The sequence below is a fragment of the Stenotrophomonas sp. YJH_SMC_122 genome (genome assembly GCF_059369535.1).
Window position 1 is genome coordinate 114,191 of the sequence record NZ_JCAFST010000008.1, and the last position, 90,390, is coordinate 204,580.

83 protein-coding genes and 1 pseudogene are annotated in these 90,390 nt (G+C 66.7%); 29 read left to right on the forward strand and 55 right to left on the reverse strand.

Features of this window, described 5'->3' with window-relative positions; genetic code table 11:
- Nucleotides 1-54 precede the first annotated feature (54 nt).
- From gnd to AC5P66_RS12560, 7 genes are all read right to left on the reverse strand, one after another.
- On the reverse strand, nt 55-960 hold the full coding sequence (gnd, locus tag AC5P66_RS12530; RefSeq protein ID WP_099488346.1) for a phosphogluconate dehydrogenase (NAD(+)-dependent, decarboxylating): 906 nt from the start codon (nt 958-960) through the stop codon (nt 55-57).
- Nucleotides 961-970: 10 nt separating this feature from the next.
- Nucleotides 971-2,224 (reverse strand): hypothetical protein, encoded by a 1,254-nt coding sequence (locus tag AC5P66_RS12535; protein ID WP_180880740.1) that lies wholly within the window; start codon nt 2,222-2,224, stop codon nt 971-973.
- Between the two features lie 2 nt (nt 2,225-2,226).
- On the reverse strand, nt 2,227-2,817 hold the full coding sequence (locus AC5P66_RS12540) for a DUF2242 domain-containing protein (RefSeq protein WP_099488348.1): 591 nt from the start codon (nt 2,815-2,817) through the stop codon (nt 2,227-2,229).
- Between the two features lie 234 nt (nt 2,818-3,051).
- The gene (locus AC5P66_RS12545) at nt 3,052-5,229 is read right to left on the reverse strand and encodes a carboxy terminal-processing peptidase (RefSeq protein WP_099496220.1); all 2,178 of its coding nucleotides are present in this window, start codon (nt 5,227-5,229) and stop codon (nt 3,052-3,054) included.
- 234 nt (nt 5,230-5,463) lie between these two features.
- Nucleotides 5,464-6,474 carry a lipoyl synthase gene (lipA, locus tag AC5P66_RS12550; RefSeq protein ID WP_049410563.1) on the reverse strand — a complete coding sequence of 337 codons (1,011 nt, stop codon included), beginning with the start codon at nt 6,472-6,474 and terminating at the stop codon, nt 5,464-5,466.
- 19 nt (nt 6,475-6,493) lie between these two features.
- Nucleotides 6,494-7,204 carry a lipoyl(octanoyl) transferase LipB gene (lipB, locus tag AC5P66_RS12555; RefSeq protein ID WP_099488350.1) on the reverse strand — a complete coding sequence of 237 codons (711 nt, stop codon included), beginning with the start codon at nt 7,202-7,204 and terminating at the stop codon, nt 6,494-6,496.
- Nucleotides 7,192-7,470, reverse strand: coding sequence for a YbeD family protein (locus AC5P66_RS12560; protein ID WP_005411067.1), 279 nt, complete (start codon nt 7,468-7,470; stop codon nt 7,192-7,194). Before AC5P66_RS12560 ends, lipB begins: the two co-directional genes overlap by 13 nt.
- 350 nt (nt 7,471-7,820) lie before the next feature.
- Between AC5P66_RS12560 and AC5P66_RS12565 the strand changes: the two genes are divergently transcribed.
- On the forward strand, nt 7,821-8,879 hold the full coding sequence (locus AC5P66_RS12565; RefSeq protein ID WP_080352985.1) for a lipid A deacylase LpxR family protein: 1,059 nt from the start codon (nt 7,821-7,823) through the stop codon (nt 8,877-8,879).
- A gap of 169 nt (nt 8,880-9,048) precedes the next feature.
- Here the strand turns inward: AC5P66_RS12565 and AC5P66_RS12570 are convergent, their stop codons facing one another.
- From AC5P66_RS12570 to AC5P66_RS12610, 9 genes are all read right to left on the reverse strand, one after another.
- Complete coding sequence (locus AC5P66_RS12570) at nt 9,049-10,269, reverse strand: D-alanyl-D-alanine carboxypeptidase family protein (protein WP_099496221.1); 1,221 nt, start codon at nt 10,267-10,269, stop codon at nt 9,049-9,051.
- Between the two features lie 100 nt (nt 10,270-10,369).
- Nucleotides 10,370-11,641, reverse strand: coding sequence for a septal ring lytic transglycosylase RlpA family protein (locus AC5P66_RS12575; protein ID WP_049410553.1), 1,272 nt, complete (start codon nt 11,639-11,641; stop codon nt 10,370-10,372).
- Nucleotides 11,638-12,783: a lytic murein transglycosylase B gene (mltB, locus tag AC5P66_RS12580; protein ID WP_058982400.1), complete on the reverse strand. Its 1,146-nt coding sequence runs from the start codon at nt 12,781-12,783 to the stop codon at nt 11,638-11,640. Before mltB ends, AC5P66_RS12575 begins: the two co-directional genes overlap by 4 nt.
- Before the next feature lie 1,068 nt (nt 12,784-13,851).
- A complete protein-coding gene (rodA, locus tag AC5P66_RS12585) occupies nt 13,852-14,946 on the reverse strand; it encodes a rod shape-determining protein RodA (protein ID WP_049415527.1) in 1,095 nt (364 codons plus the stop codon).
- Nucleotides 14,947-15,046: 100 nt separating this feature from the next.
- Nucleotides 15,047-16,159: a rod shape-determining protein RodA gene (gene rodA, locus AC5P66_RS12590; RefSeq protein ID WP_014648447.1), complete on the reverse strand. Its 1,113-nt coding sequence runs from the start codon at nt 16,157-16,159 to the stop codon at nt 15,047-15,049.
- Complete coding sequence (mrdA, locus tag AC5P66_RS12595) at nt 16,156-18,234, reverse strand: penicillin-binding protein 2 (RefSeq protein ID WP_049415531.1); 2,079 nt, start codon at nt 18,232-18,234, stop codon at nt 16,156-16,158. Before mrdA ends, rodA (AC5P66_RS12590) begins: the two co-directional genes overlap by 4 nt.
- Nucleotides 18,235-18,237: 3 nt before the next feature.
- Nucleotides 18,238-18,723: a rod shape-determining protein MreD gene (gene mreD, locus AC5P66_RS12600; RefSeq protein ID WP_005419400.1), complete on the reverse strand. Its 486-nt coding sequence runs from the start codon at nt 18,721-18,723 to the stop codon at nt 18,238-18,240.
- On the reverse strand, nt 18,720-19,937 hold the full coding sequence (gene mreC, locus AC5P66_RS12605) for a rod shape-determining protein MreC (RefSeq protein WP_111096208.1): 1,218 nt from the start codon (nt 19,935-19,937) through the stop codon (nt 18,720-18,722). The genes mreD and mreC overlap by 4 nt, the downstream gene beginning before the upstream one ends.
- Nucleotides 19,938-20,058: 121 nt before the next feature.
- Entirely contained in the window at nt 20,059-21,105 is a 1,047-nt protein-coding gene (locus tag AC5P66_RS12610; RefSeq protein WP_005419402.1) for a rod shape-determining protein, read from the reverse strand.
- Between the two features lie 283 nt (nt 21,106-21,388).
- On the opposite strand from AC5P66_RS12610, the gene AC5P66_RS12615 reads away from it, so the two are divergent.
- On the forward strand, nt 21,389-22,327 hold the full coding sequence (locus AC5P66_RS12615; RefSeq protein ID WP_005411078.1) for a carbohydrate kinase family protein: 939 nt from the start codon (nt 21,389-21,391) through the stop codon (nt 22,325-22,327).
- 186 nt (nt 22,328-22,513) lie between these two features.
- On the opposite strand, the gene AC5P66_RS12620 is transcribed toward AC5P66_RS12615, so the two are convergent.
- The 4 genes from AC5P66_RS12620 to ubiE form a co-directional block, all read right to left on the reverse strand.
- The gene (locus AC5P66_RS12620) at nt 22,514-23,146 is read right to left on the reverse strand and encodes an HAD family hydrolase (RefSeq protein ID WP_099495348.1); all 633 of its coding nucleotides are present in this window, start codon (nt 23,144-23,146) and stop codon (nt 22,514-22,516) included.
- A complete protein-coding gene (locus AC5P66_RS12625) occupies nt 23,134-23,865 on the reverse strand; it encodes a lipoprotein (protein WP_049415538.1) in 732 nt (243 codons plus the stop codon). Before AC5P66_RS12625 ends, AC5P66_RS12620 begins: the two co-directional genes overlap by 13 nt.
- Nucleotides 23,866-23,992: 127 nt before the next feature.
- Nucleotides 23,993-25,921 (reverse strand): M1 family metallopeptidase, encoded by a 1,929-nt coding sequence (locus AC5P66_RS12630; protein ID WP_478483408.1) that lies wholly within the window; start codon nt 25,919-25,921, stop codon nt 23,993-23,995.
- A 183-nt stretch (nt 25,922-26,104) separates the two neighbouring features.
- On the reverse strand, nt 26,105-26,866 hold the full coding sequence (gene ubiE, locus AC5P66_RS12635; RefSeq protein ID WP_005419407.1) for a bifunctional demethylmenaquinone methyltransferase/2-methoxy-6-polyprenyl-1,4-benzoquinol methylase UbiE: 762 nt from the start codon (nt 26,864-26,866) through the stop codon (nt 26,105-26,107).
- Nucleotides 26,867-26,947: 81 nt separating this feature from the next.
- Here ubiE and AC5P66_RS12640 point away from each other — a divergent pair, with 81 nt between their 5' ends.
- From AC5P66_RS12640 to AC5P66_RS12660, 5 genes are all read left to right on the forward strand, one after another.
- Entirely contained in the window at nt 26,948-27,400 is a 453-nt protein-coding gene (locus AC5P66_RS12640) for a nucleoside deaminase (protein WP_005419409.1), read from the forward strand.
- Between the two features lie 199 nt (nt 27,401-27,599).
- Nucleotides 27,600-27,860: a hypothetical protein gene (locus AC5P66_RS12645; protein ID WP_099495722.1), complete on the forward strand. Its 261-nt coding sequence runs from the start codon at nt 27,600-27,602 to the stop codon at nt 27,858-27,860.
- A 75-nt stretch (nt 27,861-27,935) separates the two neighbouring features.
- Nucleotides 27,936-28,271, forward strand: a complete 336-nt coding sequence (locus AC5P66_RS12650) for a hypothetical protein (RefSeq protein WP_005411085.1) — start codon at nt 27,936-27,938, stop codon at nt 28,269-28,271.
- A 70-nt stretch (nt 28,272-28,341) separates the two neighbouring features.
- Nucleotides 28,342-28,764 carry a low affinity iron permease family protein gene (locus tag AC5P66_RS12655; RefSeq protein WP_099485376.1) on the forward strand — a complete coding sequence of 141 codons (423 nt, stop codon included), beginning with the start codon at nt 28,342-28,344 and terminating at the stop codon, nt 28,762-28,764.
- Nucleotides 28,765-28,871: 107 nt separating this feature from the next.
- Complete coding sequence (locus AC5P66_RS12660) at nt 28,872-29,324, forward strand: REP-associated tyrosine transposase (RefSeq protein WP_099485375.1); 453 nt, start codon at nt 28,872-28,874, stop codon at nt 29,322-29,324.
- A gap of 108 nt (nt 29,325-29,432) precedes the next feature.
- On the opposite strand, the gene smeF is transcribed toward AC5P66_RS12660, so the two are convergent.
- The 3 genes from smeF to smeD form a co-directional block, all read right to left on the reverse strand.
- The gene (smeF, locus tag AC5P66_RS12665) at nt 29,433-30,833 is read right to left on the reverse strand and encodes a multidrug efflux RND transporter outer membrane subunit SmeF (RefSeq protein WP_141653560.1); all 1,401 of its coding nucleotides are present in this window, start codon (nt 30,831-30,833) and stop codon (nt 29,433-29,435) included.
- Between the two features lie 91 nt (nt 30,834-30,924).
- Complete coding sequence (gene smeE, locus AC5P66_RS12670; RefSeq protein WP_100478785.1) at nt 30,925-34,047, reverse strand: multidrug efflux RND transporter permease subunit SmeE; 3,123 nt, start codon at nt 34,045-34,047, stop codon at nt 30,925-30,927.
- Between the two features lie 12 nt (nt 34,048-34,059).
- The gene (gene smeD, locus AC5P66_RS12675; RefSeq protein ID WP_049414357.1) at nt 34,060-35,244 is read right to left on the reverse strand and encodes a multidrug efflux RND transporter periplasmic adaptor subunit SmeD; all 1,185 of its coding nucleotides are present in this window, start codon (nt 35,242-35,244) and stop codon (nt 34,060-34,062) included.
- A 207-nt stretch (nt 35,245-35,451) separates the two neighbouring features.
- Here smeD and smeT point away from each other — a divergent pair, with 207 nt between their 5' ends.
- Together smeT and AC5P66_RS12685 are read left to right on the forward strand one after the other, a co-directional pair.
- Entirely contained in the window at nt 35,452-36,111 is a 660-nt protein-coding gene (gene smeT, locus AC5P66_RS12680) for an efflux transporter SmeDEF transcriptional repressor SmeT (RefSeq protein ID WP_049414358.1), read from the forward strand.
- Nucleotides 36,112-36,156: 45 nt separating this feature from the next.
- Complete coding sequence (locus AC5P66_RS12685; RefSeq protein WP_263467607.1) at nt 36,157-37,149, forward strand: Gfo/Idh/MocA family protein; 993 nt, start codon at nt 36,157-36,159, stop codon at nt 37,147-37,149.
- 96 nt (nt 37,150-37,245) lie between these two features.
- Here the strand turns inward: AC5P66_RS12685 and hslU are convergent, their stop codons facing one another.
- The 8 genes from hslU to AC5P66_RS12725 form a co-directional block, all read right to left on the reverse strand.
- Nucleotides 37,246-38,619, reverse strand: coding sequence for an ATP-dependent protease ATPase subunit HslU (hslU, locus tag AC5P66_RS12690; RefSeq protein ID WP_049438988.1), 1,374 nt, complete (start codon nt 38,617-38,619; stop codon nt 37,246-37,248).
- Nucleotides 38,620-38,721: 102 nt separating this feature from the next.
- Nucleotides 38,722-39,273 (reverse strand): ATP-dependent protease subunit HslV, encoded by a 552-nt coding sequence (gene hslV, locus AC5P66_RS12695; protein ID WP_005411093.1) that lies wholly within the window; start codon nt 39,271-39,273, stop codon nt 38,722-38,724.
- Nucleotides 39,274-39,358: 85 nt separating this feature from the next.
- Entirely contained in the window at nt 39,359-40,255 is an 897-nt protein-coding gene (gene xerC, locus AC5P66_RS12700) for a tyrosine recombinase XerC (RefSeq protein WP_049438989.1), read from the reverse strand.
- A gap of 16 nt (nt 40,256-40,271) precedes the next feature.
- Entirely contained in the window at nt 40,272-40,946 is a 675-nt protein-coding gene (locus tag AC5P66_RS12705) for a DUF484 family protein (RefSeq protein ID WP_049414366.1), read from the reverse strand.
- A complete protein-coding gene (gene dapF / locus AC5P66_RS12710; protein ID WP_049414367.1) occupies nt 40,943-41,794 on the reverse strand; it encodes a diaminopimelate epimerase in 852 nt (283 codons plus the stop codon). The genes AC5P66_RS12705 and dapF overlap by 4 nt, the downstream gene beginning before the upstream one ends.
- A complete protein-coding gene (gene lptM / locus AC5P66_RS12715) occupies nt 41,787-42,059 on the reverse strand; it encodes an LPS translocon maturation chaperone LptM (RefSeq protein ID WP_061479704.1) in 273 nt (90 codons plus the stop codon). Before lptM ends, dapF begins: the two co-directional genes overlap by 8 nt.
- A gap of 82 nt (nt 42,060-42,141) precedes the next feature.
- Nucleotides 42,142-42,570, reverse strand: coding sequence for a YbaN family protein (locus AC5P66_RS12720; protein ID WP_099495716.1), 429 nt, complete (start codon nt 42,568-42,570; stop codon nt 42,142-42,144).
- A 54-nt stretch (nt 42,571-42,624) separates the two neighbouring features.
- Entirely contained in the window at nt 42,625-44,736 is a 2,112-nt protein-coding gene (locus AC5P66_RS12725; RefSeq protein ID WP_099485379.1) for a S9 family peptidase, read from the reverse strand.
- Between the two features lie 206 nt (nt 44,737-44,942).
- Here AC5P66_RS12725 and AC5P66_RS12730 point away from each other — a divergent pair, with 206 nt between their 5' ends.
- Nucleotides 44,943-46,136 (forward strand): pyridoxal phosphate-dependent aminotransferase, encoded by a 1,194-nt coding sequence (locus tag AC5P66_RS12730; protein ID WP_134709719.1) that lies wholly within the window; start codon nt 44,943-44,945, stop codon nt 46,134-46,136.
- 74 nt (nt 46,137-46,210) lie between these two features.
- Here AC5P66_RS12730 and AC5P66_RS12735 read toward each other — a convergent pair whose 3' ends face one another.
- Nucleotides 46,211-48,307, reverse strand: a complete 2,097-nt coding sequence (locus AC5P66_RS12735) for a prolyl oligopeptidase family serine peptidase (RefSeq protein ID WP_005419457.1) — start codon at nt 48,305-48,307, stop codon at nt 46,211-46,213.
- A 69-nt stretch (nt 48,308-48,376) separates the two neighbouring features.
- Complete coding sequence (locus AC5P66_RS12740) at nt 48,377-48,676, reverse strand: hypothetical protein (protein WP_164284256.1); 300 nt, start codon at nt 48,674-48,676, stop codon at nt 48,377-48,379.
- Between the two features lie 128 nt (nt 48,677-48,804).
- Between AC5P66_RS12740 and AC5P66_RS12745 the strand changes: the two genes are divergently transcribed.
- On the forward strand, nt 48,805-49,404 hold the full coding sequence (locus AC5P66_RS12745; RefSeq protein ID WP_049438993.1) for a lipocalin family protein: 600 nt from the start codon (nt 48,805-48,807) through the stop codon (nt 49,402-49,404).
- Between the two features lie 95 nt (nt 49,405-49,499).
- Here AC5P66_RS12745 and AC5P66_RS12750 read toward each other — a convergent pair whose 3' ends face one another.
- The 3 genes from AC5P66_RS12750 to AC5P66_RS12760 form a co-directional block, all read right to left on the reverse strand.
- A complete protein-coding gene (locus tag AC5P66_RS12750; RefSeq protein ID WP_111096772.1) occupies nt 49,500-50,189 on the reverse strand; it encodes a methionine ABC transporter permease in 690 nt (229 codons plus the stop codon).
- Nucleotides 50,186-51,193, reverse strand: a complete 1,008-nt coding sequence (locus AC5P66_RS12755; RefSeq protein ID WP_033834529.1) for a methionine ABC transporter ATP-binding protein — start codon at nt 51,191-51,193, stop codon at nt 50,186-50,188. Before AC5P66_RS12755 ends, AC5P66_RS12750 begins: the two co-directional genes overlap by 4 nt.
- Before the next feature lie 192 nt (nt 51,194-51,385).
- The gene (locus AC5P66_RS12760; protein WP_495216394.1) at nt 51,386-52,282 is read right to left on the reverse strand and encodes a DMT family transporter; all 897 of its coding nucleotides are present in this window, start codon (nt 52,280-52,282) and stop codon (nt 51,386-51,388) included.
- Nucleotides 52,283-52,402: 120 nt separating this feature from the next.
- Here AC5P66_RS12760 and AC5P66_RS12765 point away from each other — a divergent pair, with 120 nt between their 5' ends.
- The 3 genes from AC5P66_RS12765 (at nt 52,403) to AC5P66_RS12775 (ending at nt 54,351) form a co-directional block, all read left to right on the forward strand.
- Complete coding sequence (locus AC5P66_RS12765) at nt 52,403-52,885, forward strand: YajQ family cyclic di-GMP-binding protein (RefSeq protein ID WP_049411069.1); 483 nt, start codon at nt 52,403-52,405, stop codon at nt 52,883-52,885.
- Between the two features lie 99 nt (nt 52,886-52,984).
- Nucleotides 52,985-53,551, forward strand: a complete 567-nt coding sequence (locus AC5P66_RS12770; RefSeq protein ID WP_495216395.1) for a DUF1415 domain-containing protein — start codon at nt 52,985-52,987, stop codon at nt 53,549-53,551.
- Nucleotides 53,548-54,351, forward strand: coding sequence for an SDR family oxidoreductase (locus AC5P66_RS12775; protein WP_049411075.1), 804 nt, complete (start codon nt 53,548-53,550; stop codon nt 54,349-54,351). The genes AC5P66_RS12770 and AC5P66_RS12775 overlap by 4 nt, the downstream gene beginning before the upstream one ends.
- A 102-nt stretch (nt 54,352-54,453) precedes the next feature.
- Here the strand turns inward: AC5P66_RS12775 and AC5P66_RS12780 are convergent, their stop codons facing one another.
- Nucleotides 54,454-56,484 carry a M3 family metallopeptidase gene (locus tag AC5P66_RS12780; RefSeq protein WP_099485369.1) on the reverse strand — a complete coding sequence of 677 codons (2,031 nt, stop codon included), beginning with the start codon at nt 56,482-56,484 and terminating at the stop codon, nt 54,454-54,456.
- A 165-nt stretch (nt 56,485-56,649) separates the two neighbouring features.
- Between AC5P66_RS12780 and AC5P66_RS12785 the strand changes: the two genes are divergently transcribed.
- Complete coding sequence (locus AC5P66_RS12785; RefSeq protein ID WP_005419475.1) at nt 56,650-57,054, forward strand: hypothetical protein; 405 nt, start codon at nt 56,650-56,652, stop codon at nt 57,052-57,054.
- Between the two features lie 47 nt (nt 57,055-57,101).
- On the opposite strand, the gene AC5P66_RS12790 is transcribed toward AC5P66_RS12785, so the two are convergent.
- On the reverse strand, nt 57,102-58,214 hold the full coding sequence (locus AC5P66_RS12790; RefSeq protein ID WP_495216396.1) for a PLP-dependent cysteine synthase family protein: 1,113 nt from the start codon (nt 58,212-58,214) through the stop codon (nt 57,102-57,104).
- Nucleotides 58,215-58,340: 126 nt separating this feature from the next.
- Between AC5P66_RS12790 and gloA the strand changes: the two genes are divergently transcribed.
- Both gloA and AC5P66_RS12800 read left to right on the forward strand, forming a co-directional pair.
- On the forward strand, nt 58,341-58,859 hold the full coding sequence (gloA, locus tag AC5P66_RS12795) for a lactoylglutathione lyase (protein WP_262223034.1): 519 nt from the start codon (nt 58,341-58,343) through the stop codon (nt 58,857-58,859).
- Nucleotides 58,860-58,984: 125 nt separating this feature from the next.
- Entirely contained in the window at nt 58,985-59,413 is a 429-nt protein-coding gene (locus AC5P66_RS12800) for a VOC family protein (protein WP_005419481.1), read from the forward strand.
- 67 nt (nt 59,414-59,480) lie between these two features.
- Here the strand turns inward: AC5P66_RS12800 and AC5P66_RS12805 are convergent, their stop codons facing one another.
- Nucleotides 59,481-59,912 carry a CBS domain-containing protein gene (locus tag AC5P66_RS12805; protein WP_005411115.1) on the reverse strand — a complete coding sequence of 144 codons (432 nt, stop codon included), beginning with the start codon at nt 59,910-59,912 and terminating at the stop codon, nt 59,481-59,483.
- Between the two features lie 447 nt (nt 59,913-60,359).
- On the reverse strand, nt 60,360-62,198 hold the full coding sequence (gene glmS / locus AC5P66_RS12810; protein WP_100478792.1) for a glutamine--fructose-6-phosphate transaminase (isomerizing): 1,839 nt from the start codon (nt 62,196-62,198) through the stop codon (nt 60,360-60,362).
- A gap of 203 nt (nt 62,199-62,401) precedes the next feature.
- On the opposite strand from glmS, the gene AC5P66_RS12815 reads away from it, so the two are divergent.
- The 7 genes from AC5P66_RS12815 (at nt 62,402) to AC5P66_RS12845 (ending at nt 70,200) form a co-directional block, all read left to right on the forward strand.
- Nucleotides 62,402-63,679 carry an efflux RND transporter periplasmic adaptor subunit gene (locus AC5P66_RS12815; RefSeq protein WP_100478793.1) on the forward strand — a complete coding sequence of 426 codons (1,278 nt, stop codon included), beginning with the start codon at nt 62,402-62,404 and terminating at the stop codon, nt 63,677-63,679.
- 35 nt (nt 63,680-63,714) lie between these two features.
- Entirely contained in the window at nt 63,715-64,437 is a 723-nt protein-coding gene (locus AC5P66_RS12820; protein WP_495216398.1) for an ABC transporter ATP-binding protein, read from the forward strand.
- 10 nt (nt 64,438-64,447) lie between these two features.
- On the forward strand, nt 64,448-65,746 hold the full coding sequence (locus AC5P66_RS12825) for an ABC transporter permease (RefSeq protein ID WP_005419489.1): 1,299 nt from the start codon (nt 64,448-64,450) through the stop codon (nt 65,744-65,746).
- 20 nt (nt 65,747-65,766) lie between these two features.
- Nucleotides 65,767-66,984, forward strand: a complete 1,218-nt coding sequence (locus AC5P66_RS12830) for an ABC transporter permease (RefSeq protein WP_049411099.1) — start codon at nt 65,767-65,769, stop codon at nt 66,982-66,984.
- Nucleotides 66,985-67,000: 16 nt separating this feature from the next.
- Nucleotides 67,001-67,381: a PDZ domain-containing protein gene (locus tag AC5P66_RS12835; RefSeq protein ID WP_192839722.1), complete on the forward strand. Its 381-nt coding sequence runs from the start codon at nt 67,001-67,003 to the stop codon at nt 67,379-67,381.
- Nucleotides 67,382-67,504: 123 nt separating this feature from the next.
- Entirely contained in the window at nt 67,505-68,851 is a 1,347-nt protein-coding gene (locus tag AC5P66_RS12840) for a sigma-54-dependent transcriptional regulator (protein ID WP_495216399.1), read from the forward strand.
- Nucleotides 68,848-70,200, forward strand: coding sequence for a sensor histidine kinase (locus tag AC5P66_RS12845; RefSeq protein WP_049411108.1), 1,353 nt, complete (start codon nt 68,848-68,850; stop codon nt 70,198-70,200). The genes AC5P66_RS12840 and AC5P66_RS12845 overlap by 4 nt, the downstream gene beginning before the upstream one ends.
- 56 nt (nt 70,201-70,256) lie before the next feature.
- On the opposite strand, the gene AC5P66_RS12850 is transcribed toward AC5P66_RS12845, so the two are convergent.
- Entirely contained in the window at nt 70,257-70,790 is a 534-nt protein-coding gene (locus AC5P66_RS12850) for a GNAT family N-acetyltransferase (protein WP_049411111.1), read from the reverse strand.
- Entirely contained in the window at nt 70,759-72,126 is a 1,368-nt protein-coding gene (gene glmU, locus AC5P66_RS12855) for a bifunctional UDP-N-acetylglucosamine diphosphorylase/glucosamine-1-phosphate N-acetyltransferase GlmU (protein ID WP_495216401.1), read from the reverse strand. The genes AC5P66_RS12850 and glmU overlap by 32 nt, the downstream gene beginning before the upstream one ends.
- Nucleotides 72,127-72,209: 83 nt before the next feature.
- Here glmU and AC5P66_RS12860 point away from each other — a divergent pair, with 83 nt between their 5' ends.
- Complete coding sequence (locus AC5P66_RS12860; RefSeq protein WP_111096765.1) at nt 72,210-72,593, forward strand: GtrA family protein; 384 nt, start codon at nt 72,210-72,212, stop codon at nt 72,591-72,593.
- 215 nt (nt 72,594-72,808) lie between these two features.
- On the opposite strand, the gene AC5P66_RS12865 is transcribed toward AC5P66_RS12860, so the two are convergent.
- The 9 genes from AC5P66_RS12865 to AC5P66_RS12905 all read right to left on the reverse strand — a co-directional run bounded on the left by AC5P66_RS12865 (nt 72,809) and on the right by AC5P66_RS12905 (nt 80,025).
- Nucleotides 72,809-73,231 carry a F0F1 ATP synthase subunit epsilon gene (locus AC5P66_RS12865; protein WP_005419509.1) on the reverse strand — a complete coding sequence of 141 codons (423 nt, stop codon included), beginning with the start codon at nt 73,229-73,231 and terminating at the stop codon, nt 72,809-72,811.
- A gap of 113 nt (nt 73,232-73,344) precedes the next feature.
- The gene (gene atpD / locus AC5P66_RS12870) at nt 73,345-74,751 is read right to left on the reverse strand and encodes a F0F1 ATP synthase subunit beta (RefSeq protein WP_005419510.1); all 1,407 of its coding nucleotides are present in this window, start codon (nt 74,749-74,751) and stop codon (nt 73,345-73,347) included.
- Nucleotides 74,752-74,788: 37 nt separating this feature from the next.
- A complete protein-coding gene (gene atpG / locus AC5P66_RS12875) occupies nt 74,789-75,652 on the reverse strand; it encodes a F0F1 ATP synthase subunit gamma (RefSeq protein WP_005411129.1) in 864 nt (287 codons plus the stop codon).
- Between the two features lie 97 nt (nt 75,653-75,749).
- Complete coding sequence (gene atpA / locus AC5P66_RS12880; RefSeq protein WP_005419511.1) at nt 75,750-77,297, reverse strand: F0F1 ATP synthase subunit alpha; 1,548 nt, start codon at nt 77,295-77,297, stop codon at nt 75,750-75,752.
- A gap of 44 nt (nt 77,298-77,341) precedes the next feature.
- On the reverse strand, nt 77,342-77,869 hold the full coding sequence (locus AC5P66_RS12885) for a F0F1 ATP synthase subunit delta (RefSeq protein WP_005411131.1): 528 nt from the start codon (nt 77,867-77,869) through the stop codon (nt 77,342-77,344).
- A 2-nt stretch (nt 77,870-77,871) separates the two neighbouring features.
- Nucleotides 77,872-78,342 carry a F0F1 ATP synthase subunit B gene (locus tag AC5P66_RS12890; RefSeq protein WP_005419512.1) on the reverse strand — a complete coding sequence of 157 codons (471 nt, stop codon included), beginning with the start codon at nt 78,340-78,342 and terminating at the stop codon, nt 77,872-77,874.
- A gap of 106 nt (nt 78,343-78,448) precedes the next feature.
- On the reverse strand, nt 78,449-78,754 hold the full coding sequence (gene atpE / locus AC5P66_RS12895) for a F0F1 ATP synthase subunit C (protein WP_005411133.1): 306 nt from the start codon (nt 78,752-78,754) through the stop codon (nt 78,449-78,451).
- 73 nt (nt 78,755-78,827) lie between these two features.
- Nucleotides 78,828-79,628 carry a F0F1 ATP synthase subunit A gene (gene atpB, locus AC5P66_RS12900; RefSeq protein ID WP_005411134.1) on the reverse strand — a complete coding sequence of 267 codons (801 nt, stop codon included), beginning with the start codon at nt 79,626-79,628 and terminating at the stop codon, nt 78,828-78,830.
- A 31-nt stretch (nt 79,629-79,659) separates the two neighbouring features.
- Nucleotides 79,660-80,025, reverse strand: coding sequence for a hypothetical protein (locus tag AC5P66_RS12905; RefSeq protein ID WP_014648497.1), 366 nt, complete (start codon nt 80,023-80,025; stop codon nt 79,660-79,662).
- A 456-nt stretch (nt 80,026-80,481) separates the two neighbouring features.
- Between AC5P66_RS12905 and AC5P66_RS12910 the strand changes: the two genes are divergently transcribed.
- The gene (locus tag AC5P66_RS12910; protein ID WP_010481314.1) at nt 80,482-81,300 is read left to right on the forward strand and encodes a hypothetical protein; all 819 of its coding nucleotides are present in this window, start codon (nt 80,482-80,484) and stop codon (nt 81,298-81,300) included.
- A 444-nt stretch (nt 81,301-81,744) separates the two neighbouring features.
- Here AC5P66_RS12910 and lpdA read toward each other — a convergent pair whose 3' ends face one another.
- The 3 genes from lpdA to AC5P66_RS12925 form a co-directional block, all read right to left on the reverse strand.
- Entirely contained in the window at nt 81,745-83,553 is a 1,809-nt protein-coding gene (lpdA, locus tag AC5P66_RS12915) for a dihydrolipoyl dehydrogenase (protein ID WP_099495706.1), read from the reverse strand.
- A gap of 106 nt (nt 83,554-83,659) precedes the next feature.
- Nucleotides 83,660-85,372 carry a dihydrolipoyllysine-residue acetyltransferase gene (aceF, locus tag AC5P66_RS12920; protein WP_099495705.1) on the reverse strand — a complete coding sequence of 571 codons (1,713 nt, stop codon included), beginning with the start codon at nt 85,370-85,372 and terminating at the stop codon, nt 83,660-83,662.
- A gap of 167 nt (nt 85,373-85,539) precedes the next feature.
- A complete protein-coding gene (locus tag AC5P66_RS12925) occupies nt 85,540-86,055 on the reverse strand; it encodes a DNA-deoxyinosine glycosylase (protein ID WP_049413246.1) in 516 nt (171 codons plus the stop codon).
- 186 nt (nt 86,056-86,241) lie between these two features.
- Here AC5P66_RS12925 and AC5P66_RS12930 point away from each other — a divergent pair, with 186 nt between their 5' ends.
- The 3 genes from AC5P66_RS12930 to glpK all read left to right on the forward strand — a co-directional run bounded on the left by AC5P66_RS12930 (nt 86,242) and on the right by glpK (nt 90,209).
- Complete coding sequence (locus AC5P66_RS12930) at nt 86,242-86,877, forward strand: OmpW/AlkL family protein (RefSeq protein ID WP_005419535.1); 636 nt, start codon at nt 86,242-86,244, stop codon at nt 86,875-86,877.
- A gap of 210 nt (nt 86,878-87,087) precedes the next feature.
- On the forward strand, nt 87,088-88,572 hold the full coding sequence (glpD, locus tag AC5P66_RS12935; RefSeq protein ID WP_099495704.1) for a glycerol-3-phosphate dehydrogenase: 1,485 nt from the start codon (nt 87,088-87,090) through the stop codon (nt 88,570-88,572).
- A gap of 137 nt (nt 88,573-88,709) precedes the next feature.
- Entirely contained in the window at nt 88,710-90,209 is a 1,500-nt protein-coding gene (gene glpK, locus AC5P66_RS12940; protein WP_099495703.1) for a glycerol kinase GlpK, read from the forward strand.
- Nucleotides 90,210-90,277: 68 nt separating this feature from the next.
- Here glpK and AC5P66_RS12945 read toward each other — a convergent pair.
- A pseudogene (locus tag AC5P66_RS12945) lies at nt 90,278-90,390 on the reverse strand (IS110 family transposase); the annotation flags it as partial.

The following is a 90,390-nucleotide window of genomic DNA, read 5'->3' on the forward strand; positions in this document are numbered from 1 at the left end:
CCTGGGGCCGGATCCCTTCGGCAACGCCGAAGGGCTCTGACCCCACCGCAGTGCTTACGACTTCCTGATGGCGTGGCCGCCGAATTCATTGCGCATCGCCGACAGCAGGCGATCGGTGAACGAATTCGATTCGCGCGAACGCAGGCGTTCCAGCAGCGACAACGTGATCACCGGTGCCGGCACGTCCAGTGCGATGGCTTCGGCCACGGTCCAGCGGCCTTCGCCGGAATCCTCCACGTATGGCGCGATGCCATCCAGCGACGGATTGCGCTTGAGTGCTTCGGTACTCAGGTCCAGCAGCCACGAACGCACCACGCTGCCGTGGCGCCAGACTTCGGCCACCTGGGCCAGGTCCAGCGCCATCTCCCGCTTGCGCTCCATCAGCGCGAAGCCTTCGGCATAGGCCTGCATCATCCCGTACTCGATGCCGTTGTGGACCATCTTGGTGAAATGGCCGGCGCCGGACGGGCCGACACGCGCCCAGCCACGATCTTCTGCCGGTGCCAGCGTGCGCAGCAGCGGTGCGATCTGCTCCACCACCGGCGCTTCGCCACCGACCATCAGGCTGTAGCCTTCCTGCAGGCCCCACACGCCGCCGCTGGTGCCGCAGTCGACGTAGCCCAGATCGTCCTCCGCCAGCGCCTTGGCGCGACGGATCGAGTCCTGGTAGTTGGAGTTGCCGCCGTCGATGACGATGTCACCCTCGGCCAGGTGCGGGGTCAGCTGGCCCAGCGTCTGGTCGACGGTTTCGCCGGCCGGTACCATCAGCCACACCACGCGCGGCACCGGCAGCGCGGCCACGGCGGCGGCCAGCGAATCAACCACCTCCAGGCCGGCCTCGGCGGCGCGCTGGCGGGCGCCTTCGCCCGGGTCGTAGCCGACCACGCGGTGGCCGCCGCGATGCAGGCGCTGGGCCATGTTGGCGCCCATGCGGCCGAGGCCGATCATTGCAATATCCATTGTTTCACCTTCAGTTGGGGTCTAGGGTCAGGCTGCCTGGCCTGCCGGTAGCCGCGCAGTGGCGCAGTTGCGCCTCGCGCCAACGCCGGTAGAGCGTGGTATGCAGATTGTGCACCGCCAGGTCGATCGAAAACGGCGTTCTCGGGTTGCGATCGAGCAGGCGGACGATGTGGTAGCCGATAGGACGTATACCGCGCGGATGCACGTAGATCACGAACTGCTGGTAGAACGGATCGTCCAGCAGCTGATCCATGCGCACCAGAGCCGCGTGGTAGCGCTGCGCCAGGCCTGCGCGCAGCTGTGGATCGCGCTCGAACAGCAGGCGCTCGAAATAGCGCTGGCCGATGCGCGGGATGTCCTGCGCCAGTTTCCAGAGCTCGGCGTTGCGCTGGTCGTACCAGGCCAGGCCGGCGTGCAGTGCCAGCGCCTGCGCAGCGCCCTCGCCCACCTCGACCACCACGAAGTTCTCGGCCTGGTTGCTCAGGTCGTCCAGCGTGCCTTTGTCGTACACATGTTCGATGAAACCGGGCACGCCCACGAACGCCTGCCGCCCCATCGCCGAGGTGCGCACCGCCTTGCCATCGGCGAAGAGGTCGCCCGCATGCGCGCCGAGCAGGATGCTGTCGGTGTCGTGCAGCGCGAGGAAGGTGCCGATCGACAGTTCCTCCGCTGCGAACCCGGTGTCGAACGCAGCATCGCCATACAGCTCGCGCTGGGTGGCCAGCTGTGCCACCTGGCGGCCGACACCGCATTCGGCACGCACGGCACCGCTGTAGAACGCCTGCAGCGCATGGCTGTTCCCCGCGCGGGGCACGAAGCCACGACCAAAACTACGCGTACGCTGCCAACCCTGTGCCGGTGCGCCCTGCAATCCGAAGCCGATCCATCCCAGCTGCGGGCCGGAGAAGCGGAACGTGGGATTGCCCTGCAATGCCGAAGTTGCGCGCCGCGTGGCCGCCCCCAGCTCGAAGGCATAGGCGCAGACGGTGGCGGGGTCATCCAGCAGCTGCTGCAGCAGTGCCTGCCGAGCGGCAGCAGGCAGCGCCGCCGGCCACCGCACCTGCAGGTCGCCGGCCGCTTGTGAATCAGCCAGCGAAGCACGCGTACATACGGGACCACCGCGCACCTGCGGCGCAGTGAGGGACGCTTCTTCGAAGCGCCACCCCAACCGCTGCAGCAGGCCCTGCGTACAGTCCAGGGATGGCGCTGCCGCGACCCACGCGGGCGCCAGCAGCAGGGCTGCAATCAGCCACCTGCCGCGCACACTCAGCCCTGGTCCGTGACCGCCGGTGCGGGTTCCGGCGCCGCTGCCGGCGATGGCGATGGCGTGCCCGTCGCGGCCGGCAGATACTGCTGCAGGCGCTGGAAGAAGCGACGATAGAACTCGGCATCCGTGACCGTGCTGCTGGCCACCTTCACCAGCGAGTCGTCGTTGCTGCCGAACGGCAGCGACACCGAGCCCAGCGCACCCACACCGACACTGGCCGAGGTCGGGCTCTTCTTCAGCGCGTAGCGATCCTGCACTGCACTGACGAATACCAGCGTCTGGCTGCCGCGCGGGGCGCAGGAGATGCGCAGCACCAGCTGCTCATGGTCATCCTCGCGCGGCTGGAAGTTCTTGTTGCCCTCCACCTGCGCATCATCGGAACGGGCGATGGCATAGCCTTGGCTGAGCAGCGTGCGGCGCGCGGCCTCGCAGGCTTCGCCGGGGCGTCCCTCAACGGTGCGCGAGAAGGTATCGCCGGAATCGAAAGACTCGCGCAGCACGGTGCTGTCGGCGGCGTGGCCACCACAGGCCGAAATGATCAAGGCGCTGGCGCACGCCACGGCAGCGCTGGAAAGACGGGAGGCCCGCATGGGTACTCCTGCGAGAACGGAAACACCAAGGGTAGTCCCGCCCCCGTGTGCGGCAGGTCGATATGCCCCCCCACGTTGCTCCCGGTTCATGCACGTAAAAGGGGACGGAGGGGATTAAGTCGTTTGCGGCACTTCACTGGCCCGGGCATGGCCCGGCGCGACCCAGATCGGGCTTCCCAAACAGAAAGGGGCCGGCAATGCCGGCCCCTGCGGATGTCGCGCGCCGTCTCCGGCTCAGTCCGCCCAGCGCCCCGCGCCGGTGGACTGCGGCAGCACCTGGGCCGACAGCGGACGGTCGTTGGCCAGCAGGTTCACCGCGTCGGCCAGGATCGAGGCCGACTCGCGCAGCAGCGGGTCCGGACGCTTCTCGGCGGCCTTCTCGCGGGCGGCATCCTTCACGATGTCGCGCTCGTTGCCGGTCAGGCCATCATCACTGCTGTCATCGGCCAGCGGGTCCAGGGCCAGGCCCAGCTCCTTGCGCTGCAGCTGGCGTTCCTTGCGCTGGGCGTCCTGGCGCTCGCGTTCGGCGCGACGGGTGGCCTCGTTGAGCGAGATGTACTTCTTCGCCGCCTCGGCACGGAACTGTTCGACGTCCTCGTTCCACCACTGGAATTCCTTGTCGGTCGCGATGCGCGCGTCGTGACGGGTTTCCAGCTTCGGCAGCAGCGGCGCGAAGTTGCCGTACTGGGTATGCGGCACGGCAGCGATGCGGGTCCACGGCAGTGCGTTGTCGTAGGTGCTTTCGCCGAACTCGGTGGCATCGACGCTGGCCGGGAAGGCCAGGTCCGGCACCACCCCCTTGTGCTGGGTGCTGCTGCCGCTGATGCGGAAGAACTGGGCGATGGTCAGCTTGACCTGGCCGAAGCGCTGGGTTTCGCCGCTCGGCCAGCGATCGAGGTCGACGATGTTCTGCACGGTGCCCTTGCCGAAGCTGGTTTCACCGATCACCAGGCCACGGCCGTAGTCCTGGATGGCACCGGCGAAGATCTCCGAAGCCGAGGCCGAACCGCGGTTGATCAGCACCGCCAGCGGGCCGTCCCACGCCACGCCCTGGTTGCGGTCGCTGTTGACGGTGACGCGTCCGCCGGACTCGCGCACCTGCACCACCGGGCCCTGTTCAATGAACAGGCCGGTCAGTTCGATCGCTTCATCCAGCGAGCCGCCCCCGTTGTTGCGCAGGTCCAGCACCACGCCGTCCAGCTTGTCGTTCTTGAAGCCGGCCAGCAGCTTGGCCACGTCGCGGGTAGCCGAGGCGTAGTCGGCGGCATTGCGGCGGCGGCCTTCAAAGTCCTGGTAGAAGGTCGGCAGCTTGATCACGCCGATCCTGCGCGCCGGTTCGCCGTTGGCGGCCGGGATGCTCATGGTCTCGCCCTTGGCGGCCTGTTCGGCCAGGCGCACCTTCTGGCGGGTCAGCACCAGCGTGTGGTGCTTGCCGTCCACGCCCTCGGCGGCCGGAATGAACTCCAGCTTGACCTGGGTATCCTTGGCACCGCGAATCTTGGCCACGACGTCGTCGATGCGCCAGCCGATCACATCCTCGACCGGCCCGGACTTGCCCTGGCCCACGCCGACGATGCGGTCGCCCGGTTTCAGGGTGCCGTCCACTGCGGCCGGACCACCGGCGATGATCTCGCGGATCACCACCATGTCGTCCTGCCGCTGCAGCTGCGCACCGATGCCTTCCAGCGACAGCGACATCGCCTGGTTGAAGTTCTCGGCCGTGCGCGGGGTGAAGTAATCGGTGTGCGGATCAACCGCGCTGGTGTACGAATTCATGAAGAACTGGAAGACGTCTTCGCCCTTCAGCTCGTTGACCGACTTCTCCAGCGTCGCGTAGCGCTTGTCCAGCGTCTTGCGGATGTCGTCCGGCTTCTTGCCGGCCAGCTTCAGGCGCAGCCAGTCGTTCTTGACCGACTTGCGCCACAGCTCATCCAGCTCGGCGCTGCTGGCCGCCCACGGCACCTTCTTGCGGTCGTACTCGAAGCGTTCGTCGGTGGTGAAGTCCGGCTCCTGCTTGAGCAGCTTGCGCGCAAAGGCCACACGTTCACCGACACGCTGCTTGTAGACCGCGAACACCTGGAACGCCGGCTCAAGCTCGCCGCCACGGATGGCCGAGGAGATGTTGGCTTCGAAGGGCGCAAAGCGCGCCACGTCGGCCTGGGTGAAGTACTGCTTGGCGCCGTCCAGCGTCTCCAGATAGCGCTTGAACACGTCCTTGGAGGTGGCCTCGTCCAGCGCACGCGGGCGATAGGCGTAACGACTGTCGGACAACAGGCCATACACCAGCTTGGAGGTGGTCACCTGATCGGCGGTTGCCGCAGCGGGCAATGCAGGCGAGTCGGCCTTGGCCGCCAGCGCCAGCGGCGCGACCAGCGCCAGGGCCATCAGGAATGCGGGGGCTTTGAATTTCATTGACGTGCTCGAAGGCGCCTTGCCAAGGGGGAGACTGCAGGGTGTTCAGACACCCCGACAGTGCCGAAAGTTGCCCGGTTTGTCACCCGGCCGCGCTCGGTGGAAAACCAGCCTAGCCGGGCCGGTGTAGCAAATTGTGAATGCAGGCGAAGGCGTGCGGACCAACGGTCCGCACCCACCAGAATGGTGATGACACCCATTGGCAGCGCCGGGCCATGGCCCGGCGGCAACCGCTTACCGGACGCCGGCGCCCTTGGCCTGCACGTCTGCGTGGTACGACGAGCGCACCATCGGGCCGGACGCCACATGGCTGAAGCCCAGCTCGTAACCGTAGTCTTCCAGCGCCTTGTAGTCCTCGGGGGTCCAGTACTTCAGCACCGGGTGGTGGTGCGCGGTCGGCTGCAGGTACTGGCCGATGGTGATCATGTCCACGTCGTGCGCGCGCAGGTCACGCATCGTGGCCTTGATCTGTTCGAAGTCCTCGCCCAGGCCCAGCATGATGCCGCTCTTGGTCGGCACGTCCGGGTGCTGCGCCTTGAAGTTCTTCAGCAGGTTCAGCGACCACTGGTAGTCCGCACCCGGGCGCACGTTGCGGTACAGGTCCGGCACGGTCTCGATGTTGTGGTTGAACACATCCGGCGGGTTCTGCGCCAGGATCTCCAGCGCACGCTCCATGCGGCCCTTGCCGCGGAAGTCCGGGGTCAGCACTTCGATGCGGGTACCCGGCGACTTCTCGCGGATGGCGGTGATGCAGTCAACGAAGTGCTGGGCACCACCGTCGCGCAGGTCATCGCGGTCGACGCTGGTCACCACCACGTACTTCAGGCCCATGTCGGCCACGGTCTGGCCGAGGCTGGCCGGCTCGTTGGCATCCGGCGGCTTCGGGCGGCCATGGGCCACGTCGCAGAACGAGCAGCGCCGGGTGCAGACCTCACCGAGGATCATGAAGGTGGCGGTGCCATGGCCGAAGCATTCGTGGATGTTCGGGCAGCTGGCTTCCTCGCATACCGTCACCAGGCGGTTCTCGCGCAGCTTGGCCTTCAGGTTCTGCACGGCATTGCCCGAAGGAATGCGCACGCGGATCCAGGACGGCTTGCGCAGTACCGGCGCATCGGCGAACTGCACCGGCGAACGGTTGATCTTGTCACCGCCCAGCTGCTTGACCCCGGCCTGCAACGGCGCGGCGGACGGAGAATCGCCCTGCACGATCTGCAGGGGAATGGAACGGGCGGTGGTTTCAGTCATGGCAGTTCCGGGGGGGCGGTCAGGCGGCCGCAGAAAGATCGGGCAGTTCGGGCGTGTGCTGCAGCAGCAGGCCGAACTGGCGGGCCAGGTGGTCCAGCAGCACCGGCTTGACGGCCTCCATCCCGGAGGGGCCGCCCAAGTCCAGCACCGAGGTCACCTGCAACCCCTGATAGCCACAGGGATTGATGCGGTGGAAGGGTTCCAGGTCCATGGCCACGTTGAAGGCCAGCCCATGGAAGGTGCAGCCGCGGCGCACGCGGATGCCGAGCGCGGCGATCTTGGCACCACCGACGTAGACGCCCGGGGCGCCCTCGCGGCGTTCGGCGCCGATGTTCCACTCGGCCAGGGTATCGATGAGCGCCTGCTCGATGCGGCACACGTAGTCGCGCACACCGATGCCCAGCCGTGGCAGGCGCAGCAACGGATAGATCACGATCTGGCCGGGACCGTGATAGGTCACCTGGCCGCCGCGGTCCACGTGCAGCACGGGGATGCCCCCCGGCGCCAGCACATGCTCGTCCTTGCCGGCCTGGCCCAGGGTGAACACCGGATCGTGTTCGACCACCCACAGCTCGTCGGCATCGGCGTCGCTGCGCTGGTCGGTGAAGCGCTGCATGGCGCGCCACACCGGTTCATAGGGCTGGCGGCCGAGGTCACGGACCAGCGCCGGACGCGGCGCACGGTTCTCCGGGGCGGCTTCGGCCGGGCAGGTGTCGGCTACAGCGTCCACTTCACTTCCGGGTGGTCACGCAGCGCCTGGTGCGCCAGGTCGTACTGTTCGCGGCTCTCGGCCTTGAACACGATGCGGACGGACACGTACTTGCCGTTGGAGGAGTGCTTCCAGCTGATGCGTTCGTTCACCACATCGATGCCGGCGGCCAGCAACAGGCGGGGAAGCTCATGCTCCAGGCCGCGGTTGGCCGGGCCCATGGCGCTGAGCTCGAACTGGCCGGGGAACTGGAAGCCGTGGTCGGGGTTGTCGGACTTGATTTCCATGGCCCCATTATCGGGCCGCAGGGCAACAAACCCAAGAGTATTCATCAACGCCAGGACGGCACCGGCGGTCTGCTGCGTTGCAGGCGGCCCAAAGGGACGGGCCTGAGGCCCAACGGCAGCTGACTGCAATTTCCTACCGCCACCCACGCGAACATCGTACGGGCGGCCCGCGACCGCCTTCACGCCAGGCCTGCGGCGCGTGCGCGGGTAGCAAATTGTGCCCGCCGGACAATGTTGTTTTCGGAACAGACAAGTGACCCGGACGTGCTCGTTCCGACGCGCGGGCACGAGTACCGTAGCGTTGCAGAAAACGACTGAAAACCGCCCCCTTCCCCATGAGCATTCCATCCATGCGTAGTGTCGCAGCCCTCGGGCTCGCCGGCCTGCTGGCCTCTGCCCTCCCCCTTGCCGCCCAGGCGGCCGAACAGTGTGGCCCGGACGCCATGCGCGACCACCCGCCGCAGGTCAATTTCCGCGTCGACAACGACCTGTTCGGCGGCCGCCACCAGGATCAGGGCTATACCAACGGTGCGCTGTTGACCCTGGTCTCCCCCAATCTGGTCGATTACACCGACGATCCCTGCCTGCCGCGCATGGCGCGCTGGGTGAACCGGTACCTGGAAGGGCTGCATCCGGGCAAGTTCGAACAGCAGAACATGATCTTCAGCATCGGCCAGGGGATCTTCACCCCGACCGATTTCAGCCGCAGGGACCTGATCGAGGACGACCGCCCTTACGCCGGCGTGCTGATCGCGAACTTCGGTTTCAATGCGCGCAGCGGCGACCGCCTGCAGACCACCCAGCTGACACTGGGCGTGGTCGGCCCGTGGGCACAGGGCAAGCAGGTGCAGGATGCCGTGCACGAAGTGCTGGGCGACGAAAAATTCAAGGGTTGGGACAACCAGCTGCACAACGAACCACTGTTCATGCTGACCCATGAGCGCATGCGCCGCTGGCCGGGCGATGCCAGCGTCAATGCCGACGGTTGGGGTTGGGACGCGATCAGCCACTACGGCGGGTCGATCGGCAACCTGGAAACCAAGGCCAATTTCGGCGGTGAAGTGCGCTTCGGCTGGAAGCTGCCGGACGACTTCGGCAGCACGCCGCTGCGCCCGGCCGGCGAGAACACCGCGCCGAGCCGCCGCGGCCGCCCCAGTGGGTGGTCCTGGCACCTGTTCGCGACCTCGGACGCTGCCTGGGTGATCCGCGACATCACGCTGGATGGCAACACCTTCCGCAACAGTCACAGCGTGGACAAGCGCCATGTGGTGGCCTACGGCGGGTACGGCGTGGCGGTGATGTACGGCCGCTGGAAGTTCGCCGCCGCGCGCTACCACAGCACGCGCGAGTTCAACGGCCAGCGCGAGGCGCCGGTGTTCGGCAGCTTCACCATCAGCCGGTCGCTGTAAGCGAGGGGCTGAGGGTAGTGCCGGCCGCTGGCCGGCTGTTGGCACATCCGGATGGGTTCAAGCGGAGCCGGCCAGCGGCCGGCACTACCCGCATCCGCACGGAACCGGCATCCCGAAACGAAAAGGCCGGCATTCGCCGGCCTTTTCGTTCACCACGCCGGGGCGTGGATCATTCCGATTCCCACCACATCCAGAAGCTGTCCCACAGGCGCTTGAAGAAGCCAGCCTGCTCGACGGCGGCCACAGCGACCAGCGGCGCCTCGGCGATGACCTTGCCATCCAGCGTGACCTTCACGGTGCCGATCTGCTGGCCTGCAGCGAACGGCGCCTCCAGGGTCTTGGGCACGTCGATGCTCGGCTTCAGGTCGTTGTAGCGGCCGCGCGGCACGCTCACCAGCATCGGCTGGGCCACGCCCAGCTGCACCTTGTCGGTGGTGCCCTTCCAGACCTTGTGCTCGGCCACGGCCTTGCCCGGCTCGTACAGGCGGTGGGTCTCGAAGAAGCGGAAGCCCCAGTTCAGCAGGGCCAGGCTGTCATCGGCACGCTGCTTTTCCGACGCACCGCCCAATACCACGGCGATCAGGCGCTGGTCGCCGCGCTGCGCCGAACTCATCAGGCAGTAACCGGCTTCGGAGGTGTGGCCGGTCTTGATACCGTCCACGCTGCCGTCGCGCCACAACAGCAGGTTGCGGTTCGGCTGCTTGATATTGCCGACCTGGAATTCCTTGATCTTGTTGTACGCGTAGGTTTCCGGGTAATCACGCACCATCGCGCGGCCCAGCAGCGCCAGGTCGTAGGCAGTGCTGTGGTGGCCTTCGGCAGTCAGGCCGTGGGCGTTGACGAAGTGGGAGTTCTTCATGCCGATCTTGGCGGCGTAGCTGTTCATCAGCGACGCAAAGGCTTCTTCGCTGCCGGCCACGTGCTCGGCCAGGGCGATCGCGGCGTCATTGCCGGACTGGATCGCCATGCCCTTTTCCATGTCTTCCAGGCGTGCGGTCTGGTTGACCGGGAAGCCGCTGTAGCTGCCATCGGTGCCGGCGCCGCCTTCGCGCCACGCGCGCTCGCTCATCATCACCTGGTCATCCGCACGGACCTTGCCGTTCTTGACCTCGGCGGCAACCACGTAGGACGTCATCACCTTGGTGATGCTGGCCGGCGCGAGCTGCTCGTGGATGTTTTCGCCAGCCAGCACCTGGCCGGTGGCGTAGTCCATCAGCACCCAGGCCTTGGATACGCTCGGCACCGGCGCCGGCGGGGTGGCAACGGTGGCCGGGGCGGCAGCGGCAGCGGCGGGCGCCGGCGTGGCCGGGGTCGGCAGCGGGGTCTGGGCGGAAGCCAGGCCCACCACCAGGGTGGCGGCCAGGGCGGTGGCGGCGGAACGGAAATTCATTGGACAGCAGGCTCCAGGGGACGGCCAGGAATGGAGGGTGGAACGTAGTGGCCATTGTAAGGCCGGGGCAGCATGGGCCGGCAGCACCGGCCCGGGCGGGTCAATCCTTGACGATCTGCGGCGAACCCAGGCCCAGACCGGCTATGCGGCCGACAAGTTCCGCGGCACTGGCATGGTCGCTGGCGGGAACGCGCAGGCGGAACAGGGTGCGGCCACCGGCGGCGATGTCGCTGATGGTCGCGCCGACGATGCCGGCGGCGTTGAGCTGGCCCATTGCGCGGTTGGCATTGTCGCGGCTGGAGAAGCTGGCGACCTGCACCATCACCGCGCCCACCACCTGCTGCGACAGGCTGGGGGCTGCTGCGGTGGCGGGCACCGTACGCACTGCTGCCGGCGCGACCGCGCGCGGCGCGGCGCTGGCGACGACAACCGGTGCCGCAGGGGTGCTGCGCACCGGCGGTGCGCTCGGCGGCAGGCTGCTGACCGCCACGTCCGGCACGGCGCTGGCCACGCCCTGGGTGGTGGCCGGCTGGCCACGCGCAGGCATGGCGTCGGCCGGCAGGCGCTTGACCAGGCGATCGATGTCGCTGTCGGCGGTGGCACGCGTGGCCGGTACCGGGCGCGCGCCGGCCACCGCGACCGCGGTTTCGGCGGCACGGCGCTCGCGGCGCGACGGCTTCTGCGCCAGCAGGTTGCTCTCGCCCGGCTGCAGCGCACGCACTTCCACGTTGCCGGTGCCGCGCTGGGTGATGCCCAGGCGCACTGCGGCAGCATAACTGAGATCGACCACGCGGCCGTCATGGAACGGGCCACGGTCGTTGACGCGCACGATGACCGATTCGCCGTTGTCCAGGTTGGTGACACGGGCGAAGCTGGGCAGCGGCAGTGTCTTGTGTGCGGCGGTGAACTGGTACATGTCGTAGACCTCGCGGTTGGAGGTCAGGCGGCCGTGGAACTTGGCGCCGTAGTACGACGCCGTACCGCGCTCGACATAGTTGCGGGTGTCGTCGAGCACCTTGTACGACTTGCCCAGCACCACGTAGGGCGATTTGTTGCCGATCGCCGAACGCTCTTCGGCGGTCACTTCCGGCTCGGGAATGCAGGCGACGTTGGGAATGTAGTCCGGGGTGCTGTCACGCACGCCGGGTTTGTACAGGCCGCCGGCGGTGTAGTTGCCGCGCGTGTTCGGGTCTTCCTTGGCCGCCGCATACGGCGAGCCCTCGGGGCAATGTGCCGGGCGCGCGCCGCGGCCCTGCACCACCGTGCCGCTGGGCTTGCCACCGTGGCCGGCCGTGGCCGGCTTCTTCGGCGCGCTGCTGCAGGCGGCCAGCGCGAAGACGATCAAGCTCGGGACCAGCCATCTGATGTTCATGCCGGGGGCAGCTCCTGTCCGGCGATGGCCTGCGACAACTGGAACACGGCCATCGCGTACATCTTCGAGAGGTTGTAGCGGGTGATCGCGTAGTAGTTCTGGAAGCCCAGCCAGTACTGCTTGCCCGTGCTGCCTTCCAGCGTGATCGGCGTGGCCGTGGCGCCCGGCTGCACCGGTGCGCTGGGCTGGTAGCCGCGCTCGGCCAGGTCGGCCAGCGACCAGGTCGGCATCCATTCGGTCGGGTTGAACTCCTCGCGCCCCGGCGCCAGCGTGGCCGGTACGGCCACCTGGCCACCCCGGACCCAGCCGCCCTTCTTCACGAAATAATTGGCGATGGAGGAGAACACATCGTCATAGCTGGTGAACAGGTCACGACGGCCATCGCCATTGCCGTCCACGGCGTAATCCAGGTAGCTGGACGGCATGAACTGGCCCATGCCCATCGCACCGGCATAGCTGCCCTTGAGCGTGGTGATGTCCAGCTTCTCCTCGCGGCCCAGCTCGAACAGCTTTGCCAGTTCGTCACGGAAGAACAGCTCGCGGCGCACTTCGCGTTCCAGCTTGGCCGGGTCGCCACTGCGCGGGTAGTAGAACGCCAGCGTGTACAGCGCATCGAGCACGCGGTGGTTGCCGGCATTTTTGCCGTAACTGGTCTCCACGCCGATGATCGCCACGATCACTTCGGCCGGCACGCCGGTGCGCTGCTGCACGCGATCCAGTTCGGCACGATGCTGGGCCAGGAACGCGCGGCCGCCATCAATGCGTGCCTTGCTGATGAACATCGGCCGGTATTCGTTCCACGGTTTGACCCGTTCAGCCGGGCGCGACATGGCAGCGATGATCGGCTGGCGCACCTGCGCCTGGTCGAGCACGCTGCTGATCTGCTCCGGCTTCAGCCCATAGCGCTTGGCCGTATCGGCAACAAAGCGGGCCCGTGCGACCTCGAACGGCACCGGGGTGAGATCGACCGGCGGCGCTGTAGCAGCGGCCGCTTCGGGCGCGGCCTCGGCCGGGCCGTGGGCCTTGGTGGCGGGCTGGCGCGGCGTACTGCTGGCCTGGGGCGAAGACGGTGGGGACTTCGGCTGGGTCGCGCAGGCGACCAGGCCGAGGGTGAGCATGCAGGCCAGAGTGCGTCGAATCATCGTCGCAGGTTAGCAGGTCATGGATGAATTAAAACCCCTAACACCATGAATCACAACGATTTGCCCGCGTTCAGCGAGAAATGTGAAGACGTCGTGATCGGGCTTCCCCATTCAGATAGAGGTGGCCGGTTGCGTCCCCATCCCCGCAGACGCAACCGGCGACCGGATCCGGTCGGTACCTGCGCGGCTGCCGCTCCCCAGTGACAGTTCCCCGCGCTCCCTGTACCCGTTGGATCAGTACTGCTCCCGCCCGACGCCCCCTCGCGCTGCATCGATTGACGGCGCGCCGTGCCGAACGGGCCGCCATTGTGCAGGCCGATTACGACAAGTCCATTGATCAAGATCAACGCGGTGTAAAAATGTGAACCAGCTAACGTTTTTTTCGGACTTTCGTCCGGGAGCGTGTTGCGTCGCATTGTGGTGAGAACGCTTCCACAACAGGCACTGCGCAACGTCAGAGAGTTTCCAGCCAACGGCGCAACCCCTCGTGGGTGGTGTCTGGGTGGTCGCGGAAAGCAGAAGCCGCGGGTGGGCCGGTCGGGTTGGGTACGCGGGGGACGCCGTGAATCCGTCCATGGAGGCTTGGCAGCCGCATCCAGATCAGACACCCCCCGCGTACCCAACCCGACCGTCCTCTGACAGATTTCGGAGGTCTGCCACCCACGGAGAAGAAAGAGAAGATCAAAAGCGGATCGCGGCGCTGCGCTTGCTCGTGATCCGAGCATGGCTATGCCGGTCGTCCTGACCGTCACCCTTCGCGCCGTCGCCATGGGTGACGTTGGCAGCGGCTCCTGCCGCTGCCTTCGGCTTTACAGGAAGCAATGAAGCGGGCGGCCAAGCTGCGTTTGCTTTTGATCCTTTTTCTTTCCGTGGGTGGACGAACACGGAATCTGCCAGCGGCCGGGTGGGTGGGCAGTGCGGGGTGTCCGCGGCATGGATGCCGCGGCCAAGCCCCCATGGATGGGTTCACGGCGTCCCCGTACTGCCCACCCACCCGGCCAGCCCTCAGCAATCCGGCTTTCAGCGACCCATTCCACCCACGAGGGGCTGCGCCGTTGGCTGGAAGCCCTATCCCCCGTGCACGGGCCGGTGCCCGCGTACCGCCATCACCAACCCGACGCCGGCCAGCAACGAGACAGCGGATGTCCCGCCATAACTGATCAGCGGCATCGGAATGCCCACCACCGGCAGCAGGCCGGAAATCATTCCGCCGTTCACCAGCACGTAGACGAAGAACGCCAGCCCCAGGCTACCGGCCAGCAATCGCGCGTGCGTGTCGCGCGCGTGCACCGCAATCCACAGGCAACGCCCCACCACGAACAGGTACAGCGCGAACAGCGTCACCACGCCGATCCAGCCAAACTCTTCGGCCAGCACCGAGAACGCAAAGTCGGTGGTGTACTCGGGCAGGAAATCCAGCGTGGCCTGCGTGCCCTGCCCCCAGCCGCGTCCCTGCCACCCCCCGGAGCCGATCGCGATGCGCGATTGCAGGATGTTCCAGCCGGTACCAAGCGGGTCGGCCGCCGGGTCGAGGAAGGTCAGCACACGATCCTTCTGGTATTGCCGCAGCAAGCCGAACCACGCCAGCGGTGCAGCCACTGCCAGCCCTGCCACCCCGGTCGCCAACCAGCCCCAGTGCAGGCCACCCAGCAACAACGCGAACACGCCACTGGCAGTAACCAGCGTGGCGGTGCCGAGGTTGGGCTGCATGAGGATCAATACCGCCGGCACGCCGATCAGCAGCCCGGCAGTCAATACCGTGCGCGGCGAGGGCGGCAGTGGTTGCCGATGCAGGTACCACGCCATCATCAGCGGCAGGCTGAGCTTGAGCAGCTCGGACGGCTGCAGGTAGAACACGCCGAGGTTCAGCCAGCGCTGCCCGTACTTGCCGGTGCCGATGACGTACACCGCCATCAGCGGCAGCATCGACAGCGCGTAGATCGCAGGGGTCCACGCACGCAATCGCAGCAGCGAAACACGCGACAGCAGCCACATTGCCAACAGCCCACCGGCAAAGCGTGCCGCCTGCCCGGCCACCGGGCCGGACACGCTGTGCAGCACCGCCAGGCCGGCGCCCATCAGGATCAACAACGCGCCCAGCAACGGCAGATCGATCGTGCGCAGCGCCTCACGGCAGCCGCCAAGCAGTCGTTTCCATTCCACGCGGGCACGGTAGCAACGGGTGCTTGCGTGAAGCTGTCATTGTGGTTCTGCGTTTGTAGAGTCGAGCATGGCTCGACTCTACAGAAGCGCGCATCCGATGCTACCCGTAACCCCCGTGCACCGGGTTGTGGCTGCGCACCGCCATCACCAGGCCGAAACCGGCCAGCAGCGACACCGCCGAAGTACCACCGTAGCTGATCAGCGGCATCGGCACGCCTACCACCGGCAGCAGGCCGGAAATCATCCCGCCATTCACCAGCACGTAGACAAAGAACGCCAGGCCGGTGGCACCAGCCAGCAGGCGCGAATAGGAATCGCGTGACTGGCTGGCGATCCACAGGCAACGCCCGATCACCACCAGGTACAGCGCCAGCACGGTGGCCACGCCGATCCAGCCGAACTCCTCGCTCAGTACCGAGAACGCGAAGTCGGTGGTCTGCTCGGGAATGAAGTTCAGGTGCGACTGCGAGCCTTCGCCCCAGCCCTTGCCATCGAAGCCGCCGGAACCGATCGCGATCTTCGACTGGATGATGTTCCAGCCGGCGCCAAGCGCGTCCATCTCCGGGTCCAGGAACATCATGATGCGGTCCTTCTGGTACGGCCGCAGCAACCAGAACCAGGCCACCGGCGCGACCGCAGCCACGCCGCCCACGCCCAGCCCAACCCACCACCACGGCAGGCCCGCCAGCAGCAGCACGAACACGCCGCTGGCGGCGATCAGCACGCCGGTACCGAAGTCCGGCTGCAGCATCACCAGGCCGGTGGGTACGCCGATGATGACCAAGGCCACGAGCACGGTATTGAAGCGCGGCGGCAGCGGCATCTTGTGCAGGTACCACGCCACCATCATCGGCAGGCTCACCTTCAGCAGCTCGGCCGGCTGCAGGTAGAAGAACTTCAGGTCCAGCCACTGCCGGCCATATTTACCGGTGCCCAGCACGAACACCGCCAGCAGCGGGATCATCGAGATCGCGTAGATCATCGGCGTGGCCGAGCGGATGCGCAGGATCGGCACCCGCGAGATGCCCCACAGTGCGGCCATGCCCACCGCGAAACGCGCGCCCTGCGCCATCACCAGGCTGTCGCCACCAGCGCTCTTCAGGGTCGCCAGGCCAATCACCATCAGCGTGCCCAGGGCCAGGCACAGCACCCAGTCCAGCGTGCTGAAAAAGCGGCGCAGCATGTCGCCGGCCCAGCGCAGGAACACTCTCATCGTGCGGGCTCCGCAGGGGCCGGGCGCGGCGTGGCTGGCAGCGCGGCGGCGGGCGCACCCGGCTGCGGCGCAGGCGCCGGCTCCGGTGCGGGTGCGGGTGCACCGATCAGCACCGGATGCTCTCCCACCTGTGCAGCGGCGAGGTCACCGGCCTGGCGTGCGCCCGCGTCTTCGTTGTCGAACGCGGTGGCGCCGATGGCGGTGGTGCCGCGCTCGCTGTCCAGCGGCTGCATGCCTTCGGGCAACTTGCCCAGCAGGTAAGCGTCGAACACCTTGCGTGCGATCGGCGCCGCGGCCGAACCACCATAGCCACCACCTTCCACTGCCACCGCAATCGCGATGACCGGGTTGTCCGCCGGCGCAAAGCCGACGAACAGTGCGCGGTGACGCAGATGCATCGGCAGGCTCTTCGGATTCACGGCGGCGGTGCCCTTGCGGCTGATGACCTGCGCGGTACCGGTCTTGCCGGCCATCACGTACGGCGCACCGACGGCCACGCGCCAGCCGCTTCCGCCAGGCCGCATGGTTGCCATCATGCCCTCGCGCACGGCCTGCACGTTGTTGGGATTGGGGCTGACCGGCTTGCTCTCGCCGGGCGGCGTCGCCGTCCAGTCGCTGTCGAAGCCGTCGCGCTGCTGGATCACCAGGTGCGGGGTGCGCAGCTGGCCGTCGGCCAGGCCGCTGACGCCGCGCGCCAGCTGCAGCGGGGTGACCTTCCAGTCACCCTGGCCGATGCTGATGTTGACCGTATCGCCGGGATACCAGGCTTCCTTGCGGGTCTTCCGTTTGTAGGCCGGCGACGGCAGGATGCCGCCGATCTCGCCGGTGAGGTCGATGCCGGTCGGCTGGCCGAAGCCGTAGTACTCCATGTAATGGTCGAAGCGCTCGATGCCCAGGTCCAGCGCCAGCTTGTAGTAATAGGTGTTGACCGACTCGGCGATGGACTTGCGCAGATCAGTCCAGCCGTGACCGCCACGGTGGGCGTCACCCCAGCCGCGCGAGGTGCCCGGCAGGTAGAACATGCCGGTGGACAGCACCTTGTCTTCCGGGCGGCGCACGCCGGAGTCCAGTCCCGCCAGGCCGATCAGCGGCTTCAGGGTGGAACCGGGAGCGACGCCACCGAGCACCAGGCGATTGAACTGTGGCCGCGACGGGTTTTCGTTCAAGGCCTTGAAGTCGGCATGGGAAATGCCGTTGACGAACAGGTTGGGGTCGTAGGACGGCAGGCTGACCATCGCCAGCACTTCGCCAGTGCGCGGATCCATCGCCACCGCCGAACCTTCCTGGTCGCCAAACGCGGCCACCATCGCGCGCTGCAGGTCAGCGTCGATCGACAGCCGCAGGTCGGCGCCGGACTGCGCGGCGACGCGGCCGATGGTGCGGATCGCGCGACCCTGCACGTTGGTCTCGACCTGCTCGTAGCCGACCTTGCCGCGCAGCTGCTGCTCGTAATAGCGCTCCAGGCCGGACTTGCCGATGTGGGTCAGCGCGGCATTGCCTTCGCCGAGGATCTCCAGGTCCTTGTCATCAACGCGGCCGACGTAGCCGATGATATGCGCGAACAGGTCGCCGTACGGGTAACGCCGGGTCAGGTAGGGTTCGAGCTCGACACCGGGGAAGCGCCAGCGGTCGACGGCAAAGCGCGCCATCTCCTCGTCGCTCATGCGCAGCTTCAGCGTGACCGGCAGGAACTTGCGGCGCGCCTTGCGCGACCTGTTGAATGCTTCCAGCTCTTCCGGGCTGATGCTGATGATCTTCGCCAGCCCTTCCAGGGTGGCATCCATGTCCCTGACCTTGTCCGGGGTCACGTCCAGGCGGAAAGCCGGCACGTTTTCGGCCAGCAGGCGACCGTTGCGGTCGTAGATCATGCCGCGCCCCGGCACCACCGGCCGCGGCTTGATGCGGTTGGCTTCCGAGCGCGTGGCGTAGACGTCGTGGTCCAGCACCTGCAGCTTGAAGTACCAGCCGCCCAGGCCCAGCAGGCAGACCAGCACGCCCAGGAAACCCAGCGCCGCACGGCGGCGGAACTGTTCGGCTTCGGCATGCGGATTCTTGACCTGGCGGCGCGGGATCATGGCTCAGCGCCCGCGCTTGCCGAAGCGCACCGCGTCCAGCAGCACGAACACCAGCGGCCACAGGCCCATGCCCAGCAGCGGTGCCCACCAGTACGACCACGGCAGGGTCGGCTCATCCACCACGATGTGGACCAGCGCGCTGACGATGCGGTCGTTGAACAGCAGGCCGCCGATGGCCAGCATCTGCTGGGACATCGGGAAGAAGCGGATGCGCGCGCGGAAGCGCTGCAGGATGAAGGCCAGCATCACCAGCCGCAGCGCCTGTTCGCCCAGCACGCCGCCGTACAGCAGGTCGGCAACCACGCCGCTGGCGAAGGCGATGCCCAGGCCGACGCGCTCGGGGGCTTCGATGACCCAGTACGCCAGCACCAGCGCCAGCCAGTACGGGCGCAGCGGCTGCAGCAGCGCCGGCAGCGGCAGCAGGCCCAGCAGCAGCGCCACCACCAGGCTGGCCGGCAGCACCCACGGGTTGTCGCGCAGGCGGCTCATCGCTGCGCCTCCGGCGCGGTCGGTTGCCGGCCAGCGGCCGGCACTACCGTGGATCCAGCTGGGGGAGAGCCCCCCTCTTGTTGAGGGGGGGGCGCCGAAGGCGCGGGGGTAAGGGAGGATGCGCGGGGCGGTTGTGCCGAAGGTGCAGACGGCTCAAGGGGGCGCGCCAACGGCGCGGGGTTAAGGGAGGATGCGGGGGCAACAGTCCTCGTTTGCGACGAGGGCTGTTGCCGGCCAGCGGCCGGCACTACCGGGGCGCTGACCGGAGCCGGCGTCGTTGCCGCTGGCGCGGCTCCCGCAGGCACGCTGGCGCCGGTGGCCGGCCCCCCCGGGGCGGTTTCTTCCAGCTGCAGGCGCAGTTCCGGCGGAATGCGGATCGCCGCGCCCGGGCGCAGCAGCAGCACGTCGCGGCCGCGGTCGAGCTGGGCCGCCGGCTTCAGTTCGCCGACCAGGAAGGCATGGGTGTCGTCCGGGCGCAGGCCGGTGATGGTGCCGACCGGGAAGCCGGCCGGGAAGCGCCCGCCGAGGCCGGAGGTGACGATCTCATCGCCCACTTCCACGCCGGCGCTGAGCGGGATGTCGCGCAGCTCCAGCGTGTCGCCGCGGCCATAGACGATCAGGCGCACGCCGTTGCGGGCCACGGTGACCGGCACCGCGTGGTCGGGATCGGTCAGCAGCAGCACGGTGGAGGTGCCGCCGGTGACGCTGATCACCTGCCCCATCAAGCCGCCGGCGTCGATCACCGCCTGGCCGACGTGCACGCCCTCGCGGCTGCCTGCGTCGAGCACCAGGCGCTGCTTCACCGGGTCCAGGTCGATGTCCAGGATCGGCGCCAGCTGCACGTCCAGGCCACTGCGCTCGGCCACGTTCAGCAGTTCGCGCAGCTGGGCGTTGTCCAGCGCGGCGGTCTGCAGGCGGGTCAGGCGCGCGTTGGCCAGCAGCAGCTGGTTGCGCAGTTCACGGTTTTCAGTGACCAGCTGGGTATGGCTGGCGGCGGAATCCTTGACCTGGTTGCCGAGCTTGCCGGGCAAGCCAGCCAGTGCCCACACCGGCTGTACCAGGCTGTTGGCCTGCTCGCGCAGGCGTGCCAACCAGCCGGCCTGGTCATCGAGCACGATCAGGGTGATGGCCAACGCGAGATAGGCCAGCAACCGCAGGGGGCTGGCGGCATCACCGGATCGGGAGGCGACGGGAGGACCGGCGTAGGGCGGCACGGCAACGATTCAACTGGCAGAAGGCGGAAGGGAAACACGCGGGCGCCCCGCCGGTGCCGGCCCGCCATCACGGCGGGCCGCACCCCGGAAGGGCGCGGCGGGCAGGAACGGCCGGGACGGCTTATTCCGGCGCAAAGAACTCGTTGCCGTGCATGTCCACCAGCTCCAGCGCACGACCGCCACCGCGCGCCACGCAGGTCAGCGGATCGTCGGCCACCTGCACGTGCAGGCCGGTCTCCTCGGAGATCAGGCGGTCCAGGTCGCGCAGCAGGGCGCCACCACCGGTCAGCACGATGCCGCGCTCGGCGACGTCGGCGCACAGTTCCGGCGGGGTCTGCTCCAGCGCCAGCTTGACCGCGCTGACGATGCCCGACAGCGGTTCGTGCAGGGCCTCGAGCACTTCGTTGGAGCTGATCTTGATCATCTTCGGCACGCCCTCGGCGAGGTTGCGGCCGGAGATTTCCATCTCGATCACTTCCGCCTGCGGGTAGGCGCAGCCCAGCTCGACCTTGATGCGCTCGGCGGTGGCTTCACCGATCAGCATGCCGTGGTTGCGGCGCACGTAGTTGGTGATCGACTCGTCGAAGCGGTCGCCACCGATGCGGACCGACGCCGAGTAGACGATGCCGTTGAGCGAGATCACCGCCACTTCGGTGGTGCCACCGCCGATGTCGATGACCATCGAGCCACGGGCTTCGGTGACCGGCATGCCGGCGCCGATCGCGGCGGCCATCGGTTCTTCGATCAGGAACACGTCACGGGCACCGGCTTCCTCGGCCGATTCCTTGATCGCGCGGCGCTCGACCTGGGTCGAGCCGGCCGGCACGCAGACCAGGACGCGCGGGCTCGGGCGCAGCACGCGCGACTTGTGCACCTTCTTGATGAAGTGCTTGAGCATCGCCTCGGTATAGGTGAAGTCGGCGATGACGCCGTCCTTCATCGGGCGGATGGTGGTGATGTGGCCCGGGGTACGGCCCAGCATCTGCTTGGCTTCGGCGCCGACGGCTGCCACCGAGCGGGTGCCACCGATGGCACGGTCCTGGCGCACGGCCACGACCGACGGCTCGTTCAGCACGATCCCCTGCCCGCGCACGTAGATGAGGGTGTTGGCCGTGCCCAGGTCGATGGACAGGTCGTTGGAGAACATGCCACGGAGTTTCTTGAACATCTGAGGAAGGAGTCCTGAGGGGTGTCGTGCCCGCCGCGGGATGGCGAAAAAATGGGCAGAAATCGAGGCCGACAAGCCTAGCAACCCGCCTGCCGCCGAGCAAGGAAAAAACTAGCTGAACCCGCGTCTTCACAGGCTTTCGGCCTGATCGGGTCTCACCCGGTTCTGGCCCTGAGCGGCACCAGCGGGTAACCTTTGCGCCGTCGGGCGCCCAAGGGCGCCGTTTGCTTGCCCGCTGAACCGGGCCGGCCCACCCCAAAATTCACCGCATAGGCTTACATCGATGTCCGCTCTGATCTGTGGTTCTCTTGCCTTCGACACCATCATGGTGTTCCCGGACCAGTTCAAGAATCACATCCTGCCGGACAAGGTGCACATCCTGAACGTGTCCTTCCTGGTGCCGCGCATGCGCCGCGAGTTCGGCGGCTGCGCCGGCAACATCGCCTACAACCTGCACCTGCTGGGCGGCCAGCCGATTCCGATGGGCACCGTGGGTTCGGACTTCGGCCCGTACCGCGAGTACTTCGAAGGCCTGGGCATCGACCTGTCGCGCGTGCGCGTGATCGATGAGCTGTTCACCCCGCAGGCGTTCATCACCACCGATCACGACAACAACCAGATCACCGCCTTCCACCCGGGCGCGATGATGCGTTCCTACGAAAACCACGTGCGTGGCGTGCCGGGCGTGACCCTGGGCCTGGTCGGCCCGGACGGCCGCGAAGGCATGATCCAGAACGCGCAGGAATTCCACGAGGACGGCATCCCGTTCATCTTCGACCCGGGCCAGGCCATGCCGCTGTTCAACGGCCCGGAACTGCGCGCCTTCATCGACCAGGCCGACTACGTGGTTGTCAACGACTACGAGTCGAACCTGCTGCAGGAACGCACCGGCTGGGACGAAAAGGAGATCGTCAGCCGGGTCAAGGCCTACATCACCACCCGCGGCCCGAAGGGCGCGGTCATCCACACCCCGGAAAAGAGTTACGACATCCCGCCGGCGCACGAGCGCCGCGTGGTCGACCCGACCGGCTGTGGCGACGCCTTCCGCGCCGGCCTGATCTACGGCATCCAGAAGGGCTACGACTGGCTGACCATCGGCCGCATGGGCAACCTGATGGGCGCGCTGAAGGTCGAGCACCCGGGCACGCAGAACCAGCGCTTCACCTTCGACGAGTTCAACGAGCAGTTCAAGCAGCAGTTCGGTTACGCGCTGGGCGCGTAAACCGAACTGCCCGCGCATCTGATCGGTGGTGTCGACCTTGGTCGACACTGCCGGCCCGCGGCCGGCACTACCGGAACCTCCGACCGACACGTGGCCTGCTCTCTGTAGAGCCGAGCCGTGCTCGGCTTGCGCGCGCCAGCGCGATCTGACCGGAGTGCAGCCGAGCGTGGGCTCGGCTCTACATCATCAGCCGCCCTGCCAGGCCGCCAGCAAGGTGCGGCAATCGGCGAAATGCCAGTCGGCGCGGCCCGGCCACGGGTTTTCCGGCAGGTTGACCAGTACGGTATGGGCGCCCGCGGCGCGGCCGCACTCCAGGTCGTAGGCGTGGTCACCCACCATCACCGCCTGCGCAGGCCCGATGCCCCATCGCCGCAGATGCTGCTGCAGGCCATCCGGCGAGGGCTTGGGCACCGCTTCATCGCGACCAATGATGTCGGCATCGTCGAACAACGCCCCGATCCCGATCGCCTCCAGCGTCAGCTTCGCCAGCGCATGATCATTGCGGGTCAGGATGCCCAGCCGGCAGCCAGCCGCCGCCAGCGCGCGCAGCAGCTTCACCGCACCCGGCGCGGGCAGCGCGTCCTCGGCCAGCGCGCGTTCGTGATCCAGCAACCACTCACGCTTGGCCTGCGCCGGTGCGTCGGGCAACGCCGCGATATGGTCGAGGATGTCTTCCTCGGCGGCGATCTGCAGCGCGCGGCGGATTGCGGCGAAATCATGCACGGCGACGGTCAGCGTGCCGTCCATGTCGAACACCCAGTGCCGGATCGCGGACAACGCGTGCACCGCGCTGCCCGCCGCACCCGTCACTGCCACCACTGCGGCATGCGGCTGGCGTCGACGCCGCCGGTTTCGAACACCGCCGTGCGGGTGCCGCCGGCCTTGACCGGGAACTCGATGCTGATCGACCTGCCCTTGCGCGCCAGCTTCCACAGTGCCTTCTGGTCGGTGATGAACAGGGCGATGGCCTCATCGGTCTTCGGGCGCCAGGCGGCCATCGACACCGGCTTGCCGTCGTCCACGGTCACTTTCACCGTGCACTGCGGGCAGCGGAAATCACCGGCCTGCAGCACCAGGTAAGCGTGCCGCTTCCACTCCGGGTGATCGCGGAACACCAGCTGCACCGGCTTGGCACCGCTGCCATCCACGTCCACCCGTTCCTTGCTGTAGATCTGCGCCGAAACCTGGTTGCCCTTGTTGCCCACCGGGATCTGGTTGTACTGCCACAGCGCCTGCATGCGGCGCAGGTCGCGCGCGGCATCGCCCTTGGCCTTGACCTCGTCGAAGCCTGCGGCGATGCGCTCGGCGGCGGCGGTGTCCTTGTACTGGTCCAGCAGCGAGGCGCCATGCAGGCGCGCGCGTTCCCAGTCCTGCGCGGCCACGGCCATGTCGTACTGCTTGGCCACGTCTTCGGCCTTGGCCTCCTTCTGCGCCTGCACGGCGGCCGCGGCGGCTTCCTGCGCCTTGCGTTCTTCCTCGGGGTTGCTGCAGGCGGCCAGCGCCAGGGTGCAGGCGGTGAGCAGGATCAGTCGTTTCATGGCGGAGGTCCTTTGCGAGTGCATCCCGATTCTATCGGCAGCGAAAAGCGGATACACCAACGGCGGGTTTCCCCGCCGTTGGTGGTGAAGCAGTGACCGGTTGCCGGCCAGCGGCCGGCACTACCGCTTACTTGGCTTCAGCCTTGGCCAGCATGTCCTGCACCGAGGCGGTGGTGATCGGGTGGTAGCCCGGCTTGGCCTTTTCAAAGGCCTGCTTGGCCAGCTCCAGCCCCTTCGGGGTCTTCACCAGTTCCGCGTAGATCGGCAGGATCAGCTTGCGACGGCCGACGCGCTCGATGAACGCGGCAGCACCTTCGTTGGCCTGCTCGTAGCCGCTGCGGATCGCCAGCGGGTACCAGCGCATGGCGATCTCGCCATTCGGGGTGCCAGTGAAGTGGAACGCCTTGTCCAGCGTGGCCAGCTTGTCCAGCGGCTGGGTCGCACCCAGGCCGTCGATGAAGCGCACCCATTCCTGCGTGCTCCAGTCGGCGATGACCTGGCTGCTGGGCACGGTGCCGGCGCTGGCGAAGGCAATACGTGCGGTATCGACGCTGCTGAAGTTGCGCGACTGCGCCTTGGCCGCGAACGCCGGGATACCCGGCTCGTCCAGCCAGGCCTTCAGTTCGGCCTCGGTCACGGCCGACGGATTCTTCGGCAGCAGGTTCTTCTTCATGTAGTCGACGAACTGGTCGGTGTTCGCGCTCTGGAAGGCGTGGTCATCGAACCAGCCCCGCAGGAACGGATCGAAGGTCTCGCGGCCGAAGCGCTGTTCCAGGAACTCCAGGAACCATGCACCCTTGACGTAGGCGACCTGGCTGAGCGCTTCGTCGGGGTCGCGCTCGTTCAGCGGCGGCAGCGCCAGCGCCTGGTCGGTCGGGCTCATGTCCTTCACCTCGGCCAGCAGGTCGGTCTGGTCGATCTGCTTCTCCATCTCGGCCATCTCCTTGCCGTACAGGGCTTCGGTGATGCGGCCCTGGACGTAGGTGGTGAAGCCTTCATTGAGCCAGATGTCCTTCCAGCTGGCGTTGGTCACCAGGTTGCCCGACCAGCTGTGCGCCAGTTCGTGGGCGACCAGCGAGACCAGCGACTTGTCGCCGACGATCACGGTCGGGGTGGCGAAGGTCAGGCGCGGGTTCTCCATGCCGCCGAACGGGAACGACGGCGGCAGCACCAGCATGTCGTAGCGGCCCCAGCGGTATTCGCCGTAGAGCTTCTCGGCGGCACCGATCATCTTCTCGGTGTCTTCGAATTCCTTGGCGGCCTTGTTGACCATGGTCGGCTCGGCCCAGACGCCGGAGCGGCCGGAGATCGGCTCGAACACCAGGTCACCGGCGGCGATGGCCAGCAGGTAGGACGGAATCGGCTGCGGCATCTTGAAGGTGTAGTCACCATCACGCGCGGCCTTCGGATCGTTGTCGGCGCTCATCAGCACCATCACGTCCGGGCGCGAGACCACGTGCGCGCTGTAGGTGAAGCGCACGCTCGGGGTGTCCTGCAGCGGCACCCAGGAACGGGCATGGATGGCCTGCGACTGGCTGAACATGAAGGGCAGCTTCTTGCCCTCGGTCATCGACGGCGCCAGCCACTGCAGGCCCGAGGCGGTCGGTGCGGTGTGGTAGGTCACTTCCACCTTGGCCGGCTGCTCCGCAGCCTCGATGGTCAGCTTGCTGCCGAACACCTTGTCGGCCGGGGCCAGCTCGAACTTCAGCGGGCTGCGTGCGCCATCGGCGGCGACGGCCTCGACCTTGGACACGGTCAGCTCGCGGGTGTCGAGCACCAGCTGCCTGGCGTCCTTCTGTTTCCATTCCAGGGTGTAGGTGGCGGTGCCGCCGATCTGCTTCTGGTCGAAGTCCAGCTTCAGATCCAGCGCGATGTCCTTGATGACGACCTTGTCCGGCTCGGCGTACGAGCTTTCGTCGTGGCTGCGGTTCTCGGCGTTCACGGGGGCGGCGGGGGCCTTTGCGGCAGTCGGGGCGGCGGCGGGCGCGGCCGCCTCCTGGGAGCAGCCGGCGGCCAGGGCCACGGCCAGCGGAAGGAGCATCAGCGGATTACGCATGAATCGGGACCGTTACGGGGATCAAACCCCAATGGTACCTCCCTCGGGCCCGGCAGGCGTTGCGCGGTGCGGGGTAATGGCGGCCCACAGCACCGGTCGTGCCGGGCGCTGGCCGGCATCCGCACGGACGATGACCGGGCACGGGGATGCCGGCCAGCGCCCGGCACGACCGGAACACCGGGCTTACAGCTTGTAGCCGGAGTGGATCGAAACGATGCCGCCGGTCAGGTTCTTGTAGTGGCAGCGCTCGAAGCCGGCCTGCCCCATCATCGCCTTCAGTTCGTCCTGCGGCGGATGCTTGCGGATGCTCTCGGCCAGGTACTGGTAGCTGTCCGAATCGTTGGCGAACAACTTGCCCAGCCTGGGCAGGATCTTGAACGAGTGGAAGTCGTAGATCGGCTTGAACCAGTCCGCAGTGACTTCGGAGAACTCCAGCACGCGGGCCTGGCCGCCCACCTTCAGCACGCGGTACATCTCGCGCAGGCCGGCGTCCTTGTCGGTCACGTTGCGCAGGCCGAAGGCAATGGTGACCAGGTCGAAGCTGTTGTCCGGGAACGGCAGGGCTTCGGCGTTGCACTGCACGTAGTCCAGGCCAAGCACCAGGCCGCGGTTGGTCAGGCGGTCACGGCCGACCGACAGCATGCCGGCGTTGATGTCGCCCAGCACCACCGAGCCCTCGGCGCCGACGCGCTCCTTCAGCAGCGCGGCGATGTCGCCGGTGCCGCCGGCCAGATCGAGCACGCGGTCGCCCGGCTTCACCTGCGCGGTCGCCACGTAGTAGCGCTTCCACGCCCGGTGCACGCCCAGGCTCATCAGGTCGTTCATCAGGTCGTAGTTGCGCGCGACCGAGGTGAACACCTGGCCGACCAGCTTCTGCTTGTCCTTGGCGGCGACGTCGCGGAACCCGAAATGGGTGGTACCGGCTTTGTAGGGGGATTCGCTCATGGCCCCGATTATCGCACCGCCGGGGGCCAGCGGCACCCCCTGCCCGTATCATGGTGGGCCACGACTGACCGGAGCCCCCGCATGATCACCACGCCCGACTACCAGGCCCTGCTGCAGACCGCCATCGCCGAAGCCCGTCAGGGTCTGGCCGAGGGCGGGGTGCCGATCGGCGCGGCGCTGTACCACAACGACGGCCGCCTGCTCGGCTGCGGCCACAACCGCCGCGTGCAGGAAGGCGACCCGTCGGTGCACGGCGAAACCGACGCCTTCCGCAAGGCCGGCCGCCAGCGCCGCTACCAGGACACCATCATGGTCACCACGCTGGCCCCATGCTGGTACTGCTCGGGCCTGGTGCGCCAGTTCAACATCGGCACCGTGGTGGTGGGCGAATCGCGCACGTTCCAGGGCGGCATCGACTGGCTGCGCGAAAACGGCGTCAACGTGATCGACCTCGACAATCAGGAATGCGTGGACCTGCTGGGCGATTTCATCAGCCGTCATCCCGACATCTGGAACGAGGACATCGGCGAATGAGCCACACGCACTCGTCTCTGCAAGACATTTAATGAACGCTTCAGCGCCGGTGCGCCCTTGTGCCGGCGGCCTTTGCGGGCATCGGCGTGACCCCGCGCACAGTCAGCCAGGTCACGCGCACACGCTGCGGTAACACCCCACGGGGCTGACACGCCTACGGTGGGGTCACCGGGGCACCCTTCCCCCGGCGGAGCCAGCCATGTGCGCGCACGCCGTACGCCCTACGACAGACCCGATCCTCGATCCGATCCGCGAACGCTTGCAGCGGCAATATGCACTGCACCGGCGCGGCGCGCTGTTCTGGACTGCCTATCAGCACATGCAACTGGAGCTGGTCCGCCGCCACCCGCTCGACCACGAACGCCTGTGCAATGCGATGGCCGCTCTGGCCGAAGACCTCGGTGCGGTCGAACACGCCCAGTTGATCGGCCATGCCAACGCAGGCTCCACATTCCGCTGACGCGGCATGCACCGCCATATACGCCACACTCCGATGAACCCCCACTCCCTTTCCACTCAACCGAACTGGATTGTCATGCACGCTGAAGTCCCCACCATTCCTCCGGTCATCAATGTAGACGCCGAGCTTGACCACTGGCGCCGCCAACATGCCGAAGGCGCACTGCCGCACAACTCGTTCGGCTCGTACGTGCCGTGGATCAAGTTCGCCTGTGATTCGCTGATCACCCAGCCGCGCGCCAGCGAGGCCGAACGTGATGAGATGTTCCAGACCCAGTACGCCCTGCAGATCATGCCGCGGCTGAGCGAAGCCCAGGCCCGTGAGTTCGTCGACCGTTGCTGGCAGCACGTCTACCAGAGCAGCCCGGTGCGCAGCCTGCAGGCGCCACGACTGCAGCGCATGCGCGCCTGACCGGCGCTGCACGGCGCCTGCACGGGTCACTGCCGATCATCCTCGTCACCTGAGTGGGAACACGACGACGATGAAAGCGCGCAACCTGTTCAATACGATCGCCAAGAAGGCCGCGACAGCCACCGGCTCACCGTGGACCTTCCTGGCTGCGGTAGGGATCGTGGTGATCTGGGGCATCAGTGGTCCGGTGTTCGGTTTCAACGACACCTGGCAGCTGGTGATCAACACCGGCACCACCATCATCACCTTCCTGATGGTGTTCCTGATCCAGCACACGCAGAACGCGGACACCGCCGCGATGCAGATCAAGCTGGACGAGCTGATCCGGGCGACGGCCGAGGCCAACAACGAACTGCTGGATCTGGAAGAACTGGACGAAGCGCGCCTGGAAGAGATCCGTGCCGAGTACGAGCAGATGGCCCGCGAAGCAGGCGATGCGCTGGCGCGCGTTCGCGCCTGCCATGCTGCGCGGCGCGACGATGAAGCGATCTGACGGTAGCGCCGGGCCATGCCCGGCGAGCGCGATACCCGGAAGAATCCCACACGGGCCATCGCCCTCGGCTGATAACGGCGGACATCCCATCAGTGCAGACTGGCGCCATGTCCAGCCGTCACCTGGAACGCGGCCGCCACTCCCGTATCGGGGGCTACTACGTCCTCACCACGGTCGTACGCCACCGGCGTCCGGTGTTTGAAGATCCACGTTGTGCAACGTGTCTTGTGGATGCATTGAGGTATGTTGAACGCATGGGCCTCAGTCGGTCCTTTGCTTGGGTCGTCATGCCTGACCATCTGCACTGGCTGATGCAGCTGCGCGACGGATCACTGGCGCGCATGATGGGAACGGTGAAATCCCGCAGCGGCCGGTTGCTGGGGCAGCAGTTCGGCATACAGACGCCTTTGTGGCAGCCGAGCTATTTCGATCACGCGGTACGCAGCGAGGAAGCCTTGAGGCGCCATGCGTTGTACATCCTGGGCAACCCCATCCGAGCAGGGTTGACCCTGCATCTCGATGAATATCCGTTTGCATGGTGCCGTTGGCCCATGCGGTAGCGCCTGACCATGCCCGGCGAGCACGAAGTGCGGTCCGCCCAGACGTCAGGCATGCAGGAACGAAAAGCCGCCGGGCGTGGCCCGGCGCTACCGGTATCGAATTGCTGCTCAGCCGCGCTCGTGCCAGCCACCACCCAGCACCTTGTACAGGGTGATGCGGTTGGCCTGCTGGGCCAACTGCGCCTGCAACTGGGTCTGCTGCGCGTTGTAGGCAGTACGCCGTGCGTCCAGCAGGGTCACGAAGCTGTCCAGGCCGGCGTCGTAGCGTGCCTGCGACAGGCGGTTGGCCTGTTCGGCCGCTTCCACCAGGCGCTGCTGTGAACTCACCTGCTCATCCAGGCTGACATTCAACGCCAGCGCATCGGCGGTTTCGCGGAAGCCCACCTGGATCGACTTCTCGTACTGCGCCAGTGCGATATCACGATCGGCGTTGGCGACGGCCAGGTTGGCGCGCAGCTTGCCGCCCTGGAAGATCGGCAGGGTGATCTTCGGCAGGAAACTCCATACGCGAGTGCCGCTGTCGAACAGGCTGGACAATTCGCTGGAGCCACTGCCAATGCTGCCGGTCAGCGAGATGCTCGGGAAGAACGCGGCACGTGCCGCGCCGATGTTGGCATTGGCGGCCAGCAGCTGGTGTTCGGCGGCCATGATGTCCGGGCGCTGCAGCAGCACATCGCTGGGCAGGCCGGCCGGCGGCGGCGCCAGTGCCAGCAGCTGCGGTTCGATGCCGTCCGGCAGCAGCGCTGGATCCAACTGGCCACCCGCCAGCAGCGCCAGCGCGTTGCGGTCCTGGGCCAGCTGGCCACGCAGGCGCGCGGCATCGGTGCGCGCGGTTTCGACCAGCGTGCGGGTCTGGGTCAGTTCCAGCGCCGAACTGCCGCCACGCTCGTGGCGGGCCTCGGCCAGGCGCAACGAATCCTCGTAGGTCTTCAGCGTGGCATCGGCGATCTTCAGACGCTGGGCATCGGCACCGTAGGTCAGCCACGCCGTCGCTGTCTCGGCCACCAGGCTCAGCTGCGCGTTGCGACGATTGGCAGCCACGGCAAAATACTGCTGCAGTGCCGCTTCGCTGAGGTTGCGCACGCGGCCGAACAGGTCCAGCTCGAACTCGGCCACGCCGACACCGGCGGTGAACTGCTCGGTGACGCCGGCGTCGGTGCCTTGGCGCTGCATCTGGCCGGTGACGGCCACGCCGGGCACGCGGTCGGCGCGCTGTACGCGGTACTGGCCGCGCGCGCGTTCAACGTTGAGCACGGCCACGCGCAGGTCTCGGTTGTTCTGCAGCGACTGCTCGATCACCTGCTGCAGGCGCGCATCGGTGAAGAAGTCGCGCCAGCCGACGGCGGCGACATCGGCCACCTGGCCCTGTACAGCCTCGGCCGGCCACTGCGCCGGAATTGCCGGAGCGACGGCGGTGTTCTTCGGCACCAGAGTGGAGCAGCCGGCCAGCGCGAGCGCGGCGGCAATGGAAAGGAACAGGGATGCACTTTTCATGGGAATGACTTCCATCGGTACTGCCGGATGGCAGGAGGCGATGCCGGCCAGCGGCCGGCACTACCGTTTCGATAACGCCAGCCTGAGGCCGGCATGGCCGTTTCGCTTACGTCGCGGATTTGCGCTTGAACACGCGCTGCACCACCACGAAGAACAGCGGCACGAAGAACACGCCGAGCACGGTGCCGACGATCATGCCGCCGAGCACGCCGGTGCCGATCGCCTGCTTGGCGCCGGATCCGGCACCGGTGGAGATCGCCAGCGGTACCACGCCCATGCCGAAGGCCAGCGAGGTCATCACGATCGGACGCAGGCGGTCGCGCACGGCGTGCATGATCGACTCGATCAGGCTGGCGCCCTTTTCCAGGTTTTCCTTGGCGAACTCGACGATCAGGATCGCGTTCTTGCTGGTCAGGCCCACCGTGGTCAGCATCGCCACCTGGAAGTAGATGTCGCGCTCCAGGCCCTTGAAGGTGTTGGCCAGCACCGCGCCGAGGATACCCAGCGGGGCCGCCAGCAGCACCGCGGTCGGCACGCTCCAGCTTTCGTACATCGCGGCCAGGCACAGGAACACGATCATCAGCGACAGCGTGTACAGCAACGGCGTCTGCGAGCCGGCCTGGCGTTCCTGGTAGGACATCGCCGTCCATTCGATGCCGAAACCCGCGGGCAGTTGCTTGGCCAGCTGTTCGATCTCGGCCATGGCATCACCGGAGGCGACGCCCGGGGCCGGCTCGCCCTGGATTTCCATTGCCGACACACCGTTGTAGCGCTCCAGGCGCGGCGAACCGTAATCCCAGTGCTTGGTGGCGAATGCACTGAACGGCACCATCTCGCCCTTGTCGTTCTTCACGGACCAGAGGTCGAAGTCCTCCGGGACCATGCGGAACGGCTGGTCGGCCTGCACGAACACGCGCTTGACGCGGCCACGATCGACGAAGTCATCGATGTACGAGCTGCCCCACGCAGCGGCCAGCGTGCCGTTGATCTGGTCGATCGACAGCCCCAGCGAGGTCGCCTTGGCCGCGTCGATGTCGATGCGGAACTGCGGCGTGTCCTCCTGGCCGTTCGGGCGCACGTTGGCCAGCTTCTTGCTGCCGGCGGCCAGGCCGAGCAGCTGGTTGCGTGCGGCCACCAGTGCCTCGTGGCCCTGGCCGCTGTTGTCCTTCAGGAAGAAGGTATAGCCCGAGGCAGTACCCAGTTCCGGAATGGCCGGCGGCGGGAAGGCAAAGATGAAGGCATCCTTGATCTGGCCCAGGGCTGCCATCGCACGACCGGTGATCGGCATCACGCCATTGTTGGCGTCACGCTCGCTCCAGTCCTTCAGCTTGACGAACGCCATGCCGGCGTTCTGGCCCATGCCGGCGAAGCTGAAGCCCTGCACGGAGAACACCGAATCCACCGCATCCTTCTCGTTCTGCAGGAAGTGGTTCTCCAATGCCGCGATCGATTCCAGCGTGCGCTCCTGGGTGGCGCCAACCGGGGCCTGCACCAGCGCCATCAGCACGCCCTGGTCTTCGTTGGGCAGGAACGAGCTGGGCAGGCGCACGAACAGCACGCCCATCAGCACGAACAGTGCCGCCACGATGCCCATGAAGCGCCACGGACGATGGATGATGCCGCGCACACCACGCTGGTAACTTTCGCTGGTGCGGTCGAAGCCACGGTTGAAGCCGTTGAAGAAGCGACCGGCCAGGCCGCGGTGGGCAACATGATGCTCGCCCTTCTTCAGCGGCTTGAGCATGGTCGCGCACAGTGCCGGCGTCAGCACGATCGCCACCAGTACCGACAACGCCATTGCAGAGACAATCGTGGCCGAGAACTGCCGGTAGATCACGCCGGTGGAGCCGCTCATGAAGGCCATCGGCACGAACACCGCCGACAGCACCAGGCCGATACCCACCAGCGCACCGGTGATCTGGCCCATCGACTTGCGGGTCGCTTCAAGCGGCGACAGTCCTTCCTCGGACATGATGCGCTCGACGTTCTCCACCACCACGATGGCATCGTCCACCAGCAGGCCGATCGCCAGCACCATCGCGAACATGGTCAGCATGTTCACCGAGAAGCCCAGCATCGCCAGCACGCCGAAGGTACCCAGCAGCACCACCGGCACGGCGATGGTCGGGATCAGGGTGGCGCGGAAGTTCTGCAGGAACAGGTACATCACCACGAACACCAGCACGATCGCTTCAAGCAGGGTCTGCACCACGCCCTTGATCGACACGCGCACGAACGGGGTGGTGTCGTACGGGATCTCGGCCTTCAGCCCGGCCGGGAAGAAGCTCTTCATGTCTTCCAGCGCAGCGTCCACGCCGGCAGCGGTATCCAGCGCGTTGGCGCCGGTGGCCAGGGTGACCGCCAGGCCGCTGGCCGGCTGGCCGTTGTAGCGGGTGACGAAGTCGTAGGACTCGGCCCCCAGTTCGACGCGGGCGACATCACCCAGGCGCAGCTCGGCACCGTCCTGCGCGCCGCGCACGATGATGTTGCGGAACTGTTCCGGGGTCTGCAGGCGCGACTGCGCGTTGATGGTGGCGTTGAGCTGCTGGCCCTTCACCGACGGCGCACCGCCGAGCTGGCCGATCGCCACCTGGGCATTCTGCGCCTTGATCGCCGCAGTCACTTCCGCGACGGACAGGCCATAGGTATGCAGCTTGTTCGGGTCCAGCCAGATGCGCATGGCGTACTTGCCACCGAATACCTGGATGTTGCCCACGCCCGGCACACGGCTGAGGCGGTCGACGACATTGGAACCGACGTAGTCGGCGATGTCATTGGCGTCCATGCTGCCGTTCTCGGACACGAACGCGATGACGTTCAGGAAGCCCGAGCTGGACTTGGCCACGTTGATGCCCTGCCGCTGCACTTCCTGCGGCAGCAGCGGCATGGCCAGCTGCAGCTTGTTCTGCACCTGCACCTGGGCGATGTCCGGGTTGGTGCCGCTCTCGAAGGTCAGGGTGATGGTGGCCTGGCCGTTGGACGAGCTGTTGGAGGAGAAGTAGATCAGGCCATCAAGGCCCTTCATGTTCTGCTCGATGATCTGCGTCACCGAGTCTTCGACCACCTTGGCCGATGCACCCGGGTAGGTGGCGCTGATTTCCACCGCCGGCGGCGCGACGTTGGGGTACATCGAGACCGGCAGCTTGAACAGGGCCAGGCCGCCGGCGAGCATGATGATGATGGCGATCACCCACGCGAAGATGGGTCGATCGATGAAAAAGCGTGCCATGGGGTTCTCCGCTTACTTCGCGTCGCCGGCCGGGGCGGCAGGCTGGGCGACGGCCGCCGGCTTGGCCGGTGCGTCGCCCTTTTCGGTGGCCTTGACCGGCATGCCGGGGCCGATCTTCTGCAGGCCTTCGACGATGACCTTGTCACCGGCCTTCAGGCCCTCCTCGACCAGCCACTTGTCGCCGACCGTGCGGCTGACCTTGACCGGGCGTACTTCGACCTTGTTGTCCTTGCCGACCACCATCGCCGTGGTGTCGCCCTTCGGATCGCGGGCGATGCCCTGCATCGGCACCAGCACTGCATCACTGCGCACGCCGCCGCCGATCACCGCACGCACGTACATGCCCGGCATCAGCAGGCCGTCCGGGTTGTCCACCTTCACGCGCAGGCCGAAGCTGCCGGTGGCCGGATCGACGCTGACTTCGGAGAACTCCAGCGTGCCCTTGTGCTCGAAGGTGCTGCCGTCTTCCATCAGGATGCTGACCGGCAGGGTCTGGTTGTCCTGCAGGCGGCCGGCGGCCAGTTCGCGGCGCAGCTGCAGCAGCTCGGCCGAGGACTGGGTCAGGTCGACATAGATCGGATCCAGCTGCTGCACCGTAGCCAGTGCATTGGCCTGGCCGGCGCTGACCAGCGCACCCTGGGTGACGCTGGACTTGCCGATGCGGCCGCTGATCGGCGCGGTGATGCGGGCGTAGCCCAGGGTGACGTTGGCCGCGTCCAGCGATGCCCTCGCGGCACCGACATCCGCCTCGGCCTGCTTCTGCGCGGCCACGGCATTTTCCAGGTCCTGCTGGCTGACCGCATCGACCTTGGCCAGCTCGGTGATGCGCTTGGCGCTCAGCCGGGCGGCATTGGCGGTGGCCTCGGCGCGGGCCAGCTGGGCGCGGGCACTGTTGGCCTGGGCGCGGTAGCTGGCGTCCTCGATCTGGTACAGCGGCTCGCCGGCCTTGACCATGCCACCTTCGGTGAACAGGCGCTTGGCGACGATGCCGTTGACCTGCGGCCGCACTTCGGCGACCAGGAAGGCGTTGGTACGGCCCGGCAGTTCGCGGGTCAGGCCCACGGTCTCGGACTTCAGCGTGACCACAGTGACGTCACCCGGGCCCTGCTCGGGGGCCTGGGGTTGGCCGCCGCAGGCAGCCACGGTCGCGGCGATCGCCAGCGACAGTGCAAAGGGTCGGATTCGGCTCAGCAACATGACGGAAAGGCTCATAGGGGAAGGAATCTCAAATCGCGCTGATACAGGCCGAAAGCGCCAGCAGGCAACGCTCACCAGCGGGGAGTGGGAGCCGGACCGGCCTGCCACGCACACGACGGGAATGATGGGAGCGAAATATACATACATGCTTGTTTGTTTGTAAACCGGTACAATTCAGCCACGTTTCACCCGCACTCGTACCCATCCATGGCCCGCAAGACCAAAGAGGACACCCAGGCAACCCGGGAAGGCATCCTTGACGCCGCCGAAGCCTGCTTCCATGAACACGGCGTGGCCCGTACCACGCTGGAGATGATCGGTGCCCGCGCCGGCTATACCCGCGGTGCGGTCTACTGGCACTTCAAGAACAAGAGCGAGGTGCTGGCCGCGATCGTCGAGCGCGTGCATCTGCCTTTCATGCAGGAGCTGGAGCGCACCTCGACCGACCAGCGCGACACGCCGGTGCACGACCTGCGCGCGGTGATGATCCACTCGTTCATCGAACTGTCGGAGGACGAGCGCCTGCGCAAGACCATGGAGATCATGCTGCGCAGCGATGCGTCGGCTGATACCAGGGTGCTGACCGAACTGCAGCAGGCCGGTTTCCGCGATGGCCTGGACCGGATGGAACGTGCCCTGCGCCGGGCAAAGGACCTGGGCCAGCTGCGCGAGGGTGCAGACCCGAAGATCGCCGCACGCATGCTGCACGCCACCGTGCTGGGCGTACTGCACGGTGCGATGGTCGAACCGGATCTGATGGACCTCAAGCGCGATGGCATGCTCGCACTGGACATGACCCTGGCCGCCTACGTAAAGGACGGGGTGTTCGTTCCCGGCACCGTGCCCGAGCCGCTGCCCGAGGCATGAGCGGGGTCGCTGCCGCCACCGCAGCCCCAATGTGAGGACAGACCCATGATCCTGGACAACGTGGTGTGGGGCTTCATCGGCTGCGGCAGCGTCACCGAGAAGAAGAGCGGCCCCGCCCTGGCCAGCACACCGGGCTCACGGGTGGCGGCGGTCATGCGCCGCAATGCCGCATTGGCCGAAGACTATGCGCGGCGCCACGCGGTGCCACGCTGGTACACGGATGCCGACGCGCTGATCGCCGATCCGGACGTGAACGCGGTGTACGTCGCCACGCCGCCCTCCACGCACATGCAGTACGCATTGCAGGCGATTGCCGCAGGCAAGCCGGTCTACATCGAAAAGCCGATGGCAATGGACCATGGCGAATGCGAGCGCATCCTGGAAGCCAGTGCACGCCGTGGCGTGCCCGTGTTCGTCGCCTACTACCGCCGCGCCCTGCCCCGATTCGCGCAGGTGAAGCTGCTGCTGGACAGCGGCGCGATCGGTACACCGCGCAGCGTTCGCGCCACCCTGCATCGGCCGCATTCGGTGGATGCCGCATCGCCGGACTTCTGGCGGACCAATCCCGCGATCTCCGGCGGCGGGCTGTTCGTCGATCTGGGCTCGCACACCTTGGACCTGCTCGATCATCTACTGGGTCCGCTGAGCGATGTGCGCGGCCTGGCCAGTTCGTTGGCCGGCGCTTACGCCGCCGAGGACAGCGTTTCAATGTGCTTCCGCACTGGAGCGGGCGCGCACGGCATCGCGCAATGGTGCTTCTGCGCGTTCCGCCGCCAGGATGAGATCGAGATCACCGGCGACCGCGGGCAGCTGCGCTTTGCCACCTTCGAGGATGTTCCGGTGGTGCTGGAGACCGAAGCCGGCGTGCAGACGTTCGACATCCCCAACCCGTCGTCGATCCAGCAACCGTTGATCGCCTCTCTCGTGGACGAACTGCGCGGCAACGGGCACTCGCCCTCGAACGGCATCAGCGCTGCTCGCACCAGTGCAGTGATCGACCAGGTACTGCAGGCGTACCGCGCCCGGCAATCGTGCTGAGCGCCAACGCAGAAGGCCGCCCTGCGGCGGCCTTTTGCGTTGCAGCGAGTGGGGGCAGAGCCCTCGCCACGGCGAGGGATCCGACCGGATCGGGCGTTACAGGATGTAGCGGCTCAGGTCCGGGTCCTGCACCAGCTCGCCCAGGTGTGCATCGACGTAGGCTTTGTCGATGGCCAGGGTTTCGCCATCGCGGTCCGGTGCCTCGTAGCTGAGCGAATCCAGCAGGCGCTCCAGCACCGTATGCAGGCGGCGCGCGCCGATGTTTTCCTGGCGCTCGTTCACCTGGAACGCGATCTCGGCCAGGCGCTCGATGGCATCGGCGGTGAAACTGACCTTGACGCCCTCGGTGGCCAGCAACGCTTCGTACTGCTTGGTCAGCGCAGCCTTCGGCTCGGTCAGGATACGCACGAAATCACCCTTGCTCAGCGCCCCCAGTTCCACGCGGATCGGGAAGCGGCCCTGCAGCTCCGGAATCAGGTCGCTGGGCTTGGCCAGGTGGAACGCGCCCGACGCGATGAACAGGATGTGGTCGGTCTTGATCGTGCCGTACTTGGTGGACACGTTGGAGCCTTCCACCAGCGGCAGCAGGTCGCGCTGCACGCCTTCGCGGGAGACATCGCCACCGCCCACGTTGTCGCCGCGCTTGGCAACCTTGTCGATCTCATCGATGAAGACGATGCCGTGCTGCTCGCACGCCTCGATTGCGGCAGTACGGATGTCATCCTCGTTGACCAGCTTGCCGGCTTCTTCCTCGATCAGCAGCGGGCGCGCGGCCTTGATGGTCAGCGTGCGCTTGTGCGCCTTCGCGCCGCCGCCGAGATTGGCGAACATCGACTTCAGCTGCTGGCCCATTTCCTCCATGCCCGGCGGGGTCATGATGTCCATGCTGACATTGGCCGCCAGGTCGAGCTCGATCTCGCGCTCGTCCAGCTCACCGTTGCGCAGCATCTTGCGGAACTTGATGCGGGTCTCGTTGTCCTGCGCCGACGGTTCGTTGCGGGCGACTTCCGGATCGAAACCGATGCCGCCGCTACGACGCGGCAGCAGCGCATCGAGGATGCGGTCTTCGGCGCGTTCTTCGGCCTGGGTACGCACGCGCACCTTGGCCTGTTCGCGATAGAGCTTGACCGCGGTGTCGGCCAAGTCACGGATGATCTGTTCGACGTCCTTGCCGACGTAGCCGACTTCGGTGAAGCGGGTGGCTTCGACCTTCACGAACGGTGCGTTGGCCAGCGTGGCCAGGCGGCGCGCGATCTCGGTCTTGCCGACACCGGTCGGGCCGATCATCAGGATGTTCTTCGGCATCACTTCATTGCGCAGCTCCGCCGGCAGCTGCATGCGACGCCAGCGGTTGCGCAGGGCGATGGCCACCGCGCGCTTGGCGTCGTGCTGGCCCACGATGTGCCGGTCCAGTTCCTGCACGATCTCGCGCGGGGTCATGGTGGCGGAGGAAACTTCGATCTTCGACATGGATGTGCTCACGGATTCTTTGTCGGTAGTGCCGGCCGCTGGCCGGCAACCAGGCACGCGTGGGGGGATCATGAGGTCGCCGGCCAGCGGCCGGCGCTACCCTCACAGTTCCTCGACCACCACGTTGCGGTTGGTGTAAATGCAGATGTCGCCGGCGATGCCGATCGCTTCACTGGCGATGGTGCGTGCATCCAGTTCGGTGTGCGCCATCAACGCGCGCGCGGCCGACAGTGCATAGGAACCACCGGAGCCGATGGCGATGATGCCGTCCTCCGGCTCGATCACATCGCCGGTGCCGCTGATGATCAGCGAGGTTTCCTTGTCAGCCACTGCCAGCAGGGCTTCGAGCTTGCCCAGGCGGCGCTCGGTGCGCCAATCCTTGGCCAGCTCGACCGCAGCGCGCTGCAGCTGGCCGTGCTTTTCCAGCTTGGCCTCGAACAGCTCGAACAGGGTGAAGGCATCGGCGGCGGCACCGGCGAAACCGGCCAGCACCTGGCCGTCGCGGCCAAGGCGGCGCACCTTGCGCGCGTTGCCCTTCATCACGGTGTGGCCCAGCGTGACCTGGCCGTCGCCGGCAATGGCCACGTGCTCGCCGCGACGGACGCAGACGATGGTGGTGGCGTGGAAAACGTTGGGGTTCTGACTGGGGTCCATGATGCCTCCGGGGTGACAGAACCAGAGGTGGGGACTGCGCTGCGCCCTTCAAGCCACCCGCGACCGGCCACCGCAGGGGCAACGTTCAGCTTTCTCCGCTGCCCTCGTTGCTGCGTCGGCGCTTGGCGCGCGGATGCGCGGCGTCGTAGACCTTGGCAAGGTGCTGGAAATCGAGGTGGGTATAGATCTGCGTGGTGGCGATGTCGGCATGGCCCAGCAGCTCCTGCACACCACGCAGGTCGCCGGACGATTCCAAGATGTGGCTGGCAAAACTGTGCCGCAGCATGTGCGGATGCACATGCTTGAACAGGCCCTGGCGCTGCGCCAACTGGCGGATGCGGATCTGCACCGCGCGCTGGCTGATCGGCCCGTTGCGACCGGGGAACACCGGCGATGCCGGACCACCGCCACTTTCCGCGCGCCACGCCTGCAGCGCTTCGCGTGCCGGCCGGCCGAACGGCACCCGGCGCTGGCGGTTGCCCTTGCCCAGCACGTTGACCAGCCCGCTGTCGAAATCCAGGTCGCGCCAGGTCAGCGCGCAGACTTCGCTCAGGCGCAGGCCGGAGGAATAGAACAGTTCCAGCAGCGCGCGGTCACGGCGGCCGAGCTCACCTTCCGGTTCAAGCTCGACCAGCTGTACGGCTTCGTCGGCATCGAGCACCTGCGGCAATCGGCGCGGTGCGCGCGGTGCCTTCAGCGTCGCTGCAGGGCTGACCTCGATGCGGCCGTGCTTGAGCAGCCAGGCATAGAAGCTGCGGCAGGCCGACAGGCGGCGCTGCAGGCTCTTGGCCGACAGGCCGCGGCGATGCTCGTCGGCGACGAACTGGCGCAACGCATCGGCATCGAGCGCCTCCACCGCCACGCCACGCGGTTCGGCCCAGACCGCTAGCGCGTCCAGGTCGCGGCGGTAGGCGTCAAGCGTATGCGCCGACATCCGCCGCTCCACCTGCAGGTGCTGCAGGAAGGCCTGTACCGCGCTCATCGTCGTCCGGTCCTGCTCAGTCGTGGAAGCGCTTCAGGCCAGTGGCCAGGGCGTCGCCCATCATGCGCAGGAACAGCGTGCCCATGCCCGGGTAGAAGCGGTTCGGGTCGTGGCTGCCGACTGCGATCAGGCCGACGCCCGGCAACGGCAGCAGTGCGGTGGTCTGCACTTCCTCGCTGCGCACGCCGTACAGGACGGCATTCTTTTCCGGCTGCAGGCGGCCGCAGATCGGCTCGCCGTCGTTCAGGCAATCACGGAACGGGCCCAGTTGCGGATCATCGGCAGCAATCACCTGCAACCAGTCGGCCTGTTCCAGCCCGGCCACCGGCGCATGCACCACCAGCCGCACCAGGTCGCCGGCGAAGTCTTCCTGCAGCGATGCGGCCATCGCGCGCAGGGTATCGGCCGCGTTGTCCTGCTTCATCAGTGCCAGGGTCAGCTGGTGCGTGCGCACCGCAAGGCGTTCATTGACCTGGGCGGTCGCGCCCAGGTCGGCCAGCCGTCGTGCCAGCTCGCGGTTCTTCTCGCGCAGCACTTCCAGCTGGTAGCTGGCCAGCGATGCGGTCGGGCCGTCATCGCGCGGCACCACCAGGGTCAGGGCCAGGTCCGGGAACTGCTTGAGGAAGCCGGGATGACGCCGCAACCAGGCAGCGACTTCATGGGCCCCGAGCTTGTCGACGGTTTCGCTCATGCCATCCACTCCCCTTCGAAGACGAATGCGGTCGGGCCTGCCATCACCACCGGCTGGCCATCGCCCGGCCACTGGATGCGCAGGTCACCTCCGGGCAGGCTGATGCGCGCATCGCGCTGCAGGCGGCCGCGCTGCATCAGGGTCACGGCGGCGGCGCAGGCGCCACTGCCGCAGGCCAGGGTCTCGCCGACACCGCGCTCGAACACGCGCAGGCGGGCGTGCGCCGGGCCCATCACCTGGGCGAAGCCCACGTTCACCGAGCGCGGAAACGACGCGTGCTGCTGCAGCAGCGAACCCACGCGTTCAACCGGAGCGGCATCGATCAGGCCGACTTCGATCACCGCATGCGGGTTGCCCATCGACACCGCAGCGAAGCGTACGCTCTCGCCCTGCAGCGGCAGCAGGTATTCCTCGCGCGGGTGGGCGAAACCCATCAGCGGCACGTTGGCCGGCTCGAAAGCAGGCACGCCCATCGTCACCGCAAACTGCCCTTCGCCCAGCGCCTTCACCTCATGGCTGGCCAGCGGGCTGTCGATGACGAACGCATCGCCCTGCGCACTGCCCTCGCGCACCAGCCAGGCCGCGATGCAGCGCGCGCCATTGCCGCACTGCTCGGAATTGGAACCGTCGGCATTCCAGATGCGGTACGAGGCCACCGAGCCTTCCGCACGCGGCGCCTCGATGGTCAGGATCTGATCGCAGCCGACGCCGGTGTGGCGGTCGGCCAGGCGCGCGGCCAGTTCAGGCGTGGGCGGCGCAGTGCCGTCACGCAGGTCGATCACTACGAAATCGTTGCCCGCGCCATGCATCTTGCTGAAGCGCAGGGCCCTGGAACCGGCCTTACTCATTCCCGCTGCCCGCCTTCTTCGCTGGCGCGGGTGCCGGCTGGGTGGTCGTTGCAGCCGGGTCGACGGTCGTGGCCGGGGCAACGGCACCCTGGGCCTCCGCCGGGGTCGCCTCGGTGGCGGGCTCGGCAGCGGGTTCGACGGTTTCTTCCACCGGCACCGGCTTCTGCGGCAGTACCAGCGGGCCCTTGTTGCCGCAGGCGGCGAGGAGCAGCAGCGAGGCCGCTGCCAGCGGAATCAGGATGGCGTTTCGATGGGGGATCTTCATGCCCCGAGTATAGCCATTGGCGGCTGAGCGGTTGGTGCAGGGAATCGGGTTGCCGGCCAGCGGCCGGCACTACCGCCGGCGCTCAATCCGCGGGCGGTGGCGGCAACGGCCGCGTCCACAGCCAGATTGCGACCACGGTCATGCTGCCGATCGAGAACCACTTCACCCAGGCGATCGGCACGCACCACAGCATGATGGCGGCACACACCGCCATGGTGATCGTGGCCATCCACTTGCCATAGCGGCTGACCGCCCCGTGTGCCTGCCAGTTGGCGATGGCCGGGCCGAAGCGCGGGTGCTGCAGCAGCCAGGTGTGCAGGCGTTCGGACCCACGTGATGCAGCCCACGCCGAGATCAGGATGAATACGGTGGTCGGAAGGCCCGGCACGAAGATGCCGACGATGCCGGTGCCCAGGCTGACGTAGGCCAGCAGCCACCACGCCCAGCGGAAACGCACCACGCGCGGTGGCGTGGCGGTATCGCGGGACGCGGTGGGCTCGGGCAGGCTCATGGCCGCAAGGATAACGGTTCGGGGTGCCCGGCAACGCCCGGCCCCCCTTCGCCGTTACGGCTGGGCGATGCCCAGCTGCTGCAGCACGAACGCGTACGACTCGGACAGCTCGCGGTAGCGCTGGAAGCGCCCGGACTTGCCACCATGCCCGGCCTCCATGTTGGTGCGGAACAGGATCGGGTGGTGGCCGGTGTTGTCGTCACGCAGCCTGGCCACCCACTTGGCCGGCTCCCAGTACTGCACCTGCGAATCCCACAGTCCGGTGCCCACGAACAGCGCCGGGTAGGCCTGCTGCTTCACGTTGTCGTAGGGGGAGTAGGACAGCATGTAATCGTAATACTGTTTCTGTTCCGGGTTGCCCCACTCGTCGTACTCGTTGGTGGTCAGCGGAATGGTCGGGTCGAGCATGGTGGTGACCACGTCGACGAACGGGACCTGCGCCACCATCACCCGGTAATCCTGCGGGGCCTGGTTGGCCACCGCACCCATCAGCAGGCCACCGGCACTGCCGCCGGACGCGGCGACGCGATCCTTCGCCGCCCAGCCCTGTGCGACCAGGCCGCGGGTGACGTCGATGAAGTCGTTGAAGGTGTTCTGCTTGTGCAGCAGCTTGCCGTTCTCGTACCAGTCGCGGCCCATTTCCTGGCCACCGCGGATATGGGCAATGGCATACACTACGCCGCGGTCGAGCAGGCTCACCGCGGTCTGGTTGAAGTACGGATCCATCGACATGCCATAGCTGCCATAGGCGTACTGGAACAGCGCGCCCTTGCCATCCTTCTGGTAGCCCTTGCGGTAGACCAGCGACACCGGCACCTTCACGCCATCGCGCGCGGTGATCCAGACGCGGTCGGTTTCGTACTTCGAGGCGTCATAGCCGATCACCGGCTGCACCTTCAGTTGGCGGCGCTCACCGGTGGCGGTGTTCAGTTCGAACACGGTGGTCGGGGTGGTCATCGAGGTGTAGACGTAGCGCAGCCACGGCGTATCGGCCTCGGTGTTGTCCCCCAGGCCCATCGAGTACGCCGGCTCGTCCGCCTTCACGTAGTCGCTGCGGCCATCCTTGAACAGCAGGCGGATGCGCTCCAGGCCCTCGGAACGTTCGGCGATGGCGGTGTAGCTGTCGAACAGCTCGAAGCCTTCGATGAACACCGCATCGTCATGCGCGATCCAGTCCTTCCACTGCGCACGCGAGGTGGCATCGGTCGGTGCGGTGACCAGCTTGAAGTTCTTCGCACCGTCGTTGGTGCGGATCACCCAGCGGCCGTCGTAGTGGTCGGCGTCGTACTCGACGTCACGCTGGCGCGGGGCCAGCACGGTGAAGGTGGTCGGATCGCTGGCCGGTGCGTAGCGCTCTTCCGAGGACACGGTGCTGTGCACGCCGATGGTGATGAAACGATCGTCGCGGGTGCGGCCGATGCCCATGTAGAAGCTGTCGTCCTTCTCTTCGTAGACCACGGTGTCGGCGCTGACCGGGGTGCCCAGCACGTGCTTTTTCACCCGCACGGTCAGCAGCGTTTCCGGATCGTTCTCGACGTACAGCACGGTGCGGTTGTCGTCGGCCCAGACCAGGTCGCCGGAGCTGCCGGTGATCACATCGGGCAGCACCTTGCCGGTGGCCAGATCCTTGAAGCGGATCGTGTACTGGCGGCGGCCGACATCATCATCGGCCCAGGCCAGCAACTGGTTGTCCTGGCTGACCTCCATCGAGCCGACGCTGAAATACCCCTTGCCAGCGGCCATGGCGTTGACGTCCAGCAGGATCTCCTCGGCGGCCTCCATGCTGCCCTTGCGGCGCGCGTGGATCGGATAGTCCTGGCCGGTCTCGAAGCGGCTGTAATACCAGTAGCCGCGTTCGCGCGCCGGCACGCTGGAATCGTCCTGCTTGATGCGGCCGACGATCTCCTTGTACAGGGTGTCTTCGAGCGGCTTGAGCGGCGCCAGCACCTGGTCCGCGTAGGCATTCTCGGCCTGCAGGTAGGCCAGCATGTCCTTGTTCTCGCGCTTGTCGTCGCGCAGCCAGTAATAGTCATCGTTGCGGGTCGCGCCGAACGGCGCCTTGACCACATGCGGATGCCTGGCGGCATCCGGCGGAACGGGCGGAGTGGCGGCGGTAGCAGTCGTGGTCATCAGGCTGGCGAGCAACAGGCAGAGGGTGGACTTCATGAAGTAGGGTTCCTTGAACTGCAATGCAATGGCGTCCTTGTGCCCGAGTCTGGGTTGCAGGAGGGTTGCGGGCAACCCTGCGGATCGTCATGGGGTAGTGCCGGCCGCCGGCCGGCAACCTCACGAACCCGGAGACGGTCGGAATGCGGGCCGGCGGTCGGCACTACCAGAACGCATGACCCCGACGCGCGGCGTACCATGGGCACATGAGTACCCTGCCCCACCCGCCGGGCTACAGCCGGCGCAGCCATGAAATCGCCCCGTTCCACGTGATGTCCCTGCTGGCCCGCGCGCAGGCGCTGGAACAGGCCGGCCACGATGTGATCCACCTGGAAATCGGCGAACCGGACTTCACTACCGCCGAACCGGTCGTGCGGGCCGGCCAGGCCGCACTGGCCGCCGGTCACACCCGCTACACCGCCGCGCGTGGCCTGCCGGCGCTTCGCCAGGCGATCAGCGGCTTCTACCGCAGCCACTACGGTCTGGACATCGATCCTGAACGCATCCTGGTCACCCCGGGGGGATCCGGTGCGCTGCTGCTGGCCAGCAGCCTGCTGGTCGATCCCGGCCGCCACTGGCTGCTGGCCGACCCCGGCTATCCGTGCAACCGCCACTTCCTGCGCCTGGTGGAAGGCGGTGCGCAACTGGTACCGGTCGGGCCGGAGACCGCCTACCAGCTGACCCCGTCACTGGTGGAACAGCACTGGAATGCCGACAGCGTCGGCGCGCTGGTCGCCTCGCCGGCCAACCCGACCGGCACCGTGCTTTCCGCCGCCGAGCTGGCGGCACTGTCGAAGACCCTGCACGCGCGTGGTGGCCACCTGGTGGTGGACGAGATCTACCACGGCCTGACCTATGGCCTGGATGCGCCCAGCGTGCTGCAGGTGGACGACAGCGCGTTCGTGCTCAACAGCTTCTCCAAGTACTTCGGCATGACCGGGTGGCGGCTGGGCTGGCTGGTAGCGCCGCCGTCCGCCGTACCGGATCTGGAGAAGCTGGCGCAGAACCTGTACATCAGCGCGTCAAGCATCGCCCAGCACGCCGCGCTCGCCTGCTTCAGCGAAGAATCGATGGCGATCTTCGAGCAGCGCCGCGACGCGTTCCGCCAGCGCCGCGACTTCCTGCTGCCGGCACTGCGCGAGCTGGGCTTCCGTATCGAAGTCGAGCCACAGGGCGCGTTCTACCTGTACGCCGACGTCAGCGCCTTCACCGACGATGCGCAGGCGTTCTGCGCCCACTTCCTGGAAACCGAGCACGTGGCGTTCACCCCGGGCCTGGATTTCGGCTTCCATCGCGCCAACCAGCACGTGCGCCTGGCCTATACCCAGGAGGTGCCGCGATTGCAGGAGGCGGTGGCGCGGATTGCGCGCGGATTGAAGCGCTGGCAGGGATCACGCTGACGGCGGTGCCGGCCAGCGGCCGGCACTACCGGATAATGAAAAACGCCGCCCTGGGGCGGCGTTTTCCGTTCTGCTTACTTGCCGCCCAACCGCTCCCACAGGAAGCTGTAGGCCAGTGCCGACATGTGCGCGGCCTGCGCATTGTTGGCGGCGCCGCCGTGACCCCCTTCGATGTTCTCGTAGTAGGTCACGTCCTTGCCGGCGTCGATCATCTTCGCCGCCATCTTGCGGGCATGGCCCGGGTGCACGCGGTCGTCGCGGGTCGAGGTCGTGAACAGCACCGGCGGGTAGTTCTTCTTCGCGTTGAACAGGTGGTACGGCGAGAAGGTCTTGATGAACTCCCAGTCACTGGTATCCGGGTTGCCGTACTCGGCCATCCACGAGGCACCGGCCAGCAGGTGGCTGTAGCGCTTCATGTCCAGCAAGGGCACCTGCACCACCACCGCACCGAACAGCTCCGGGTACTGGGTCAGCATGTTGCCGGTCAGCAGGCCACCGTTGCTGCCGCCCTGAACGCCCAGGTGCTTGGCGCTGGTGATCTTGCGCTTGACCAGGTCCCGCGCCACCGCGGCCATGTCTTCGTAGGCCTTGTGGCGGTTCTGCTTCAGCGCCGCCTGGTGCCAGCGCGGGCCGTACTCGCCGCCGCCGCGGATGTTGGCGACCACATACACACCGCCCTTCTCCAGCCAGGCGCGGCCCATGCCACCGGAATAGCTCGGGGTCAGCGAGATCTCGAAGCCACCGTAGCCGTACAGCAACGTCGGATTGGAGCCATCGAGCTTCATCGCCCTGTCGTGCACCACGAAGTACGGCACGCGGGTGCCGTCCTTGCTGGTGGCGAAGTGCTGCTCGATCACCTTGCCCTTGGCATCGAAGAAGGCCGGCATGGTCTTCAGTGTTTCCGGGGCCTGGCCGATCTCGGCCAGCGCCAGCGTGGTCGGGGTCAGGTAGTCGGTGGCGGTCAGCCACACTGCGTCGCTGTCATTGCTGTCCACTGCAGCCACGCCCAGCGTGCCGAAGGCAGGTGCGCCGACGAAGCGGCTGGTCTGCCAGCCATTGGCACCCGGGGTCAGCACCGACAGGCGGTTCTTGACGTCGTCCAGCACGTTCAGCACCAGGTGGCTCCTGGTCCAGGTGGCGCTGGCCAGCGAGGTGGTCGCGGTCGGGGTGAACAGCACCTCGAAGTCGCGCTTGCCGGCCAGGAAGTCGTCCAGCTTGGTCGCCAACAGCGAACCGGACGCGTAGGTCTTGCCGCCCACGGTCCACGGGTCGCGCAGCTCCAGGGTCAGCCACTGCTTGTGCAGGCCCTTCTCGGCCGAATTCGGCGCGTCGATCTTGGTCAGCGTGCCGTCGTCGCCACGCAGGTAGAGTTCGTTGTTGTAGAACGCCAGCGTGCGGCTGACCAGGTTGCGCTCGAAGCCCGGGGTGTCATCGTGCATCGCCGCGATGTACATGTCTTCCGGCTTGCCTTCGTACACCGTCGTGGCCGAGGCCATCGGCGTGCCGCGCTTCCACAGCTTGGCTACGCGCGGATAGCCGGAGGTGGTCATCGTGCCGGCACCGAAATCGGTGTAGACGAACACGGTGTCGCGATCGACCCAGTTGAGGCCGCCCTTCGACTCCGGACGGAAGAAGCCGTCCTTGATCCAGGTCTTGTTGGCCAGGTCGAATTCGCGGGTGACGTCGGCATCGGCGCCGCCGCGCGACAACGCGATCAGGCAACGGCTGTAGTCCGGGCGCAGGCAATCGGCGCCGTGCCAGACCCAGTTCTCACCCTCGGCCTTGTTCAGTGCATCCAGGTCGAGCACGGTCTCCCACTGCGGCGAGGCCTTGCGGTACTCGGCCAGGGTGGTGCGCCGCCACAGGCCGCGCTCGTGCTGCTGGTCCTTCCAGAAGTTGTAGTAGTAGTCACCGATCTTCTGCACGCCGGGAATCTTGGCATCGGAGTCGAGCACCTCGCGGATGCGGGTCTCCATCTGCTTGAAGGCCGGGGTCTGCGCCAGGCGCGCCTCGGACTTGGCATTCTGTTCCTTGACCCAGGACAGCGGCTTGTCGCCGGTGACGTCCTCCAGCCAGGCGTAGCGGTCGGTATCTTCAGCGGCCACGGCGGTCCCCACCGAGGCAGCGGTCATCATGCCGGCCAGCAGGCAGGCGGAAGCGAGTCGTGACATTGCAGCTCCAGGCAGTCATAAGCCGTGGAACGCTAGCACGGAATGTCGTGGCCTCCCCCGTGTCGAAGGTCAGGCCGTGGCCACCGGGCCGCGCCGCCGCCGCGCCTGTCCACCGGTACGCCGCACCTTCGGCAACCCCGACAGGCGCGGCAGCGGGAAGCGCAGCAGCGCCCACCAGGCCGCGAGCGGCATGCCGATCAGCCACATCGGCAGCCAGCCCAACCACACGCTGCTGCCACGTGCCGCTGGCCAGACCAGTACCAGCGCCAGTCCGGCCAGCGCCAGTTGCCGCACGCCACGCAGCAGGCGCGGGTCGGCGCGTTCGATGATGCGTTCAGTTGCAGGGTGACGGACGGAACGTGTGTTCATGGGCCTTCTCCGGTAGACAATGCAACACAGCTTGGGCAAGCCCCTTCTCACAGATTGCGACACCATTGACGGATCGCGCACGCTCAGTCGACCATGCTCAGGCAAAGCCCTCCTGAGCCCGCTCCCGCATGACTTCGATCCGCCCGCTCTGCGCCGTGTTGCTGGCCCTGTCCCTGGCGGGCCCCGCCATGGCGGTCGGTGAGCCGCCATCGCCCCGTGCCAGCGCCCCGCGCGCCGATCCGGATGCCCCGATCGACCTCAAGCGCTTCATGGGCACCTGGTACGTGATCGGCCGCGTGCCGAACTTCATCGAACGCGGGCACGTCGCCAGCGTCAACGAGTACGAGTTGCGCGATGAGCACAAGGTCGGCATCACCTACCGCTACCGCGACGGCTTCGGCGAACCCCTGCAGGAGATCCGCGCACGCGCCAGCGTCGACCCGGACAGCGGCAACCACGGCTGGCGCACCTGGTTCTACCGCGTGGTGCCGACCCACTCTCGGGTGCTGGACGTCGCCCCGGACTATTCGTGGGCACTGATCGGCTACCCGGGCCGGGAGATGGCCTGGATCTTCTCGCGCACGCCGGACATGGACAAAGCCCTGTACAAGGAGCTGGCCGAGCGCCTGCGCGACGAGTACGGCGTGAACACCGACAAGCTCAAGCGCGTGCCGCAGCATCCGGAACAGGTCGGCAAGCTGGGCTACGAAGTACCGAACGCGCGTTGACCGCACGTGGAATTGCCGGCCAGCGGCCGGCACTACCGTTTTTTCCCGGCAATCGGGTAGAGCCGGCCGCTGGCCGGCTGCCGCCCGGCATTCTGCTATCTGCGGCTGTAATGCGCGACCAGGCGGTCGCCAAGCATCTGCAGCAGCTGCACCAGCACCAGCAGCAGGACCACGGTGACCAGGGCGACGTCGGTGTGCGAACGCTGGTAGCCGTCGCGGAACGCCAGGTCGCCAAGGCCGCCCGAGCCGATCGCACCGCCCATCGCGGTGAAGCCGATCAGGGCCACGGTGGTGACGGTGGCACCGGCGATCAGGCCGGGACGCGCTTCCGGCAGCAGCACGCGGGTGACCAGCTGCCAGGTGGTGGCGCCCATCGCCTGGGTCGCCTCGATGACGCCTCGATCCACTTCGCGCAGCGCGGTCTCGACCAGGCGCGCATAGAACGGCGCTGCGCCGATCACCAGCGGTACGATCGCGCCGCGCACGCCCAGCGAGGTTCCCATCAGGAACAACGTGACCGGGATCAGCACGATCATCAGGATGATGAAGGGCACCGAGCGCAACAGGTTCACCACCAGTGCCAGCGCGCCATAGGCGAACGGCCTCCGCTTCATCTGTGGTGCGCCGAACAGGTACAGCAGCACGCCCAGCGGCAGGCCGATGGCGAGGGTCAGCGGCAGCGAACCGAGCAGCATCAGCAGCGTGTCGAGGGTGGCCTGGCCGATGTCGGCCCACTTGCCCGCATCCAGGTGGCGGAAGAAGCCGCCAGCAGCAGCAATGATCATCGACGCAGCTCCTCGACGTGCACGCCGGCGGCCACGAAGGCAGCCTGCGCGGCGGACTGGTCGCCGCCCACCAGGGCGACCACCAGCTGGCCATATGGGGTGTCCTTGATCCGGTCGATACGGCCGGACAGGATGTTGTAGTCAACCCCGGTCTGCCGCGCGACGCTGCCGAGCAGGGGTTCGTAGGTGTCGCCACCGAGGAAGGTCAGGCGCACGATACGGCCGCCAACGGCATCGAAATCACGGTGCAGCGCCCCCTCGTCCACATGCTCCGACTCGCTGACGAAGCGGCGCGTGGTCGGATGCTGCGGGTGCAGGAACACCCGGGTGACCGGACCGGTTTCGACCATCTGGCCGGCATCGAGCACCGCAACGCGGTCGCAGACACGGCGGATCACGTCCATCTCATGGGTGATCAGCACGATGGTCAGGCCGAGCTCGCGGTTGATCTTTGACAGCAGCGACAGCACCGATGCAGTGGTCTGCGGGTCGAGCGCACTGGTGGCCTCGTCGCACAGCAGGATCTGCGGACGGGTCGCCAGTGCGCGGGCGATGCCGACGCGCTGCTTCTGGCCACCGGACAGCTGCGCCGGATACTTCTGCGCATGCGCTTCCAGGCCCACGGTCTGCAGCAGCTCGGCCACGCGCGCGTCGATTTCCGTCTTCGGCGTGCCGGCCAGTTCCAGCGGGAAGGCGACATTGCCCGCCACCGTGCGCGAGGACAGCAGGTTGAAGTGCTGGAAGATCATGCCGATGCGCCGGCGCAGCGCGCGCAGGCCGTCCGCGTCCAGCGCGGTGACATCCTCGCCACCGATCAGCAGCCGGCCACCGCTGGGTTCTTCCAGGCGGTTGATCATGCGGATCAGGGTCGACTTGCCGGCGCCGGAATGGCCGATGATGCCGAAAACCTCACCGGCCTCGATGGTCAGGTCCAACGGTTGCAGCGCGCTGATCTCGCGGCCGGCAACGGCATAGGATTTGTGCAGGCGCTGGAACTCGATCACGGGCGTGGCTCACCGGCTGGGTGACGGAAGGGGGCGTGCAGCCTACCAGCGCAGGCGGTCGCGCGCCCGCGCCATGGGCCAGAATGTTATTCCTTTTGGTTCTAAGCCGCTGCCCACGGTAGTGCCGGCCGCTGGCCGGCACCTGCAGCAGTGCCTCCGGCGCAAGGGGTTGCCGGCCGACCCTACCCCGGCTCAGGGGTGGTCCAACGGCTTCGGCGGCTCCTGCCGGTTCACCCGCTCACGGTGCAGCAGGTAAAGCCCCGAAGCCACGATGATCGCCGCGCCCACCCAGGTATAGCCATCGGGCAGCTGACCCCAGAAGGCCAGGTCCCAACCGATCACCCAGACCAGCCCGCTGTACTCCAACGGCGCGATCATCGAGGCCTCGCCCAGCTGGAAGGCCTTGGTCAGGGCGATCTGGCCCAGTGCCCCGGCCAGGCCCATGCCGGCAATCAGCGGCGCATGCGCCAGCTGCAGCGGCACCCAGCCGGGAAGGGCCAGCAGGCCGGCACCGATGGCCATGATCACCAGGAACCAGACCACCATCGACTGCGAGGTATCGGTGCGGGTCAGCAGGCTGACCGTGATCGCCGCAATGGCGTAAGCGGTGGCCGCGGCCAGCACCATCAGCCCCGGCACCGAGATGAAGCCATCGACGCCCGGCCGCAGCACCACCAGCACGCCGACCAGGCCGATACCGATGGCGACCCAGCGCCGTGGCCCGACCCGCTCGCCCAGCAGCGGCACCGACAATGCGGCAATCAGCAGCGGGGCAACGAAATAGATGGTGTAGGCAGTGGACAGCGGCAGGTCGCGCAGCGCGAACACGAAGCAGCCGATCATCGCCATGCCCAGCGCACCACGCAGCAGGTGCAGCCCCCAGCGGCGCGGCACCAGCGAACGCGGCCCGGCGCTGGCCAGCACCCAGACCAGCACGAACGGCAACGAGGCCGCGCCGCGCAGGAAGGTTACTTCCAGCGTGGGATAGCTGGTCGACAGCTGCTTCATGCCAGCATCCATCAGCGAGAAGCAGGCGACCGCAGCGACCATCCAGGCCACTGCGCGCGAGGGGGAGCGTTGCACGTTCATGGCCCATTATCGCCCGGTCGTCGCTTTCTGTAGAGCCGAACCCGCGCTCGGTTCTACAAAGGGCGGGCATGGGGTCCTCGCGATAGAATGGCTGCCACTGAATCCTGCGGAGCATCGCCCATGCCTTCCTTCGACGTCGTGTCCGAAGTCGACACCCACGAACTGACCAACGCCATCGACCAGGCCAACCGCGAACTGGCCACCCGCTTCGATTTCAAGGGCGTGGATGCCAAGTTCGAACGCGATGGCGATGTGATCAACCAGTTCGCGCCGACCGAATTCCAGCTCAAGCAGATGAACGACATCCTGCGTGCACGCCTGGCCGCGCGCGGCATCGATGTGCTCAGCCTCGAATTCGGCGACATCGAGACCAACCTGGCCCAGGCCCGGCAGAAGATCACCGTCAAGCAGGGCATCGAGCAGAAGGTCGCCAAGAAGATCGCCGCTGCACTGAAGGAGGCCAAGCTGAAGGTTGAAAGCCAGATCAACGGCGACAAGCTGCGCGTGCAGGGCAAGAAGCGCGATGACCTGCAGGACGCCATCGCGGTGCTCAAGGCCGGCAAGTTCGAGCTGCCCCTGCAGTTCAACAATTTCCGCGATTGATCTGACCGCCGGGCAGGGCCGGCGCCGGCACCTGCGGTACCACGGCGCGTTGCAAGCGACGCGCCTACAATGTCCGCCCCGCCAGCCGACGTGCCCGCCATGACCGACGCCCAACTGCCCACCGAGGACCCGATCGTCGCCACCCGCCTGTGGCTGGAACGCATCGTCATCGGCCTGAACCTGTGCCCGTTCGCCAAGGCGGTCTACGTGAAGGACCAGGTCCGGATCGTGCTGAGTGATGCGACCACGCCGGAAGCGCTGGTCGAGCAGTTGGCCGAGGAACTGGTCCTGCTGCGCGATACGCCGGCCAAGCAGATCGACACGACGCTGATCGTGCACCCGCAGGTGCTGACCGACTTCCTCGACTACAACGACTTCCTCGACAACGCCGACGCGGCGATCGAGGCGCTGGACCTGCAGGGCATCCTGCAGGTGGCCAGCTTCCATCCGGACTACCAGTTCGAAGGCGTGGCGGCGGACGATGCCAGCAACTACACCAACCGCTCCCCCTTCCCCACCCTGCACCTGCTGCGCGAAGACAGCGTGGCGCGCGCGGTGGACGTCTATCCGGATCCGGACGTGATCGTCGAGCGCAACATCCAGACCCTGGACCGCATCGGCGTGGACGGCTGGCATCGCCGCCTGCGTGGCGAAGACCTGTCGTGAGCACGGTGCCGCCGATTGCCACTTGGCCGGCCGCGCCGCTGTCGGGCAAGGTGGTGCTGGTCACCGGCGGCGCCAACGGCATCGGCCGTGGCATCGCGCAGGCCGTGCTCGGCGCCGGTGGCCGCGTGTTGATCGGCGACCTCGACGTGGAGGCCGGCGAGGCGTGCCTGGCGGAATGGCAGCGTGGTGAGGACGCCGTGTTCCAGCGCCTGGACATCACCGACGAAGCCAGCGTGCGCGCCTTCATCGCCGTGGCCCTGCAGCGTTTCGGCCGCATCGACGGGCTGGTCAACAACGCGGGGATTGCCAGCCCGCACGGCACGCTGCTGCAGGACATGGACTGGGACGAGTGGCAGCGCCGGCTGTCTTCGCTGCACGGCGCGTTCCTGTGCAGCAAGCATGCGTTGCCCGCGCTGACCGCCAGCGCCGCCGGTGCGATCATCAACATCGCCTCGACCCGCGCCTGGCAATCCGAAGCACACAGCGAAGCCTATGCCGCAGCCAAGGGCGGACTGGTGGCATTCACCCATGCGCTGGCGATCAGCAGCGGCCCGGCGGTGCGGGTGAACAGCATCAGTCCGGGTTGGATCGGCACCTGCGAGTGGCAGGCACCCTCACGGCGACACGCACCGGAGTATTCGGCCACCGACCATGCGCAACACCCGGTCGGCCGCGTCGGCCAGCCGGAGGACATCGGTGCGTTGGCCGTGTACCTGCTGTCATCACTGTCCGGTTTCAGCACCGGCCAGGATTTCATCGTCGACGGCGGCATGACCCGGAAGATGATCTACGCCGAATGACCCGCCACCGGTAGTGCCGGCCGCTGGCCGGCATTCCGGTAGGTCCACGCCATGCGTGGATGGCGGTGAAGTGCCAACCAAGGTTGGCACCTGCCCGATGCCTTACGCCATGCCCGAGTGGCGCAGCAACGCATCGATCTGCGGAGCACGGCCGCGGAAGGCCTTGAAGTTGTCCGCCGCCGGGCGGCTGCCACCGCGCGACAGGATCTCATCACGGAAGCGTGCACCGGTTTCAGCCAGTGCCTGCGGCGCTTCCTCGAAGGCGGCATAGGCGTCGGCGCTGAGTACCTCGGCCCACTTGTAGCTGTAGTAACCCGCGGCGTAACCGCCCGCAAAGATGTGGCTGAACTGGTGCGGGAAGCGGTTCCAGGCCGGCGGGTGGTTCACCGCCACTTCCGTGCGCACGCGGTCGAGCAGCGCCAGCACGCTGTCCTGCGCTGGTTCGAACTGGCTGTGCAGCAGCATGTCGAACAGGCCGAACTCCAGCTGGCGGACGGTGGCCATGCCGCTGTGGAAGTTGCGCGCGGCCAGCATGCGCTCGTACAGCGCGCGCGGCAGCGGCTCGCCACTGTCCACGTGCGCGGTCATCGCCTGCAGATGGTCCCATTCCCAGCAGAAGTTCTCCATGAACTGGCTGGGCAGCTCCACCGCATCCCATTCCACGCCGTTGATGCCGGCCACGCCCAGTTCGCCGATGCGGGTCAGCAGCTGGTGCAGTCCGTGGCCCATCTCATGGAACAGCGTGGTCACTTCGTTGTGGCTGAAGGTGGCCGGCTTGCCGTTGGCACCCCGGCCGAAGTTGCACACCAGGTAGACCAGCGGCGTCTGCACGCTGCCGTCGGCGCGCACGCGACGGTTGCGGCAGTCATCCATCCACGCCCCGCCGCGCTTGCCCTCGCGTGCGTACAGGTCCAGGTAGAACTGGCCGACCAGCGCGCCCTGCGCATCGACCAGGCGGAAGAAGCGCACATCCTCGTGCCACACCGGCGCGCTGTCCTCCTGCACGCGCAGGCCGTACAGCTGCTCGATCACCGAGAACAGGCCGCCCAGCACCTTCGGCTCGGTGAAATACTGCTTCACCTCCTGCTCGGAATAGCTGTAACGCGCCTGCTTCAGGCGGTCGGCGGCGAAGGGCAGGTCCCAGGCCTGCAGGCTGTCGATGCCGAGCTGTTCGCGCGCGAACTGCTCCAGTTCGGCGCGGTCCCTGGCGGCGAACGGCTTGGCGCGCGAGGCCAGGTCACGCAGGAAACCGAGCACTTCGGCCGGGTCCTGCGCCATCTTGGTCGCCACCGAATAATGGCCGTACGAGTCGAAGCCGAGCAGCGCAGCCAGTTCGGCGCGCAGGGCAAGGATGCGGTCGATGTTGCCGCTGTTGTCCAGTGCGTCATCGCCGAATTCGGACGCACGCTGGGCGCTGGCGCGGTACAGGATCTCGCGCAGGTCGCGGTCCTCGCCCCAGGTCTGCACCGGCAGGTAGCACGGCATCTGCAGGGTCAGTTTCCAGCCGGCCTTGCCGTCCTTCTGTGCTGCGGCATGCGCGGTGGCCTTCACGTCTTCCGGCAGGCCCTTCAGCCGCGCTTCGTCTTCGATGATCAGCGACCAGGCATCGGTAGCGTCGAGCACGTTCTGCGAGAACTTCGCCGACAGCGCCGACAGTTCTTCCTTGATCGCAGCAAAACGCTGCTGCGCCTCGGGCGCCAGCTCGGCGCCGCCCAGGCGGAAGTCGCGCAGGGTGTTGTCCAGCACCTTGCGCTGGGCTTCATCGAAATGCGCCGCCTCCGGGCTGGCGGCCAGCGCCTGGTACTGGCGGTAAAGCGCCAGGTTCTGCCCCAGCGCACTGGCGAAGCGGGTCACCCGCGGCAGATTGCTGTTGTAGGCCTCGCGCAGCTCCGGGGTGTTGACCACGCCCTGCAGGTGGCCCACCAGGCCCCAGGCGCGCCACAGGCGCTCGGTGGCATCGTCCAGCGGGGCGACGAAGGTCTCCCAACGCACCGGCTGCACCTGCTCGGCTGCGCTGACGGCGGCTTCGGCCTCGGCCAGCAGCACATCCAGCGCCGGCGCCACGTGCTCGGGGCGGATCGCCTCGAAGCGCGGCAGGCCGGAAAAATCGAGCAGGGGGTTGGCAACGGTCACGGCAGGTCTCCAGGGTACGGGCCCGGCAGGCGGGCAGCCCGGTAGATATGGCGCTGCCAGGCACCGCTGACAAGGGGGCACGGCATTCACATCGGCCTTACGCGCGCCCCCCGAAGCTCTGGATGCGGGGGAGTCCGCAGCGGCACGTACCGAACGAGGCCCCACATGGAAGGTCTGGCTGCAGTTGCATCCGCCTCACCGGCGCGGTCGCTGGCACTGTCTGCCAGCGCGGCCGAACTGGCCTGGATCGCCGCGCTGTGCGATGCCGGCGACGACGCCCCGCGCCACCTGCAGCAGTTGCAGGCGGTGCTGCAGCAGGGCGGCACGTTCAATGAAAGCCAGGAGTGGTACCCGTTCGAAGTGGTCGAGCGCGGCGCCAGCCAGCTGCAGCTGGGCCATGAGCGCGAGTTCGTGATCTGCGTGCTGCTGTGGTTGCAGGCATTGGCCCAGGGCCGCGCCAGCATCCTGGATCCCACCCTGCACCTGGATGACCGCGCGATGGACATCGAGGCGTTGCCCGATGCACTGCGCGACGCGGTGCTCGACGCCTTCACCGCAGCGGGCTACTGAGACACCGTCGCGGACGCCGGCATGGCCCGGCGCGAGCGTCGTCCGTACTACAGCGCTTCCAGGCTGCACCACGGCAGCTCGGGCAACCCCTGCCCGGCCACCGCAGCGGCCAGCTGCACATCGGCGCCGTCGACATCGATGCCCTGGCGCACGTACCACGCCGGGTCGTAATAGCTCTGCGCATAGCGCTCGCCACTGTCGCACAGGATGCTGACGATGCTGCCCTGATGGCCCGCCTCGCGCATCCACTGCGCCGCCTGCAGCACACCGATGAAGTTGGTGCCGGTGGAGCCACCGACACGGCGGCCGAGCTGGCGGCTGACATGGCGCATCGCGGCCAGGCTCAGCGCATCGGGCACCTTCACCATCGCATCGACACTGGTCGGGATGAAGCTCGCCTCTACCCGCGGCCGGCCGATGCCTTCCACGCGCGAGCCACCGCTGCAGGTCAGGTCGCGCCAGTCCTGCTCACCGGCCACGGCGGCTTTGTAGCCATCGAAGAACACCGACACTTCCGGGTCCGCGCACAGAATGCGGGTGTCATGACGGCGGTAGCTGACGTAGCGGCCCAGGGTGGCGGCGGTACCGCCGGTGCCGGGACTGCACACGATCCATTCCGGAACCGGGCTGGGCTCTTCGGCCATCTGCTTGAAGATGGACTCGGCGATGTTGTTGTTGGCACGCCAGTCGGTCGCGCGCTCAGCGTAGGTGAACTGGTCCATGAAGTGGCCACCGGTTTCACGGGCCAGCTTTTCCGAATCACAGTTGAGGTCGCAGGCACGTTCGACCAGATGGCAGCGGCCGCCTTGGAACTCGATCGCGGCGATCTTTTCAGGCGAGGTGGTGGCCGGTATCACCGCAATGAACGGCAGGCCGAGCAGGCGCGCGAAATAGGCTTCGGACACCGCCGTCGAGCCGCTGGAAGCCTCGATCACCGGTCGCCCTTCACGCAGCCAGCCATTGGCCAGCGCATACAGGAACAGCGAGCGCGCCAGCCGGTGCTTGAGGCTGCCGGTGGGATGGCTCGACTCATCCTTCAGGTACACATCGATGCCCTCGAACCCGGGCAGCGCGAGCGGGATCAGGTGGGTATCGGCGGAGCGGTTGAAATCGGCTTCGATCTTGCGGATGGCGGCGGCCACCCATTCACGCTGCGACATGGCGGGCAATCGTTGTCAGGACGGAACGGTGCGATCCGGCCATTGTACGTCGCGGTGCCGTCAGGTGCTGGCCGGTAGAATGCCCCCATCCGGCCGGCAACGGCCCTGTCTGAAGGACCTCCCCCCATGACCATTCCCGCCCTGCGCGATGTCCCCGGCGTCGCTGCCCAGGCCCCGGCCGAAACCACCGGCTTCGTGTTCAACCACACCATGCTGCGGGTGAAGGACATCACCGCCTCGCTGGACTTCTACACCCGCGTGCTCGGCTACCAGCTGATCGACAAGCGCGACTTCCCCGAGGCCCAGTTCAGCCTGTACTTCCTGGCCTATGTGCCGGCGGGCGCGGTGGTGCCGGAAGACGACAGCCAGCGCCGCGTGTGGATGGCCGGCCTGCCGGGCGTGCTGGAACTGACCCACAACCACGGCACCGAAACCCAGGACGGCGCGGTCTACCATGACGGCAACAGCGACCCGCGCGGCTTCGGCCACATCTGCGTGTCGGTGCCGGACATCGAGGCGGCCTGCCAGCGCTTCGAAGACCTGGGCGTGGCATTCCAGAAGCGCCTGACCGACGGGCGCATGAAGAACCTGGCCTTCATCAAGGATCCGGACGGCTACTGGGTCGAGATCATCGCCAACGTCTGACCCGGAAAGGGGCACAATTCCGGTAGCGCCGGGCCATGCCCGGCGGCCTTGAGCAGGCCGCGCTGCGCGCTCGCCGGGCACAGCCCGGCGCTACCGACTCCGTCCCCTTTTTCTGTGAGGTTCGTATGGAAACGATGGAACTGCACCGTGGCCGCCTGATCGACCACATCCAGCTGGTGGTGCGTGACCTGGCCGCCAGCCGCCGCTTCTACCAGGCAGTGTTCGATACGGTCGGCATCCCACTGGGCGGCGAAGGGCCAGACTTCTTCTGGGCCGACGAGCTGTTCATTTCCAGCGCCAGCAGCCGTGCCGCCGCTGGCCAGCTGACCGGCCGCCACCATCTCGCCTTCCAGGCCCGCGACAGCGCAACTGTTGATGCCTTCCACACTGCCGCGATCGCCGCTGGCGGTACCGACAATGGCGCGCCAGGCGAACGCCCCTACCACCCGGGCTACTACGGCGCCTTCGTGCTCGACCCCGATGGCAACAACATCGAAGTGGTCTATCACGGGCCGGCGAACTACAGCGCCGATTCGGTGAAGGTCACTTTCTGATATCACCGGGGCCGTGAACGAAGAAGCCGGGCAATGCCCGGCTTCTCTGCTTCCAGCGCTGTGGCCCTCAGTGGGCGGCCATGTAGATGTCCTGCAGCACCGCCTTTTCCAGTTCCAGCTCGCCCAGCAGGTTCTTCACGATATCGCCCAGGCTGAGGATGCCGACCAGGCGGGTGCCTTCGGTGACCATCAGATGACGGCGCCGCGAGTACGTCATCAACGACATGGCCTGTTTCAGCGTGGCTTCCGGCGCAATGCCCTCCAGACCGGTGGACGGCAGGCTGGAAATCACCCGGCGGCCGGCCTGCGGGCCGTCGTCGGCCAGGGTGCGCACGATGTCCTTCTCGGAAATGATGCCGACCGGGGCATCGTCCTTCATCACCACCAGCGCAGCGATCCTGTTCGCGCTCATCTTGTGGGCGGCGGCACCGATCGTGTCTTCGGCATCGATGGTGATGACAGCTTCTTTCTTGGATTGCAGGAGTTCGCGGACGTTCATTCTTGTTTCCTGGTGCAGGTCACTGAAGTCAAAAAAGTGTGCTCTTCCGATACGCCCCCTCCCCGGGAACAGACCTTTCAGCGCACGTCTGGCGCACCCGACCGCCGCTTGGAATGACTCGGCAGACGATGTGCTGCAACGCGAACGAGGCGGGTTCAATCGCTCAACCCGAACCTCGGCCAGATCGATTCTACGACTGCGACCCTCGGTCACTACCGGCATCGATAGGACAGTTCGTCGTGGGAACCAACTGACGATCCAGAGAATGGCACCGCGGCTGAAACCGCCGCTGAATACAGGCGGCTTCGCGCATTAAAGAATGATTACCTGCTGCCGACGACGGACAGAATGCCCGGCGGCTGTCCCACTTCGCACTGCGTCCGGCACAAACGAAAGGGGCCTCGCAGGCCCCTTTCGCATGCAGCATCCCACAGCTCCGGGAATGCCTTACTCCACCGTCACGCTCTTTGCCAGGTTGCGCGGCTTGTCCACGTCGGTGCCGCGTGCCAGCGCGGTGTGGTAGGCCAGCAACTGCACCGGGATGGTGTGCACGATCGGGCTGAGCACGCCGGCGTGGCGCGGGGTGCGAATCACGTGCACGCCTTCGGACGCGTTGAAGTTGCTGTCCTGGTCGGCGAACACGAACAGTTCACCGCCACGCGCACGTACTTCCTGCATGTTCGACTTCACCTTTTCCAGCAGGCTGTCGTTCGGCGCGATCACCACCACCGGCATGTCCTCGTCCACCAGCGCCAGCGGGCCATGCTTCAGCTCGCCCGCCGGGTAGGCCTCGGCGTGGATGTAGGAGATTTCCTTGAGCTTGAGCGCGCCTTCCAGCGCGATCGGGTAATGCAGGCCACGACCCAGGAACAGCGCGCTGCTCTTGCGTGCGAAACGCTCGGCCCAGGCAGCGATCTGCGGCTCCATGTTCAATGCGTGCTGCACGCTGCCCGGCAGGAAGCGCAGCTGCTCCAGGTAATCCGCTTCCTGCGCCGCGTCGATGCGGCCATGCAGCTTGCCCAGCACCACGGTCAGCTGGAACAGTGCCGCCAGCTGGGTGGTGAAGGCCTTGGTCGAGGCCACGCCGATCTCGGCACCGGCGCGGGTGTAGCAGACCAGTTCGCTGGCGCGTGGAATCGCACTTTCCGGCACGTTGCAGATCGACAGCGTGTGCTTGTGGCCCAGCGATTTGGCGTACTTCAGCGCTTCCATCGTATCCAGCGTTTCGCCAGACTGCGAGATGGTCACGATCAGATGCTTGGGGTTCGCGTAAGCCGCGCGGTAGCGGTACTCGCTGGCGATCTCCACGCTGCACGGCAGGCCGGCGATGGCTTCGATCCAGTAGCGCGCGGTCAGGCCCGAGTAGTAGCTGGTGCCGCAGGCGATGATCTGCACGCCCTCGATGCCCGACAGCACCGCTTCGGCGTTCTTGCCGAACAGCTCGGCCGGGAAACCACCGGCATCGATCGCCGCCTCAATGGTGTCGCCCAGCGCGCGCGGCTGCTCGTGGATTTCCTTCTGCATGAAGTGGCGGTACGGGCCCAGCTCCAGCGATGCCAGCGACACGTCGGACAGATGCACGTCGCGCTCGACCGGCTGGTCGTGCTCGTCGAAGATGCGCACGCCATCACGCCGGATCTCGGCGGTGTCGCCCTCTTCCAGGAAGATCACCTTGCGCGTGGCCGAGATCACGGCCGAGACGTCGGAGGCAACGAAGTTCTCGCCCTCGCCCAGGCCGACCAGCAGCGGGCAGCCCATGCGCGCGCAGACGAAGCGCTCCGGCTCGGCGCGGCTGACCACGGCCAGCGCGTAGGCACCGGTCAGCTCCTTCACCGTGTGCTGCAGCGCCACCAGCAGGTCGTCGCCGGCCTTCAGGTGATGGTGGATCAGGTGCGCGATGACTTCGGTATCGGTCTGCGATTCAAACGTGTAGCCCAGCGCGCGCAGCTTCTCGCGCTGCTCTTCGTGGTTCTCGATGATGCCGTTGTGCACCAGCGCCACACCGTGGCTGATGTGCGGGTGTGCATTGGCCTCGGTGACACCGCCGTGGGTGGCCCAGCGGGTGTGGCCGATGCCCAGCACCGCATTGAAGCCCTCGGCCTCGGCCGCCGTGGCCATTTCCGACACTCGACCGGTACGACGGACGCGACGGACTTCGGGGCGCTCGGCGTGGTCGATCACCGCGATGCCCGAGGAGTCGTAACCACGGTACTCGAGCCGCTTCAGGCCTTCGATCAGTACCGGCACCACATCGCGATCGGCGATTGCACCCACGATTCCACACATGTCACGCGATTCCTTGGAGACGATCGGCGCATTCTAGCCCGGCTGCCCGGCTTCCCCCTCCTGTCCGCTTAATGAAAGTGTCCGGAAAGGTGTCCGCGGACACCCGGACACTTTCCCGAGACTCCCAACTCATTGACCTGAAAGGAAATAAAGTTGGCACGCTACGTGCTTCGTATCGGCTACCACCGTCAGGCACGCACCCGATGATCCGCGACACTTCCGCACAGGACCAGATCGTTTCCTCCGCCCCGGCCGGCACCACCCGCGCAAGCTGGCACCGCTACCGCTGGCCGGCGCTGGGCGCCATCGCGCTGCTCGCCGGCATCGGCTGGGCGGTCCATGCCTGGTCCAATGCCAGCCGCTCCTTCGACAGCAGCCGCGTGCGCATCGCCGAGGTGAAGCGCGGCGACCTGGTCCGTGACATCGCTGCCGACGGCCGCGTGATCGCCGCCAACAGCCCGATCCTGTACGCGATCTCGGCCGGTACGGTGGACCTGAAGGTCGTCGCCGGTGACGTGGTCAAGAAGGGCCAGGAGCTGGCGATCATCGACAGTCCGGAACTGCGCAGCAAGCTGGCCCAGGAACAGGCAACGCTGGCCGGCCTGGAAGCCGAGGCCAGCCGCGCCTCGCTGGACGCGACCCTGGCCCGTGCCAGGTCACGCAAGGAAACCGACCAGGCCACCATCGAACGTCAGGCCGCCGACCGCGACCTGCAGCGCTACCAGCGCGGCTACGACGGCGGTGCGGTGCCGCAGATCGACCTGGCCAAGGCCAAGGACTCCCTGAAGAAGGCCGACATCGCCCTGGCCAATGCCACCACCGACGCGCGTCTGCAGAGCCAGGGCGCCGACCTGGATGCCCGCAACAAGCGCCTGCTGGCCGACCGCCAGAAGGCCGTGGTGGCCGAAGTGCAGCGCCAGGTCGATGCACTGACCCTGCGCGCCCCGTTCGATGGCCAGGTCGGCCAGGTCCAGGCGGTGCAGTCCACCAACCTGGCCGCCAACGCGCCGGTGCTGGGCGTAGTCGACCTGTCCAAGTTCGAGGTCGAGATCAAGGTGCCGGAGAGCTTCGCCCGCGACCTGGCGATCGGCATGCCTGCACAGCTGACCGGTGGCAACGGCCAGCCGTTCCCGGGCGAGATCAGCGCGGTATCACCGGAAGTGGTCAACGGCGAGGTCAACGCCCGCGTGCGCTTTGCCAGCGCGCAGCCGGAAGGCCTGCGCCAGAGCCAGCGGATGTCGGTGCGCGTGCTGCTCGATACCCGCAAGGATGTGCTGAAGGTCGAGCGCGGCCCGTTCGTCGAACAGGGCAACGGCATGGCCTACGTGATGGATGGCCGCACCGCCGTGCGCCGTCCGGTGGAACTGGGCGTCAGCAGCCTGGGCGAAGTGGAAATCAAGTCGGGCGTGCAGCCGGGCGACCGCATCGTGGTCTCCGGCAGCGACCTGTTCAAGGACGCCGAACGCGTCTCCGTCAACTGATACCTGATACCTGAATCCTGGAGAGAGGACACCCCATGTATATGCTCGAAATGCGTTCGGTCGCCAAGGTCTTCCGCACCGAACAGGTGGAAACCCACGCGTTGCGCTCGCTGGAACTGCAGGTCAAGGAAGGCGAGTTCGTCGCGGTCACAGGTCCGTCCGGTTCCGGCAAGACCACCTTCCTCAACATCGCCGGCCTGCTGGAAACCTTCACCAGCGGCACCTACATGCTGGACGGGCAGGATGTGAGCACGCTGGGCGATGACGCCCGCAGCCGCCTGCGCAACCAGAAGATCGGCTTCATCTTCCAGGGCTTCAACCTGATCCCCGACCTGAAACTGTTCGACAACGTCGACGTGCCGCTGCGCTACCGCAAGATGAGCACCAACGAGCGCCGCGAACGCATCGAGAAGGCGCTGACCCAGGTCGGCCTGGGCTCGCGCATGAAGCACTACCCGAATGAGCTGTCCGGCGGCCAGCAGCAGCGCGCGGCCATCGCACGCGCCCTGGCCGGCAGTCCGCGCCTGCTGCTGGCCGACGAACCGACCGGCAACCTGGACACGCAGATGGCGCGCGGCGTGATGGAACTGCTGGAGGAGATCAACGCCGCCGGCACCACCATCGTAATGGTCACCCACGACCCGGAACTGGCCGCGCGTGCGCAGCGCAACGTGCACATCGTCGATGGCCAGGTCACCGACCTGGTGCGCGAGCCGGTGCTGGCCACGCCGCGCCACATCGTCGCCGTCAACGAGTGAGGGCCCGGCCATGTTCGCCTACTACGCCCGACTGGCGGTACGCAGCTTCCGCCGCAACAAGGTCCTGACCGCGCTGATGGTGGTGGCCATCGCGCTCGGCATCGGTGCCTCGATGACCACGTTGACCGTGTTTCACGTGCTGTCCGGCGACCCGATTCCCGGCAAGAGCGACCGTCTGTTCTACGTGCAGCTCGATGCCGCGACCGGCGCCTATGTCGCGGGCGAGGAACCGGAAACCCAGTTGACCCGCTTCGACGGTGAAGCCCTGCTGCGCGAGGCCAAGGGCGAGCGCCAGGCGCTGATGAGCGGCGGTGGCGGCACCATCGAACCGGACAACAGCACCCTCAAGCCCTTCAGCATCGACACCCGCTGGACCTCGGCCGATTTCTTCCCGATGTTCGAGGTGCCCATGCAGTACGGCCGCCCCTGGACGCGCGAAGACGATGAAGGCCGCGCACGCGTGGTGGTCATCTCCAAGGCGCTCAACGACAAGCTGTACCAGGGCGCCAACAGCGTGGGCCGCGACCTGCGCATGGAAGGCCAGAGTTACCGCATTGTCGGCGTGATGAAGGAATGGAGCCCGGAGCCACACTTCTACGACCTGACCACCGGCAGCTACGGCAAGAACGAGGACCTGCTGCTGCCGATCTCCACCTCGTTCGACCTGAAGCTGGGCAGCAACGGCAACATGAACTGCTTCGGCGAGAATCCCGATGGCAACAGCTACTCGCTCAACGCACCCTGCGCGTGGCTGCAGTACTGGGTGGAGATGGACCCGGCCAAGGCCGCCGACTACCGCCGCTACCTGGAGAACTATTCGAGCCAGCAGCGCCAGGCCGGCCGCTTCAAGCACCCGCCGAACGTGCGCCTGCGCACCGTGATGGAATGGCTGGACTTCAACGGCGCGGTGCCCAGCGACGTGCGCCTGCAGCTGTGGCTGGCACTGGGTTTCCTGGGTGTCTGCCTGGTCAACACGGTGGGCCTGCTGCTGGCCAAGTTCCTGCGCCGCAGTGGAGAGATCGGCGTGCGCCGCGCACTCGGTGCCAGCCGTGGCCAGATCTTCCTGCAGTGCCTGGTGGAAGCCGGCGCGGTCGGCGTGGTCGGGGGCGTGCTGGGCATCGGCCTGGCCCTGCTCGGCCTGTTCGCGGTGCGCCAGCAACCGGTGGAGTACGCAAAGCTGGCCCACCTGGACGGCAACATGCTGCTGCTCGCGCTGGGCCTGACCCTGTTCGCCAGCCTTGCCGCCGGTTTCCTGCCTGCCTGGCGCGCCATGCAGGTCACTCCGGCCATCCAGCTCAAGTCGCAGTAAGCAACCGAACGAGGACTCCCATGGACATCCGCCCCATCCTCAGCACGCTGCGCCGGCACAAGACTGCCGCTGCCCTGATCGTGCTGGAAGTCGCACTGACCTGCGCCATCGTCTGCAACGCGCTGTTCCTGGTCAGCCAGCGCGTGGAGAAGATCAGCATGCCCAGCGGCATCGCCGAGAACGAACTGGTGATGCTCCGCGTCAGCGGCATCGGCAAGCAGACCGATGCCATGTCCCGCACCCGTGAGGACCTGGCGTCATTGCGTGCGCTTCCCGGCGTCAGCAACGTCACCATCATCAACCAGGTGCCTTTCCGCAACGGCTCGTCCAGCAGCAGCATCTCGCGGGAGATCGACCAGGAACGGCCGACCACCAATGCTTCGATGTACACCCTGTCCGAGAACGGGCTGGCCACGATGGGCATCAACCTGATCGCCGGCCGCGATTTCCTGCCCGGCGAGTACCAGAACTTCGAAGACGCCAGCAAGGGGGGCGCCAAGCAAAACGCCATCCCGGTCATCCTCACCCAGGCCACCGCCGCCAAGATGGAACCCAACGGCAGCGCGCTGGGCAAGACCTACTACATGGGCAAGCAGCCGCTGCATGTGGTCGGCATCGTCGACACGCTCAGCACGCCCAACGGCTGGAATGACAACTGGACGAACTCCATGCTGCTGCCCATGCGGCGCACCTTCGACGAGGGTGGCACCTATGTGCTGCGCACTTCGCCGGAACGCCGCCAGGAGGTGCTTGATGCGGGGGCTGCTGTACTGGAGCGCAACGACCCCAACCGGCTGATGCGCGACAAGCTGACCTATGAAGACCAGCGCAAGGACTTCTTCAAGAACGACCGCGCGATGGTTGGCCTGCTGATCACCGTCAGCGTCTCGCTGCTGGTGGTCACCGCACTGGGCATCATCGGCCTGGCCAGCTTCTGGGTGCAGCAGCGCAGCAAGCAGATCGGCATTCGCCGCGCACTCGGTGCCACCCGCGGGCAGATCCTGCGCTACTTCCAGACCGAGAACTTCCTGCTGGCCTCGCTGGGCATCGTGCTGGGCATGCTGGCGGCCTACGCGATCAATCTGGCACTGATGAACCTGTACGAGCTGCCACGCATGCCCCTGTACTACCTGCCGCTGGGCGCGCTGCTGCTGTGGGTGCTGGGCCAGGTCGCGGTGTTCGGGCCGGCCCGGCGCGCGGCAGCGGTCCCGCCCGCAGTTGCCACGCGGGGCGCGTGAGATGCGTGCCTGCCGGATGCTGTTGATGGCACTGCTGCCACTGCCGGCGCTGGCCGGCGGTGGCAGCTCGCAGACGCTGGAATGGCGCCAGGATGATGCCCGCCTGGCGCTGCGCTCGACCGAGGGCCAGGTACGGGTGGAAGCCGCGCGTCCGGAAGCCCGCTTCGGCGTGCGCAGCGGCGACCGCATCCTGCGCCTGGACGATACGGCTGTGCGGCGGATCGAGCATCTTGCCGATGCGCTGCGGCATTCCAGTGCCCCGACTGCGTACCTGTTGCTGCGCCGCGACAAACGCGAGCTCACCGTCCCGGTGGACGCCACCTCGTGGCGGCTGGCGCTGGTCGCTCCGCCATCGCCGCCACCGCCGGCACCACCGCCGCCACCAGCGCGGCGCTGAAACCAGCCCGCCCTCGTCGCCACGGCTTTGGCTATGCTTGATGGGTGGCGCCGGGCTCTCCCGGCGTATGGATACGAACACGGCTCCACCGGCGCCGCCCATCCCTTTCTGCAGAACTGCTTGATGCCTTCGATCCTGATCATCGACGACAATGCCAGCGTGGGCACCGCGCTGGACGTGCTGTTCTCCCTGCATGACATCGACACCCTGCAGGCGCAGAGCCCGGCCGAAGGGCTGGCCCTGCTCGAGTCGCAGCCGGTCGACCTGGTGATCCAGGACATGAATTTCAGCGAGGACACCACCTCCGGCGAAGAAGGCGAAGACCTGTTCGCACAGATCCGCGCGCGCCACCCGGACCTGCCGGTGATCCTGCTCACCGCCTGGACCCACCTGAGCAGTGCGGTGGACCTGGTCAAGGCCGGTGCCGCCGACTACCTGGCCAAGCCCTGGGACGACCGCAAGCTGCTGACCACGGTCAACAACCTGCTCGAGCTGTCCGAGGCGCGGCGCGAGCTGGACCGTCGCCGCAGCCGTGAGCTGCGGCAGCGCAACGCGCTGGAAGAGAAGTACAAGCTCTGTGGCGCGGTCTTTGCAGATCCGGCCAGCGAGCGCATCATCGCGCTGGCCTGCCAGGTCGCGCGCTCCGAACTGCCGGTGCTGATCACCGGCCCCAACGGGGCTGGCAAGGAGAAGATCGCGCAGATCATCCAGGCCAATTCACTGGTGGCCAAGGGCCCGTTCATCACGGTCAACTGCGGCGCCCTGCCCTCGGAACTGATCGAGGCCGAACTGTTCGGTGCCGAAGCCGGCGCATATACCGGCGCCAACAAGGCACGCGAGGGCAAGTTCGAAGCCGCCGACGGCGGCACGCTGTTCCTGGATGAGATCGGCAACCTGTCGCTGGGCGGCCAGATGAAGCTCCTGCGTGTGCTGGAAACTGGGCGCTTCGAGCGTCTTGGCTCCAATCGCGAGCGCCAGGTCAAAGTCCGCGTGGTCAGTGCGACCAATGCCGACCTGCCGGCGATGATCCGCGACGGCACCTTCCGCGAAGACCTGTACTACCGCCTCAATACGGTGGAACTGGTACTGCCACCATTGGCCGAGCGCCCGGGCGACATCGTGCCCCTGGCCGAGCGCTTCCTGACTGCCGGCAAGCCACTTTCCAGCGCCGCCACCGCGGCCCTGCAACGGCACCCCTGGCCCGGCAACGTGCGCGAACTGCGCAACGTGATCCAGCGGGCCGAGCTGCTGGCGACCGGCAACCGCATCGAAGTGGCCGACCTGAACCTGCCGCGTGCCGCACCTGCTCCGCGACCTGCACCCAGTGCCGGCAATGATCCTGACCGTGCGCGCATCGAGGATGTGCTGGCGCGCAACCACGGCGTCATCGCCCAGGCCGCCGCCGAACTCGGCCTGAGCCGCCAGGCACTGTACCGGCGCATGGACCGGCACGGCATCCCACGCGAATGAAGCGCCGCTCGTTCACCTTCCGCCTGTTCCTGCGCCTGCTGCCGGTGCTGGCGCTGGCCGCCGCGTTGCCGTGGCTGCTGGCCTACTGGATGGACCACGGCTGGGTAGTGACCACGGTGTCGGCGCTGATCCTGCTGTCGCTGATGTGGTGGACCCTGCGCCGTGCCACCGCGCCGGTACGCTCATTGATGCGCGCCTTGGCCGGCACCACCAGCAGCTACCGCGACGGCGAGTACAACTTCGGTGTGTACTGGCCGGGCAACGACGAACTGGGCGACCTGGTGCAGGCGCACCGCGAACTGGGCGACGTGCTGCGCGAGCAGCGGCAGGGCCTGGTGCAGCGCGAACTGCTGCTGGACACCATGGTGCAGAACACCCCGGTGGCGATGCTGCTGATTGCTTCCGGCGGCGATGGCATCGCCCGCGTGGTGTTCTCCAACCTGGCCGCGCGCAAGCTGCTGCATGGCGGCTGGAAGCTGGAAGGCCAGCGCCTGGAAGAGGTGCTGGAACAGGTGCCGGTGGAGCTGCGCGATGCCATCGCCCGTGGCGGCGACAGCCTGTTCGCGGTGCATGCGGAAGGCGAAGACAGCGACGAGGACGACGAACAGGTCTATCACCTCTCACGCCGATCATTCCAGCTCAACGGCCGCCCGCACGACCTGTTGCTGGTACGCCTGCTCACCGCCGAACTGCGCCGCCAGGAAGTGCAGACGTGGAAGAAGGTGATCCGGGTGATCAGCCACGAGCTCAACAACTCGCTGGCACCGATCGCCTCGCTGGCCCATTCCGGCGGCGTGCTGGTACAACGCGAGCGCTTCGATCGGCTGCCGGAGATCTTCACCACCATCGAAGACCGCGCGCGCCACCTGGAAGGATTCATCCGTGGCTATGCGCGCTTCGCCAAGCTGCCGCAACCGCAACTGCAGACCGTGCACTGGGCGCCCTTCCTGTCCAGCCTGCGCCAGCAGATTCCGTTCGGCATGGAACGTGAACCGGACGAGGAACTGAGCAGCCGGATCGACATCGCGCAGTTCGGGCAGGCGCTGTTGAACCTGCTGAAGAACGCGCATGAAGCCGGCGCCGAAGCCGATCCGCCCAATGATGACGTGCAGGTGCAGCTGACGCGGTTGCCGCAATGGCTGCGCCTGGATGTGCTGGATCGTGGCAAGGGCATGAACGAGCAGGTGCTGCAGAACGCGCTGATGCCGTTCTATTCGACCAAGCGCAACGGTACCGGGTTGGGACTGGCACTGACCCGCGAGATCGTGGAGGCGCACGGTGGGCGGGTGTCGCTGCAGAACCGCGGTGATGGCGGGCTGTGCGTGTCGATCCTGTTGCCGGTGGGGTGAGCGGGCCGATCGGGTAGATCCACGCCATGCGTGGATGTGCCGACCAGGGTCGGCACCTACCAGACCCGCCGCATCGCCACCCGCAGGTGCATCGGAAACCCGAGCGCAGCCTCTTCGGCCATGACGGCGCGCAGGCCATCGTTCCACTCCGCCTCCGGCACTTCAACGAATCCTTCGCTGGCGTAGAAGGCTGCATTCCACGGCACATCGCTCAAGGTGGTCAGCACCGCTGCAGCAAAGCCGGTGGCCCTGGCCTGCGCCAAGGCATGCCGCAGCAATGCACGGCCATGGCCACGACGCGCGTGCGCTGGATCCACATCCATCTGCAGGACATGGAACTCGCCTGCCAGATCGCCGGCCAGCAGGTAGCCGGCAATGCCGCCGCCGGCGCCATCCACCACCCAGAGCTGTCCACGCTCACGGCCTTCCTGCAGCGTCGGCAGGTCCAGGCCGTGGCCGGCAAAGACCGGATAGGCCTCGTGGCCCCTGAGCAGTTCACCGGCACGCTGTTCGATCGCCGGCAGCACAGCCAGCTCATCGGTGCGCGGAACCCGTGGCTCAGGACTTCTTGACCGGGCGCTTCCAGCCATCGATGGTTTCCTGGCGTGAACGTGCCAGCGTCAGCTTGCCGTCCGGCGCGGTGCGGGTGATGACCGACCCGGCAGCGATGGTCGCGCCCTCGCCGATGGTGACCGGCGCCACCAGCGAGCTGTTGGAGCCGATGAAGGCGTTGTCGCCGATGGTGGTGGTCGACTTGTTCACCCCATCGTAGTTGCAGGTGATGGTGCCGGCACCGATGTTCACCTTGCTGCCGATCACCGCGTCACCCAGGTAGGTGAGATGGTTCGCCTTGCTGCCGACGCCGAGGGTGACCTTCTTGGTTTCGACGAAGTTGCCGACGTGTACGCCATCGGCCAGCACGGTACCCGGCCGCAAGCGTGCGAACGGGCCGATCTGCGCAGCACCTTCGGTCACCACGCCTTCCAGGTCGCAATGCGCGCGCACTTCGGTGCCGGGCCCCAGGTTGACGTCCTTCAGCCGGTTGAACGGACCCACGGTAACGCCGTCACCGAGCACGACGTTGCCTTCAAGAACAACGTCGACATCGATCAGCACATCGCTGCCCACGGTGACGGTGCCACGGATATCCAGGCGTGCCGGGTCGCGCACGCGCGCGCCCTGACCGCACAGTGCACGCACCGCACGGCGCTGCCAGGCGCGTTCCAGCTGCGACAGCTGCCACGGATCATTCGCGCCCTCAGCCTCCTGTGCATCGGCGACCAGGGCCATCTCGGCCGGGGTGTACTCATGCGCGGCGAACGCGAACACATCGGTAAGGTAGTACTCGCCCTGCGCATTGCTGTTGGACAGCTGCGACAACCAGCGGCGCAGCGCGGTCGACTCTGCGGCGATGATGCCGGTGTTGATCGTGCGCACGCGCAGCTGGTCGTCGGTGGCGTCCTTCTGCTCGACGATGGAGCCCACCTTGCCCTCTGCATCGCGCAGCACCCGGCCGTAACCGGTCGGGTCATCGACATCGGCCACCAGCACTGCCAGCCGCCCCGGCTGCGCCAGCAGGTCGCGCAGGGTCTGCGCACGGATCAGCGGCACATCGCCATACAGCACCAGCACCTGCGCGGCATCGGGCACCTGCGGCATTGCCTGCGCCACTGCGTGGCCGGTACCGAGCTGCTGGGCCTGTTCTGCCCACTGCAGGTCGGGCTGGCCGGCGAAGTACTGACGCACCGCCTCGCCACCATGGCCGTAGACCACGTGGATGGCCGCCGGCTGCAGCTCGCGGGCCGCATCGATCACGTGCGCCAGCATCGGCTGGCCGGCGATCGGCTGCAGCACCTTCGGCAGCACCGACTTCATGCGCTTGCCGGCGCCGGCGGCGAGGATGATGACGTGCAGGGCTTGGGTCATGGGAGCAGCAGTCCGTAGTTCGTTGCCGGTGATTCTAGAGCGTGGGCCGTTAACATGGGCATCCCTCCTCCTTCACCATGCCGATGAGCCTGCTCCGCCAAGGAGGCACCTACCTCGTGATCGGGCTCGTGCAGCTGCTGGTCGATTGGCTGGTGTTCGTGGTCGCCACCGCGCTGGGCATGCCGGTCGCGCCGGCCAACATCGCCGGTCGCCTGGCCGGCATGCTGCTGGGCTTCTGGCTCAACGGCCGCTACACCTTTGCCGAGGCCGGTGCCGGCAAGCTGGGATGGAAGCGCTTCGCACGCTTCTTCGGGCTGTGGCTGCTGCTGACGGCAGCGAGCACGCTGCTGGTCAGCCTGGTCGACCACGCGCTGGGCCTGCAGTACACGTGGCTGGCCAAGCCGCTGGTGGAAGGCGGGCTGGCGTGCGTGTCGTTCCTGTTGATGCGCCATGTGGTGTATCGCTGAGACGGCGGGATTCGGGATCCGGGATGCCGAATCGGGATCGGGATCGGGATCGGTAGAGTCGACTGTCGGTCGACTGCTCTTCCTCGATGCCGCGAAAATCCCGCGCTGCGCGCGATAGTCGAGTGACAGTCGACTCTACCCAGTCGGCGCTGCCCCGCCAGCACAAACAAAAACGCCGGCACTGGGCCGGCGTTCTCGTGGGTGCAGCGCGAACCTCAGTGCTTGAGATTCTTGCGCAGGCGTTCCAGGGCCTGCAGCTGGACGACGGCTTCAGCCAGCTTCTGCTGGGCTTCGGCCACTTCCATCGCTTCGCCGCGGTTGGCCAGGATGCGTTCGGCTTCTTCCTTGGCCTTGCGGACCGAGGCTTCGTCGATGTCCTGCGCGCGGATCGCGGTGTCGGCCAGCACGGTCACCACCTGCGGCTGCACTTCCAGGATACCGCCGGAAATGGCGAAATCCAGCTGCTCGCCGTTCGGCGTGGTCACCACCACCTTGCCCGGCTTCAGGCGGGTGATCAGCGGCGCGTGCTTGGGCGCGATGCCCAGTTCGCCCAGCTCACCGGTGGCCACGACCAGGGTCGCTTCGCCACGGAAGATTTCCTGCTCGGCGCTGACGATGTCGCAACGGATCGTGCTCATGCAAATCTCTTCGCTGTTCGCGGTGGCGCAATGCCACCGTGGGGGTCCACCGGCGCGGGCGGTTGCCCGGCGCCGGCGTCAGGTCGGGCAGGATCGCTCCCGCCCGTCCCGGATCAGGCCTTCTCGGCCATCTTCTTGGCCTTCTCGACCGCTTCTTCGATGCCGCCGACCATGTAGAACGCCTGCTCCGGCAGGTGGTCGTACTCGCCATCGACGATGGCCTTGAAGCCACGGATGGTGTCCTTCAGCGGCACGTACTTGCCCGGCGAACCGGTGAACACTTCGGCCACGTGGAACGGCTGGCTGAAGAAGCGCTCGATCTTACGGGCGCGCGACACGGCCTGCTTGTCCTCTTCGGACAGTTCGTCCATGCCCAGGATCGCGATGATGTCCTTCAGTTCCTTGTACTTCTGCAGGGTCTGCTGGACGCGCTGGGCGGTGTCGTAGTGCTCGTGGCCGATGACCAGCGGGTCCATCTGGCGGCTGGTGGAGTCCAGCGGATCGACGGCCGGGTAGATACCCAGCGAGGCGATCGAACGCGACAGGGTGACGGTCGAGTCCAGGTGGGCGAAGGTGGTCGCCGGCGACGGGTCGGTCAGGTCGTCCGCGGGAACGTAGACGGCCTGGATCGAGGTGATCGAACCGTTCTTGGTCGAGGTGATGCGCTCCTGCAGGACGCCCATTTCCTCGGCCAGGGTCGGCTGGTAACCCACGGCGGACGGCATGCGGCCCAGCAGTGCCGACACTTCGGTACCGGCCAGGGTGTAGCGGTAGATGTTGTCGACGAACAACAGGACGTCCTTGCCCTTGCCGTTTTCGTCCTTCTCGTCGCGGAAGTACTCGGCCATGGTCAGGCCGGTCAGCGCGACGCGCAGGCGGTTGCCCGGCGGCTCGTTCATCTGGCCGTACACCATCGCCACCTTGTCCAGGACGTTGGAGTCCTTCATTTCGTGGTAGAAGTCGTTGCCCTCACGGGTACGCTCACCCACGCCGGCGAACACGGACAGGCCGCTGTGCGCCTTGGCGATGTTGTTGATCAGCTCCATCATGTTGACGGTCTTGCCGACGCCGGCGCCGCCGAACAGGCCGACCTTGCCGCCCTTGGCGAACGGGCACATCAGGTCGATGACCTTGATGCCGGTTTCCAGCAGCTCGGTGGCCGGGGACTGGTCTTCATACGACGGCGCAGCGCGGTGGATTTCCCAGTTGTCGCTGGCAGCGACCGGGCCGGCTTCGTCGATCGGACGGCCCAGCACGTCCATGATGCGGCCCAGGGTGCCGGCGCCGACCGGCACCGAGATGCCGCGGCCGGTGTTGACGGCAACCAGGTTGCGCTTCAGGCCGTCGGTGGAACCGAGGGCGATGGTACGCACCACGCCGTCGCCCAGCTGCTGCTGGACTTCGAGGGTGATCTCGGTGTTTTCCACCTTCAGTGCGTCGTACACCTTCGGCACCGATTCACGCGGGAATTCGACGTCGACGACCGCGCCGATGATCTGAACGATCTTGCCCTGACTCATTGCTGCATCCTCTAATGTGTGCTTTGAACGAACGCGGTCAGACTGCTGCCGCGCCGCCGACGATTTCGGAGATTTCCTGGGTGATCGCTGCCTGGCGCGCCTTGTTGTAGACGAGCTGCAGGGTGCCGATCAGCTTGTTGGCGTTGTCGCTCGCCGCCTTCATCGCAACCATGCGTGCGGCATGCTCGGAGGCGACGTTTTCCAGCAGTGCCTGGTACACCAGCGACTCGATGTAACGCGTCATCACGTGCTCGAGCACGGTCGCGGCATCGGGTTCGTACAGGTAATCCCAGTCGTGGTGAGCGACCTGCTTCTCAGCCGGCGGCAGCGGCAGCAGCTGATCGAAGCTGGCCTTCTGCACCATGGTGTTCACGAAGCGGTTGTAGACCAGGTACACGCGGTCGATCTTGCCTTCGGTGAAGGCGTCGAGCATGACCTTGATCACACCGATCAGCGATTCCAGCTTCGGCACGTCGCCGATGTGGGTCACGCTGCCGACCATGTTGACCTTCACGCGGCGGAAGAAGGTCGAAGCCTTCTGGCCGATGGTCACCAGGTCCACTTCGGCACCCTTGTCCTGCCATGCCTTGGCTTCGCCCAGCATCTTGCGGAACAGGTTGTTGTTCAGGCCGCCGGCCAGACCGCGATCGGAGGAGATCACGATGAAACCGACCCGCTTGACCTGCTCGCGCTCGACCAGGAACGGATGCTGGTAGTCGGTGCTGGCCTGGGCCAGATGACCGATCACCTGCTTCATCGCCTGCGCGTACGGACGCGAGGTCTTCATCCGATCCTGCGCCTTGCGGATCTTGGAGGCCGAGACCATTTCCAGGGCGCGCGTCACCTTGCGGGTGTTCTGCACGCTCTTGATCTTGGTTTTGATTTCGCGTCCGCTTGCCATCTCTTGTTTCCCGTGGCGCGGGGCTGATGCCCCGCGTTGTTCAACCGTTTGTCATCTGGTCCAGCGGAGCCGGAGGCTCCGCTCTACAGGACCGCGATTACCAGCTGCCGGTGGTCTTGAACTCGGCGATGCCCTTCTTGAAGGCACCTTCGATGTCGTTGTCCCAACCGCCGGTGGCGTTGACCTTGCTGATCAGCTCGCCCTGGGTGTTGGCGAAGTGGGCGTGCAGGCCTTCTTCGAACGCCAGCAGCTTGTTGACCGGCACGTCGTCGAGGTAACCCTCGTTGACGGCGTAGATCGACAGCGCCTGGTTGGCGATCGACATCGGCGCGTACTGCTTCTGCTTCATCAGCTCGGTGACGCGCTGGCCACGCTCCAGCTGCTTGCGGGTCGCTTCGTCCAGGTCCGAGGCGAACTGCGCGAAGGCAGCCAGCTCACGGTACTGGGCCAGCGAGATACGGATACCGCCCGACAGCTTCTTGATGATCTTGGTCTGGGCCGAGCCACCGACGCGCGACACCGAGATACCGGCGTTCACGGCCGGGCGGATGCCGGCGTTGAACAGGTCGGTTTCCAGGAAGATCTGGCCGTCGGTGATCGAGATCACGTTGGTCGGAACGAACGCGGACACGTCGCCGGCCTGGGTTTCGATGATCGGCAGCGCGGTCAGCGAACCGGTCTTGCCGGTGACCTTGCCTTCGGTGAACTTCTCGACGTACTCCTCGGACACGCGGGCAGCGCGCTCGAGCAGACGGGAGTGCAGGTAGAACACGTCACCCGGGTAGGCTTCGCGGCCCGGCGGACGCTTCAGCAGCAGCGAGATCTGGCGGTAGGCGACGGCCTGCTTGGACAGATCGTCGTACACGATCAGCGCGTCTTCGCCGCGGTCCATGAAGTACTCACCCATGGTGCAGCCCGAGTAGGCGCTGATGTACTGCATGGCAGCCGATTCGGAAGCGGTCGCGGCCACCACGATGGTGTGGGCCAGCGCGCCGTTCTCTTCCAGCTTGCGCACGATGTTGGCGATGGTCGACGCCTTCTGGCCGATCGCAACGTACACGCACTTGATGCCGGTGCCCTTCTGGTTGATCACCGCATCGATCGCCATGGCGGTCTTGCCGGTCTGGCGGTCACCGATGATCAGCTCGCGCTGGCCACGGCCGATCGGGATCATCGAGTCGACCGACTTGTAACCGGTCTGCACCGGCTGGTCGACCGACTTGCGCCAGATCACGCCCGGAGCAACGCGCTCCACCGGAGCGGTCAGGTCGGTGCCCAGCGGGCCCTTGCCGTCGATCGGCTCGCCCAGCGCGTTCACGACGCGGCCCAGCAGTTCCGGACCGACCGGCACTTCCAGGATGCGACCGGTGGTCTTGGCGACGTCGCCTTCGCGCAGGTGCTCGTAGTCACCCAGGACCACGGCGCCGACCGAGTCGCGCTCCAGGTTCAGGGCCAGTGCGAAGGTGTTGTTCGGCAGTTCGATCATTTCGCCCTGCATCACGTCGGCCAGACCGAAGATGCGCACGATGCCGTCGGACACGCTGGTCACGGTGCCTTCGTTGCGCGATTCCGCGGCCAGCTTGACCTTCTCGATGCGGTTCTTGATCAGTTCGCTGATTTCGGAGGGGTTGAGCGTGGTTGCCATCGTCAAGTCCTAGTGCCGGCAGCGGGGCCGGACGTTAAATGAATTCAGTTAGCGAGCGCGGTCTGCAGACGGGCCAGCTTGCCCTTCAGCGAACCATCGATGACCACGTCGCCGGCGTCGATCACGGCGCCGCCGATCAGCGAGGCATCGACCGCGGTGGTCACGTCGACCTCGCGGTTGAAGCGCTTGCGCAGCGCGACCTTGATCGCGTCCAGTTCACCGGCCGACAGTTCGGCCGCCGAGGTGACGGTGGCCTTGACCACGTGCTCGGCTTCGGCGCGCAGGGCGTCGAACATGCCGGAGATTTCCGGCAGCAGCGGCAGGCGATGCGATTCGGCCAGGATGGCCAGGAAGCGCGAGTAGGTCTCGCCGTGGGACACCGGCGCCAGCAGGGCGACGGCGTCGTCACGACCCAGCTCCGGGTTGGCGAGCAGGGCCGCCACGCGCGGGTCGGCGGCGACGTGGGCGGAGAACGCCAGGGCGTCCGACCACGGCGCGAACGCGCCTTCGTCGCGCGCGGTCGCGAACGCGGCGCGGGCGTACGGGCGGGCAAGCGTGAGGGCCTGGCTCATCCTTAGATCTCCGAGGCCAGCTCGTCGAGCAGCGCCTTGTGGGCGTTGGCGTCGATTTCGCGCTTGAGCAGCTTTTCGGCACCGGTCACGGCCAGCGCGGACACCTGCTTGCGCAGATCTTCACGGGCACGGTTGGCGGCGGCGTCGATTTCAGCCTGGGCCAGTTCCTTCTGACGGGTGGCTTCGGTGATCGCTTCGTTGCGGGCAGCATCAACGATCTGGTTGGCACGCGCATGGGCCTGATCGATGATCTCGTTGGCCTTGGTGCGGGCTTCCTTCAGCGCTTCGTTGACCTTCTCCTGCGCCTGGGCCAGATCTTTCTGGCTGCGGTCGGCAGCAGCGAGGCCTTCAGCAATCTTCTGCTGGCGCTCTTCGATCGCGTTCATCAGCGGCGGCCAGATCTTGGTCGCGATGATCCAGATCAGACCAGCGAAGGCCAGCGCCTGCGCAAGAAGGGTGAAATTGATATTCATGGTTAGCTCGATCGCTGGTTTCGGGGTGGACGCGCCGCCGAAGCGGCACATCCGGCCTTCATCCGAAACCGGGTGCATCAGCACCCGGTCGTCTCAAACCGCTGTATCAGCCGGCCAGAGCCTTGGTGACGGCGCCAGCGAAGGCAGCCGACAGCGGGTTGGCGAAGGCCAGCAGCAGGCCAACGGCGACCGAGATGATGAACGCGGCGTCGATCAGGCCGGCGGTGATGAACATGCGGACCTGCAGGACCGGGATCAGTTCCGGCTGGCGGGCGGCCGACTCCAGGAACTTACCAGCCATGATGGCCAGACCCAGACCGGCGCCCAGCGCGGCCAGGCCGATCATGATGCCGACGGCAAGGGCGGTGGAGCTCTGAATCTGCGCGAAGTTGGTCAGGACGGCGAAGTACATGGTTATCTCCAGGAACTTAAGTTGCTAAGGGTGATGAAACGGATGAAGGTTGAAACGCGTTGAAGCTTGAAACTCAGTGAGCGTCTTCCGACAGGCTCAGGTACACGATCGACAGCATCATGAAGATGAAGGCCTGCAGCGGGATCACCAGCAGGTGGAACAGCATCCAGCCGAGGCCGAACACACCACCGGCAATGGCACCGAAGAAACCGGCACCACCCAGCACCCAGATCAGCAGGAACACGATTTCGCCGCCGAACATGTTGCCGAACAGTCGCATCGCCAGCGAGATCGGCTTGCTCAGCCACTCGACGATGTTGAGGATCAGGTTGAACGGCATCATCCACTTGCCGAACGGCGCCGTCAGGAATTCCTTGATGAAACCGCCCAGGCCCTTGGACTTGAGCGCGAAGAACAGCATCAGGAAGAACACGCTGATGGCCATGCCCAGGGTGGCATTGACGTCAGCGGTCGGCACCGGCTTCCAATAGTGCACGCCCGCCCATTCCAGCGGCTTGGCGATGAAATCGGCCGGGATCATCTTCAGCAGATTCATCAGCAGAATCCAGAAGAAGATGGTGATGGCAATCGGCGTGACCAGCTTGCTCTTGCCGTGGTAGGTGTCCTTGGCCTGGCGGTCGACGAACTCCAGGCAGATCTCGACGAAGGCCTGCCACTTGCCCGGCACGCCGGCGGTGGCCTTGCGGGTCCCCAGCCAGAACGCGACAACGATCACCAGGCCCATCAGGACCGCAGTGAGGAAGGTATCGACGTGGATATGCCAGAACATACCCTCACCCTTGCCGACCGGCGCGGTCAGGTTGTGCAGGTGATGCTGGATGTAGCTGGTAGGGGTTAGAGCCTCGCCCGCCATGTGTCCGGAACCTTCAGTTAATTGAATTCTGTCAACGCCTGGCCATGGCCAGGACCTGGAACATCAAGCCGACGGCGATACCGGCCAACAGCGCCAATGCAGGCAGCTTGAAGACCAGGAACCCCACCAGCAGGACGCCGAAAACCACGACCCACTTGGCCACGATCGCAATGATCAGGCGAGCCATCGCCGATCCTGCAGCCACCGCACCACCCCCCAGCGCCATCCTTGCCGCCACCCAGCCACCGGCCGAAATGGCCACACCGGACGCCAGCGCGCCGAGGGCATATTTCGGACCGACCAGCAGGAAGGCCAGGGCCAGGACAGCGACCGCGGCCAGCGGGTAGACCGCGGCGCGCAGCATCAGTCGCCGACCCGCATCAACGGAGTTCAGCACAGGACGTCCCGCGTGGTTGCAAGTGGAAGGCTGAGGCGGCTACAGCAGGGGGGCCTCATCGAGCCGCCAAATTATAGCAATGGGACAATTTGCGAGACAACCGCTGCCTGTTCATCCCCGGAAGCCGCAAGTTGCGGTAACGGTTACATTTTTGTGTACCACCCGGGGGACAATGACGTCCGCATGATGCTGCACCGCAGTATTGAACTTTGGTCGCAGGCGAGGAACTTTCGCCGGATGCGCGGGTCCGATCTTTCGACCTGCCTGCAGCATCCTCGTCGGCTCCACCCCGCAGGTCCCACGATGGCCCCGAAGCCCGTCTCCGGGGCCATCTTTTTGCATCGTCGCGACAGCACTGAACCGTGCACATGCCGTGGACCATACGTTCACGGATGGTGGACGGGCCTGTCCGGCACAGTGGTCTTCATTCTGATGAACCACTGCAAGGACTCTTCGATGCGCCCCGTACCCACCCTGCTCGCTCTCTCCCTGCTCGCCGCCGGCGCCTCGTTCGCCACCGCCGCCCACGCCGCCGAAGGCGACGACCGCTTTGCCCTGCGCCTGGGTGCGATGAACATCGACTCGGACAACACGCTCCGCGGCAAGACCAATGTCGCCGGCCAGGACATCGGCTTCTCCGAGGACTTCAAGCTGGGTGGCAAGGAGTGGGAGCCGCGCATTGACGGCATGTTCCGCATCAGCAACCGCCAGCGCCTGCTGTTCAACTATTTCAAGTACGACAAGGATCGCCGCGAGACCCTCGGCCAGGACATCTCCTTCGGTGACGTCAACGTGCCGTCCGGCAGCTTCGTCAAGGGCGAACTGAAGTACCAGGTGGCCAGCCTGGTCTATGACTACTCGGTGGTGGACACCGATACGTTCGACCTCGGCCTGCAGCTGGGTGCCGAGTACGCCAAGGTCAGCACCAAGGCCTACGCCGATCTGGGCACCGTGTACGAAGGCCAGTTCCTCAACGAGAAGACCGACGGCGTGGCGCCGGTGGTCGGTGCGCGATTGAGCTTCACCCCGTCCGAGAAGTGGATGATCACCCTGCAGGGCCAGTACCTCAACACGCGCTGGGGCAGCTTCGATGACTACAAGGGCGATCTGAGCCGCGCCAACGCCATCGTCGATTACCGCTTCACCAAGAACTTCGGTGTGTTCGCCGGCTACGACTGGTTCAAGCTCGATGCGGACAAGAAGGGCAGCGACGGCACCATCGGCCTGAAGCAGGAATTCAAGGGCCCGGTGGCCGGCGTCAGCTTCGTGTTCTGATCCCTCGTCCCTTCCACGCTCTCTCTCTCCTGGCGCGGCCTCCGGAACATCGGGGCCGCGCTTTTTTGTGGCATCGTCGAGCAGAGAAGCAGGTTGGTCGAGCGCGGGGGGAGAGGGGTTTGCGTGCGAATGTCCCCCGGCGCCGGCCTGCGGCCGTCACCTCCTCCTTTACTTCGCACGCAAGCTCCTCTCCCCCCGCGTGTCAGGCATCCGGGCGGCTTTGGCACTGGCTCTTACTATCCGCAAGCCGAGCCGCTGCGCGGGTGGCAGGCGTTTGGACAAAGTAAAGGAGGAGGCGACCGCCACAGGCGGGCGACGGGGGACATTTGTCCAAATGCCTGCCACCCGCGCTGCGGCCCGAACGCTCGCAATGAGAGTGATCGAGGCTCAACAAAAAAACCCCGGCAAATGCCGGGGCTTTTCATTTGGAACGGCGCAGGCGCCTTACTTCTTCTTCGGCATGTACAGATCGGTGATCGTGCCGTCGTAGATTTCCGAGGCCATCGCCACCGATTCGCTCAGCGTCGGGTGCGCATGGATGGTGTGGCCGATGTCTTCGGCTTCGGCACCCATCTCGATCGCCAGGCCGATCTCGGCCAGCAGGTCACCGGCATGCACGCCGACGATCGCGCCGCCGATGATGCGGTGGGTCTCCTCATCGAAGATCAGCTTGGTGAAGCCCTCGGTGCGACCGATGCCGATCGCGCGGCCACTGGCGGCCCACGGGAACTTGGCCACGCCGACCTTCAGGCCCTTGGCCTTGGCTTCGGTCTCGGTGACGCCGACCCAGGCGATTTCCGGGTTGGTGTAGGCCACCGACGGAATCACCCGGGCCACCCACTCCTTCTTGTGGCCAGCGGCCACTTCGGCGGCCAGCTTGCCTTCGTGCGTGGCCTTGTGGGCCAGCATCGGGTTGCCGACGATGTCGCCGATGGCAAAGATGTGCGGCACGTTGGTGCGCATCTGGCGGTCGACCGGGATGAAGCCTCGCTCGGTGACCTGCACGCCGGCCTTCTCGGCATCGATCTTCTTGCCGTTCGGCGAACGCCCGACGGCCACCAGCACACGGTCGAACGTGCCTTGCGCCAGCGCCGGCGACTGGCCTTCCTCGGCCGCTTCGAAGGTCACGGTGATGCCCTTGGCATCGGCGGTGACGCCGGACGCCTTGGTCTTCAGGTGCACGTCGATGCCCTGCTTCTTCAGGCGGTCGGCCAGCGGCTTGACCAGGTCCTTGTCGGCGCCCGGCATCAGCTGGTCCATGAACTCGACCACGGTGACCTTGCTGCCCAGCGCGCTGTACACGGTGGCCATTTCCAGGCCGATGATGCCGCCGCCGACGACCAGCAGCGAGCCCGGCACTTCGGCCAGCTCCAGCGCGTCGGTGGAATCCATCACGCGCTTGTCGTCCCACGGGAAGTTCGGCAGCTTCACCGCCTGCGAACCAGCGGCGATGATGCACTTCTGGAAGCGCAGCAGCTGGGTGCTGCCGTCTGCGGCGGTGATCTCCAGTTCGTTGGCAGAGATGAACCTGCCGACGCCCTGCACGTTGCGGACCTTGCGCTGCTTGGCCATGCCGGCCAGGCCCTTGGTCAGCTGGTTGACAACCTTTTCCTTGTACTGGCGCAGCTTGTCCAGGGTGATGGTCGGCTTGCCGAACTCGACGCCGAAATCGCCGGCGTGGGCCACTTCGTCGATGACCGCGGCGGCGTGCAGCAGCGCCTTGGACGGAATGCAACCGACGTTGAGGCAGACGCCGCCGAGGCTGGCGTAGCGCTCGACCAGCACCGTATCCAGGCCGACGTCGGCGGCGCGGAAGGCGGCGGTGTAGCCGCCCGGGCCGGAGCCCAGCACGACCATTTCGCATTCGATGTCGGCCGGCTTGCCACTGGACAGCGCCGGCTTCGGTGCCACCGGCTCGGCCGGGGCGCGGTGCGAGGGGGTCACCGGCGGCTTGCTGGCCGGAGCGGCCGCAGCCGGAGCCGGCGCAGCGGCCTTGGCCGGGGCATCGGCGGCGCCTTCAGCGTCCAGCACCACGACCACGGCGCCTTCGGACAGGGTGTCGCCCAGCTTGACCTTGATTTCCTTGACCACGCCGGCCGCCGAGGACGGCACTTCCAGGGTGGCCTTGTCCGACTCCAGGGTCACCAGGCCCTGGTCCTTCTTCACCGTGTCGCCGACGGCGACCAACACTTCGATCACCGGCACATCGCTGTAATCGCCGATGTCGGGAACCTTGACTTCAATCGTGGCCATGGTGGTTTTCCTTGTGCCCGGCCGGCATGGCCGGCGGGCTGTCACTGCATCTGTTCACGCGGCCGCGCCAGGGGCAGCGGCCGCACGGTGGGGGCGAAGCGATGCCTTACAGCAGCACGCGGCGCATGTCGGCCAGCACCTGCGACAGGTACGTGGTGAAGCGTGCGGCCAGGGCGCCGTCGATGACGCGGTGGTCGTAGCTCAGCGACAGCGGCAGCATCAGCTTCGGCGCGAATTCCTTGCCATTCCAGACCGGCTGGATGGAGGACTTGGACACGCCCAGGATGGCCACTTCCGGCGCATTGACGATCGGAGTGAACGCGGTGCCGCCAATGCCGCCCAGCGAGCTGATCGAGAAGCAGCCGCCGCTCATGTCGGCCGGGCCCAGCTTGCCGTCGCGCGCCTTCTTGGCCAGCTCGCCGGTTTCCTGCGCGATCTGCACCACGCCCTTCTTGTCCACGTCGCGGATGACCGGCACGACCAGGCCGTTCGGCGTATCGGCGGCAAAACCGATGTGGAAGTACTTCTTCAGGGTCAGGTTTTCACCGCTGGCATCGAGCGAGGCGTTGAATTCCGGGAACTTCTTCAGCGCCGCGGCGCTGGCCTTGATCAGGAAGGCGAGCATGGTCAGCTTGATGCCGGCCTTCTCGTTCTCCTTGTTCAGTGCCACGCGCAGGCCTTCCAGGTCGGTGATGTCGGCCTGTTCGAACTGGGTGACGTGCGGGATCATCGCCCAGTTGCGGGCCAGGTTCGCGCCGGAGATCTTCTTGATGCGCGACAGCGGCTGGACTTCGGTCTCGCCGAACTTGCTGAAGTCGACCTTCGGCCACGGCAGCAGGTTCAGGCCACCACCGGCAGCGACGGCAGCACCACCGGCAGCCGGCGCGCCACCGCTCAGCGCGGCCTTGACGAACTTCTGCACGTCAGCCTTGGTGATGCGGCCGCCCTTCTCGGTGCCGTTGATCTGCAGCAGGTCCACGCCGAGCTCGCGGGCGAACACGCGCACCGCCGGGGTGGCGTACGGCACCTTGGCCGGCAGCACGCCATCGGCGTTGAACTGTACCGGCGGGCTGGACGGGGTGCCGGCCGAGGCGATCTCACGGGCCGCCAGCTTGTCCGGCTGCGCCGGCACAGCGACCGGCTCGACCTTGGTGGCGGTTTCGGCGGCGGCCGGGGCAGCAGCAGCGGCGGCCTTGCTCGGGGCCGGCGCCGCAGCACCCTCGGCCTCGATGATGGCGACCACGGCACCCTGCGACAGGGTGTCGCCCACCTTGACCTTCAGTTCCTTGACCACGCCAGCGACCGAGGACGGCACTTCCATGGTCGCCTTGTCGCTTTCCAGCGTCACCAGGCCCTGGTCCTTCTTGACCGTGTCGCCCACGGCGACCAGCACTTCGATGACCGGGATGTCGGTGTAATCGCCGATGTCCGGCACCAGCGCTTCCACTGCGCCACCGCTGGCGGCCGCAGCGGCCGGCGCAGCAGCGGCCGGGGCCGGCGCGCTCTGGGTGGCGGCAGCCGGGGCAGCGGACTTGGCCGGTGCCGGTGCGGCGGCGGCCGGCGCGGCGGCTTCGCCTTCGGCCACTTCGATCAGCGCCACGACCTTGCCTTCGGACAGGCTGTCGCCCACCTTGACCTTCAGTTCCTTGACCACGCCTGCCACCGAGGACGGCACTTCCATGGTCGCCTTGTCGCTTTCCAGCGTCACCAGGCCCTGGTCCTTCTTGACCGTGTCGCCGACGGCGACAAGCACCTCGATTACCGGGATATCGCTGTAGTCACCGATATCGGGGACAAGTGCTTCCTTGATTTCGGCCATGGGGATAACTCCGGCAATCTGGTGTAGGGAAACGTCTATTGTGCGGCCAGCGGGGTCCAGCGCCAACCGTTACAGGTGTTTTCAGTACGCACGCAGCCGGGACAGGCTGTTGCCCACGGGTCCCGGCCGCGACCAGTCGGTAGCGTATTGTCCGGACGATGTCCGCTTCATGTCGCCAGTGCGTCTGCAACCGGCTGCCAGGCCTGGCGCAGGCGCGGCAACGACCACGCCGCATTGGCCGGGCTGGTCGAGGGCAATGCAACCACCTGTGGCGGGGCCTCCAGCCGCGGCAGCACCCAGCGCTGGAACGCCTGCCACGATGCACCGCCATTGCAGCCGATCAGCGTCAGCTCAGGCAACGTGGCGATCAGTTCCGGCAGTGCATTGGCCACTTCCGTGCCACGCACGATGTCCGCATCCAGGCTGCCTCGACGCTCGCAGCGACCGATCACATCCCACAGACCGATGCCCGCGGCATTCAATGCCTGCAGCCGCGCGGCGTAGGCCAGATCCGCGTCGAAACCACAGATGTCGGCCATCAGCGGCCAGAAGCGGTTGCGCGGATGGGCGTAATAGCGCTGCTCCTGCAGAGACGCCACGCCCGGCATCGAGCCCAGCAGCAGCACCCGGCACTCCACGTTCACCTGCGCTTGCAGGCCGATGCACAACGTTGCTGCGCTCACATCTTCTCCAACTGCATGAATGTCCCCGGGAGCCAAAAACCCCATGAATAAAGGCGTTCCGTACCCGTCGCTGAACAAGGAAAACTATTTTTTAACGTGCGTCGGATTCGATTCATGTTGGGGCGACTACGGTGTGCTCGCCCCGCAACCGGGGGCCCAAAACAAGAAACATTAGGAGATACCCCCATGCGCTCCATCCGTATCCTGAGTCTCGCCCTGCTGACCTCCGCCGCCTTCGCGCCGGCTGCTTTCGCCCAGGACAGCAGCAGCACCGACACCGCGTCGGGCAAGCATTTTGCCGTTGTTGGCGGCATCTCGCTGCTGGAACCGAAGAACGACCCGATCTCCGGCGTGAAGAAGACCGATGGTGGTCCGGCGCCGACCGTCAGCTTCAGCTACTACATCAACGACAACTGGGCCGTTGAACTGTGGGGCGCCGCTGACAAGTTCGACAACAAGTTCAAGGGCCCGAACAACGCCCGCCTGGGCTCGGTCGAGCAGCAGCCGGTCGCGCTGAGCGGCCAGTACCACTTCGGCCAGGCTGACAACGTGTTCCGTCCGTTCGTGGGCGTCGGCTACTACCAGTCGAGCTTCAGCAACGAGAAGCTGGGCAACGGCGCTGACACCGACATCCGCTTCAAGGATGCCAAGGGCGTGATCGGCACCGTCGGCGTCGACATGAACATCAACTCCACCTGGTTCGCCCGTGCCGACGCCCGCTACATGCGCGCCCGCCCGGACATCAAGGTGGGCGGCGAGAAGATCGGCGAAGCCAAGATGGATCCGTGGACCGTCGGCTTCGGCATCGGCGCCCGCTTCTGATCCAGGCAGCACCTGCTTCACTGATGCAACGCGACGGGCCCTTCGGGGCCCGTCGTCGTTTCCGTCGCCGGCGTTCTGTAGAGTCGAGCCAAGCCCCCTATCCCGAGTCGAGCGGCGGGCTCCGCGCGCATTGCGATGCGTGACGTTCAATGGCGCCCACGGTCAATGGTGGCGCGGCTCGGCTCTACACAAACAGGGTGCGAAGGCGCGATGGAGGAAGTCGACCTGCTGGTGATCGGTGGCGGCATCAACGGTGCCGGCATCGCCCGTGACGCCAGCGGCCGCGGCCTGCGCGTGCTGCTGTGCGAGCAGCACGACCTGGCCGCGCATACCTCCAGTGCCAGCAGCAAGCTGATCCACGGCGGCCTGCGCTACCTGGAACAGGGCGAGCTCGGGCTGGTGCGCAAGGCGCTGGGCGAACGAGAGGTGGTACGCCGGCTGGCGCCCCATCTGGTCCATCCATTGCGCTTCGTGCTGCCGTGGCAGCCCCATCTGCGCCCGCGCTGGATGCTACGCGTGGGACTGTGGCTGTATGACCACCTGGACCGTCGCAGCCCGGCATTTCCCGCCTCGCGCGCCCTGGACCTTCAGCGCGATCCGCTCGGCCCCTGGCTCTCCCCGGATCTACGGCAGGCCTTCAGCTACGCCGACGCGCAGGTCGATGACGCGCGACTGGTGCTGCTCAACGCCCTGGATGCCGCGCAGCGGGGCGCACAGGTGCGTGTGCGCACCCGCTGCATCGACCTGCAGCCCTTGCAGGGCCGGTGGCAGGCCGTGCTGGAATCCGCTGATGGCCAGCAGCAGGTGACCGCGCGCGCCGTCGCCAATGCGGCGGGGCCGTGGGCCGGCGACCTGCTGGAACGGATGGAGGCACGCAGCGGCGGCTCCGCGCTGCGGCTGGTACAAGGCAGCCACATCGTCCTGCGCCGGCCCTGGCCCGATGACAGCGCGTGCCTGCTGCAGCAACCCGATGGACGCGTGGTGTTCCTGCTGCCCTTCGCCCATGACCACCTGCTGGTTGGCACCACCGACACCGACTATCGCGGCGACCCGGCGCGCTGCAGCGTGCTGCCTTCAGAGGTGGCGTACCTGTGCGAAGCGGCCAATCGCTACCTGCATGAACCCATCGCGCCGGAAGATGTGGTCTGGCAGTTCGCCGGTGTCCGCCCGCTGCTGGCTGATCCCGATCCGCGCGCGGCAAGACTCAGCCGCGATTACCGCCTGCAGCTGCAGGTGGACCCGGCACCGGCACTGCATGTGCTGGGCGGCAAGCTGACCACCTACCGGGTGCTGGCCGAGGAAGCGCTGGAGCTGCTGCGGCCCGCCCTGCCGCAGATGGGAGCGGCGTGGACAGCAAACGGAGACCCGCTGCCAGGCAGCGACTGGGGCGACGCCGCGCAGGCGGGCGCGCATCTGCAGGTATCGGCACCATGGTTGCCCGCAGGTATCGCGCGACGCTGGGCCGGGGCCTATGGCAGTCGCAGTGCGGAACTGCTGCAGGGGGTACGGGGCCTGCACGATCTTGGCGAGGGGTTTGGCGGCGGTCTGCATGCCCGGGAAGTGGCCTTTCTACGCGAGCATGAGTGGGCGCGCACGGCCGAGGACGTGCTGTGGCGAAGGAGCAAGCTGGGGTTGCGGCTGGACGCTGCGCAGGTGACACGGCTGCAGGCGTGGATGGAGCGATCCACCGCGTAGGGCCGAGCCATGCTCGGCCGCATTGTGCAGCTGCAAGCGGGTATGGCCCGACGGTTTCCGCGTACAGCAGCCGAGCACGGCTCGGCTCTACAGAAAGCTGAGGTACGTTACCCTGACCGTTCTACCGGAGACGCTGCATGACGCCCCGCTACGTGCTGGCCATCGACCAGGGCACCACCAGTTCGCGCGCGATCCTGTTCGACCGTGCCGGCGACATCATCGGCAGCGCGCAGCGCGAGTTTGCACAGATCTTCCCGCAACCCGGCTGGGTCGAGCATGACCCGCGCGAGATCCTCACCAGCGTCTATGCCACGCTGACCGAACTGCTCAGCCGCGGGCAGATCGACCCGCGTCATATCGCCGCACTGGGCATCACCAACCAGCGCGAAACCACCGTGGTCTGGGACCGTGCGACCGGCCAGCCGATCCACAACGCCATCGTCTGGCAATCGCGGCAGAGCCACGCCATCTGTGAACGACTGAAGTCCGAAGGCCATGAAGCGCTGATCCGCGAGCGGACCGGCCTGCTGATCGATGCCTATTTCTCTGCGACCAAGGTCCGCTGGATCCTCGACCACGTGGAAGGTGCGCAGCAGCGCGCCGAACGTGGCGAGCTGCTGTTTGGCACCATCGACAGTTGGTTGGTGTGGAACCTCAGCGGTGGCCAGGCGCATGTGACCGACTACAGCAACGCGGCGCGCACGCTGTTGTTCAACATCCACACGCTGGACTGGGATGACGATCTGCTGGCCCTGCTCGACATCCCGCGCGCGATGCTGCCGCAGGTGCGCGACTCCAGTGCGGTGTACGCACACACCCGGCCGCAGTTCTTCTTCGACCACCCGATCCCGATCGCCGGCATCGCCGGTGACCAGCAGGCGGCACTGTTCGGCCAGGCCTGTTTCCAGCCGGGCATGGTCAAGAACACCTATGGCACCGGTTGCTTCATGTTGATGCATACCGGCGCGCAGGCGGTGCGGTCGCGCAACGGCCTGCTGACCACCATTGCCTGGGGCCTGGACGGGCGCGTGGAGTATGCGCTGGAAGGGTCGATCTTCATCGCCGGCTCGGTGGTGCAGTGGCTGCGCGACGGACTGCGCATGATCGAACGTGCCAGCGACAGCCAGGCACTGGCCGCGCAGGTGCCCGACAGCGGCGGCGCCTATCTGGTGCCGGCGTTTGTCGGCCTGGGTGCGCCCTATTGGCGCAGTGATGTGCGCGGTGCGATGTTTGGATTGACCCGTGGCACGCGCAAGGCGCACTTCGTGCGCGCCGCGCTGGAAGCGATGGCCTACCAGACCCGCGACGTGCTCGATGCAATGCAGTCCGATGCAGGTATCGCGCTGACCGAACTGCGCGCCGATGGCGGTGCGATCGGCAACGACTTCCTGGCCAGCTTCCAGGCAGACATCCTCGGTGTGCCGCTGCTGCGGCCGCGGTTGACCGAAACCACCGCGCTCGGTGCGGCTTATCTGGCCGGCCTGGCCGTCGGGTTCTGGTCCAGCCGCGAACAGATCGCTGCACAGTGGGGCCTGGACCGGCGCTTCGAGCCACAGATGGAGGTGCCACGGCGCGAGAAGCTGTATGCGGGATGGCAGCAGGCGGTTGCCGCCACCCTCGCCTTCCACGTCGATTGAAACTGCAATGCCCTGCCCTGCTGCGGCACGTGGAGTGACACTGTAGAGCCGAGATCCTATGTTCGTGGTCAAGCCTGCTGGAAGCAGGTTTGACCCACTTTCAGCATGGCCGGGTCAAAGTCCCGGCCGCTCTTGAAGACGCCCCAAGCGATCCTGGCCAGCTTTCTGGCGAGAATGTTGA

What these genes read in the sequence shown, in the direction of transcription:
- AC5P66_RS12785 (WP_005419475.1), top strand. Translation starts at nt 56,650, where the DNA reads ATGGAAGGTCTGGCTGCAGTTGCATCCGCCTCACCGGCGCGGTCGCTG.
- atpA (WP_005419511.1), bottom strand. Translation starts at nt 77,297, where the DNA reads ATGGCAACCACGCTCAACCCCTCCGAAATCAGCGAACTGATCAAGAAC.
- AC5P66_RS12800 (WP_005419481.1), top strand. Translation starts at nt 58,985, where the DNA reads ATGGAAACGATGGAACTGCACCGTGGCCGCCTGATCGACCACATCCAG.
- AC5P66_RS12910 (WP_010481314.1), top strand. Translation starts at nt 80,482, where the DNA reads ATGCGCCCCGTACCCACCCTGCTCGCTCTCTCCCTGCTCGCCGCCGGC.
- mrdA (WP_049415531.1), bottom strand. Translation starts at nt 18,234, where the DNA reads ATGATCCCGCGCCGCCAGGTCAAGAATCCGCATGCCGAAGCCGAACAG.
- dapF (WP_049414367.1), bottom strand. Translation starts at nt 41,794, where the DNA reads ATGAGTAAGGCCGGTTCCAGGGCCCTGCGCTTCAGCAAGATGCATGGC.
- rodA (WP_014648447.1), bottom strand. Translation starts at nt 16,159, where the DNA reads ATGAGAGTGTTCCTGCGCTGGGCCGGCGACATGCTGCGCCGCTTTTTC.
- AC5P66_RS12865 (WP_005419509.1), bottom strand. Translation starts at nt 73,231, where the DNA reads ATGAGCACGATCCGTTGCGACATCGTCAGCGCCGAGCAGGAAATCTTC.
- AC5P66_RS12730 (WP_134709719.1), top strand. Translation starts at nt 44,943, where the DNA reads ATGAGTACCCTGCCCCACCCGCCGGGCTACAGCCGGCGCAGCCATGAA.
- AC5P66_RS12645 (WP_099495722.1), top strand. Translation starts at nt 27,600, where the DNA reads ATGTGCGCGCACGCCGTACGCCCTACGACAGACCCGATCCTCGATCCG.
- gloA (WP_262223034.1), top strand. Translation starts at nt 58,341, where the DNA reads ATGACCATTCCCGCCCTGCGCGATGTCCCCGGCGTCGCTGCCCAGGCC.
- AC5P66_RS12640 (WP_005419409.1), top strand. Translation starts at nt 26,948, where the DNA reads ATGATCACCACGCCCGACTACCAGGCCCTGCTGCAGACCGCCATCGCC.
- AC5P66_RS12890 (WP_005419512.1), bottom strand. Translation starts at nt 78,342, where the DNA reads ATGAATATCAATTTCACCCTTCTTGCGCAGGCGCTGGCCTTCGCTGGT.
- glmS (WP_100478792.1), bottom strand. Translation starts at nt 62,198, where the DNA reads ATGTGTGGAATCGTGGGTGCAATCGCCGATCGCGATGTGGTGCCGGTA.
- AC5P66_RS12840 (WP_495216399.1), top strand. Translation starts at nt 67,505, where the DNA reads ATGCCTTCGATCCTGATCATCGACGACAATGCCAGCGTGGGCACCGCG.
- glpK (WP_099495703.1), top strand. Translation starts at nt 88,710, where the DNA reads ATGACGCCCCGCTACGTGCTGGCCATCGACCAGGGCACCACCAGTTCG.
- AC5P66_RS12760 (WP_495216394.1), bottom strand. Translation starts at nt 52,282, where the DNA reads ATGAACGTGCAACGCTCCCCCTCGCGCGCAGTGGCCTGGATGGTCGCT.
- AC5P66_RS12570 (WP_099496221.1), bottom strand. Translation starts at nt 10,269, where the DNA reads ATGAATTTCCGTTCCGCCGCCACCGCCCTGGCCGCCACCCTGGTGGTG.
- AC5P66_RS12610 (WP_005419402.1), bottom strand. Translation starts at nt 21,105, where the DNA reads ATGTTCAAGAAACTCCGTGGCATGTTCTCCAACGACCTGTCCATCGAC.
- lpdA (WP_099495706.1), bottom strand. Translation starts at nt 83,553, where the DNA reads ATGGCCACGATTGAAGTCAAGGTTCCCGACATCGGCGATTACAGCGAT.
- AC5P66_RS12735 (WP_005419457.1), bottom strand. Translation starts at nt 48,307, where the DNA reads ATGTCACGACTCGCTTCCGCCTGCCTGCTGGCCGGCATGATGACCGCT.
- AC5P66_RS12565 (WP_080352985.1), top strand. Translation starts at nt 7,821, where the DNA reads ATGCGTAGTGTCGCAGCCCTCGGGCTCGCCGGCCTGCTGGCCTCTGCC.
- AC5P66_RS12625 (WP_049415538.1), bottom strand. Translation starts at nt 23,865, where the DNA reads ATGAAACGACTGATCCTGCTCACCGCCTGCACCCTGGCGCTGGCCGCC.
- mreD (WP_005419400.1), bottom strand. Translation starts at nt 18,723, where the DNA reads ATGAGCCGCCTGCGCGACAACCCGTGGGTGCTGCCGGCCAGCCTGGTG.
- AC5P66_RS12830 (WP_049411099.1), top strand. Translation starts at nt 65,767, where the DNA reads ATGGACATCCGCCCCATCCTCAGCACGCTGCGCCGGCACAAGACTGCC.
- AC5P66_RS12825 (WP_005419489.1), top strand. Translation starts at nt 64,448, where the DNA reads ATGTTCGCCTACTACGCCCGACTGGCGGTACGCAGCTTCCGCCGCAAC.
- hslV (WP_005411093.1), bottom strand. Translation starts at nt 39,273, where the DNA reads ATGGACCCCAGTCAGAACCCCAACGTTTTCCACGCCACCACCATCGTC.
- AC5P66_RS12885 (WP_005411131.1), bottom strand. Translation starts at nt 77,869, where the DNA reads ATGAGCCAGGCCCTCACGCTTGCCCGCCCGTACGCCCGCGCCGCGTTC.
- AC5P66_RS12750 (WP_111096772.1), bottom strand. Translation starts at nt 50,189, where the DNA reads ATGATCATTGCTGCTGCTGGCGGCTTCTTCCGCCACCTGGATGCGGGC.
- AC5P66_RS12575 (WP_049410553.1), bottom strand. Translation starts at nt 11,641, where the DNA reads ATGAACATCAGATGGCTGGTCCCGAGCTTGATCGTCTTCGCGCTGGCC.
- AC5P66_RS12705 (WP_049414366.1), bottom strand. Translation starts at nt 40,946, where the DNA reads ATGAGCGAAACCGTCGACAAGCTCGGGGCCCATGAAGTCGCTGCCTGG.
- atpB (WP_005411134.1), bottom strand. Translation starts at nt 79,628, where the DNA reads ATGGCGGGCGAGGCTCTAACCCCTACCAGCTACATCCAGCATCACCTG.
- aceF (WP_099495705.1), bottom strand. Translation starts at nt 85,372, where the DNA reads ATGGCCGAAATCAAGGAAGCACTTGTCCCCGATATCGGTGACTACAGC.
- xerC (WP_049438989.1), bottom strand. Translation starts at nt 40,255, where the DNA reads ATGAGCGCGGTACAGGCCTTCCTGCAGCACCTGCAGGTGGAGCGGCGG.
- smeF (WP_141653560.1), bottom strand. Translation starts at nt 30,833, where the DNA reads ATGGAAGTCATTCCCATGAAAAGTGCATCCCTGTTCCTTTCCATTGCC.
- gnd (WP_099488346.1), bottom strand. Translation starts at nt 960, where the DNA reads ATGGATATTGCAATGATCGGCCTCGGCCGCATGGGCGCCAACATGGCC.
- AC5P66_RS12930 (WP_005419535.1), top strand. Translation starts at nt 86,242, where the DNA reads ATGCGCTCCATCCGTATCCTGAGTCTCGCCCTGCTGACCTCCGCCGCC.
- AC5P66_RS12720 (WP_099495716.1), bottom strand. Translation starts at nt 42,570, where the DNA reads ATGAGCCTGCCCGAGCCCACCGCGTCCCGCGATACCGCCACGCCACCG.
- mltB (WP_058982400.1), bottom strand. Translation starts at nt 12,783, where the DNA reads ATGATTCGACGCACTCTGGCCTGCATGCTCACCCTCGGCCTGGTCGCC.
- ubiE (WP_005419407.1), bottom strand. Translation starts at nt 26,866, where the DNA reads ATGAGCGAATCCCCCTACAAAGCCGGTACCACCCATTTCGGGTTCCGC.
- AC5P66_RS12770 (WP_495216395.1), top strand. Translation starts at nt 52,985, where the DNA reads ATGACCGACGCCCAACTGCCCACCGAGGACCCGATCGTCGCCACCCGC.
- AC5P66_RS12835 (WP_192839722.1), top strand. Translation starts at nt 67,001, where the DNA reads ATGCTGTTGATGGCACTGCTGCCACTGCCGGCGCTGGCCGGCGGTGGC.
- glmU (WP_495216401.1), bottom strand. Translation starts at nt 72,126, where the DNA reads ATGACCCAAGCCCTGCACGTCATCATCCTCGCCGCCGGCGCCGGCAAG.
- AC5P66_RS12540 (WP_099488348.1), bottom strand. Translation starts at nt 2,817, where the DNA reads ATGCGGGCCTCCCGTCTTTCCAGCGCTGCCGTGGCGTGCGCCAGCGCC.
- AC5P66_RS12725 (WP_099485379.1), bottom strand. Translation starts at nt 44,736, where the DNA reads ATGAAGTCCACCCTCTGCCTGTTGCTCGCCAGCCTGATGACCACGACT.
- AC5P66_RS12765 (WP_049411069.1), top strand. Translation starts at nt 52,403, where the DNA reads ATGCCTTCCTTCGACGTCGTGTCCGAAGTCGACACCCACGAACTGACC.
- hslU (WP_049438988.1), bottom strand. Translation starts at nt 38,619, where the DNA reads ATGTCGAAGATCGAAGTTTCCTCCGCCACCATGACCCCGCGCGAGATC.
- AC5P66_RS12845 (WP_049411108.1), top strand. Translation starts at nt 68,848, where the DNA reads ATGAAGCGCCGCTCGTTCACCTTCCGCCTGTTCCTGCGCCTGCTGCCG.
- glpD (WP_099495704.1), top strand. Translation starts at nt 87,088, where the DNA reads ATGGAGGAAGTCGACCTGCTGGTGATCGGTGGCGGCATCAACGGTGCC.
- AC5P66_RS12660 (WP_099485375.1), top strand. Translation starts at nt 28,872, where the DNA reads ATGTCCAGCCGTCACCTGGAACGCGGCCGCCACTCCCGTATCGGGGGC.
- AC5P66_RS12815 (WP_100478793.1), top strand. Translation starts at nt 62,402, where the DNA reads ATGATCCGCGACACTTCCGCACAGGACCAGATCGTTTCCTCCGCCCCG.
- AC5P66_RS12745 (WP_049438993.1), top strand. Translation starts at nt 48,805, where the DNA reads ATGACTTCGATCCGCCCGCTCTGCGCCGTGTTGCTGGCCCTGTCCCTG.
- smeT (WP_049414358.1), top strand. Translation starts at nt 35,452, where the DNA reads ATGGCCCGCAAGACCAAAGAGGACACCCAGGCAACCCGGGAAGGCATC.
- atpD (WP_005419510.1), bottom strand. Translation starts at nt 74,751, where the DNA reads ATGAGTCAGGGCAAGATCGTTCAGATCATCGGCGCGGTCGTCGACGTC.
- AC5P66_RS12560 (WP_005411067.1), bottom strand. Translation starts at nt 7,470, where the DNA reads ATGGAAATCAAGTCCGACAACCCCGACCACGGCTTCCAGTTCCCCGGC.
- AC5P66_RS12615 (WP_005411078.1), top strand. Translation starts at nt 21,389, where the DNA reads ATGTCCGCTCTGATCTGTGGTTCTCTTGCCTTCGACACCATCATGGTG.
- AC5P66_RS12655 (WP_099485376.1), top strand. Translation starts at nt 28,342, where the DNA reads ATGAAAGCGCGCAACCTGTTCAATACGATCGCCAAGAAGGCCGCGACA.
- AC5P66_RS12850 (WP_049411111.1), bottom strand. Translation starts at nt 70,790, where the DNA reads ATGGCTGGAAGCGCCCGGTCAAGAAGTCCTGAGCCACGGGTTCCGCGC.
- AC5P66_RS12860 (WP_111096765.1), top strand. Translation starts at nt 72,210, where the DNA reads ATGAGCCTGCTCCGCCAAGGAGGCACCTACCTCGTGATCGGGCTCGTG.
- AC5P66_RS12805 (WP_005411115.1), bottom strand. Translation starts at nt 59,912, where the DNA reads ATGAACGTCCGCGAACTCCTGCAATCCAAGAAAGAAGCTGTCATCACC.
- lptM (WP_061479704.1), bottom strand. Translation starts at nt 42,059, where the DNA reads ATGAAGATCCCCCATCGAAACGCCATCCTGATTCCGCTGGCAGCGGCC.
- smeD (WP_049414357.1), bottom strand. Translation starts at nt 35,244, where the DNA reads ATGTTGCTGAGCCGAATCCGACCCTTTGCACTGTCGCTGGCGATCGCC.
- smeE (WP_100478785.1), bottom strand. Translation starts at nt 34,047, where the DNA reads ATGGCACGCTTTTTCATCGATCGACCCATCTTCGCGTGGGTGATCGCC.
- atpG (WP_005411129.1), bottom strand. Translation starts at nt 75,652, where the DNA reads ATGGCAAGCGGACGCGAAATCAAAACCAAGATCAAGAGCGTGCAGAAC.
- AC5P66_RS12790 (WP_495216396.1), bottom strand. Translation starts at nt 58,214, where the DNA reads ATGTCGCAGCGTGAATGGGTGGCCGCCGCCATCCGCAAGATCGAAGCC.
- AC5P66_RS12685 (WP_263467607.1), top strand. Translation starts at nt 36,157, where the DNA reads ATGATCCTGGACAACGTGGTGTGGGGCTTCATCGGCTGCGGCAGCGTC.
- AC5P66_RS12650 (WP_005411085.1), top strand. Translation starts at nt 27,936, where the DNA reads ATGCACGCTGAAGTCCCCACCATTCCTCCGGTCATCAATGTAGACGCC.
- lipA (WP_049410563.1), bottom strand. Translation starts at nt 6,474, where the DNA reads ATGACTGAAACCACCGCCCGTTCCATTCCCCTGCAGATCGTGCAGGGC.
- AC5P66_RS12630 (WP_478483408.1), bottom strand. Translation starts at nt 25,921, where the DNA reads ATGCGTAATCCGCTGATGCTCCTTCCGCTGGCCGTGGCCCTGGCCGCC.
- AC5P66_RS12740 (WP_164284256.1), bottom strand. Translation starts at nt 48,676, where the DNA reads ATGAACACACGTTCCGTCCGTCACCCTGCAACTGAACGCATCATCGAA.
- AC5P66_RS12545 (WP_099496220.1), bottom strand. Translation starts at nt 5,229, where the DNA reads ATGAAATTCAAAGCCCCCGCATTCCTGATGGCCCTGGCGCTGGTCGCG.
- atpE (WP_005411133.1), bottom strand. Translation starts at nt 78,754, where the DNA reads ATGTACTTCGCCGTCCTGACCAACTTCGCGCAGATTCAGAGCTCCACC.
- AC5P66_RS12820 (WP_495216398.1), top strand. Translation starts at nt 63,715, where the DNA reads ATGTATATGCTCGAAATGCGTTCGGTCGCCAAGGTCTTCCGCACCGAA.